111 protein-coding genes and 1 pseudogene (2 of these 112 running past the window's edge) are annotated in these 111,689 nt (G+C 68.1%); 60 read left to right on the top strand and 52 right to left on the bottom strand.

Annotation, left to right across the window (positions count from 1 at the left end):
* A protein-coding gene (locus OG474_RS16030) for a M81 family metallopeptidase (protein WP_405063091.1) crosses the window boundary here: on the top strand, window positions 1-461 show its final stretch. The gene continues 985 nt to the left of window position 1, outside the view; the window shows 461 of its 1,446 coding nt (coding positions 986-1,446); its start codon lies beyond the left edge, outside the window; the stop codon is at window positions 459-461.
* Here OG474_RS16030 and OG474_RS16025 read toward each other — a convergent pair.
* Window positions 458-1,045: a TetR/AcrR family transcriptional regulator gene (locus OG474_RS16025; RefSeq protein ID WP_405063090.1), complete on the bottom strand. Its 588-nt coding sequence runs from the start codon at window positions 1,043-1,045 to the stop codon at window positions 458-460. The two genes, OG474_RS16030 and OG474_RS16025, sit on opposite strands and share 4 nt — an antisense overlap.
* An 81-nt stretch (window positions 1,046-1,126) precedes the next feature.
* Between OG474_RS16025 and OG474_RS16020 the strand changes: the two genes are divergently transcribed.
* From OG474_RS16020 to OG474_RS15995, 6 genes are read left to right on the top strand one after another with little or no spacing between them, the layout of a single operon-like run.
* The gene (locus tag OG474_RS16020) at window positions 1,127-2,392 is read left to right on the top strand and encodes an acyl-CoA dehydrogenase family protein (RefSeq protein WP_405063089.1); all 1,266 of its coding nucleotides are present in this window, start codon (window positions 1,127-1,129) and stop codon (window positions 2,390-2,392) included.
* Window positions 2,389-3,183, top strand: a complete 795-nt coding sequence (locus OG474_RS16015) for an SDR family NAD(P)-dependent oxidoreductase (RefSeq protein WP_405063088.1) — start codon at window positions 2,389-2,391, stop codon at window positions 3,181-3,183. The genes OG474_RS16020 and OG474_RS16015 overlap by 4 nt, the downstream gene beginning before the upstream one ends.
* Window positions 3,176-4,225 carry a phosphotransferase family protein gene (locus tag OG474_RS16010; protein WP_405063087.1) on the top strand — a complete coding sequence of 350 codons (1,050 nt, stop codon included), beginning with the start codon at window positions 3,176-3,178 and terminating at the stop codon, window positions 4,223-4,225. Before OG474_RS16015 ends, OG474_RS16010 begins: the two co-directional genes overlap by 8 nt.
* Window position 4,226: 1 nt before the next feature.
* Window positions 4,227-4,886 carry a histidine phosphatase family protein gene (locus OG474_RS16005; protein WP_405063086.1) on the top strand — a complete coding sequence of 220 codons (660 nt, stop codon included), beginning with the start codon at window positions 4,227-4,229 and terminating at the stop codon, window positions 4,884-4,886.
* Window positions 4,883-5,629 (top strand): SDR family oxidoreductase, encoded by a 747-nt coding sequence (locus OG474_RS16000; RefSeq protein ID WP_405063085.1) that lies wholly within the window; start codon window positions 4,883-4,885, stop codon window positions 5,627-5,629. Before OG474_RS16005 ends, OG474_RS16000 begins: the two co-directional genes overlap by 4 nt.
* A complete protein-coding gene (locus OG474_RS15995; protein WP_405063084.1) occupies window positions 5,629-6,573 on the top strand; it encodes an LLM class F420-dependent oxidoreductase in 945 nt (314 codons plus the stop codon). The genes OG474_RS16000 and OG474_RS15995 overlap by 1 nt, the downstream gene beginning before the upstream one ends.
* On the opposite strand, the gene OG474_RS15990 is transcribed toward OG474_RS15995, so the two are convergent.
* Together OG474_RS15990 and OG474_RS15985 are read right to left on the bottom strand one after the other, a co-directional pair.
* Window positions 6,570-7,163: a hypothetical protein gene (locus OG474_RS15990; protein WP_405063083.1), complete on the bottom strand. Its 594-nt coding sequence runs from the start codon at window positions 7,161-7,163 to the stop codon at window positions 6,570-6,572. The two genes, OG474_RS15995 and OG474_RS15990, sit on opposite strands and share 4 nt — an antisense overlap.
* On the bottom strand, window positions 7,160-7,417 hold the full coding sequence (locus OG474_RS15985; protein WP_405063082.1) for a hypothetical protein: 258 nt from the start codon (window positions 7,415-7,417) through the stop codon (window positions 7,160-7,162). Before OG474_RS15985 ends, OG474_RS15990 begins: the two co-directional genes overlap by 4 nt.
* Window positions 7,418-7,558: 141 nt before the next feature.
* On the opposite strand from OG474_RS15985, the gene OG474_RS15980 reads away from it, so the two are divergent.
* Window positions 7,559-8,551: a hypothetical protein gene (locus tag OG474_RS15980; RefSeq protein ID WP_405063081.1), complete on the top strand. Its 993-nt coding sequence runs from the start codon at window positions 7,559-7,561 to the stop codon at window positions 8,549-8,551.
* On the opposite strand, the gene OG474_RS15975 is transcribed toward OG474_RS15980, so the two are convergent.
* Both OG474_RS15975 and OG474_RS15970 read right to left on the bottom strand, forming a co-directional pair.
* Window positions 8,520-10,400 (bottom strand): sensor histidine kinase, encoded by a 1,881-nt coding sequence (locus tag OG474_RS15975; RefSeq protein ID WP_405063080.1) that lies wholly within the window; start codon window positions 10,398-10,400, stop codon window positions 8,520-8,522. The two genes, OG474_RS15980 and OG474_RS15975, sit on opposite strands and share 32 nt — an antisense overlap.
* Window positions 10,390-11,088 (bottom strand): response regulator transcription factor, encoded by a 699-nt coding sequence (locus OG474_RS15970; protein ID WP_405063079.1) that lies wholly within the window; start codon window positions 11,086-11,088, stop codon window positions 10,390-10,392. The genes OG474_RS15975 and OG474_RS15970 overlap by 11 nt, the downstream gene beginning before the upstream one ends.
* Window positions 11,089-11,201: 113 nt before the next feature.
* On the opposite strand from OG474_RS15970, the gene OG474_RS15965 reads away from it, so the two are divergent.
* From OG474_RS15965 to OG474_RS15950, 4 genes are read left to right on the top strand one after another with little or no spacing between them, the layout of a single operon-like run.
* A complete protein-coding gene (locus OG474_RS15965) occupies window positions 11,202-12,269 on the top strand; it encodes a hypothetical protein (RefSeq protein WP_405063078.1) in 1,068 nt (355 codons plus the stop codon).
* Window positions 12,266-13,561 (top strand): peptidoglycan-binding protein, encoded by a 1,296-nt coding sequence (locus tag OG474_RS15960; protein ID WP_405063077.1) that lies wholly within the window; start codon window positions 12,266-12,268, stop codon window positions 13,559-13,561. The genes OG474_RS15965 and OG474_RS15960 overlap by 4 nt, the downstream gene beginning before the upstream one ends.
* A 14-nt stretch (window positions 13,562-13,575) precedes the next feature.
* A complete protein-coding gene (locus OG474_RS15955) occupies window positions 13,576-14,268 on the top strand; it encodes an ABC transporter ATP-binding protein (RefSeq protein ID WP_405064581.1) in 693 nt (230 codons plus the stop codon).
* On the top strand, window positions 14,262-15,488 hold the full coding sequence (locus OG474_RS15950; RefSeq protein ID WP_405063076.1) for an ABC transporter permease: 1,227 nt from the start codon (window positions 14,262-14,264) through the stop codon (window positions 15,486-15,488). The genes OG474_RS15955 and OG474_RS15950 overlap by 7 nt, the downstream gene beginning before the upstream one ends.
* Here the strand turns inward: OG474_RS15950 and OG474_RS15945 are convergent.
* Genes OG474_RS15945 through OG474_RS15935 form a run of 3 tightly spaced genes read right to left on the bottom strand, consistent with a single transcriptional unit; the run spans window position 15,390 to window position 17,744 of the window.
* Window positions 15,390-16,727: an MFS transporter gene (locus tag OG474_RS15945; RefSeq protein WP_405063075.1), complete on the bottom strand. Its 1,338-nt coding sequence runs from the start codon at window positions 16,725-16,727 to the stop codon at window positions 15,390-15,392. The two genes, OG474_RS15950 and OG474_RS15945, sit on opposite strands and share 99 nt — an antisense overlap.
* A 9-nt stretch (window positions 16,728-16,736) precedes the next feature.
* Window positions 16,737-17,354 carry an alpha/beta fold hydrolase gene (locus tag OG474_RS15940; RefSeq protein WP_405063074.1) on the bottom strand — a complete coding sequence of 206 codons (618 nt, stop codon included), beginning with the start codon at window positions 17,352-17,354 and terminating at the stop codon, window positions 16,737-16,739.
* A 21-nt stretch (window positions 17,355-17,375) separates the two neighbouring features.
* Window positions 17,376-17,744, bottom strand: coding sequence for a dihydrofolate reductase family protein (locus OG474_RS15935; protein ID WP_405063073.1), 369 nt, complete (start codon window positions 17,742-17,744; stop codon window positions 17,376-17,378).
* A gap of 95 nt (window positions 17,745-17,839) precedes the next feature.
* Between OG474_RS15935 and OG474_RS15930 the strand changes: the two genes are divergently transcribed.
* Both OG474_RS15930 and OG474_RS15925 read left to right on the top strand, forming a co-directional pair.
* Window positions 17,840-18,256: an acyl-CoA thioesterase gene (locus OG474_RS15930; RefSeq protein WP_405063072.1), complete on the top strand. Its 417-nt coding sequence runs from the start codon at window positions 17,840-17,842 to the stop codon at window positions 18,254-18,256.
* A complete protein-coding gene (locus OG474_RS15925; RefSeq protein ID WP_405063071.1) occupies window positions 18,253-19,356 on the top strand; it encodes a zinc-dependent alcohol dehydrogenase family protein in 1,104 nt (367 codons plus the stop codon). Before OG474_RS15930 ends, OG474_RS15925 begins: the two co-directional genes overlap by 4 nt.
* On the opposite strand, the gene OG474_RS15920 is transcribed toward OG474_RS15925, so the two are convergent.
* Window positions 19,345-19,782 (bottom strand): YciI family protein, encoded by a 438-nt coding sequence (locus OG474_RS15920; protein WP_405063070.1) that lies wholly within the window; start codon window positions 19,780-19,782, stop codon window positions 19,345-19,347. The genes OG474_RS15925 and OG474_RS15920 overlap by 12 nt on opposite strands.
* A gap of 165 nt (window positions 19,783-19,947) precedes the next feature.
* On the opposite strand from OG474_RS15920, the gene OG474_RS15915 reads away from it, so the two are divergent.
* Together OG474_RS15915 and OG474_RS15910 are read left to right on the top strand one after the other, a co-directional pair.
* A complete protein-coding gene (locus OG474_RS15915; RefSeq protein WP_405063069.1) occupies window positions 19,948-21,375 on the top strand; it encodes a PPC domain-containing protein in 1,428 nt (475 codons plus the stop codon).
* Between the two features lie 100 nt (window positions 21,376-21,475).
* A complete protein-coding gene (locus OG474_RS15910) occupies window positions 21,476-22,903 on the top strand; it encodes a pre-peptidase C-terminal domain-containing protein (protein WP_405063068.1) in 1,428 nt (475 codons plus the stop codon).
* A gap of 71 nt (window positions 22,904-22,974) precedes the next feature.
* Here the strand turns inward: OG474_RS15910 and OG474_RS15905 are convergent, their stop codons facing one another.
* From OG474_RS15905 to OG474_RS15890, 4 genes are all read right to left on the bottom strand, one after another.
* Window positions 22,975-23,913 carry a M20 family metallopeptidase gene (locus OG474_RS15905; protein WP_405063067.1) on the bottom strand — a complete coding sequence of 313 codons (939 nt, stop codon included), beginning with the start codon at window positions 23,911-23,913 and terminating at the stop codon, window positions 22,975-22,977.
* A gap of 1,437 nt (window positions 23,914-25,350) precedes the next feature.
* Complete coding sequence (locus tag OG474_RS15900) at window positions 25,351-27,891, bottom strand: DUF222 domain-containing protein (RefSeq protein WP_405063066.1); 2,541 nt, start codon at window positions 27,889-27,891, stop codon at window positions 25,351-25,353.
* A gap of 539 nt (window positions 27,892-28,430) precedes the next feature.
* Complete coding sequence (locus OG474_RS15895) at window positions 28,431-28,754, bottom strand: YciI family protein (RefSeq protein ID WP_405063065.1); 324 nt, start codon at window positions 28,752-28,754, stop codon at window positions 28,431-28,433.
* A gap of 502 nt (window positions 28,755-29,256) precedes the next feature.
* The gene (locus OG474_RS15890) at window positions 29,257-29,841 is read right to left on the bottom strand and encodes a TetR family transcriptional regulator (RefSeq protein WP_405063064.1); all 585 of its coding nucleotides are present in this window, start codon (window positions 29,839-29,841) and stop codon (window positions 29,257-29,259) included.
* Window positions 29,842-29,894: 53 nt separating this feature from the next.
* Between OG474_RS15890 and OG474_RS15885 the strand changes: the two genes are divergently transcribed.
* Both OG474_RS15885 and OG474_RS15880 read left to right on the top strand, forming a co-directional pair.
* Window positions 29,895-31,337: an MFS transporter gene (locus OG474_RS15885; protein ID WP_405063063.1), complete on the top strand. Its 1,443-nt coding sequence runs from the start codon at window positions 29,895-29,897 to the stop codon at window positions 31,335-31,337.
* A gap of 1 nt (window position 31,338) precedes the next feature.
* Window positions 31,339-32,532, top strand: a complete 1,194-nt coding sequence (locus tag OG474_RS15880; RefSeq protein WP_405063062.1) for an MFS transporter — start codon at window positions 31,339-31,341, stop codon at window positions 32,530-32,532.
* 2 nt (window positions 32,533-32,534) lie between these two features.
* Here OG474_RS15880 and OG474_RS15875 read toward each other — a convergent pair whose 3' ends face one another.
* From OG474_RS15875 to OG474_RS15855, 5 genes are all read right to left on the bottom strand, one after another.
* Window positions 32,535-33,521: a hypothetical protein gene (locus OG474_RS15875; RefSeq protein ID WP_405063061.1), complete on the bottom strand. Its 987-nt coding sequence runs from the start codon at window positions 33,519-33,521 to the stop codon at window positions 32,535-32,537.
* A complete protein-coding gene (locus OG474_RS15870; RefSeq protein ID WP_405063060.1) occupies window positions 33,518-33,742 on the bottom strand; it encodes a hypothetical protein in 225 nt (74 codons plus the stop codon). The genes OG474_RS15875 and OG474_RS15870 overlap by 4 nt, the downstream gene beginning before the upstream one ends.
* Window positions 33,743-33,853: 111 nt before the next feature.
* Window positions 33,854-34,684, bottom strand: coding sequence for a DUF72 domain-containing protein (locus OG474_RS15865; protein WP_405063059.1), 831 nt, complete (start codon window positions 34,682-34,684; stop codon window positions 33,854-33,856).
* A 9-nt stretch (window positions 34,685-34,693) separates the two neighbouring features.
* A complete protein-coding gene (locus OG474_RS15860) occupies window positions 34,694-35,773 on the bottom strand; it encodes an inositol-3-phosphate synthase (RefSeq protein ID WP_132415544.1) in 1,080 nt (359 codons plus the stop codon).
* A complete protein-coding gene (locus tag OG474_RS15855; protein WP_405063058.1) occupies window positions 35,770-36,351 on the bottom strand; it encodes a helix-turn-helix transcriptional regulator in 582 nt (193 codons plus the stop codon). Before OG474_RS15855 ends, OG474_RS15860 begins: the two co-directional genes overlap by 4 nt.
* 190 nt (window positions 36,352-36,541) lie before the next feature.
* Here OG474_RS15855 and OG474_RS15850 point away from each other — a divergent pair, with 190 nt between their 5' ends.
* The gene (locus OG474_RS15850; protein WP_405063057.1) at window positions 36,542-38,062 is read left to right on the top strand and encodes a short-chain fatty acid transporter; all 1,521 of its coding nucleotides are present in this window, start codon (window positions 36,542-36,544) and stop codon (window positions 38,060-38,062) included.
* Here OG474_RS15850 and OG474_RS15845 read toward each other — a convergent pair.
* Window positions 38,052-40,157 (bottom strand): family 43 glycosylhydrolase, encoded by a 2,106-nt coding sequence (locus OG474_RS15845; RefSeq protein ID WP_405063056.1) that lies wholly within the window; start codon window positions 40,155-40,157, stop codon window positions 38,052-38,054. The genes OG474_RS15850 and OG474_RS15845 overlap by 11 nt on opposite strands.
* A gap of 173 nt (window positions 40,158-40,330) precedes the next feature.
* Here OG474_RS15845 and OG474_RS15840 point away from each other — a divergent pair, with 173 nt between their 5' ends.
* The 3 genes from OG474_RS15840 to OG474_RS15830 all read left to right on the top strand — a co-directional run bounded on the left by OG474_RS15840 (window position 40,331) and on the right by OG474_RS15830 (window position 44,009).
* Window positions 40,331-42,556: a transglycosylase domain-containing protein gene (locus OG474_RS15840; RefSeq protein ID WP_405063055.1), complete on the top strand. Its 2,226-nt coding sequence runs from the start codon at window positions 40,331-40,333 to the stop codon at window positions 42,554-42,556.
* An 85-nt stretch (window positions 42,557-42,641) separates the two neighbouring features.
* Window positions 42,642-43,739, top strand: coding sequence for a hypothetical protein (locus OG474_RS15835; protein WP_405063054.1), 1,098 nt, complete (start codon window positions 42,642-42,644; stop codon window positions 43,737-43,739).
* 48 nt (window positions 43,740-43,787) lie between these two features.
* A complete protein-coding gene (locus OG474_RS15830) occupies window positions 43,788-44,009 on the top strand; it encodes a hypothetical protein (protein WP_405063053.1) in 222 nt (73 codons plus the stop codon).
* A 155-nt stretch (window positions 44,010-44,164) separates the two neighbouring features.
* Here OG474_RS15830 and OG474_RS15825 read toward each other — a convergent pair whose 3' ends face one another.
* Window positions 44,165-48,118, bottom strand: a complete 3,954-nt coding sequence (locus OG474_RS15825) for a GH92 family glycosyl hydrolase (RefSeq protein ID WP_405063052.1) — start codon at window positions 48,116-48,118, stop codon at window positions 44,165-44,167.
* A gap of 220 nt (window positions 48,119-48,338) precedes the next feature.
* Between OG474_RS15825 and OG474_RS15820 the strand changes: the two genes are divergently transcribed.
* Entirely contained in the window at window positions 48,339-49,178 is an 840-nt protein-coding gene (locus OG474_RS15820; protein ID WP_405063051.1) for an NAD-dependent epimerase/dehydratase family protein, read from the top strand.
* Here the strand turns inward: OG474_RS15820 and OG474_RS15815 are convergent.
* Both OG474_RS15815 and OG474_RS15810 read right to left on the bottom strand, forming a co-directional pair.
* Window positions 49,115-49,615, bottom strand: coding sequence for a GtrA family protein (locus tag OG474_RS15815; protein ID WP_405063050.1), 501 nt, complete (start codon window positions 49,613-49,615; stop codon window positions 49,115-49,117). The genes OG474_RS15820 and OG474_RS15815 overlap by 64 nt on opposite strands.
* A gap of 21 nt (window positions 49,616-49,636) precedes the next feature.
* Window positions 49,637-50,539: a LysR family transcriptional regulator gene (locus tag OG474_RS15810; RefSeq protein WP_405063049.1), complete on the bottom strand. Its 903-nt coding sequence runs from the start codon at window positions 50,537-50,539 to the stop codon at window positions 49,637-49,639.
* A gap of 80 nt (window positions 50,540-50,619) precedes the next feature.
* On the opposite strand from OG474_RS15810, the gene OG474_RS15805 reads away from it, so the two are divergent.
* Window positions 50,620-51,855, top strand: coding sequence for an MFS transporter (locus tag OG474_RS15805; RefSeq protein ID WP_405063048.1), 1,236 nt, complete (start codon window positions 50,620-50,622; stop codon window positions 51,853-51,855).
* On the opposite strand, the gene OG474_RS15800 is transcribed toward OG474_RS15805, so the two are convergent.
* A complete protein-coding gene (locus tag OG474_RS15800; RefSeq protein WP_405063047.1) occupies window positions 51,852-52,574 on the bottom strand; it encodes a methyltransferase domain-containing protein in 723 nt (240 codons plus the stop codon). The two genes, OG474_RS15805 and OG474_RS15800, sit on opposite strands and share 4 nt — an antisense overlap.
* Window positions 52,575-52,723: 149 nt before the next feature.
* On the opposite strand from OG474_RS15800, the gene OG474_RS15795 reads away from it, so the two are divergent.
* Window positions 52,724-54,142 (top strand): amidohydrolase family protein, encoded by a 1,419-nt coding sequence (locus OG474_RS15795; RefSeq protein ID WP_405063046.1) that lies wholly within the window; start codon window positions 52,724-52,726, stop codon window positions 54,140-54,142.
* Here OG474_RS15795 and OG474_RS15790 read toward each other — a convergent pair whose 3' ends face one another.
* From OG474_RS15790 to OG474_RS15780, 3 genes are all read right to left on the bottom strand, one after another.
* Window positions 54,143-55,144 carry an alanine racemase gene (locus OG474_RS15790; protein WP_405063045.1) on the bottom strand — a complete coding sequence of 334 codons (1,002 nt, stop codon included), beginning with the start codon at window positions 55,142-55,144 and terminating at the stop codon, window positions 54,143-54,145.
* A gap of 4 nt (window positions 55,145-55,148) precedes the next feature.
* Window positions 55,149-56,279: a lipid II:glycine glycyltransferase FemX gene (locus OG474_RS15785; protein ID WP_405063044.1), complete on the bottom strand. Its 1,131-nt coding sequence runs from the start codon at window positions 56,277-56,279 to the stop codon at window positions 55,149-55,151.
* 962 nt (window positions 56,280-57,241) lie between these two features.
* Entirely contained in the window at window positions 57,242-58,159 is a 918-nt protein-coding gene (locus tag OG474_RS15780; protein ID WP_405063042.1) for an SDR family NAD(P)-dependent oxidoreductase, read from the bottom strand.
* Between the two features lie 167 nt (window positions 58,160-58,326).
* On the opposite strand from OG474_RS15780, the gene OG474_RS15775 reads away from it, so the two are divergent.
* From OG474_RS15775 to OG474_RS15765, 3 genes are all read left to right on the top strand, one after another.
* Entirely contained in the window at window positions 58,327-58,893 is a 567-nt protein-coding gene (locus tag OG474_RS15775) for a TetR/AcrR family transcriptional regulator (RefSeq protein WP_405063041.1), read from the top strand.
* A gap of 69 nt (window positions 58,894-58,962) precedes the next feature.
* Window positions 58,963-59,679: an SDR family NAD(P)-dependent oxidoreductase gene (locus OG474_RS15770; RefSeq protein ID WP_405063040.1), complete on the top strand. Its 717-nt coding sequence runs from the start codon at window positions 58,963-58,965 to the stop codon at window positions 59,677-59,679.
* Between the two features lie 42 nt (window positions 59,680-59,721).
* A complete protein-coding gene (locus tag OG474_RS15765; RefSeq protein ID WP_405063039.1) occupies window positions 59,722-60,930 on the top strand; it encodes an MFS transporter in 1,209 nt (402 codons plus the stop codon).
* Here the strand turns inward: OG474_RS15765 and OG474_RS15760 are convergent.
* Window positions 60,899-61,441, bottom strand: a complete 543-nt coding sequence (locus OG474_RS15760; protein ID WP_405063038.1) for an NUDIX domain-containing protein — start codon at window positions 61,439-61,441, stop codon at window positions 60,899-60,901. The two genes, OG474_RS15765 and OG474_RS15760, sit on opposite strands and share 32 nt — an antisense overlap.
* Window positions 61,442-61,477: 36 nt before the next feature.
* Here OG474_RS15760 and OG474_RS15755 point away from each other — a divergent pair, with 36 nt between their 5' ends.
* The gene (locus OG474_RS15755) at window positions 61,478-61,921 is read left to right on the top strand and encodes a hypothetical protein (RefSeq protein WP_405063037.1); all 444 of its coding nucleotides are present in this window, start codon (window positions 61,478-61,480) and stop codon (window positions 61,919-61,921) included.
* Here OG474_RS15755 and OG474_RS15750 read toward each other — a convergent pair whose 3' ends face one another.
* Window positions 61,922-62,728 carry a deoxyribonuclease IV gene (locus tag OG474_RS15750; protein WP_405063036.1) on the bottom strand — a complete coding sequence of 269 codons (807 nt, stop codon included), beginning with the start codon at window positions 62,726-62,728 and terminating at the stop codon, window positions 61,922-61,924. It lies immediately after the preceding gene.
* Between the two features lie 9 nt (window positions 62,729-62,737).
* Entirely contained in the window at window positions 62,738-63,259 is a 522-nt protein-coding gene (locus OG474_RS15745; protein WP_405063035.1) for an Lrp/AsnC family transcriptional regulator, read from the bottom strand.
* 94 nt (window positions 63,260-63,353) lie between these two features.
* On the opposite strand from OG474_RS15745, the gene OG474_RS15740 reads away from it, so the two are divergent.
* From OG474_RS15740 to rplI, 6 genes are all read left to right on the top strand, one after another.
* Window positions 63,354-64,499 (top strand): MFS transporter, encoded by a 1,146-nt coding sequence (locus OG474_RS15740; RefSeq protein WP_405063034.1) that lies wholly within the window; start codon window positions 63,354-63,356, stop codon window positions 64,497-64,499.
* A gap of 9 nt (window positions 64,500-64,508) precedes the next feature.
* Window positions 64,509-65,168 (top strand): DUF4241 domain-containing protein, encoded by a 660-nt coding sequence (locus tag OG474_RS15735; protein WP_405063033.1) that lies wholly within the window; start codon window positions 64,509-64,511, stop codon window positions 65,166-65,168.
* A gap of 211 nt (window positions 65,169-65,379) precedes the next feature.
* A complete protein-coding gene (gene rpsF, locus OG474_RS15730; protein WP_405063032.1) occupies window positions 65,380-65,670 on the top strand; it encodes a 30S ribosomal protein S6 in 291 nt (96 codons plus the stop codon).
* Window positions 65,671-65,762: 92 nt separating this feature from the next.
* On the top strand, window positions 65,763-66,356 hold the full coding sequence (locus OG474_RS15725) for a single-stranded DNA-binding protein (protein ID WP_405063031.1): 594 nt from the start codon (window positions 65,763-65,765) through the stop codon (window positions 66,354-66,356).
* Window positions 66,357-66,435: 79 nt separating this feature from the next.
* Window positions 66,436-66,669 carry a 30S ribosomal protein S18 gene (rpsR, locus tag OG474_RS15720; RefSeq protein WP_012924539.1) on the top strand — a complete coding sequence of 78 codons (234 nt, stop codon included), beginning with the start codon at window positions 66,436-66,438 and terminating at the stop codon, window positions 66,667-66,669.
* 14 nt (window positions 66,670-66,683) lie between these two features.
* Window positions 66,684-67,130, top strand: a complete 447-nt coding sequence (gene rplI / locus OG474_RS15715) for a 50S ribosomal protein L9 (protein ID WP_405063030.1) — start codon at window positions 66,684-66,686, stop codon at window positions 67,128-67,130.
* A gap of 106 nt (window positions 67,131-67,236) precedes the next feature.
* On the opposite strand, the gene OG474_RS15710 is transcribed toward rplI, so the two are convergent.
* Both OG474_RS15710 and OG474_RS15705 read right to left on the bottom strand, forming a co-directional pair.
* Window positions 67,237-67,419, bottom strand: a complete 183-nt coding sequence (locus OG474_RS15710) for a hypothetical protein (protein ID WP_405063029.1) — start codon at window positions 67,417-67,419, stop codon at window positions 67,237-67,239.
* Window positions 67,416-68,840: a hypothetical protein gene (locus OG474_RS15705; protein ID WP_405063028.1), complete on the bottom strand. Its 1,425-nt coding sequence runs from the start codon at window positions 68,838-68,840 to the stop codon at window positions 67,416-67,418. Before OG474_RS15705 ends, OG474_RS15710 begins: the two co-directional genes overlap by 4 nt.
* A gap of 205 nt (window positions 68,841-69,045) precedes the next feature.
* On the opposite strand from OG474_RS15705, the gene OG474_RS15700 reads away from it, so the two are divergent.
* From OG474_RS15700 to OG474_RS15685, 4 genes are read left to right on the top strand one after another with little or no spacing between them, the layout of a single operon-like run.
* Entirely contained in the window at window positions 69,046-69,663 is a 618-nt protein-coding gene (locus OG474_RS15700; RefSeq protein WP_405063027.1) for a DUF6668 family protein, read from the top strand.
* A gap of 14 nt (window positions 69,664-69,677) precedes the next feature.
* Entirely contained in the window at window positions 69,678-69,959 is a 282-nt protein-coding gene (locus OG474_RS15695) for a conjugal transfer protein TrbC (RefSeq protein ID WP_405063026.1), read from the top strand.
* Window positions 69,960-69,990: 31 nt separating this feature from the next.
* Window positions 69,991-71,499 (top strand): SCO6880 family protein, encoded by a 1,509-nt coding sequence (locus tag OG474_RS15690; RefSeq protein WP_405063025.1) that lies wholly within the window; start codon window positions 69,991-69,993, stop codon window positions 71,497-71,499.
* Entirely contained in the window at window positions 71,496-72,983 is a 1,488-nt protein-coding gene (locus OG474_RS15685; RefSeq protein WP_405063024.1) for an ATP/GTP-binding protein, read from the top strand. The genes OG474_RS15690 and OG474_RS15685 overlap by 4 nt, the downstream gene beginning before the upstream one ends.
* Before the next feature lie 334 nt (window positions 72,984-73,317).
* On the opposite strand, the gene OG474_RS15680 is transcribed toward OG474_RS15685, so the two are convergent.
* Window positions 73,318-73,458, bottom strand: a complete 141-nt coding sequence (locus OG474_RS15680) for a hypothetical protein (RefSeq protein WP_405063023.1) — start codon at window positions 73,456-73,458, stop codon at window positions 73,318-73,320.
* Window positions 73,459-73,503: 45 nt separating this feature from the next.
* Here OG474_RS15680 and OG474_RS15675 point away from each other — a divergent pair.
* From OG474_RS15675 to OG474_RS15665, 3 genes and pseudogenes are all read left to right on the top strand, one after another.
* A pseudogene (locus OG474_RS15675) lies at window positions 73,504-73,758 on the top strand (conjugal transfer protein); the annotation flags it as partial.
* A 202-nt stretch (window positions 73,759-73,960) separates the two neighbouring features.
* Window positions 73,961-74,722, top strand: a complete 762-nt coding sequence (locus OG474_RS15670; RefSeq protein ID WP_405063022.1) for a type IV secretory system conjugative DNA transfer family protein — start codon at window positions 73,961-73,963, stop codon at window positions 74,720-74,722.
* Window positions 74,715-75,074, top strand: a complete 360-nt coding sequence (locus OG474_RS15665; protein WP_405063021.1) for a DUF4913 domain-containing protein — start codon at window positions 74,715-74,717, stop codon at window positions 75,072-75,074. The genes OG474_RS15670 and OG474_RS15665 overlap by 8 nt, the downstream gene beginning before the upstream one ends.
* Here OG474_RS15665 and OG474_RS15660 read toward each other — a convergent pair.
* Window positions 75,071-76,402 (bottom strand): MATE family efflux transporter, encoded by a 1,332-nt coding sequence (locus OG474_RS15660; protein WP_405064580.1) that lies wholly within the window; start codon window positions 76,400-76,402, stop codon window positions 75,071-75,073. The two genes, OG474_RS15665 and OG474_RS15660, sit on opposite strands and share 4 nt — an antisense overlap.
* A 426-nt stretch (window positions 76,403-76,828) precedes the next feature.
* Between OG474_RS15660 and OG474_RS15655 the strand changes: the two genes are divergently transcribed.
* The 4 genes from OG474_RS15655 to OG474_RS15640 all read left to right on the top strand — a co-directional run bounded on the left by OG474_RS15655 (window position 76,829) and on the right by OG474_RS15640 (window position 82,394).
* Window positions 76,829-79,903, top strand: coding sequence for a replicative DNA helicase (locus OG474_RS15655; RefSeq protein WP_405064579.1), 3,075 nt, complete (start codon window positions 76,829-76,831; stop codon window positions 79,901-79,903).
* A gap of 135 nt (window positions 79,904-80,038) precedes the next feature.
* A complete protein-coding gene (locus tag OG474_RS15650; protein WP_405063020.1) occupies window positions 80,039-80,539 on the top strand; it encodes a hypothetical protein in 501 nt (166 codons plus the stop codon).
* A 3-nt stretch (window positions 80,540-80,542) separates the two neighbouring features.
* Complete coding sequence (locus tag OG474_RS15645) at window positions 80,543-81,640, top strand: protein kinase domain-containing protein (protein ID WP_405063018.1); 1,098 nt, start codon at window positions 80,543-80,545, stop codon at window positions 81,638-81,640.
* Between the two features lie 436 nt (window positions 81,641-82,076).
* A complete protein-coding gene (locus OG474_RS15640) occupies window positions 82,077-82,394 on the top strand; it encodes a hypothetical protein (RefSeq protein ID WP_405063017.1) in 318 nt (105 codons plus the stop codon).
* Between the two features lie 121 nt (window positions 82,395-82,515).
* On the opposite strand, the gene OG474_RS15635 is transcribed toward OG474_RS15640, so the two are convergent.
* Window positions 82,516-82,854: an ArsR/SmtB family transcription factor gene (locus OG474_RS15635; RefSeq protein WP_405063016.1), complete on the bottom strand. Its 339-nt coding sequence runs from the start codon at window positions 82,852-82,854 to the stop codon at window positions 82,516-82,518.
* Window positions 82,855-82,864: 10 nt separating this feature from the next.
* Complete coding sequence (locus tag OG474_RS15630) at window positions 82,865-83,620, bottom strand: SDR family NAD(P)-dependent oxidoreductase (RefSeq protein ID WP_405063015.1); 756 nt, start codon at window positions 83,618-83,620, stop codon at window positions 82,865-82,867.
* 99 nt (window positions 83,621-83,719) lie between these two features.
* Here OG474_RS15630 and OG474_RS15625 point away from each other — a divergent pair, with 99 nt between their 5' ends.
* Both OG474_RS15625 and OG474_RS15620 read left to right on the top strand, forming a co-directional pair.
* On the top strand, window positions 83,720-85,105 hold the full coding sequence (locus OG474_RS15625) for a hypothetical protein (RefSeq protein WP_405063014.1): 1,386 nt from the start codon (window positions 83,720-83,722) through the stop codon (window positions 85,103-85,105).
* Window positions 85,102-85,593 (top strand): hypothetical protein, encoded by a 492-nt coding sequence (locus OG474_RS15620; protein ID WP_405063013.1) that lies wholly within the window; start codon window positions 85,102-85,104, stop codon window positions 85,591-85,593. Before OG474_RS15625 ends, OG474_RS15620 begins: the two co-directional genes overlap by 4 nt.
* Here OG474_RS15620 and OG474_RS15615 read toward each other — a convergent pair.
* On the bottom strand, window positions 85,590-86,213 hold the full coding sequence (locus OG474_RS15615; RefSeq protein WP_405063012.1) for a MerR family transcriptional regulator: 624 nt from the start codon (window positions 86,211-86,213) through the stop codon (window positions 85,590-85,592). The genes OG474_RS15620 and OG474_RS15615 overlap by 4 nt on opposite strands.
* An 84-nt stretch (window positions 86,214-86,297) precedes the next feature.
* On the opposite strand from OG474_RS15615, the gene OG474_RS15610 reads away from it, so the two are divergent.
* Window positions 86,298-86,699 (top strand): hypothetical protein, encoded by a 402-nt coding sequence (locus OG474_RS15610; protein WP_405063011.1) that lies wholly within the window; start codon window positions 86,298-86,300, stop codon window positions 86,697-86,699.
* On the opposite strand, the gene OG474_RS15605 is transcribed toward OG474_RS15610, so the two are convergent.
* On the bottom strand, window positions 86,689-87,669 hold the full coding sequence (locus OG474_RS15605) for a helix-turn-helix transcriptional regulator (protein ID WP_405063010.1): 981 nt from the start codon (window positions 87,667-87,669) through the stop codon (window positions 86,689-86,691). The genes OG474_RS15610 and OG474_RS15605 overlap by 11 nt on opposite strands.
* Before the next feature lie 42 nt (window positions 87,670-87,711).
* Between OG474_RS15605 and OG474_RS15600 the strand changes: the two genes are divergently transcribed.
* A complete protein-coding gene (locus OG474_RS15600; RefSeq protein ID WP_405063009.1) occupies window positions 87,712-88,998 on the top strand; it encodes an FAD-binding oxidoreductase in 1,287 nt (428 codons plus the stop codon).
* Here OG474_RS15600 and OG474_RS15595 read toward each other — a convergent pair.
* The 4 genes from OG474_RS15595 to OG474_RS15580 all read right to left on the bottom strand — a co-directional run bounded on the left by OG474_RS15595 (window position 88,982) and on the right by OG474_RS15580 (window position 91,956).
* Window positions 88,982-89,377: a RidA family protein gene (locus OG474_RS15595; protein ID WP_405063008.1), complete on the bottom strand. Its 396-nt coding sequence runs from the start codon at window positions 89,375-89,377 to the stop codon at window positions 88,982-88,984. The genes OG474_RS15600 and OG474_RS15595 overlap by 17 nt on opposite strands.
* 43 nt (window positions 89,378-89,420) lie before the next feature.
* A complete protein-coding gene (locus tag OG474_RS15590) occupies window positions 89,421-89,816 on the bottom strand; it encodes a protein phosphatase (protein WP_405063007.1) in 396 nt (131 codons plus the stop codon).
* A gap of 52 nt (window positions 89,817-89,868) precedes the next feature.
* On the bottom strand, window positions 89,869-90,939 hold the full coding sequence (locus tag OG474_RS15585) for an ABC transporter ATP-binding protein (RefSeq protein ID WP_405063006.1): 1,071 nt from the start codon (window positions 90,937-90,939) through the stop codon (window positions 89,869-89,871).
* Between the two features lie 123 nt (window positions 90,940-91,062).
* On the bottom strand, window positions 91,063-91,956 hold the full coding sequence (locus tag OG474_RS15580; RefSeq protein ID WP_405063005.1) for a LysR family transcriptional regulator: 894 nt from the start codon (window positions 91,954-91,956) through the stop codon (window positions 91,063-91,065).
* Between the two features lie 82 nt (window positions 91,957-92,038).
* On the opposite strand from OG474_RS15580, the gene OG474_RS15575 reads away from it, so the two are divergent.
* Window positions 92,039-93,274 (top strand): MFS transporter, encoded by a 1,236-nt coding sequence (locus tag OG474_RS15575; protein WP_405063004.1) that lies wholly within the window; start codon window positions 92,039-92,041, stop codon window positions 93,272-93,274.
* Between the two features lie 10 nt (window positions 93,275-93,284).
* On the top strand, window positions 93,285-93,974 hold the full coding sequence (locus OG474_RS15570; RefSeq protein ID WP_405063003.1) for a dienelactone hydrolase family protein: 690 nt from the start codon (window positions 93,285-93,287) through the stop codon (window positions 93,972-93,974).
* Here OG474_RS15570 and OG474_RS15565 read toward each other — a convergent pair.
* Entirely contained in the window at window positions 93,971-94,261 is a 291-nt protein-coding gene (locus OG474_RS15565) for a hypothetical protein (RefSeq protein ID WP_405063002.1), read from the bottom strand. The two genes, OG474_RS15570 and OG474_RS15565, sit on opposite strands and share 4 nt — an antisense overlap.
* 48 nt (window positions 94,262-94,309) lie before the next feature.
* Window positions 94,310-95,245 (bottom strand): AraC family transcriptional regulator, encoded by a 936-nt coding sequence (locus OG474_RS15560; protein ID WP_405063001.1) that lies wholly within the window; start codon window positions 95,243-95,245, stop codon window positions 94,310-94,312.
* A 75-nt stretch (window positions 95,246-95,320) separates the two neighbouring features.
* Between OG474_RS15560 and OG474_RS15555 the strand changes: the two genes are divergently transcribed.
* Entirely contained in the window at window positions 95,321-96,184 is an 864-nt protein-coding gene (locus tag OG474_RS15555) for an NAD(P)H-binding protein (RefSeq protein ID WP_405063000.1), read from the top strand.
* Here the strand turns inward: OG474_RS15555 and OG474_RS15550 are convergent.
* Complete coding sequence (locus tag OG474_RS15550; RefSeq protein WP_405062999.1) at window positions 96,176-96,634, bottom strand: MerR family transcriptional regulator; 459 nt, start codon at window positions 96,632-96,634, stop codon at window positions 96,176-96,178. The two genes, OG474_RS15555 and OG474_RS15550, sit on opposite strands and share 9 nt — an antisense overlap.
* A gap of 48 nt (window positions 96,635-96,682) precedes the next feature.
* Between OG474_RS15550 and OG474_RS15545 the strand changes: the two genes are divergently transcribed.
* A complete protein-coding gene (locus OG474_RS15545) occupies window positions 96,683-98,044 on the top strand; it encodes an MFS transporter (protein WP_405062998.1) in 1,362 nt (453 codons plus the stop codon).
* Between the two features lie 26 nt (window positions 98,045-98,070).
* Here the strand turns inward: OG474_RS15545 and OG474_RS15540 are convergent, their stop codons facing one another.
* Window positions 98,071-99,267: a zinc-dependent metalloprotease family protein gene (locus tag OG474_RS15540; protein WP_405062997.1), complete on the bottom strand. Its 1,197-nt coding sequence runs from the start codon at window positions 99,265-99,267 to the stop codon at window positions 98,071-98,073.
* Window positions 99,268-99,415: 148 nt separating this feature from the next.
* Between OG474_RS15540 and OG474_RS15535 the strand changes: the two genes are divergently transcribed.
* The 3 genes from OG474_RS15535 (at window position 99,416) to OG474_RS15525 (ending at window position 101,886) form a co-directional block, all read left to right on the top strand.
* Window positions 99,416-100,381 carry a helix-turn-helix transcriptional regulator gene (locus OG474_RS15535; protein WP_405062996.1) on the top strand — a complete coding sequence of 322 codons (966 nt, stop codon included), beginning with the start codon at window positions 99,416-99,418 and terminating at the stop codon, window positions 100,379-100,381.
* Window positions 100,378-100,962 carry a YdeI family protein gene (locus OG474_RS15530; protein ID WP_405062995.1) on the top strand — a complete coding sequence of 195 codons (585 nt, stop codon included), beginning with the start codon at window positions 100,378-100,380 and terminating at the stop codon, window positions 100,960-100,962. Before OG474_RS15535 ends, OG474_RS15530 begins: the two co-directional genes overlap by 4 nt.
* A gap of 150 nt (window positions 100,963-101,112) precedes the next feature.
* Complete coding sequence (locus OG474_RS15525) at window positions 101,113-101,886, top strand: hypothetical protein (RefSeq protein ID WP_405062994.1); 774 nt, start codon at window positions 101,113-101,115, stop codon at window positions 101,884-101,886.
* Between the two features lie 212 nt (window positions 101,887-102,098).
* On the opposite strand, the gene OG474_RS15520 is transcribed toward OG474_RS15525, so the two are convergent.
* Together OG474_RS15520 and OG474_RS15515 are read right to left on the bottom strand one after the other, a co-directional pair.
* Window positions 102,099-102,431, bottom strand: coding sequence for a cupin domain-containing protein (locus OG474_RS15520; protein WP_405062993.1), 333 nt, complete (start codon window positions 102,429-102,431; stop codon window positions 102,099-102,101).
* Between the two features lie 39 nt (window positions 102,432-102,470).
* A complete protein-coding gene (locus tag OG474_RS15515; RefSeq protein WP_405062992.1) occupies window positions 102,471-103,271 on the bottom strand; it encodes a phytanoyl-CoA dioxygenase family protein in 801 nt (266 codons plus the stop codon).
* Between the two features lie 80 nt (window positions 103,272-103,351).
* Here OG474_RS15515 and OG474_RS15510 point away from each other — a divergent pair, with 80 nt between their 5' ends.
* Complete coding sequence (locus OG474_RS15510; protein WP_405062991.1) at window positions 103,352-104,416, top strand: hypothetical protein; 1,065 nt, start codon at window positions 103,352-103,354, stop codon at window positions 104,414-104,416.
* Here OG474_RS15510 and OG474_RS15505 read toward each other — a convergent pair.
* On the bottom strand, window positions 104,372-105,283 hold the full coding sequence (locus tag OG474_RS15505; protein ID WP_405062990.1) for a UbiA prenyltransferase family protein: 912 nt from the start codon (window positions 105,281-105,283) through the stop codon (window positions 104,372-104,374). The genes OG474_RS15510 and OG474_RS15505 overlap by 45 nt on opposite strands.
* A gap of 57 nt (window positions 105,284-105,340) precedes the next feature.
* Window positions 105,341-106,192, bottom strand: a complete 852-nt coding sequence (locus tag OG474_RS15500) for a virginiamycin B lyase (protein WP_405062989.1) — start codon at window positions 106,190-106,192, stop codon at window positions 105,341-105,343.
* A 91-nt stretch (window positions 106,193-106,283) separates the two neighbouring features.
* Here OG474_RS15500 and OG474_RS15495 point away from each other — a divergent pair, with 91 nt between their 5' ends.
* On the top strand, window positions 106,284-107,048 hold the full coding sequence (locus tag OG474_RS15495) for an SDR family NAD(P)-dependent oxidoreductase (protein WP_405062988.1): 765 nt from the start codon (window positions 106,284-106,286) through the stop codon (window positions 107,046-107,048).
* 1 nt (window position 107,049) lies between these two features.
* Here the strand turns inward: OG474_RS15495 and OG474_RS15490 are convergent, their stop codons facing one another.
* The 3 genes from OG474_RS15490 to OG474_RS15480 all read right to left on the bottom strand — a co-directional run bounded on the left by OG474_RS15490 (window position 107,050) and on the right by OG474_RS15480 (window position 110,863).
* Window positions 107,050-107,262, bottom strand: a complete 213-nt coding sequence (locus OG474_RS15490; RefSeq protein WP_405062987.1) for a hypothetical protein — start codon at window positions 107,260-107,262, stop codon at window positions 107,050-107,052.
* 84 nt (window positions 107,263-107,346) lie between these two features.
* Window positions 107,347-108,759, bottom strand: a complete 1,413-nt coding sequence (locus OG474_RS15485) for an LCP family protein (RefSeq protein WP_405062986.1) — start codon at window positions 108,757-108,759, stop codon at window positions 107,347-107,349.
* 289 nt (window positions 108,760-109,048) lie between these two features.
* Window positions 109,049-110,863, bottom strand: coding sequence for a protein-arginine deiminase family protein (locus tag OG474_RS15480; RefSeq protein WP_405062985.1), 1,815 nt, complete (start codon window positions 110,861-110,863; stop codon window positions 109,049-109,051).
* A gap of 201 nt (window positions 110,864-111,064) precedes the next feature.
* Here OG474_RS15480 and OG474_RS15475 point away from each other — a divergent pair, with 201 nt between their 5' ends.
* On the top strand, window positions 111,065-111,689 hold the 5' portion of the coding sequence (locus OG474_RS15475; RefSeq protein ID WP_405062984.1) for a DUF3152 domain-containing protein. It continues 215 nt past the right edge of the window; the window shows 625 of its 840 coding nt (coding positions 1-625); it begins with the start codon at window positions 111,065-111,067; its stop codon lies off the right edge, out of view.

Here is a 111,689-nt window from a genome sequence, read left to right as displayed (position 1 = left end):
CCAGCATCGCCGACCCCGACGCGGTCGCAGCGGCAGTCGCCGCAGGTGTCGGCAACCCGATCAGCGTCGCCGTCGGCGGCAAGGTCGATTCCGGCCCCGCCGGTCCGGTCGAGGTGACCGGCACTGTCTTCTCACTGTCCGAAGACCCGGTCGGCGGGACGGTCGCGGTGATCCGGGTCGGCGGTCTGCACTCGATCCTGACCTCACGCCGTAAGCCGTACCACCACCTCGCGGACTTCACCCTGCTCGGCCTCGACCCGGCCGGGACCGATCTGGTGATCGTGAAGATCGGCTACCTCGAGCCGGAGCTCTACAACCTCGCCGCCGACTGGCTGCTCGCCCTCACTCCGGGCGGCGTCGACCAGGACCTGCTGCGACTCGGGCACCACGGCGTCGTCCGCCCGCTGTTCCCGTTCGACCCCGAGATGGCCGACCCGGAGCTGAAGCCCGAACTGATCTAGAGCTTGCGGAGGGTGTGCAGGGCCTCGATCGAGTGGTCGATGAGATCGTCGGACGTCATCGGACGGGCGTCCTCGGGGAAGCCGGACCACTCGATCGCCAGGTCCTCGGTGTAGCTGAGCCAGGCGTGGACCTGCAGATACTCCAACGAGGACCGGTTGTCGGCCACCTCGGGCGTCCCGAGGAAGGTCAGGACCCGGCGGCAGAGGCCGATCCGGGTGTCGTCGTACACCTCGACGGCGTAGTCGTCACCGCCGGCGGCACCACGGACGAACGAGATGTACGCCGTCCGGCGCCGGCTGATGAACGCGAACAGCTGCACGAGCATCTCGCGGAGCGCCTCGTCCGGCGGTAGATCCTCGTCCGGCTTGGTCACCCGGAGCAGCCGCCGACCGGCCGCGGAGATGACCGCGACGTAGTAGTCGCGCTTGCTCGGGAAGTAGTGGAAGAGGAGACTGCGAGAGATCCCGGCCTGGCCGGCGATCGCGTCGATGGAGAGCTCGTGGATCGGTTGATCGCGCAACATCATCAAGCCGATCTTGACGAGCTGCTTCTTCCGATCCTCCGCGGTCAACCTGTTGTCCACGCTGTTGAGCATTGCTCAAAAGGGCGCTACGGTCAAGATTACCTGGCGGTACCCCGCCGGTTTCGGAAGGAGTGCTGTCACATGGGGTTCGAACCGTCCGCCCGTGCGCAGGACCTGATCGGGCGGGTCGAGGAGTTCATCCGGACCGAGATCGACCCGGTCGAGGCGGAGATCCACGCCGCGACCCGGGCCGCCGCCGATCCGTGGCAGCCGCAGCCGGTCTTCAAACAGCTGCAGGCCAAGGCCCGTGCCCAGGGTCTGTGGAATCTGTTCCTGCCCCCGGCCGAGCCGGGCAACGAGCAGTACGGCGAAGGTCTGCCGAACCTGGACTACGCCCCGATCGCCGAGCTCACCGGCCGGTCGTTCATCGCGCCGTACATCTTCAACTGCAACGCGCCCGACACCGGCAACATGGAAGTGCTGCTGCGCTACGGCAACGACGAGCAGAAGAAGCAGTGGCTGCAGCCCTTGCTGGACGGCACGATCCGCTCCGCGTTCTGTATGACGGAGCCGGGTGTCGCGTCGTCGGACGCGACCAACATGGCCGCGACCGCGATCGTCGAGGGTGACGAGGTCGTCCTCAACGGACGCAAGTGGTGGAGCACCGGTGTCGGCAACCCCGAGTGCGAGCTGCTGATCTTCATGGGTCTCACCGACCCGGACGCGCATCGCTACAGCCGGCACACGATGGTGCTGGTGCCGCGGAACCACCCCGGCGTGAAGGTCGAGCGGTTGCTGCCGGCAATGGGTCGGTACGACGAACCTTTCGGCCACGGCGAGGTGTCGTTCACCGACGTCCGGTTGCCGGCCAGCAACATCCTGGTCGGACCGGGTCGTGCGGTCGAGATCGCGCAGGGCCGCTTGGGCCCGGGCCGGGTCCACCACTGCATGCGGCTGATCGGCCTGGCGGAGAAGGCGCTCGAGCTCGCGCTGCACCGCGGGACCGGCCGGCACGCGTTCGGGAAGCCGCTGGTCAACCTCGGCGGTAACCGGGAGCGGATCGCCGATGCCCGGATCGCGATCAACCAAAGCCGGTTGCTGGTCCTGCAGACGGCGTACCTGCTCGACACGGTCGGGCTCGCGGGTGCGCTGAGCGAGGTCAGTCAGATCAAGGTCGCCGTACCGCGGATGGCGCAGGACGTCATCGACATGGCGATGCAGCTGCACGGTGGTGGCGGTCTCTCCGACGACACCCCGCTCGCGGCCATGTGGACGAGTGCCCGCGCGCTGCGACTGGCTGACGGTCCGGATGAGGTGCACCGCGGTGTGGTCGCTCGCATCGAGTTGGCCGGCTACCTGGCCGCCCGCAAGGAAGAAGAGGTCAAGGAAGAAGAGGTCCGCGCATGAGTCGTGTTCTCGTCACCGGTGGAGCCAGCGGCCTCGGCGCCGCCCTGGTCGCCCAGTTCGTTGCCAAGGGCCACCAAGTGCTCCGCACCGACATCGGTACGACGTATGCCGGCGACGACGGTCCCTACCTGCGACTCGACGTACGGAACCCGGCCGACTGGGATGCCGCGGTCGCCTGGTGCGAGGAGCACTGGGGCGGACTCGACATCCTCGTCAATAACGCGGGCATCGCGACCGGCGGCCGGATCGATGTCGAGACGCTGGAGGAGTGGGACCGCGTCATCGACATCAACCTGATGGGTGTGGTCCGCGGTTGCCGTGCGTTCACGCCGGTCTTCAAGCGCCAGCACGCCGGCTACATCGTCAACACGGCCTCGGCGGCCGGGCTCATGCACCCGCCGATGATGAGCTCGTACAACACGGTCAAGGCCGGGGTCGTCGCGCTCTCCGAGACGCTCTCGCACGAGCTGCAGCCGTTCGGCATCACCACGTCGGTCATCTGCCCGTCGTTCTTCCAGACCAACCTGGCCGAGTCGTTCCAGGGTGCGGACAGCACGATGAGCACGGCCGGCCGGCGGCTGATCGAGAACTCGCCCCGGACGGCCGACGACATCGCGACGGTCGTGCTGGCCGGGATCGCGAAGCGGCGCTTCCTGATCATCCCGGACCGCCCCGCGCGGCTCGGCTACCTGGTCAAGCGATGGGCCCGCCCGCTCTACAACCGCCAGATGCAGAAGGTCGCCGCCAAGGCACACCAGCGTGCCGAGAAGGCCCAGCAGGCGCATGGGTGACGGTGCTCGCGCCGTTCGCGACGAAGACGCGTTCGACGTCGCGGCGGTGGACACCTGGTTGCGGCAGCACACCGAGCTGCCGGCCGGCGAGCCGACGGTCAAGCAGTTCTCCGGCGGTGCCTCCAACCTGACCTACCTGTTGAGCTACCCCGGGCACGACCTGATCCTGCGCCGCCCACCGGCCGGGACGAAGGCGAAGAGCGCGCACGACATGGGCCGCGAGTACCGGATCCAGGCAGCGCTCAAACCGGTCTTCCCGTATGTCCCGACAATGGTTGCCCACTGCACCGACGACGCGGTGATCGGCTCGGAGTTCTACGTGATGGAGCGGGTCGCGGGCACCATCCCGCGCCGCTCCGCGCTCGGCGTCGACCTCACCCCCGAGCAGACCGGCCAACTCTGCCGCACGCTGATCGACCGGCTGGTGGACCTGCACGAGGTCGAGCCGGCAGCCGCCGGTCTCGCCGACCTTGGACGTGGTGAGGGGTATGTCGGTCGCCAGGTCAGCGGCTGGTCGGACCGGTACCGCAAGGCGAAGACGTGGAACGTGCCGAGCTACGAGAAGGTGATGGCCTGGCTCGCGGCCAACCAGCCGGCCGACGTCCGCATCTGCGTGATCCACAACGACTTCCGGCTGGACAACGTCGTACTGGCTCCGGACGATCCGCAGCGGGTGGCCGGGATCCTGGACTGGGAGCTGGCCACGCTCGGTGATCCGTTGATGGATCTCGGCGGCGCGCTCGCGTACTGGGTGCAGGCCGACGACGACTGGGCGTTCCGCCGGTTCCGGCTGCAACCCTCGGACGCGCCGGGGATGCTGTCCCGCGACGAGGTCGTTGCCTACTACACCGAGCGCTCCGGGCTGAAGCCGGAGAACTGGGCGTTCTACGAGGTGTTCGGGCTGTTCCGGCTGGCGGTGATCGCGCAGCAGATCTACTACCGCTACCACCACAAGCAGACCCGGAACCCGCGCTTCAAGAACTTCTGGCTCCCGGTGAACCTGCTCGAGCGTCGCTGCCGACGGATCATCCGGCAGGCCTGACGTGGGCGTCATCTACCTGGTCCGGCACGCGCAGGCGTCGTTCGGGTCGCGCGACTACGACAAGCTGTCGAATCTCGGCGAGAAGCAGGCGCTTGCCCTCGGCAACACCCTGAAGGTCCGCGGGATCCAGCCGGACCTGGTGATGTCCGGTTCGATGCACCGGCACGCGAAGACCGCGACTTTGGCCGGGTTCGCGCCCGAGGCCGATCACGGGTACGACGAGTTCGATCACGACCAGGTGATCGTCGCGCACAAACCGGCGTACAAGGTCCGGGCCTTTCTGATGGCTGACCTGGCACGGACCGGGAACCCGAAGCGCGCGTTCCAGGACATGTTCACCGCCGCGACCGACCGCTGGATCAGCGGTGCCGACGGCTACACCGAGACCTTCCAGGCGTTCTGCGACCGCTCGGAGGACGCAGTACGGCGTACTGCCGCGCGACTGGGCAAGGGCGAGACCGCGCTGGTGTTCACCTCGGGCGGTCCGATCGCGGCCGTGGTCAGCCGGCTGCTGTCCGGCGGCGACGGGCTGTGGGCCAAGCTGAACCCGGTCACGATCAACACCGCGATCACGAAGGTCGTGTCGGGTCGCAGCGGACTGACTGTGGTGAGCTACAACGAGCACGGCCACCTCGACCAGCAGGAGCTCACGTACCGATGAGACGGAACATCTTGATCACCGGCGCGAGCGCCGGTCTCGGCGAGGAGATGGCGCGCCAGTTCGCCGCCAAGGGGTACAACCTCGCGCTCACCGCCCGCCGCGAGGACCGGCTCGCCGCGCTCCGCGAGGAGTTCCTCGGCCGGTCGCCGGGGATCACGGTCACGATCCACAAGCTTGACGTCACCGTCGACGAGCAGGTGTTCAGCGTCTTCCGCGAGGCCGACCAGGCGCACGGGCAGCTCGACCGGATCATCGTGAACGCCGGGATCGGCAAGGGCGCGCCCGTCGGCACCGGCCGCCCCGACGCGAACCGCGAGACCCTGATGACGAACTTCATCGCAGCGTTCACGCAGGCCGAGGCCGCGATGGAGCTGTTCCGGGCGCGGAACGCCGGTCACCTCGTCTTCATCGCCTCCGCCGCCGCGCTCCGCGGTCTGCCCAAGACCATCACCGCGTACGCCGCCGCGAAGGCCGGTGTCTCCTCGCTGGCCGAGGGGCTGCGGATGGAGATGCTGAACAAGCCGATCACGATCAGCACGATCTACCCCGGCTACATCCGGACCGCGATGAACGAGCACGTGAAGAACACGCCGATGATCGTCGACACCGTTCCCGGGGTTCAGTCGATGGTGGCGGCGATCGAGGCGGAGAAGGCGAAGGCCTACGTCCCGAGCTGGCCGTGGGGACCGGCCGCCCGCTTCATGAAGGTCGTGCCGTTGCCCATCTTGAAGAGGATGATCTGATGCGCTGGGGCCTGACTGTTCCGCTGACCGGGGTGCCGCTGCGGGACCACAAGCCGTTGATCACCGAGCTCGCGGCGCTTGGGTACACGGATCTGTGGTCGGCCGAGGTGGCCGGTGCGGATGCGTTCACGCCGCTGGTGCTGGCGTCCGAGTGGGATGACCAGCTGCGGCTGGGGACGGCCGTCGTACCGGTGCACACGCGCGGGCCGGCTGCGCTCGCGATGAGCGCGGCGGCGTTGGCCGATCTCGCGCCGGGGCGGTTTGTGCTCGGGATCGGGGCCTCATCGGAGACCATCGTGACCGGGTGGAACGGCATCGCCTACGACCCGCCGTACGCGCGGACCCGCGACGTACTGCGGTTCCTGCGGCAGGCGTTCGCGGGGGAGAAGGTCGACGGGACGTTCGACAGCTTCACGATCAGCCGGTTCCGCCTGGAGAAGGCGCCCGACGTGGCGCCGTCGCTGATGCTTGCCGCGCTGCGGCCGCAGATGCTGAAGCTGGCCGCCCGTGAGGCCGACGGCGCGATCACCAACTGGCTGTCGGCGGAGGACGTGAAGCAGGTGCGGGCCGAGCTCGGTCCGGAGAAGGAGCTGGCCGCGCGGATCTTCGTCTGCGTCACCGAGGACGCCGAGATGGCGCGCAACATGGGCCGCTTCCTGATCGCCACCTACCTGACGGTCCCCGGGTACGCCGCCTTCCATGACTGGCTCGGTCGCGGGCCTGCGATGAACCCGATGCGCGAGGCGTGGGCCGCGGGTGACCGCAACGCCGCGATGGCCGCCGTACCGGTCGAGGTGCTCGACTCGCTGATCGTCCACGGCACGGCCGAGCAGTGCCGGGACCACATCAACCGCTACGTGGCGAACGGCCTCGACACCCCGATCATCGCCACGCTCCCCACCGGCACCAGCCTGATCGAAACAGCCCGCGCCCTGGCTCCTTAGTGCACCACGAACGACTTCACACACGGCCGAGTAGCAACCTCGATCACCATGATCCCGCTGGCAGCGGACCCCTTCATCGTGCCGCTCAGTGAAAACACCTCGATCGGTCCTGCGCTACTGACCGGCGTCTTACTCACGGTCAGTGCGGCCGGTCGCCGAACGAAGGTCTTGAGCTGCGACGGGATTGCTTGCTTGACGTCCGCGCAGCCGAGCGCCGTAGCACCGGCGGCATCGTTGGCGTTCAACCGCGAGACGAACTGCGCGGCGACCTGACCCGAGCCGGTCGGGGCCGGAGGCAACGGAGTGACCGGGACCGGCTTCACGGGGACGGTCTTGATCGTGATGCTCGGCTTGGGTTTCACCGAGGCGGTGAGCTTCGGCGGCGGAGCGACCGAGGTGATCGGGGCCGGCGGATGATCGTCGGCCGTCGGCTTGAGGTCCGAGACCACCTTCGTGGCGATCCACACGCCCGTCCCGAGGACGGCGACCAGGAGGATCACCATCAGGGCGATGAACAACCCGGCCCGGCTCTTGCGGGGCGGGCGGCCGTAGTCGGGCGCGGCGATCCCGCCCGGCGGTTGGTAGCTCACAGGCGGTGCTCCTTGAGCCACGTGGTGGCCCGCCGATTGAAGGTCCAGATCATGATCACGTCGTCGTACTTCTCCCCGGTCTCCGGATCGACGGCGTCGGGCCGCGCCGTCCGGAAGAATACGAACGACTTCCCGCCGATTTGATACACCGGCCGGTCGGTCCCGTCGTCCCGCTCCCAAACCGTCACAAACGGCATCCCCCGCGCCACCTCATGCACATCCCCCACCCGCGCCCGCCGGTCCCGTCCACCCATACGCCGATCGTAAGACGCTCCAACGACAGGACGTATACGTCTACGCAGACCCGTCCGCACGCCTGAGCCCGCCCGCTCACCACCCCGATCCGACGGACACCTCCTGTCGTTAGGACGCTCACTGCCTATAGCGTCCGCCGCATGCTGCCTGCCGCGCGACCATTGGGCCCGGACGCCGAGGGACAGTGGGTACGGCGGTGGCTGTCGCCGGAGTGGGACCGCGTGGTCGACGACTGGGTCGGGGAGCAGCTCGCTGCGCGGATCGTCGGGGAACCGGTCACCTACCGAGCGCGCCTGTGGTCCGTGACCCGCTGCTATCCGACCACCGACGGGCTCGTGTGGTTCAAGGAGAACAATCCCGGGCATCGGTTCGAGGCCGGTCTGGTCGCCGAGCTGGCGCGGCTCGCGCCGGATGACGTGATCGTGCCGCTCGCGGTGGACCGGGAGCGCGGCTGGCTGTTGGCCGCCGACCACGGTCCAACGCTCACCCACGCCGACGTGGCCGACCAAGCAACGCGGTGCAAGGTGGTCCGCGCGTTGGCCCGCCTGCAGACCGCCGTACTCGGCCAACTAGAGCCGCACCCCGGCATGGTCACCCTCGCACCCACCGCGGCAGGCGACCGAGTGCGTGCGATCGCCCGCGAATGGGCCGCGCTGCCACCAAATCATCCGCTCCGACTCGACCCCGGCGAACTACACCAGGCCGAGGCGGCAGCCGACGTACTGGATCAGGACCTGGCCCAGCTCAGCACCAGCGTTCCGCTCGACCTCGAGCTCAACGACGTCTACGCCGCGAACATCTTTGCCACTGGCCCACGCTTCTTCGACTTCGGCAACGCGATCTGGGGACACCCGTTCGTGTCCCTGCACAGCTTCCTCACCTCGGTCGTCGAATGGACGCGCTGGCCGCTACCCCGCAAAGACCGCGAGGAGCTGTACGACGTCTACCTCGCCGAATGGGGTGATCTGTACGCCGACCTCGTGGCGACCGAGGCCCTCGAACGCGTGCATCGACTCGTCTCCTGGGTGCGACTGATCCCGTACGCCGATTCGATCGAGCTCCGGACTCGGGCCGAGATCCCGCTGAAGTACCTGCGCGAGTTCAGCGCTGGCTCACCGGCAGCCAGAGTGTGAAGACCGAGCCCTCACCGAGCTTGCTGGTCACAGTGATCCGCCCGTTGTGGGCCTCGGCCAAGTGCTTGGTGATCGCCAGCCCCAAACCGCTACCACCGGTCGACCGACTACGGGACTGCTCAGCGCGATAGAAGCGATCGAACAGATGCGGCAGGTGCTGTTCAGCGATGCCAGCGCCGTTGTCAGTGACGGTCAAGGTGTAGCCGTCGTCGACCCGGCGCACGCCGACCACGACCGTGCCGCCGGTCGGCGTGAAGCGGATCGCGTTCGAGACCAGGTTGCCGAGCGCCTGCCGCATCCGCGCGCTGTCGACCGAGGCGACCGCCTCCGGCGGAACGTTTGCCGTCAGCGCCACCCCAGCGGTCTCGGCGGCCGGCCGATGCGCGAGCACGACCTGCTGCGCGAGCTCACTCAGGTCTCTCGGCGCCGGGTGCAGTCTGAGCATGCCGGCGTCAGCCAGGGCGAGGTCCTGCAGGTCGGCGACCAGGTGTTCGAGCAGGCTGGTCTCCTCCAGCAGCGACGTGACCAGCTCACCGTCGAGCGGTACGACGCCGTCCTCCGACGCGACCAGGTAGCCCTTGATGTTGGCCAAGGGGGTTCGGAGTTCATGGGCGACATCACTCACCATCGCCTTCCGCTGGAAATCGGCCCGCTGGATCGACTCGGCCATCGCGTTGAAGGCGTGCCCGAGCCGCGAAACCTCGTCCTTACCGGTCACCGGAACCCGGGCCGCATGGTCCCCGTTCCGCATCCGCTGCGCCGCCCCGGTCAGCGCCACGATCGGCCGGACCAGTCGCCGCCCGGTCAGCAGCATCACCAGCGCCGCGATCAGCATCACGCCGAGCGCGGTCGCCGCCGTACGGAGCATGCCCTCGCCCGAGAACACGTTGAACGCGCCCTTCGACCCCAGGTAGAGCTTCGCCGTCGGCGCCACGTACGGCGCGATCGCCTGCGACTGCGCATCCGCCACGCAGCGGTAGAACTTGCCGTCCGCGTCCTCGTAGCCGTCCAGGGAAGTCACCGCGCGCAGACCGTCCTGGGTCACGACGCGAGACGGGATCCCGGCGGTGGCCAGGCATTCGCGCGCCCGCCGTACCTGGTCGTCGTTGACCAGCTTCGCCTTGGCACTCGGCGCGTTCAGCTCGGGCGGGAGGCACTCGCTCAAGGCCATGTCGTAGTCCGAGGCGACCGGCCCGGTCGCCTGCACGCTCACGCCGTCCGTCGCCGAACCGGACTCGAAGGCGATCAGCGACCGGCCCTCGGTGACCGAGATCGAGGCCGACTGCCCCTTCGCCTGGAGGCAGCTGTTCGCGGCCGCGGCGAGCGCCTTGCGCTCCTCCTTCTCGGCCGCGGTGAGCCCCCACTGGGCGTCGAAGTACGGGAACGACATCGCTCGGGTGACCGTTGCCATCGGCGCCGGAGTGGCGACCGCCCGGGCCGCTGCGAACGTCCCGGACACGCCGGAGAAGAGCAGCCCGCCGCTGCCCTGCTGCCGGGCGTCGATGGTTGCCGCCGGCACCGAAGGGAGCTCGGGCGCGGCTCCGAGCATCCGGGCCGAGTCCGCGATCACCGTCCCGTCGGGCTCGGTCAGCGCGATCCGGCGCCCGAGCTCGTCGGCGAGTCGACGGACCTCTTTGTCGACACCGGACCAGCCGGAGTGGTTGAGCGCATAGGTGCTGAGCTCGGCGTACACCTGACCGTCGCTCTGCAACTGGCCGATGTTGGCGTCGATCTCGCCCTGGAGCTTCTCCTTGGTGCTGTACGTCGCGATCACGGCGGTCGCGACGACCGCCCCGAGAGCGACCGCGAGGGACAGACCCAGGAACCGGATCAGCAGGCTACGACGCATCGGAAACCACCTTGTCAGCCAGTTTGTACCCGACGCCGTACACGGTCTTCAGGTACGCCGGACCACCGCCAGGCGGCTCGATCTTCTTCCGCAGGTTCATCACGTGGACGTCGATCGTCCGGTCGAACACGTAGTGGTCGAAGCCGAACGCGTGCTCCAGCAACTGCTGCCGGGAGAACGCCCGCCCGGGCGACGCCGCCAGACAGGCCAGGATCTTGAACTCGGCCGGTGTCACCTCCACCAGCTCACCGGTCAGCCGCACCTCGTGCCGGCTCGGGTCGATCTCCAGCGCGCCCACCCGGTACACCTCGCCCTCACCGCGGCTCCGCGTCCGGCGCAGTACCGTCCGGACCCGGGCCACCAGCTCACGCGGGTTGTACGGCTTGGTCAGATAGTCGTCGGCCCCGAGATCCAGCCCGAGCAGCAGATCGTCCTCGGTGGACCGCGCGGTCAGCATGATGATCGGTACGTCGCCATCGGCCCGGAGCACGCGGCAAACGTCGAGACCGTCGACCTTCGGCATCATCACGTCGAGCACGAGCAGGTCGGGGCTGCGGCGGCGGGCCTCGTCGATCGCGGCCCGGCCGTCGTGCACGACGACGGTCAGATGCCCCTCCCGCTCGAGGTAGCGCCGGATCAGCTCCGCCTGCTTGACATCGTCTTCGGCGATCAGAATCCGGGCAGGCATGTCCCCTAATGTCCGGCAACATCATGAGAATCCGATGAAGAACGACTGAGAGCATCGGGTGCATATCGGTCCTTCACAGGTTCTTCACAGCCCGGACGGCACGCTCCACTGCCATGAGAACCTCACGGACCGCACTTGCCGCCCTGGCCGTTCTGGCGCTGGCAGCCTGCGGGAACAACCAGGACAAGACGCCGGTCGCCGGCGACAGCAAGAGCGACAAGAGCCCGCTGGCCGAGTACATGGGCGACGGGTTCATCAGCTCCGGCAACGGTGGCATGGTGTCCACCCGGGCGGTCGGCGCGAACCAGAAGCCGACCGAGGAGGACCTGGCCAAGCAGCGCAAGGTCGAGGACTCGACCGTCAACTGCATGAAGACCGCCGGCTTCGAGTACGTCGCCGTACCGCCGGAGCAGAAGACCAAGAGCAAGTTCGCCGAGGCGTTCAACCTGCCGCCGGACAAGTTCGCCGAGCAGTACGGCTACGGGATCAGCACGATCGACTGGTCGAAGGCCGGTGCCGAGGACGACGCGAACGACCCGAACAAGAAGATCCGCAACGCGCTGTCCAAGTCCGCGCAGAAGTCGTACGACGAGGCCCTGAACGGCAAGGGCGCCGGCAACGGGATGGCGGTCGCGATCCCGCTGGACGGAACCGGCAAGCCGGAGGACGTCGGCTGCCGCGGCAAGGCCTTCAGCGAGGTGTACGGCGACCCGTCCAAGCATCAGGACGACTTCAAGAAGTACGACGCGCTGTTCAAGGACCTGGAGGCCCTGAACAAGCGGGTCAACAACGACCAGCGGGTCGTCGACGCGACCAAGGGCTGGTCCGACTGCCTGGCCGACGCCGGCCACTCCGGCTTCAAGAAGATCGAGGACGCCCGCGGGTCGATCCAGAAGAAGCTGGACACGCTGACCGGAAACAAGGGCGCCGACGCGGGTGCGCCGGCCGGCGGCGGCGCGAACGTCACGATCGGCGGACCGCCGTCGTTCGACAAGGTCGACGCGGCCAAGCTGGGTGAGCTGCGCAAGTCCGAGACCGAGCTCGCGGTGGCCGACCAGAAGTGCAAGGCCAAGGCCTTCGACAGCCAGTTCAAGACGGTGCAGTACGAGCTGGAGAAGGAGTTCGTGACCCAGCACAAGGCCGAGCTCGAGGCGTACCGCGACGGAATGGCGAACCGGTGACCGCAGGGCCCAAGTCGCGGCGGCAGATCCTGGTCGGGGTGGCCGCCCTCGCGGCGACCTCGCTCGGGGTCGGCGTCGTCGCCGGCGCCCGGATCACCTCGCCGGAGGACGCGGCCGCGAAGACGGCCCCGCCGAAGGCGTCCCAGATCACGGTGCCGGTGGAGAAGAAGGCGCTGGCCAGCAAGGTGGTCGGTCGTGGTGACGCGTCGTTCGACGGCGCGGTGAACGTCCGGGTCGAGACCAGCGGCCTGACCACCCCGGCGATCGTGACCGGGAAGGTCCCGGCGGTCGGTTCGACGATCGCCGAGGGCAAGGCCCTGCTGGAGATCACCGGCCGGCCCGTGATCGCGCTCGCCGGCGTCCTGCCGATGTACCGGGCGCTCTCGCCGGGCAGCAAGGGGCCCGACGTCCTGCAGCTGGAGAAGACGCTGGACCGGCTCGGCTTCGACCCCGGCAGCGTCGACGGCAAATACGACACCGGTACGGCGCGCGCCGTACGGGAACTGTACGAGAAGGCCGGGTACGACGCGCCTGAGGCGGATCAGCAGCTGAAGGACGCTGTGGATGCGGCCAAGAAGAACACGGACGCGGCGAAAAAGGCCCTCCGACAGGCTCAGTCTCAGCTCGCCCAGGCGCAGAAGGCGCACGCCCCGGATCTCACGGTCCAGAAGGGCGCGGTCACGGACGCCAAGGAGAGCCTGGCGGACGCCCGCGAGGCGCAGGCGGACGCCGAGCTGAAGGCCGCGACGCCGTTGCCGGTCTCGGAGATCGTCTACGTGAAGTCGCTGCCGCGCCGGGTCGACAAGGTCAACGTCGAGCGTGGCGGTACCGCGAGCGGCACGGTGATGTCCGCGAGTGGCGCGGCCCTGGTCGTCACGGTCAAGGTCGACGCCTCGGATGCCGAGAACCTCAAGGTCGGAATGGTGGCCGACCTGACGCTCGGCGACGGGTCGACGGTCAAGGCGAAGGTCAAGCGGCTGACCCGCAAGGGCGAGTCGTTCGACGTCGTCGTCGGACCGGACACGCTCAACGCCAAGCAGCTCGAGCAGCTCCGGGACGCGAACGTGAAGGTGACGATCCCGGTGAAGAGCACGAACGGCAAGGTGCTCACGGTCCCGGTCGCCGCGCTCTCGGCCGGATCGGACGGCGGTTCGCGGGTCGAGATCGTCCGCAACGGCAAGACCGAGCTCGTCCCAGTCAAGGTCGGGCTGACGGCCGACGGGTACGCCGCGGTCACGCCGACCGGCGACGCCAAACTCGACGAGAGCGACCAAGTGGTGGTCGGAACATGAGCACCGCGCTCGAGATGTCGCCGGTCGCGGTCGCCCTGCCGGCACCGGTCGTGGAGATGATCGGTGTCCGGCGGGTGTTCCCCGGGCCGCCCGAGGTGGAGGCGATCCGCGAGGTCGACCTGACGATCCGGCAGGGCGAGTACCTGTCGATCGTCGGGCCGTCCGGCTCCGGCAAGTCCACGCTGTTGCACCTGCTCGGGCTGCTGGACAACCCGAGCAGCGGTGTCTACCGCCTCGACGGGGTGGACACGATGAGCCTGAAGGAACGGCGTCGCGCCGTACTGCGGGGTGAGCGGATCGGGTTCGTCTTCCAGTCGTTCCACCTGCTCGCCCATCGCACCGTGCTCGAGAACGTGGCGCTCTCGATGGTGTACGTCGGTGTGCCGCGACGCGAGCGGATGGCGCGGGCGCGGGTCGCGCTGGAACGCGTCGGCCTCTCGCACCGGATGGACTTCGGCCCGACCACGCTGTCCGGTGGTGAACGCCAGCGCGTGGCGATCGCCCGCGCCCTGGTCGCCGAACCGAGCCTCCTGCTCGCCGACGAACCCACCGGCAACCTGGACAGCGCGAACGCCGAGGCCATCCTCGAGCTCTTCGACGAACTCCACGCCGGCGGGATGACGCTCGCCGTCATCACCCACGACGACCACGTCAGCGAACGAGCCCAACGCCGAGTCCGCATCGTCGACGGGACCCTCCAATGGTGAACCCGCACAAGGCTCGGCGGTCCCGGCCGGCGGTGCGCGACGTCCTGGACGAGGCATTGGCCGGGGTGGCTGCTCGGCCGACGCGATTGATTCTGACCACGCTCGGAACTGTCCTAGGTGTTGCGGCGCTCGTGGGCACCGTAGGGCTTGGCCAGACGGCGGCCGGGCAGATCAGTGAGAAGTTCGATCTGGCACAGGCGACCCGGGTGGTTGTTGAGCCGGAGGACAAGAACGGGCAGGAAGGCGAAGCGGCGGCCGAGCTGCCGTGGGACGCGCCGGCCCGGCTCGGCAAGCTGAATGGCGTCGACGCGGTCGGCACCGTGAGCACGCTCGACGTCGGCGACGACCTGGTCCGCAGTGTGGCCGGGCTGAACGGTGGCGAGGGCAAGGCGCTGACCGTGATGTCCGGTTCGGCGGGCCTGTTCGACGCGATCCGCGCCGTCCTGAAGACCGGCCGGTTCTTCGACGCCGGTCACGACCAGCGCGGTGACAAGGTCGTTGTCCTCGGCAAGCATGCGGCCGAGCGGCTCGGCATCAACCGGGTGGACTCGGCACCGGCCGTGTTCATCGGCGACCAGGCGTACACCGTGATCGGCATCCTCGAGTCGGTCGCCGGTCGCGCCGAGCTCAACGACGCGGTGATCATGCCGAACGGAACGGCCAAAGCGGCGTACGACCTGAAGTCGCCGGACGCCGTCGAGATCCGGACCGCGGTCGGCGCGGCGCAGCTGATCGCCGGTCAGGCGCCGAAGGCGCTCCAGCCGAACGACCCGAGCACGCTCAAGGTCGACTCGCCGCCGAAGCAGGGCGCGGTGCGCAAGGGCGTCGAGGGCGACCTGAACGCGCTGTTCCTGCTGCTCGGCGCGGTCGCGCTGCTGGTCGGCGGCCTCGGCATCGCCAACGTCACGCTGCTCTCGGTCCTCGAACGGATCGGCGAGATAGGCCTCCGCCGGGCCCTGGGCGCCGCGCGACGACACATTGCCGCGCAGTTCCTGGTCGAGAGTGTGATCGTGGGGCTGCTCGGTGGACTACTCGGTACGGCGGTCGGCGTGCTGCTCACCGTCGGGGTCTCGTTCGCGAACGACTGGACGCCGATCCTGGACAACAAGCTCGCGTTCGGGTCACCCCTGCTGGGCGCGGTCATCGGCCTGATCGCCGGGACCTACCCCGCCTGGAAGGCCTCGGCCATCCAGCCGATCACCGCGCTGCGCGGCGCGTGAGTAGAGCACCGCGGTGACCGCGAAACCGACCACGATGAAGGCCAGGACCGGATAGGACTTCCCGGTGTCGGGCAGGATCGCCGCACCGAGCGCGGCCGCGGAGACCTGCCCGACGTTGAAGATCATGTCGTAGAGCGCGAAGACCCGGCCGCGGAAGACATCGTCGACACCCGTCTGCACGAGGGTGTCGACGCTGATCTTCACGCCCTGCGCGCAGAACCCGGTCAGGAACCCGCCGACGATCAGCGCCGGCTGCGTGAAGAGCCCGAGCGGTACGGCGGTCACCACCGCCGCGGCCGCGAACAGCAGCGTGATCCACCGCCGCAGCGACATCACCCGCGTGGCCCAAGGCGTCACCAGCGCGGCCACGAAGATGCCGGCCCCGACCATCCCGGTCGCGATCGCCAGCGCACCGAAGGCCTCGTCGAGGTGATCCGGACCGTAGAAGTAGTTCCGGTAGAGCAGGATCATCGCGACCGTGATCAGCCCGAAGAAGAACCGCAGCGAGCCGATCGCCACCAGCCCGAGCGCGGCCTGCCGCCGTTCCCGCAGATGCCGGCCGCCGTCCAGCAGCCCCTTCGCGATCGTCCGGACCGCCTCTCGGACACCGGGCTCGTCACCCTGGAGATCCGGTCCGAGCTGGTCCCTTCGGAGCCTGAGGGCCAGTAGCGCGGCACCGACGTACACGAGCACTGTCAGTCCGAGTACGGCGAGATCCGAGTCGACGAGCAGTTTCACCCCGGCCCCGACTCCACCGCCGATCAGGAAGGACGCCGTACCGGAGGTGGGTGTGACCGCGTTCGCCATCACCAGCTCGTCGCGCTCGACCACGTGCGGCAGCCCGGCCGACAGCCCGGACAGCAAGAACCGGTTCACGCCGAGCGTCAGCAACACCCCGAGGTAGAACGGCACCCCCGCGTTGCCCGCCGCAACGACCGCTCCGACCACGCAGACCAGCGCGGCCCTCGTGAGGTTCGCCCCGAACAGGATCTGCCGCCGCGACCACCGATCCAGCAGCACCCCGGTGAACGGCCCCAGCACGGAGTAGGGGAGGAGAGCCACCGCGAACAGTCCCGCGATCGCTGCCGCATCCGGCGCCCGCTCCGGCGAGAACAGCACGTACGACGCCAGCGCGACCTGGAACACCCCGTCGCCGAACTGCGACGTCAGCCGCACCGCGAACAGCCGCCGGAAATCCCGCCGCCGCAACAACGTCCCGAGATCCCGGATGAACCGCACCCTGGAACTCTAGGCCCCCAGATAGTCCGCCAGAACCGCCGGATGCCCCAGCATCGGGAAATGCGCCCCCGGCATCTCGTCCGGCGCCACCCCCAGCCGCTCCAACGTCACCCTGCGTAGGAACTCCGCCGGGAACAAGCGGTCGTCCCGCGCGATCACCACGCGAGTCGGTACGTCGGGCCACCTGTCGAACGCGCACGGATCATCCATCGGGCCCTTCGACTGCTCCCGCAGGTGTGCCCGCGCATCCGCCGCCAGCTCGGCCGGCAGGTCGTGGAAGAACACATCCCCGTCCGCCGACTCCAGCCCGGTGTTTCCCCACCACTCGCTGATCCGCTCGTCTGGCTCCGGCACCATCGCCGCCACCAGCACCAACTCCCGCACGGGCAACCGCTCACACACCAGCACCCCGGTGAACCCAGCCATCGAATGCGCAACCACGGTGACCGGATCACCTGCCGGTACGGCGTTCACCACCGTGTCGACGTACTGGGCGAGCCCGGCCGTGGGGTCGTCGGACGGCAGATCCGGTGCGATCACCTCGTGACCGCGGCGGGTGAGCTCGGCTGTCAGCGGGCGCCAGTGCCAAGACGACGCAGTGGCACCGTGGATCAGAACGAAACGCATGTCACCCAGCCTATTTGAGGATCAGCCGTGCAGGGTGGGTCGGTAGCTGAGTTCTTGGGTGTGGCCGTCGAGGGTGCGGGTCTCGATCAGGTCCAGGTCGAAGTCGCCCGCGTCCTGGAAGATCGGGCCCAACCCGCTCTGACCGGTGATCACGGGAAACAGCGTCACCTGGACGCGGTCGACCAGGCCGGCAGCCAGGAGCGCCCGGTTCAGCGTCAGGCTGCCGTGCGAGCGCAGCGGAACTTTCGACTCCTCCTTGAGCCGGGCGATGGCATCGATGGGGTCGCCGCTCAGGACATTCGCATCAGGCCAGTCGAGCGGGCTCTGCAGGGTGTTCGAGACCACCGTCGTCGGCAGGTTCCACATCCGGGTGACCCACGCGTCCCGCACCTCGGATCCCTCCGAGCTCGATGGGCGCCTTGGTCGGTGCCTCACCCCTACTACGAACACAGCGGCCCCGATCCGACACCGCCTATGGTGGCGGCATGGACCGGGAATCCTTTCCGCACTTTCTGCCGATCACACTGCGGTGGAAGGACAACGACGTCTACGGGCATGTGAACAACGTCGAGTACTACAGCTTCTTCGACACGGTGATCAACGACTTCCTGATCCGGGTCGGTGGGCTCGACATCCACGGCGGTGCGGTGATCGGGTTGTGTGTGGACTCGCAGTGCACGTTCAAGGCATCGCTGGAGTTTCCGGGTGTGGTCGACGCGGGGCTGCGGGTCAGCCAGCTGGGGAACTCGAGTGTGCGCTACGACATCGGGCTGTTCCGGCAAGACTCTGCGGAGCCCGCAGCGACCGGGCGGTTCGTGCATGTGTTCGTGGACCGGGTGGAGCGGCGGCCGGTGCCGATTCCGGACCGCATTCGTGAGGCTCTGGAGGGGATCGCCGGATGATCGTGCGTGGCGCCGTACTGCGGGAGATGGGTTTGCCCAAGCCGTACGCCGAGTCGCGGCCACTGCGGATCGAAGAGGTCGAGCTGGCCCCGCCCGGACCGGGTGAGTTGCTGGTGCGGATCCGCGCTGCCGGTCTGTGTCACTCGGACCTGTCCGTCATCGACGGCTCCCGCCCACGCGTGATGCCGATGCTGCTCGGCCACGAGGCCACCGGTGAGGTGGTCCAGTCAGAGGCACCTGGATTCGCAGCGGGGGACACCGTCGGTTTCGCGTTCGTCCCCGCCTGTGGCGCGTGCGGTCCGTGTGCGGAAGGCCGAGCGGCTCTCTGCGAACCAGGTGCTGCCTCCAACACCGCCGGCACACTGCTGTCCGGCGGACGGCGCCTCGACGGAGTGCACCACCACCTCGGAGTCTCCGGCTTCGCCGACCACGCAGTCGTCTCGGCGCGGTCCGCAGTGAAGATCGACCCGGCCCTGCCACCCGAGATCGCCGCGCTGTTCGGCTGCGCCGTCATGACCGGCGTGGGCGCGGTAGTGAACACCGCACAGGTCCGAGCCGGTCAGAGCGCAGTCGTCTTCGGACTAGGCGGGGTCGGCCTGTCCGCCCTGCTCGGTGCCGCCCTGGTCGGCGCACACCCCCTGGTGGCGGTGGACGTCGTACCGGAGAAGCTAGAGCTGGCCCGCGCTCTCGGCGCCACGCATGCCGTCGCCGCTGGCCCTGACACGGTCGAGGAGGTCCGCGCCGCCACGTCCGGTGGAGCCGACTACGCCTTCGAAACGGTCGGCAGTGGGAAGGTGCTCGAGCAGGCCTACGCCGCCACCCGCCGTGGCGGCACGACGGTCACGGTCGGCCTGCCACATCCCTCGCAGACGTTCAGCGTGCCCGCGGTCAGCCTCGTCGCCGAGGAACGCACGGTAAAGGGCTCCTACCTCGGCTCCGCCATCCCCAGCCGCGACATCCCGCGTTACATCGCTCTCTACCAGGCCGGCCGCCTCCCGGTGGACCGCTTGCTGACCGCAACGGTCGGCCTCGACAACCTCAACGAGGCCTTCGACACCCTCGCCGCCGGTACGTCGATCCGCCAGGTCCTACTCCTCTAGGGGCCGCCCCTCGATGACGGCGAACGTGTTCGCCTCGCGCGCTCGCGCCTCCGGGGTGAAGTTGTCCCCGAAGTCGTCGGCCGTCGCGACCCGCCGAAGCTCGATGCCCGCGGTGTTGCCGTGATCAGCGGCAAAGCAGCGCTCGGCCCAGGCCAGCGCCTCCTCCCGGGACTCCACCTCGATCAGGCAGAACCCGGCGATCAGCTCCTTGGTCTCGGCGAACGGCCCGTCGACCACCCGCGCCGTACCGCCGTCCGGCACCAGCCGGAAGCCCTCTGAGCTCGGCAGCAGCCCCTCACCCGCGAGCAGCACGCCCTTCTCGGCCATCTCGGACATCACCTGGGTCATCTCGTTCAGGCTCTGCTCACTCGGCTGCTCCCACGCTTCGGAACCAGCGCTCGCCCGCATCATCATCACGTATCGCATGGCCTCATCCTGCTGTCCGGAACAGGCCACATCAAACGTTAAATCCCCAGAAAAATGTATACAGCGGGGCAACCCATCGGGCAGGCTACGCACAGTGCGTTCTCGCATACCGCTCGTGAGGCTATGTCAAGTGAGACACGCGGAGTCCCTGAGGAGGACCCCTCTATGCACACCCGCCCCCGCCGCATCGGCGCCCTGGTCGGCGCCGGCGCCGTAGCGTTCGGCGCGCTCGCCGTCGTGGCCGGCAACTCGGCCGACGCCCAGCAGCCCGCCCCCACCCCGATCGACCAGCTGCTCGGCCAGGAGCTCCAGGGCACGGCCGCGCTCGGCCGGATCCAGTCCCGGCTCACGGAGCTTGCCGACCGCAACGGCCTCCCCGCCGCGAAGCTGCAGCAGATCCTGGCCACCGACAAGACCAGCTGGCTCGACCGCGACGGCAAGCTGTTCTTCCGGGAGCCCATCACCGGTGCGAAGACTGCGTCTGCGGCTTCCCCGCGCTGGGCGACCAAGGCTGTCGCCGCGGCGACCGGTCCGGCGTTCGAGCTGCACAGCAAGCCCGGTTCGAACCGCGTGATCTATCTGGACTTCGACGGCCACACCATCACCGGTACGGCGTGGAACACCGGCGGTAAGCCCGCCACCGTCAACGTCACGCCGTACGACACCGACGGCAACACCGGTAACTGGAGCACGGCCGAGCAGGACGTCGTACGCGATGTCTGGGCCCGGGTCGCCGAGGACTACGCGCCGTTCGACGTGGACGTCACCACGCAGGCGCCGGCCGAGTCCGCGATCACCCGCTCCGGATCATCCGACCAGCAGTTCGGTACGCGCGTGGTCATCGACCCGACCACTTGGTACCAGTCCGGCTGTGGTTGCGGTGGTGTCGCCTACGTCGGTGTCTACGACAACACCAGCCAGCACGCGTACTACCAGCCCGCGCTGGTCTTCACCAGGGGTGTCGGCACCGGCGCCAAGAACATCGCCGAGGCCGCGGCCCACGAGGCCGGCCACAACGTCGGCCTGAGCCACGACGGTACGGCGTCGGTCGGGTACTACTCCGGTCACGGCGCCTGGGCCCCGATCATGGGCGTCGGCTACTCCAAGGCGATCAGCCAGTGGAGCAAGGGCGAGTACACCGGCGCGAACAACAAGGAAGACGACTTCACCGTCATCGGCCAGAACGGGCTCGCCCTGCGCGCCGACGACCACGGCAACGCGACGACCAACGCCACCGCGCTCACGCTCGGTACGGCGGTCTCCGGTGTGTACGCCAGTGACTCCGACGTCGACGTGTTCAAGATCAACCTGGCCGCCGGCACCTTCAACTTCGCCGCCACGTCCGGTGGCGATGTGGACATCAAGCTCCAGCTGCTCGACTCGGCCGGCAACGTCGTTGTCACCGCCGACCCGGCCGCCGGACAGTCCAACTCGGCGACCCCGACCGGTCTGAGCGCGAGCATCAGCCGTCAGGTCGCGGCGGGCAGCTACTACCTGCGAGTCGACAACGTCGGCTACGGCAACCCGCTGAACACCGGCTACTCGACGTACGGGAGCCGTGGCGCATACACGGTACGTGTGACGGCCGGCTGACGTACTGACCACCAGAACCACCCGGGGCCGTCGTTCCCACCGAGATCGACGGCCCCGGGTTCTGTGGGGGGAACCACCGCCCAACCCCTGGAGGACCTCGATGAGGAAGCAACTCCGCCGTACCGGCGCGCTTGCGTGCACCGGAGCAGTCGTGTTCGGAGGCCTCGCCATCGGCGCCGGCGCCCGCGCCGACGCACAGCTCGTACCGATCGACCAGCTGCTCGGACAGCCCACACCGGGCGTCACAGCACTGGGTAAAGTGCAGAGCCGGCTGGCCGAAGTGGCCGCGACCAACGGACTGCCCACTGACCAGCTGCAGCGCATTCTGGCGACCGACAAGACCGCCTGGCTCGATGCCGGCAGCCGGCTGTTCTACCGCGAGCCGCAGCTGGCCTCGGCCCAGAAGTCCGAGGAGGCTTCACCGCGCTGGGCGACCGAGGCCGTCGCCGGTGCGACCGGTCCGGCGTTCGAGCTGCACAGCAAGGCCGGTTCGAACCGCGTGCTCTACCTGGACTTCGACGGCCACACCATCACCGGTACGGCGTGGAACGCGGCCAAGAGCATCGACCCCGTGAACGTCTCGGCGTACGACACCGACGGCGATCCGGCGAACTACAGCACCGCTGAGCAGGACGTCGTACGCGATGTGTGGGCGCGGGTTGCGGAGGACTACGCGACCTTCGACGTCGACGTCACCACGCAGGCACCTCCGCAGTCCGCGATCGACCGGTCCGGCGCCTCGGACCTGCAGTACGGGACGCGGGTGCTGATCGACCCGGACACCTGGTACCAGTCCGGCTGTGGTTGCGGCGGCGTCGCCTACGTCGGCGTGTACGACAACAGCAGTCAGCACGACTACTACCAGCCGGCGCTGGTCTTCACCAAGGGCGTCGGGACCGGCGCGAAGAACCTGGCCGAGGCCGCCTCCCACGAGGCCGGCCACAACGTCGGTCTCAGCCACGACGGCACCTCCTCCGTCGGCTACTACCAGGGCCACGGCGCCTGGGCGCCGATCATGGGCGTCGGGTACTACCGCGGGATCAGCCAGTGGAGCAAGGGCGAGTACGCCGACGCCAACAACAAGGAAGACGACTACGGCGTCGTCGGCACCCACGGCCTCGCACTGCGCACGGACGAGGCCGGTGACACCACTGCCGACGCGGCCGCGCTGACCCTCGGTACGACGGCCACCGGCTACATCGCCGCCGAGACCGACACCGACGTCTACAAGGTCACGGTCGGTGCCGCAGGCAACTACACGGCCACCGCGAACGCCGCGGCCTCCGGTGGGAACCTGGACATCAAGCTCGACCTGCTGAACAGCGCCGGTACCGTCGTCGCCTCGGCCGACCCCGCCTCGGGTCAGACCGACGCCGCGACCCCGACCGGCCTCGGCGCCTCGGTGACCGCCGATCTGGCGGCCGGCACCTACTACGTCCGGATCGACAACGTCGGCTACGGCGACCCGCTCAGTACGGGCTACTCGACGTACGGCAGTCGCGGTGCCTACACCGTGAAGCTCGCCTGACCCCTCGAACCCCTGCGGCTGGCCAACATCTGGCGTAGGCCAGCCGCAGGTTCAGGCGCCTTGTTAGATGCTCAGGTCAGATGTGAGACAGCCAGCTGCGCAAGTGCCGCGGCCTGCATCGGCAGTACGGCGTCGTCGAACCGGACGACGCTGGAGTGGTTGGAAGGCGCCTCGTCGGCCGGTACGTCGTCGGGGCGCGCACCGAGCATGATGAACGTGCCGGGCACCTCCTGCAGCACCATCGAGAAGTCCTCGGCCCCCATCTGCGAGTGGGCCGCCAACTGGACGTGCTCCGCGCCGAAGAGCTTCGTCAGCTCGCCCATCGCATGCTGCGTGCGGTCGGCGTCGTTGATCGTCACCGGGTACTGAAGATTGAGCGCGGCGTCGACCGTGCACCCGTGCGCCTTGGCGATCGACTCCGCCAGCGCGGGCAGCTCCTCGGACAGCTGCGTGAACGTCTCGTTCGAGAGCGTCCGGACTGTTGCGCCGAGCTTGGCCGAATTCGGGATGACGTTGATCGCCACCCCGGCCGACAACTGGGTGACCGTGATGACCACTGGGTCGAACACGCTGACCCGCCGAGTCACATACGTCTGCAACGCCGTCACCAACTCAGCCACCACCGGCACCGGGTCCGCCGTCGTATGCGGCGTCGACCCATGCCCGCCACGCCCGTGCACGGTGACATGCAGCTGATTGGAGCCGGCCATCATCGTCCCCGGCCGAGTCTCGAACATCCCCTTGGCCGCCAGCCCCCACACATGCACGGCGTACGCCGCGATCGGCTTCTCCCCGCTCGCCTCCAGCAACCCCTCCCGCAGCATGTACCCCGCACCACCCAGCCCTTCTTCACCCGGCTGGAACATGAACACGACGTTCCCCTGCAACTCCTCACGATGCGCACTCAGCAACTGCGCAGCGCCCACCAGCCCAGCCGTGTGCAGATCATGACCGCAGGCATGCATGTTCCCGTTCTCCGACGCGAACTCCAGCCCGGTCTCCTCGACCACCGAACTCCAGCCCGGTCTCCTCGACCACCGGCAACGCATCCATGTCCCCGCGCAACAAGACAGTCGGCCCCGGCCGCCCACCCCGCAGCACCCCGACCACCGAAGTCACCTCACGCCCCGTCGAAACCTCCAACGGCAACCCGGCCAAAGCATCAAGCACCCGACCCTGAGTTCGCGGCAACACCAGCCCCACCTCAGGATCCCGATGCAACTCCCGCCGCAACCCGACCAACCCCGCCGTGAGCCCGCCACTCTCCCGAACCAGATCCATCGCGCCACCGTACCCGCCCACCAGCTCCACCCGCGCCGTCACCCAAAGCCCCGCCGTCGACACCCCAACGCGCCAAGATCGAGCACCCACCATCGACAGCCCCAGCCGCGCAAACATCGCAGGCACCACCACCCACACGCGCCCTCCCGGCCCCAGCCCGAACGAAACCACCGCAACCGACATCCCCACGACTGTCATCCACTTCCCCGCGCCCGCCGCCAATCCCCGCAACCGGCCCCGGCGAGCCCGGCGAGAGCCCGCGATTGCGCCGGGTCGATCGGATCATGACAGCGGCCTGAGACAAGGAGTCGTTTCGTCTCCTGTGATTCCTCCCGTGATTCCGTGCGGAGGACGGCCGTCGGAGGCTCGGCGCAGGCCACGCCCAAAGACACAAAGGTCGCCGCCGGCCCGGCCCGTCCACCCCAGCACCCGGCAAGCAATCGCGGCGCGTATGCCATGTCATGGGCCGACTGCCACCGGCTCACTGCAGCGGCTGACCGCACCCGCCCACCACACCGGCTGACCGCACCCGCCCACCACACCGGCTGACCGCACCCGCCCACCGCACCGGCTGACCGCACCCGCCCACCGCTCCCGCCCACTGCGATAGGACGGTCGAACCCGCCGCGATCGGTCCGTCGCCATCAACCGTGGACCAGCCTGCAGGGACAGCCAGCGGAGGCACGGATCGGTCCAGCCACCGTGCCTCCATGCCCTGCCACGGCCGACCGTGCTCTCCTGCCCAGCCGCGCCGTGCTGAGTCGCGCCGTGCTCAGCCACGCCGCGCGGTGCTCAGCCGGTGCCGTGCCCTCCCGTCCCCGTGCCCTCCGTGCATGGCATTCACCGTTCGATGTCCATACCGGCGTCGATCGGCACAGCCCTAGGTTGGAGACACCCAGGGCACATCGGAGTACAAACTCGACCGCTCGCGGCGGCAGGTATTCGTCGTCGGGCGACCGAGGCGACCGAGGCGACCTGCCTGACCGGGGTGGCCGGGGTGGCCGGCACTCGGCTCCGAACCCATGGTCGAGCCGATGGGTCGCTCTGAGCAGCAGGATCAGCCCGAGCGGGGTCTTCCTGCTGAGGCTGCGAACTCTCAACATGTGGATGCGGGTCCGCGGGTGGTCTCGCGCTTCGCCCCGCATGAGCCGAAGGATGCAACGAGATCAGCCGTTGGGTGGGTCTTTGGTGATTCGGTGGGTGCCGGTGGGGTTGACGTGGAACACGAAGCCGTGGGGTGTTGTCCACTCGACCGTCTTGGCGTCGATGCGGCGGAGTTTCCAGCCGCGGCCGTGGGTTTTGACCCTGTGAGCGTGGCGGCTGAGGGGTATGAGGTTGTCGGTGTTGGTTTGGCCGGGTGGGCCGTCGGGGCGGTAGGGCTTGATGTGGTCTTGGTCGAGGGTGTTGGTGGTTTCGCGGGTGCCGTAGGGGAAGAGCTCGGTGGGGTGGGCGAGTTTGATGTGTTCGCGGATGCGGAGGGGGATTTCGTAGGCGTTGACGCTGATGGCTTGGTTGAGGTCGATGACGGGCTTGACGGTGTAGGGGGCGTATCCGATGAGTTCGGTGAGCTGGTCGTTGATGAAGGGGCCGAGTTCTTCCGCGCGGAGTACGCCGGTGCCGGTGGCGAGGGTGTAGTCGGTGAGGTGGAGGTAGATCTCGGTTTTGCCGGGGCGTGCGGATGCGGCTGCGGTGTGGGGAGTGGCGGGGTTGTTGTAGGCGTCGTGTCTGATCTGGGCGAGCTTTGCGGCGAGGGCGCGGTGGGCGGCTGCGTCCATACCGGGATCGTCGGGTGCGGGGTCGAACGGTTCCGAGCCCGAGCTCGGGCCTGGGCTCGCTGGGTTGTCGAGTGGGTCGGGTAGGTCGCTGGTGCTGGGGTGGGGTGCGTCGCGGTCGGCCTCGTCATCGAGGCCAGGCTCACACCAACTGCTCTCGTAGCCGTCGCAGTAGCCGTCGCCGTGCAGGGGTTCGTCGACAGGACGATCGGTTACGGGCGCGGAGCCCCGGATGGCGGCGGAACCGGATCCGGGTAGCGCTGAGGAACTCGTCTCACACGCGGAGCCGAACCCCGATGCAGCTTCCGACGGTGCCGCCAGCGCGGACGCCGACGCCGGAGTCAGCGCTGCGCCCGGCGCACCAGCAGATCCAGCGTTCGATGCGGGCGCCGGCTTCGAGGCGGCGGTTGGCTTCGGCTTCGGGCCGGGCGCGGGGAGCAGTGTGGGTGTTGGTGGCGAGCTGGGTGTAGGTGCCGAGATCGGCGCAGGCGCGTGGGCGGAGGCGGGCGAAGCCTGCGCTTGGACGGGCATAGGCACCAGTTCCGATGCCGATGCCGATGCCGATGCCGATTCCGGTGCGGGCGCGGGCGCTGGGTTGGGCGCGGTGCCTGACGACGGGTTCGGCGCGGGGATCAGTGCCGGTGCTGGGGCAGTGCTCGCCGCAGGTCCGTGGGCGCAGGCGGGTGGCGGGGCAGGTGTCGAGCTCGGCGCTGGTGCATGGGCACAGGCGCCTGCCGTTGCCGATGCCGGTGCGGGCGCTGAGGCCGGTGCGGGTGTGAGCGCTGTGCCGGGCCGAGGTTCCGATGCGGGGGCTGGCTTCGCCGCGGTGGTCGGTGCTGGTGTGGGCGCTGAGATGGGCGCGGTGCTTGACGACGGGTTCGGCGTGGGAAGCGGATCCGGGGGTGGGATGAAACCCGGAGTAGTTGCATGGGCGGGCTCTGGGGCTGGGGCGGAGCTTGGCGCGGGTGTAAGGGCGGGAGCAGGGGCAGAGCCTGGAGCTGTGCCGGGGGTAGAGGCGGTGCTTGGCGTGGGGGCGGAGGTGGAGGTGGAGGTGGGGCGGGCTGCGGACGTGGGTGACGGGGTGGGGTTCGGCGCGGTCGGGGGTGTCGGCCGTGCGGGGGTGGGGGCTGGAGTGTTGGTGGTGTGACGGGGGTGGGCGGCGGCTTGGGCTAGGAGTTCTTGGTGGTAGCGGGGGTCGGCGATGATGCCTACGGCGGTGGCTTGGCGGGCTTGGAGGGTGCGGGTGTCGCCGATGTCGTAGAGGGCGTTGGCGATTCCGCGGATGGCTGCCTTGTTGCGTTTGATGTCTGCTGCGGCGGCGCGGATGTACATGGTGGCGGTGCCGTGTTCGTCGGACTGGCTGGTGAAGACGCCGCGTTCGCGGGCGGTCTCGGCGGCTTTGGCGCGGGCCTGGTCGGGATCGGCGTGGTACTTGGCGGCGCGGACGATCTTGGCCAGCTGGCCGGGAGTGATGGAGTCGATCAGCGAGGCGATGCGGGCGTCGACGTAGCGGGCGGCTGCTTCGGACAGGTCGGTGCAGTCGTCGACGATGCGGGCGGCTTTCCAGGCGGTGGCCTCGCCGGCCAGGACCTGGGCCCAGGTCTGCGGGAAGCGGTGCCGTAAGCCGAGAGCGTTGCCGATGTAGCGGGAGGCGACGCGGGGTGAGACACCGAGCATCACACCGAACTCGTTGACGGCGAACTCGGCGATCGGTGGGCAGCCTTCACCGCCCAGGACGATGGCGCGTTCGCGGCCGTCGGCGGCGCGGCGGCCGGGGCGGATCGCTTCGGGGAGACGGTCGGGGTGGTAGCGGTCGGCGTAGACGAGGGCGTGTTCGAAGACGCGGGTATCGCAGCGATTGGACAGCGCTACATGGTCCGCGGCCGACTCCAGCAGGTCGCGGGTGGAGAGCTCTGTCAGATCATTCTCGAACATGTATTCGATTGTAGTCACGAAATGGTAACGATGCAAATCCCCTTCCGGACAAGGGAATTCAGGCGGGAGGTTGGTTCGAGTTGGTCAGCGAGCCGATGGTGCACAGGGTCGGCCGCGAGCTGGCGGCCTACCTTCCAAAGCGTCTCCCGCAGGCGGGGCTGCGATTTCGGCGTGGTGGGAGGAGGTGCGGACCTTGTTCACCCCGGACCCGATTGGCGCTCTCTGCCGGACACGTGGGTATCGGGAGCTCGGTCGAGGGTCGGCGGTCGGCGTTCGATCTCGCGCAGTTGGGCGTGTGGGTCCGCGCATTCGTGGACGAGGGGAGGGCCGGGCCACTTCCGAGTGCCGCGCCCACTTCGATGTCGGCCCGCGTGAAATGCAGGGGTGACAGGGCATCGAGAGACTGTGCGCGGTCAGGCGGTCAGGCGGTCAGGCGGTCAGGCGGTCAGCGGTTGGCCGTCGCTTGGCCAAGCCGTGCTCGGTGTGGGGGTGCCGGCCGGCCTATGGATGGTCGGCTGACCGCTGCGGGCGGTTGGTGCCTACTGGAACGGGCGGAGCTCGATCTTGCGGTCACAGAGCTTTGAGGCTTCGGTGGCCAGTTGGAGTGCCAGGTCTGGGTCGGGTATGTCCCAGACCCAGACGCCGGCGAGGTACTCCTTCGACTCCGCGTAGGGGCCGTCGCTGAGGACTGTCTGCTCGCCGCGGTTGTCGACGACGGTGGCCGCGGTGGTGTCGGCGAGGCCGCCGGCGAAGACCCAGTAGCCGTCGGCGATCAGGCGCTCGTTGAACTCGCTGATGACGGGCTCCCGGTCGGTGCTGCCGGGGTTTTCCTTGTCGTCGATGACGGAAACCAGATATCTCATCTGTGGATCATCTCCCGTGCTCGGGGTTAGGACTCTTGCGGTGCGCTGCGGGGAAGCAGCGCGACTGCCGGGATGCTGACGGCGGTGACGATCAGTACGACGACCAGGCTGACCTTCATGGCGTGATCCAGCCCGGAGGCCGCGCCGTGAAAGAAGATCGTGACGACCGGGGCCGAGCCGATTCCGGACGCGAGTTGCTGGATCGAGCTGAGCGAGCCGCTGGCGCTGCCGGCTTCGTCGGGGGCCGTGTCGCCGAGCGCGATGGACCCGCTCTGTGCACCGATTGCAGTTGCAGCACCGTCTACATCGAAACCACCCTGACGACCGCGAAGGAGACGACCGCGACGACCTACAGCGTCGCCGGGATGACCTGCGGCGGTTGCGCCACCACGTCGGGCGCGCGGCGTCGCGATCGCTTCCCTGTACTGCGGGGCCGCAGTCGCCGCCGGCCCGGCATCACGCAGCGCTCACTGAGTTCCGGCATCGGCGATCAGCGGCTGGCTTATGGCGAATCGCTGTCGACGATGCTGTGCAGTGCAGGCCGAAGGATCCGCTGGATGTCGGCGCGATCGGCTCCGGCCAGCACCGGGTCCTCTAAGAGGTACCGGGCGATCGTCACCCCCAGCGTGCATGCGTTCAAGACCGCGGCGCGCAACTCGCTGTCGTCCCCGCCGATGGTCGCGGCAACCGCCGCCTGCGCCGGGCTCATGACCTGATCGCGAAGCGCTGCACCGGCCGCGGGATGAGTCAGACAACTCCGCAGCAGCGCCGCTGCGCCACCGCGGCGCTCGGGATCTTCGAAGTCGGTGAACAGGTGCGCCGCCGCCGCGTCGGCCAGATCACCGGTCGTTGCACCGGTCAGCGCCTCCAAGTCGATACCGGAAGACGCTGCCGCCGAAAACAGCCGTTCCTTGTTGCCGAACAACTGCATCACCAGCGCGGGATCGATCCCTGCCTCCGAGGCGACAGCACGGATGCTTGTCCTCTCGTAGCCGAGCTCACCGAACTGGCGGCGCGCGGCCGCCAGAATCGCATCTTCGGTCCGACGGCGCCGCTCGGCGCGGGAGACCGGTTCGTCTTCCACCACACTTTCACTCTACACGCGTTGACCGAAATCTCTTCTCGCTCTACGCTCGTTGAGTGAATGAGCGAAGAGTAGAGGTGCCCGCTGGCCGGTCAACGTCGAGTCCGCTGGGTGCGCGCCCGGCGGTGGCGCTGGCGGTGCTGTCGGGTAGTCAGCTGTTGATCGTGGTCGACGCGACGATCGTGAACGTCGCGCTGGGTCCGATCCGTGCGGGGTTGGGATTCACTGATGCGCAGTTGCAGTGGGTGATCACCGCCTACACCCTCGCGTTCGGTGGACTGCTGCTGGTCGGTGGCAGGGTCGCGGACCGGTTTGGTCACCGCCGGGTGTTCATGGTGGGGGCGGCCGCCTTCGGCGTCGCGTCGCTGATCGGCGGTGCTGCGGGCGAGCAGTTCGTGCTGGTCGGCGCGCGGGCCGCTCAAGGCGCCGGTGCCGCGATGATGGCTCCGGCGGCGATGGCATTGGTGATGGACGTGTTCGCTCCTGGTCGCGGCCGGGCTCTGGCGTTCGGGATCTGGGCCGGCGTGACGGCCGGCGGCACGGCGCTCGGGTCCGTGCTCGGTGGTGTGCTGACCGAGGCGTTCTCGTGGCGCTGGGTGCTGTGGATCAACGTGCCGATCGTCGTGGTCGTGGTCGTGGTCGGCCTGTGGGTGCTGCCCCGGTCCGGCGGAGACCGCACCTCGAGAATCGACGTGGCGGGCGCGACGACCGCCACCGGCGGCCTGATCCTTTTGGTCTACGGCCTGAGCAGGGCCGCCGACCACGGGTGGACCGCTGCAACGCTTCTTGTGCTGCTCGCCGCGCTCGCCTTCTTGGTGTTCTTCGTGGTCCTGCAGGCCACCCGGCCGGCTTCGCTCGTTCCGGCCAGTGTCGTCCACAACCGGACGGTCGTGGCTGCCGATACCGTCGGGCTGATCCTGGGTGTCGCGATATACGCGCTCTTCTTCTTCGTCAGCCTGTTCCTGTCCACGATCCAGGGCAAGGACCCGGTTTACGTCGGCCTGGCCTTCGTACCGATGACCGCCGCGATCGCTGTCGCGGCACGGGTCTCCGGCGCACTGGTCGACCGGGTCAGCCCGGGACGGCTGTCGGCGACCGGCGCGGCGCTGGTGGCACTCGGACTGGTGCTGCTGGTCAGGATCGAACCGGCATCCAGCTACGCAGCGACGCTGCTGCCTGGCCTGGTCGTCGCAGGCTTCGGCCTGGGCCTGACGTTCGTCCCGCTCACGACAGCAGCGATGTCCAGCGCCGGACCCGCCGATTCCGGGATCGCATCCGCGCTGTTCAACGCTGCCCAGCAGATCGGAGGGGCACTTGGTCTCGCGGTGCTGACCACCATCAGCACCGCGGCAGCCGGCACCGCCGCCGCGGCGACCGCTGAGTCGACAACCAGCGGCTGGAGCCTGGCCCTGGTCATCGCCGCAGCGCTGACCGGCGTGGCCGCGCTCCTCGCGGCCACGCTGATCAGGCCCGGCGCGCAGCCGACTGACGGGCGATGACGTGCTCGCCAGCTACCGCAGAGCACTCACCATCCCCGGCATCGCCCGCGTCGTCGGCGCCGTCTTGGTCTGCTACCTGCTGGCCGGAATGGTCAACCTGTCCCTGCTGACCAGCGCAACTCACGCCACCGCCAGCTACACCATCGCCGGGACCGTCGTCGGCGCCTACTCCACAGCCGTCGCCGTCACCGCCCCGATCTGGGGCCGGGTCGTCGACCGCCGCGGCCCACGGTGGACGCTGGCCGTGACCAGTACCGCCCAGGTCACCGCGTTCACCGGCTACATCACCGCCCTGGTGATCAACGCTCCCGCGCTGGGCCTCGTCGCGGCGGCGGCGGCCGCTGGATGCTGCACGCCTCCGGCATCCGCGATCGCCAAGCACGTCTTCGCCACACATGACGACCCCGACAGCCGCAGAGTCCTGTTCGCGATCTCCGGGCTGTTCACCGAGATGGTCTTCGTCGTCGGCCCACTGATCGTCGGCGCCATCGTCGCCATCGCCCACCCAACGCTCACGGTGGCAGTCACCGCCGTCGTCTCGCTGGCGGGCGTCTGGTGGCTGCGCGGAGCCCCCGCCGTCCGCGCCCTCACCACTGCCCGTGACGCTCGCGGGTCAGCGGAGCCGAGACGGCGCCCCGGCCTGGGTGCCCGGCAGTTGCACGTCCTGACTGTCGTGGCCCTCGGCGCGATCGCCATCGGGGCCCTGCAGGTCAGCGTCGTCGCCCACGCCGCACACCTCACCCTCAACCCGGGCCTCTTCATCGCGGCCATGGCGTGCGGCGGTGTCGTAGCGAGTTTCGCCTACGGCGCCAGCCCGCTGCGTGGTTCGCTTCCGGCCCAGCTTGCCGTCGCACTCGGGCTGTACGGCGCCCTGATCATTGCCGTTGGCACCGGCCCTGGCGCGGTCATCTCCGTAGTTCTTCTGCTGCTCGCCGGCGTGGCCACCGGGCCGGCTGACGCCATCGAGGCGCTCCTGATCGCCAACCACACCCCCGGCCACGCACAATCCCAAGCCTTCGCCGCCCTCACGACAGCCAACTGGCTCGGATTCGCCGCCGGAAGCGCACTCGCTGGCGCAGCGATCGACCATGCTCCGCTGTGGGTCGCGACCACCATCGCAGCCGCCGCTGTGCTCGCGGCCGCACTGTCGCTGCTCGTGCCTGGCTGGCGACGGCAACTGCTCGAGGCGCCCTGAGATTACGCACGATCAGGCGCGCCGCGTGCATCAACCGCTTCGGATCGACGGCCCGGCGCAGGGAGCCTGGCGGTCTCTACCGGCGGCTGGGGAGTGAGGTCGCCGCTGGCATTGGGAGCAGGCAGCCCGGCGAAGGCCGTTCGGGTGGGGTGAGGGACCTGGCGCCGGGTGTAGAGGGATTCGGCTCGGGCGATCTCGAGGTGGAGGTGGGAGAGCAGGGACTGGGTGGTGGCTTTCGCTCGGGCGGTGGCTTGGGGATGGGGGAGCAGTTGGTGTTTGTCGAGCGCGGCGAGACCGGAGCGCAGCACCGACTCGAGGTGATCGCGGGTCCGGGGGCCGGCCGGCTCCAGCTCGGGGAGACGGGTGGAGTTGTAGTACAGGGTGGCCATCACGGGGAGTTGATGCTCGGCGGTCTGGTTGTTGAGGGCGCTGAGGATGGTGCCGGGAGCCAGACCACCACGGGACTCCAGGTCGGCGCCGAGCATGCGGACGGCGGTGACGAACGGGGCGTACTGACCGTTGGTCCGGAAGGAATCGATGCCTGGGGCAACTTTGTCGATGCCGAGTCGATGGAGGTAGTCGTTGAGGTGGACCTGAGCCCACGCTTCGGCGACGCCCTCCTCCAGTTGGCGGCTGCCGGGGCGGACGAACGCGTCCCGGGCCGCCTCCTGGGTGGCACCGGCCGGGCCGAGGAAGTGTGAGTGCTCGTGCAGGATCGTGGCCAGGGCTTCGCGGTAGCGGGCCAACTGTTGGGTCGGATGCTCCCTGCCGGCCAACGCATACATCTCTCGGAGCGGATCGAGAATGTACTCGCGGTCGAGGTGGAGCGTGCCGTCCCAGTGCGCGAGGCCGAGGATGTGGTCGCTCGATTCGACGATCCGGCCGTTCCAGGCACTGTGTTGCGCACCGGACAGGTCGAGCGCGGCGTGTCCACTGCGCAACAGCAACTCCTCGACCGAGGCCGGTGCGGCGAGGGTCCCGGCACTCATGACCGGTACGCCGTCGCCAGGCGGACGAGTGAGTCGGCCGACCGTCGCAGCTCGGCTTGGTACTGCGGATCGTCAGAGGTAGCGGCCCGACTTCTCAGCTCGCGGACCAGCCATTCGGCGCGAGCCCGATGCTCCGCCGCTGTCGAACGACTGGTGCCCGTCGGCTGTTGCCCATCCGTGGATGGGTCGAAGCTCGCGCTGGTGATGGTCGGTTGTTCCATGATGTGTCCCTCCGAGTCGGATCTCGGCAGAGAACATACGGAGATTCACCTTCTCCTCGACGATGAATCTGCGGCCTGTGGATAACCGCCCTCCAGGACTGAACAGCCGGTTCAGAACAGCGTGGGGGGTTCGAGTGAGACTGGCTCGGGGAGGGGTTCCAGCAGCGGGAGCCTGGTGCGGAGGGTGGTGTGGAAGAGGCGGGCTAGGTTGAGGGCCTCGGCGTTGTCCGGGGTGTGCAGGAAGATCGTCGGTGAGCGGCCTTCGGTGAGCCAGGTGTGGACGAGCTCGACGAGGTAGGCCCAGCCTTCGACGGTCTCGTCGACGGAGTCGCGGCCGATGTAGCGGACGATCGGGAACGCGGTGAGGGCGGTGGCTCGGCGGGCGACGCGGGGCTTCTTCATCCAGGCATCACGTTCGGCGAGGCTGCTCGCGGGACGGCCGAAGAGGGTGCCGGTGTCGAAGGGGACCCACTCGGCTCCGGCATCGGCCAGGACCTGCTCCAGTTGAGCAGTCACGCGGGGATCGTCGAAGAAGGCGCGGTGACGGACCTCGACGGCGTACCGGTGTTCGCGGGGTGCGCCGCGCAGGAAGGCGGCCAGCGTGCCCAGATCGCTGGGGGCGAACGACGCGGGGAGCTGCACCCACATCGCGTGGTTGCGCGGCCCGAGTGGCTCGACCGCGGCGGCGAACGCGAAGAACTCGGTCGCGATCGTGTTCAGGCGACGTTCGTGTGTGATGGTCTGCGGCAGCTTCATCACGAAGCGGAAGTCGGGCGGCGTCTGCGCGGCCCAGTTCTCGACCGACGAGCGGGCCGGGATCCCGTAGAACGTGGTGTTGCCCTCGACCGCGTTCACCCACGAGGCGTACGACGCGAGTTTGTCGCGGGACGGCTGCGGCCACGCGGGATGTGTCCATTGAGCACATCCCACGTGGAGCCGCATTCAGAGAATCTAGCGCTCGACCTCACCGCGGATGAACTTCTCCACCAGGTCGCGGCAGACGTCGTCGGCGTACTGCTCCGGCGGCGACTTCATGAAGTACGAGGACGCGGACAGGATCGGGCCGCCGATGCCGCGGTCCTTGGCGATCTTCACCGCGCGGATGGCGTCGATGATGATGCCGGCCGAGTTCGGCGAGTCCCAGACCTCGAGCTTGTACTCCAGCGACAGCGGGACGTCGCCGAAGTTGCGGCCCTCGAGCCGGATGAAGGCCCACTTGCGGTCGTCCAGCCAGGCCACGTAGTCCGACGGGCCGATGTGCACGTTGCGCGGGTCGATGTCGTTGACCAGCTGCGAGGTGACGGACTGGGTCTTGCTGATCTTCTTGGACTCCAGCCGGTCGCGCTCCAGCATGTTCTTGAAGTCCATGTTGCCGCCGACGTTCAGCTGGTAGGTCCGGTCGACGGTGACGCCGCGGTCCTCGAACAGCTTGGCCAGCACGCGGTGCGTGATGGTGGCGCCGATCTGCGACTTGATGTCGTCGCCGACGATCGGCACGCCGGCCGCGGTGAACTTGTCCGCCCACTCCTTGGTGCCGGCGATGAAGACGGGCAGCGCGTTGACGAAGGCGACGTTCGCGTCGATCGCGCACTGGGCGTAGAACTTCGCCGCCTGCTCCGAACCGACCGGCAGGTAGCAGACCAGTACGTCGACCTGCGCCTCACGCAGGGCGGCGACGACGTCGACCGGGGCCGCGTCGGACTCGGTGATGGTCTCGCGGTAGTACTTGCCGAGACCGTCCAGGGTGTGACCCCGCTGCACCGTGATGCCGCTCGGCGGCACGTCGCAGATCTTGATCGTGTTGTTCTCGCTGGCGCCGATCGCGTCGGCGAGGTCGAGGCCGACCTTCTTGCCGTCGACGTCGAACGCGGCGACGAACTCGACGTCGCGGACGTGGTAGTCACCGAACTGGACGTGCATCAGACCGGGGACGCGCTCCTCAGGCTTCGCGTCACGGTAGTAGTGCACGCCCTGGACGAGCGAGCTGGCGCAGTTGCCGACGCCGACGATCGCTACCCGGATCGAGGTCATCTGGAATCTCCTTGGTCAGGCGGTGGGGGATGTTGGGAGGGTTGCTGCCTGCGCTCGCCGTCGATCAGCTCGTTCAGCCAGCGGACCTCGCGCTCGGCCGACTCCAGGCCGTGCCGTTGCAGCTCGAGGGTGTAGGCGTCGACCCGTTCCGCGGTCCGGCTCATCGCGGCCCGGAAGTTCGCCAGCCGCTCCTCCATCCGGGCGCGCCGGCCCTCGAGGATGCGCAGCCGGGTGGCCGGATCGGTCCGGCCGAAGAACGAGAACCGGACGCCGAACGTGTCGTCCTCCCAGGCCGACGGACCGGCATCGTGCATCGCGTGCGCGAAGTGGTCCTTGCCGTCGGCCGTGATCGTGTAGACGATCTTCGGCCTGCGCCCCGACTCCGGCGTACCGGGGTCGGCGGTGATCAGGCCGTTGCGGAGCATCGCCTTCAGACACGGGTAGAGCGACCCGAACGACAGCACGCGGCCCCACCCGAACTGGGCGTTGACACGCTTGCGGAGCTCGTAACCGTGCATCGGCGCTTCGTGCAGCAGACCGAGTACGGCGAGTTCCAGGACTCCACTGCGGTTTCCCATGACCCCACCTCCTCGATCCAGTTTGTCAGAACCTGATGTATCGGTTCGATACATCGCGCCGCCACTGTAAGCAGAGCTCCGGCCTGTGGACAACTCATGACAAAGGTCGGCTTTGTCAGCTCGCACCAAGTCATCACCGGGGCGCGCGCCGGGGAAGCTGTTACGTCAGGCGCCGATCTGCGTTAATCGGATGACACCCAGCGTCGCGATCCAGGAGCACAGCGTCATGACCGACCATGGAAAGCACGCCAAGCACGAGCTCGAGAGCGAGGGGCCGCTGGCGCGGGTGGCGCTGCGGTTCACCGCCTTCACCGAGAAGTGGCTGCCGGACGCGTTCGGCTTCGTGCTGGTCGGCACCTTCGTGGTGCTGCTGTTCGGGCTCGTCACCGGCGAACCGTTGCTGAAGCGCCCGGACGATCCGGCCGCGACCAAGGGATTCGGTCTGGTCGATGCCTGGGGCATCGGGTTCTGGAGCCTGATCACGTTCACGCTGCAGATGGCGATGATCATCATCGGCGGGTACGCCGTCGCGACCAGCGGACCGGTCGCCCGGCTGATCGCGCGGCTGGCGCGGATCCCGAAGAGCCCGCGGTCGGCGGTCGCGTTCGTGGCCGCGGTCGCGATGCTCGCGTCGTACCTGAACTGGGCGTTCAGCCTGATCTTCGCCGCGATCCTGGCGCGGGAAGTGGCGCGGAACGTGCCCAAGGCCGACTACCGGGCGCTCGGAGCGATGGCGTTCCTCGGCCTGGGGACGGTCTGGGCGCAAGGCCTGTCGGGGTCAGCCGCACTGCAGGTCGCGAGTGCGAGCAGCAGTCCGGCGCCGGTGCAGGAGGTCATCAAGGCAGGCGGCCGGGCCACTGGACTGATCCCGCTCAGCGACACGATCTTCACCTGGCAGGCGCTGGCCGCAACGCTCTTCGTGTACGTCGTCGGTGTGGCGATGGCGTGGTTCATCGCACCGGGTGAGGGTAGCTCCAAGACCGCGGAGCACCTGGGGATCGAGCTCAAACCGCTGATCGGGCGTGGTTCCGCCTACAACGGCCAGCGGGAGGAGAGCGGGAAGCGCCGGCCGGGGGACTGGCTCGAGCACTCGCCACTGTTCAGTCTGTTCATCGTGGCGCTCGGTGTGACGTATCTGGTCCGCTACTTCGACGGCAAGAGCTTCTTCAGCGCACTGGACCTCAACACCGTCAACCTGATCCTCTTCCTGCTAGCGATGTTGCTGCACTGGCGCCCGTGGCGGATGGCGCGCGCCGTGCGCGACGGTGCTCCCGCGGCGGCCGGCGTGCTGCTCCAGTTCCCCTTGTACGGCGGCATCTTCGGCATGATCGCGTATACCGGGATCTCGGCCCGGCTCGCGGGGTGGTTGGTGGAGGCGAGCAACCAGTTCCTGTTCCCGCCGCTGGTGGCGGTCTACTCGTGCATCCTCGGGATCTTCGTACCGAGTGGCGGCAGCAAGTGGGTGATCGAGGCGCCGTACGTGCTGCAGGCGGCCAACGACCTCAACGTGGACGCGGGCTGGATGGTCATCGTGTACGACCTCGGTGAAGCGAGCGCCAACTTGCTGCAGCCGTTCTGGATGCTGCCGACACTCGCGATCCTGGGACTCAAGGCGCGCGACATCATGGGCTACACGTTCACGATGTTCCTGGCGTGCTTCCCGGCTGCGCTGATCGCTGTGACGTTCCTGGCACCACACGTCACCGGGTGACATGGAAGTAGTCGAACTGCGCGATCGCCTTGCCGTACTGGGCTTCTGTCGGTGCGGATGAGCCTTGGGAGACCAGTCCGATGCGCGGGGTGGTGTCAGCGGGCAGAGTCCATGCTGCACCCCAGACCCAGTGCTTGCCGTCCGTGCTGGAGGCTGCGCGATAGCGGTGCTCACCAGTCGCCGGTACGACGTCATGCGCGAGGCGGAGCCAAGTCGTGGCGGCCGGGGCGCCGATCATCGCGCCGCCGAACGTGACGTTGGACGGTGCTCCGACAGGTTGGAAGCGCATCCGCTTGCCGAACTCGACAAAGCGTCCGGTGCCACCGGCGACGTGGTCGAGCCGCATCCAGTTCTCGTCGTCGACGTACACGAGGAGCCCGGCCTGCTGGTAGTTGCGGACGGTGTCGGTGCCGACGTCCAGGTGGAGCTTGGTCTCCACGACGAAGTTGCCCTTCGGCTGGTCGCGGAGAAGCAGCGCGGCCTTGGCAGCAGTCGCGTTGTCAGTAAGGTCATTCGTCTCGGTCGGCCAACGCAGTGCGCCGCTGGAGACGATTGCGTCCGGACTGGTGTTGCGCCAGGTCCATCCGGAGCCGAGTCCGTGGGTGAAGTCGTCGGAGTACGCCGGGTCCACCCGTCCGATCCGTGGTGTCGGGGCTAGGCGGGTGGCCGGCGTATAGAGAGGTGCGACCGAGAAGTTGGTCGCAGCGCCCACCGGTGCGGCTCGGTGTCCGCGAGCGTGCACGGGAAGAGTCAGTGTGGCGAGCGGATCGCCCAGCCTGTCCTCACTGAACTCAGCAGTGGCACGATCACCACGCAGTTCCAGGGACACGGTGCCCGCAACGTCCAGCGGAAGGCGCACGCTGCGCGTGCCTCGGTCAGTAGACAGGCGGAGGTAGCCGTGGTCGACAACCGCCCGGACCCGCCCGTCCCGCGCCGACACGCCCTGAGCGGACGAGCGGGCCGACTGCACATCCGCCTCCAAGCGGGTATCGGAGACGGTGGCTGGTGACGAGGTGGTGACTGGAGCTGACCGGCTGGACTCGGTGGGACCCGCGCCTGCGTTGACGGTTGGCCAGCCGTCGATCCAGTCGAGGCGGTCGAGGAGCATCGGGCGGAGGAGCCAGCCGTTGGAGTTGGTGACGTAGGGATCAGTGCGATCGACAGCGTGATAGGCGAACCAGTCCTGGCCGCTGAGGTCGGTGACGATCGACGAGTGGCCGGTGCCGACCCAGCGGTTGCCGTTGGACGCGACCACCGGCGTACCGCCAGTGCGTGAGGCGGTGAGACTGTTGCCCAGCTTGTCGACGAACGGGCCCAGCGGGCTACGGGAGCGGCCGGCGAAGACCGCATAGCCAGTAGTCGGCCCGGCGCAGCAGTTCGATGACGAGCCGAACAAGTAGTAATAGCCATCGTGCTTGACCACGTACGGGCCTTCGAAGCGGTCGCGCGCCACGTTGGTGACCGCGCCCACAGTCCGCAGACCGTCCGCAGTGAGCCGCACAACGTGAATCCCGCCGTTGTAGCTGCCCCAGTACAGGTACCGCGTCCCGTCGGTGTCGGTGAACTCAGCCGGATCGATGGTCCACTCGAATCCACCACTGGCCGCCGGGCGGGGAGCGACCACAGGTGCTCCGGAGTCGGTCCAGGGTCCGCTCGGCGTCGGTGCGGTCGCAGCGCCGATCGCGTAGTCCCAGTTGTCCGGCGTGGTGGTCGTGTTGTGCACAGTGAAGTAGAGGACATACCGACCGTCGACGTACCGGATGTCCGGCGCCCAGAACCCGCTGGCCGGATCCGCCCAGGTCGGGCGGTTCCCGGCGTCGAAGACCGAACCGACCTTCTCCCAGTGCGTCAGATCGCGGGAGCGGGCGATCTTGTAGGCGTCCCCGTCGTGCCCGTCCTTCGCGTACGGCCCGCCGGTCGAGTACGCGTACCACCAGCCGTCGCGCCCCTTGATCACCGCCGGATCGGGGAAGTCGGCCGAGTACCCGGCCGTCACGGGGTTCGAGTACCCTCCGCCGGCGTACGCCGAAGCCGTCAGCAGTACCGAAATGGACACGATCGCGGCGATCAGCCGCCGTACCGGACGCGCTCCCATCCAGCCACGGAAACCGATTCCCCTCCCCGTGTAAAGATCCGGTCCAGACAGCTGTGGACCAGTTCGACCCCGAACCCGGGAGTTGGTACCCTCCGGAGCGGATTCGGGCCCGTTACCACACCCGCCGTAGTCTGTGGGGCAATGACTTCCGCGAGATCGTCGAGGATTGCACAGTGAGTGAAGCTCGTAGAAAGGCCGCACCGGCGCGCAAGGCGTCCCGGTCCGGCCGGCGCAAGAAGCACTGGGCGCTCCGAGTGCTCGGCTGGTTCCTCGCCCTGGGGTTCCTCGGCATCATCGCCGGGACGGCCGCGTTCTTCGTGATCTACCAGAAGACCGAGATCCCGGACGTCAACAAGGAGTTCCAGGCCAACACCACCACGGTGACGTGGGGTGACGGCAAGGTGATGGGCAAGTTCTACGAGCAGAACCGGAACTCCGTCCCGCTGAAGCAGATCCCGAAGCGCGTCCAGGACGCGGTGCTGGCCGCCGAGGACCGGACCTTCTGGACCAACCCCGGTATCTCGCCGCAGGGGATGGCTCGCGCGGCGTACAACATCGCCAAGGGTGAGCAGTTGCAGGGTGGATCGACGATCACCCAGCAGTACGTGAAGATCATGTACCTGAACCAGAACCGCACCGCCTCGCGGAAGTTCAAGGAACTCTTCATCGCCACGAAGCTGAGCCGCCAGCAGGACAAGAGCAAGACCCTCGAGGGCTACCTCAACACGATCTACTTCGGCGAGGGCGCCTACGGCATCTCGGCCGCGGGCAATGCCTACTTCAAGGTGCCGGACCCGAACAAGCTGACCGTTCCGCAGGCCGCCTTCCTGGCCACGGTGATCAACAACCCGACGCTGTTCGACGTCGACAAGAAGGCGAACCACCAGCGGATCCTCGAGCGCTACCGCTACGTCCTGGACGGGATGAAGCTGAGCGGGACGATCACCGACGCGCAGCAGGAGGAGTACGCCAAGGCGCTGCCGAAGATCGACAAGCCGAAGAAGAGCAACAAGTTCGCCGGCCCGAACGGCTTCCTGATCGACATGGCGAAGAAGGAGATGCTCCGCCGCGGCTACACCGAGAGCCAGATCACCAGCGGCGGCTACCAGATCGTCACCACCTTCGACCCCAAGGCCCAGGCGGACATCGTGAAGGCCGCGCAGACGCGGGTGCCGCCGAAGGCGACGGCGAATCTGCACATCGGGATGGCGGCGGTCAAGCCGGGCACCGGGCAACTGGTCGCGATGTACGGGGGCCCGGACTACCTGAAGAGCCAGCTCAACTGGGCGACCCTGAAGGCCCGGCCCGGTTCGTCGTTCAAACCGTTCGCCGTGGCCGCGGCGCTCAAGGACGGCCGCGAGGTCGACGAGCCGTTGCAGGGCAACAGCCCGATCGTGATCCAGGGCCAGGAGCTCAACAACGAGTTCAACCACGACTACGGCCAGGTCGGCCTCAAGGAGGCGACCGAGCAGTCCATCAACACCGCCTTCTACGACCTGGTCGACAACCAGATGGACGACGGGCCGGACAAGCTGGTGGACGCCGCGGAGGCGGCCGGCATCCCGAAGTCCCCGGCGCTCGAGGCCGGCCGGAACAACCCGTCCACGGTGCTCGGCCCGGATCCGTACGCGTCACCGGTCGACATGGCCAACGCCTACGCGACCTTCGCCGCCAACGGCAAGGCGGTCGAGCTGCACACGATCAAGAAGATCACCGACCGCAGCGGCAAGGTGGTCTTCGACGACACCAAGCTGAAGAAGACCCAGGCCTTCGACGAGAACATCGCCAAGACGGTCAACAAGATCCTCGAGAACGTCGTCGAGAACGGCACCGGTGAGGACGCGAAGGCGCTCAAGCGTCCGGTCGCCGGCAAGACCGGTACGGCCGGTGGCGTCTCCCTCGAGCACCGGGCCAAGGACAAGGCCTGCGACGGCTGCATGCAAGGCTCCGACACGCTCACCTCCTGGTGGACGGGGTACACGCCCGAGCTGTCGACCTCGGTGCTCTACCGGGCCGGCAAGACCGGCGAGTCCGACCTCGACCCGTACTCGAAGGACCCGGCGTTCTTCGGTGGCAACTGGCCGCTGAAGACCTGGCTGGAGTTCATGGAGCCGGCGGTCAAGGGCACGGCCGAGGGCACATTCGAGGATCCGGAAGGCGTCGACCTCTCCGACCCGAAGCCGACGCCCACGCCGACCCCCACTCCGACGCCCACGCCGACTCCGACCCCCACACCGACCCCGAACCCGACGAACACCCCCAGCGGGCCGACGACGAAGCCCACCAAGCCGACGCCCACGCCGAGCGGGCCGACCACGAAGCCGACCAAGACCCCGGGCTGGCCGCCCATCACACCTGATGATCCGGATCCGGAGAATCCCGGCAGCGGTGGTCAGTAGTCCGACCACCCCGCCGCCGCAGCCCGGACGGGCCCGGCGTGCGCGGGTGGAGGGGGTTGGGCTCCGGCGATGGATGCCGGCCGCGATGACTCGGGAGGTGCTCGGGTGGTGGCTGGCCACCCGGGTCGGGTTGTTCGTCCTGTCGGTGTCGGCGCCGTTGCTGTTCAACCGCGGCACCGACTACCCGGACGTCTGGCACGCCTGGGTGCAGTGGGACGTCTGGCACCTGAAGGCGCTCGCGCAGTTCGGCTACAACAACGGTGAGCCGTCCCAGGCGCCGCTGGCCGCGTTCTTCCCCGGCTTCCCGGTACTCGTCCACATCGTCCAGTGGACCGGCGTCGGGTACTTCGGCGCCGGCATCGTGGTCTCCGCCGTGGCCAGCGCGGTCGCCGGTGTCTACCTCGCCCGGCTCGCGCAGTACGAGTTCCCGGAGCTCAAGGGCCTCGGCCCGAACGCGGCCGTCATCTGGTACGGCGCTCCGGTCGGAGTCTTCCTGGCCGCCGGGTACACCGAAGCGCTGTTCTGTGCCTTCGCCTTCCCGGCCTGGCTGGCCGCACGGCAGGGCCGCTGGGCCCGGGCCGCGATGTTCGTCGCGCTCGCCGCGACCGTCCGGGTCTCCGGCATCTTCCTGGCCTTCGCGCTCGTGGTCGAGTTCGTCACGTCGAAGAAGCGGGACTGGCCGTCCGCCCCCTGGCTGCTGCTGCCGGCCATCCCGGTGCTCGGCTTCATGGCGTACCTGAAGAAGATCCACGGGTCCTGGTTCGCCTGGCAGCAGGCGCAGGAGAAGGGCTGGGCGCGCGAGTTCACCTGGCCGTGGGACTCGCTCGTGCACACCTGGGACGCCGCCTCGCGCGGCCACTTCGCCGGCGAACGCAGCGACTGGACGTGGATGTTCCGGGCCGAGCTCGTCGCGCTCGTGATCGGTCTGCTGGTGCTCGCCTGGCTGGTCCGGCGCCGTTCCTGGGGTGAGGCCGCCTGGGTCGCCGCCACCGTCGGCGCCTTCTGCACGTCGTTCTGGGTCTACTCACTGACCCGGGCCACGCTGCTGTGGTGGCCGCTGTGGATCGGCCTGGCCGTCCTCGCGCACCGACATCGCTGGATCGGACGGTTCTATCTCTGCGTGGCGATCCCGCTGGCCGCGATCTGGGCCGCGGGCTTCTTCACCGGCCGCTGGACCGGCTGAGTAGTTCTCCTCAAGACCACCCCCGCCAGGCGCGCCTAGCGTGATCGCATGGACAAGCGGACGCATTCGAGCGGCAAGGTGGTCCTCCAGGCGGCGACCGTCGGTCTGGCCGTCGGCCTCCTGTACGACGCTCTGTTCCAGCTCCGCGTGCCGTTATGCGCACCGAGTGCCGCGGACTGCGCGATCGACAGTCTGGGCCTGCTCTTCGCCGCCCCGCTCGGGGCGCTCGCGATGGCGCTGACACTGCTCGCCCGACGCCCGCCGAGGTGACTTTGTCCGGCATGTGGACTTTTTGGATCGAAAGGCAACCCCCCGGCGATTCCGGCCGTCGATAGGGGTGAAGGGGTGGCAGTCCGGGCGGGGACCGCCACCCCTCCTCAATTTCCGGCGGAACCTCTCAGGGGCAGGCTCCGCCGGGTTTTCTTTTACCCGTAGTTGCGGTCGATCGACTGCGAAGGCGTCGGGCTCGGCCGGCTCTCCGCGACCCGCTTGTCACTCGGGTGCGTGCCGGTCTCGATGCCCTTCAGGGTGCCGAGCAGCTCGAATTCGGCCAGCGTCACCCCGTCGGTCCCCGCCGGGGTCAGCACCAGGCGGTACTGCGTGTACGCCTTCGGTGACGCGATGCTGAACGACCGGGTGTAGGAAGTCCACGGCCAGGTCACCCCGGTCCGCTTGTCGACCTGCTTCCAGGTCGTCCCGTCGTTCGACCCCTCGAGCACCCAGCCGGCCGGCGCCGTACCGGTCGCGCCGTTGGTCAGCGTGTACATACCGACGGGCCGGCCCTGCTGGAGGGCGACCGTGACGGTGGGCTTGTCACCGGTGAGGGTGACCTGGGTCTTCGCGTTGTTGTCGGTCAGTGCGGCCACGTCGGCCGAGCCGGTGACGACCGCGCCCTCGTCCGAGGTGGAGTCCCGCCAGGTGCTCGGGTCCTCGCCGGGGGTCGTGATCGACGGCGGGGCGTCGTTGCGTCCGGTGCCCCACTTCGACGGCTTGTCCGTCATCTCGAACTCGATCTTGCCGCCGTTCGCGATCAGGTCGTGCGGCAGGTTCGTGGAGGCCCACTTCTTGCCGTTGATCCGGACGCCCTTCACATAGACGTTCTTCGCGCTGTTGTCCGGTGCGCTGACGACCAGCTTCTTACCGCCCGGCAGCCGGACGGTCGCCTTCTTGAACAGCGGCGAACCGATCGCGTACGTCGGCGAACCCACCTGCAGCGGGTAGAAGCCGAGTGCGCTGAACAGGTACCAGGCGGACATCTCACCGTTGTCCTCGTCACCCGGGTAGCCCTGGCCGATCTCCGAGCCCAGGTAGAGCCGCGACACGGCCTCGCGGACGAGGGCCTGCGTCTTCCACGGCTGGCCCGCGAAGTCGTACATGTAGGTGATGTGGTGCGACGGCTGGTTGCTGTGCCCGTACTGACCCATCCGTACGTCGCGCGCCTCGAGCATCTCGTGGATCGTGCCGCCGTACCCGCCGGTGTGCAGCGCGTCCTCCGGCGTCGCGAAGAACTCGTCGAGCTTCTTGGCGAGCCCGTCCCGGCCGCCGTACAGCGCCGCGATGCCGGCACCGTCCTGCGGAGCGGAGAAGGCCATGTTCCACGCGTTGGTCTCGGTGTAGTCGTGACCCCAGTCCTGCGGGTCGAACTGCGCCGGCGACGTGCCCCAGACCCCGTCCGGTCCCTTGCCCTGGAAGAAGCCCAGCGTCGGGTCGAACAGCGTCACGTAGTTGCGGGCCCGGTTCACGAAGTACTTGTAGTTGTCCAGGTACTCCTGCCTGCGCGGGTCACCCTTCTTCGCCTTCGCGTACAACGCCTTCGACATGTTCGCGATGCCGTAGTCGTTGATGTAGCCGTCCATCGACCAGCTGTAGCCCTCGCCGGTGCTGTTGGCCGTGTAGCCGTTGAACGTGGACAGGTCCATGCCCTTGCGGCCGACGTTCTCCGACGGCGGTACGACGGACGCGTTCTTCACCGCGGCGTCGTACATGGCCTGGACGTCGATGCCCTTGATCCCCTTCAGGTAGGCATCGGCGAAGGCCACGTCGGACGACGTACCGACCATCAGGTTGGCGTAGCCCGGCGACGACCAGCGGGAGATCCAGCCGCCGTCCTTGTACTGCTGGACGAAGCCGTTGACCAGGTCCGCCGCCTCGTCCTGGGCGAACAGTGAGTACGCCGGCCACACCGTCCGGTAGGTGTCCCAGAAGCCGTTGTTCACGTAGGTCTGACCGGCGACGATCTTCGAGCCGGTCGTGGTCGGGGTGTCCGGGCCGACCTTCGGCGAGGTGGGCGAGGCGTAGGTGATGACCGGCTTGGACTTGGTGCCGGTGTTCTCCGAGCCGCTGTTCGGGTAGAGGAACAGGCGGTACAGGTTCGAGTAGAGCGTGGTCAGCTGGTCCGCGGTGGCGCCCTCGACCTCGATCGTGCGCAGCTTGGTGTCCCACTGGGCCTGCGCAGCGTCCTTCACCCGCGCGAACTTCGACCCGGCCGGCAGCTCCAGCTCAAGGTTCTTCTTCGCCTGCTCGGTGCCGATCAGCGAGGTCGCGAGCCGCAGCTGGACCTGGGTGACCTTCGGGTCGAAACCGAAGTAGCCACCGACGTTGGCGCCGCCACCGTTCGACAGCTTGCCGGAGGCAACGACCTTCTGGTCGACGACGCCGTACACGAACAGCCGGCCGGCGCCGGTCGACAGTCCGCTTTTCACGTCGCTGAAGCCAGTTACGACACCGGTCTCTGGGTCCAGCGTCAGGCCGCCCTCGTTGGTCGCGTTGTCGAAGACCAGGGACGCGCCACCCTTGGGGAAGCTGAACCGCAGCAGCGCGGCGTGGTCGGTCGGCGCGATCTCCGCGGCGTTCCCGTTGTCGAACTCGACACCGTAGTAGTACGGCCGGGCGATCTCGTTGTCATGGCTGAACGTCCACGCCCGGTCGGCCCGGTTCGCGGTCGGGGTGGTCGCCGTCGACGGCATCACCTGGAAGGTCTGCCGGTCACCCATCCACGGGCTGGGCTCGTGGCTGATCGACAGCGCCTGCAGCGACGGACGGTTCTCGGCGTCGTTCGCCTTGGCGTAGTCGTACAGCCAGGAGCGCGAGCCGGCGTTCGTCACCGGGGTCCAGAAGTTGAAGCCGTGCGGTACGGCGGTCGCCGGGAAGTTGTTGCCCCGGGAGAAGCCGCCGGTCGCGTTGGTGCCACGCGTGGTCAGCGCCAGGTCGGACGGGTGCTTGGCCGCGGTCTTCTGCGCCGCGGAGTCCGGATTGATCGCGGCGGCGATCCGGATGTCGTCGACCCAGCCGCGGAAGTCGGCCGGCCCGGTCGGCTTGTCGTAGCCGACGAGGATCCGCTTGATCGTCTTGCCGGCCGCGATCTTGCCGAGGTCGGCCTCGATGTTGTTCCACTGGTTCGTGGACAGGCCCTTGCCGTCACCCTGGCCGCGCGGGCTGAGCCCGAAGCCGCGGTGGTCCTTGGCGCGCAGATCGCTCAGGTACGTCCCGTCGGAGAACGCCAGGTCGATCGCGGCGTAGGTGCTCGGGTAGCTGAGGTCACCCTCGATGTGCTCGGGGAAGATCTTGTACGACAGCCGGGTGTCCCGGCCGACCTTCAGATCGACGTCCGAGATCTTGTTCCAGGTGTAGCCGCGGCCCTCGGTGGTCTGGTGCCCGGCGTACCGGAACGACTTGACGCCGGTGAAGCCGACCCGGGCGCGGGCGTTGTAGGCGCTGGTCGGGCCGGAGTCCAGCCGCGACTCGGCGGCCTCACCAGGAGGCGGCAGCGGAGCGCCGTTCGACAGGTACCAGTCGGCGAGCTGGACGATGTCCTCGCCGTGGTTGAGCGTGACGTCGAACTTGAAGAACTTGTACGCCGTCTCGTTCGTGAAGCTGTATTCCTTGGTCTGGAACCGGTTCTCGAAGCTCTGACCGGTCTGCGTGTCGAGCACGGTCCAGTCGGTGCCGTTGTTCGAGCCCTGGACGGTCCAGTTCTGCGGGTCGCGGCCGTCGGCGTCGTTGGCCGAAGTGAGCGCGTACTTGCGGATCACGACCGGCGCCGAGGTCTCGTAGTTCAGCCAGCCGGTCTTGGCGAAGACCAGCCACTTGGTGAACTTGTCCCCGTCGGCGGCGTTGGAGGCGATCTCACCGCCACCGGTGTTCTCGCCGCTCGCGGTGATCTTGGTGACCTTGTCCATCTCGCTGCCGCCGACCCCGGTCGGCGTCGGCCCCTGGACGCCGCCGGCACGGGGCTTGCCGTCCCGGCCGGTCTCGACAGTATCGGTGTAGCCGGGCTGCGGCTGCCCGGACTCGAACGAGGTGAAGAACGACGCTCCGGTGACCACCGGCTCGTTGTGGGCGACCGAGGTGTTCGATGGGACAGCATGCGCTGACGTCATAGCTGGTGACATTGTCACAACCAGCCCGAGCGACGCGACGACCCCTAGCGGGCGGCGGAGTCTCATCCACGCTCCTTAGATATATCCGCGGCCCCGATGACAAGGTTGTCAGCCCGCGTCCGGGGTGATCTTCCCTATCTTCATGACGCTTGGTCAAGGCCCTGTCGCAGGCCGCTTCCGGCTGTCTTGCGATTGCCCGGCCGACGGTAGGTTGCTCCCTATGGCGGAACGGGTGCTGGTGACGGGTGCGGCAGGCTTCATCGGGCGTGCTGTGGTGGAGGCGCTCCGGGAGCAGGACGTGCTGGTCACGGCCGTCGACCGGGAGCCGCCGGTTCGCACCTGGGACGACGGGGTGACCGTGGTGACCGGCGATCTGGCCTCCCAGGAGGTCTGTGTCGGAGCCTTCGAGACGCGGCCGACCGCCGTCGTGCATCTGGCCGCGCTGACCTCGGTGCAGCGCTCGGTCGAGGCGCCGATGGCGACCTTCGCGCAGAACGTCACGATCACCCAGGTGCTGCTCGAGCTGTCCCGTGGCAGTGGCGTCGACCAGTTCGTGCTCGCGTCGACCGTGCTGCCGCCGCTGACGCCGTACGGCGCGACGAAGGCAGCGGGCGAGCTGCTGCTCGCGGCGTACTCGGGCAGTTACGGCCTGGCCGGCGCAGTACTCCAACTGACCGAGGTGTACGGACCGGGGATGCCGGACCAGGACGGCTTCGTGTCGCGGTTGATGCGGGCTGCTGTGGCCGGGACCGGCGTCGAGTTGCCTGGCGACGGGCAGCAGCGCCGCGATCTCGTCTACATCGACGACGTGGTGAACGGCGTGCTGATCGCGCTCGACAACCAGTACGACGGACGCGCGATCATCGGGTCCGGCCGGTCCGTGTCAGCGTCGGAGCTGGTCGAGGCGGTGCGCGTGGCTACCGGCAAACCGCTACCGGTGGAGTACGTCGAGGCTCCGGCCGACGAGGTGGTCGTGGATATCGCCAACGACCTCGGCTACGCGCCGACGGTGTCGTTGGAGGACGGGCTCGCGCGGACCTGGGAGTACTGCAAAGGCTGAGCGGGTGCAGCGAAAACCCAGTGGTCGAAGAGCCAGAACTTGACCACGAACAGCGCCGCGAACGTAGCGAAGTACGAGCTGCTGACCAGCATGGTCTGCCAGAACCGGGTATCGATCCAGGCCTGGGCCGCACGGTCGGCGAGCGTGGTCGTCAGGGCTGCCGCGGCAGCGCTCCCGATCACGATGATTGCGTAGGGCAACATTTGGCCGCGGCGGCCCCAGGCCCAGCGCCTACTGAGCGCGTAGTTCGGGATACCGCCGGCGATCCAGGCGATCACCGTGGCCCACAAGGCCGCGGCGCCGAACCAGTAACACAAGGCGAAGGCGATCTGACTGACCGCGGTGGAGATCACCTGCGACGCCGAATACTTCGCCCACAGCACCATCCGGCTGCGGCGCAGGCCGAAGCGTGCCGCGAGTCGGTAGTGGATGCGCACGGCATCCATTGTGCACGTCGGTCATGCAGGGTTGATCTTTGACCGGACAAGCTCCGCGAACCGGCGCGCCGCGGGCGTCGCGGCGTGGCCGGCCGGTAGCACTAGGTCAACACGCCGGTCCAGCTGGACGCCCGCCAGCGGCACCAGCCGAACAGCCCCGGCTGACCGCGCGTGCAGCGCGAAGTCGAGGCCTTCCGGAACCAGTGCCACGCCCGCGCCCGCCGCGATCAGGTCGAGTGCCAGGCTCCACTCGTTGACCTCGACGGCGACCTGCCGCCGCAGGCCGGCCGCCGTGAAGGCCTGGTCGATGACCGCCCGGATCGCCCATTCCGGCGGTGCCTCGATGAACCGCTCCTCGAGTAGTTCCTGAAGGCCGACCGCCTTGCGGCGAGCCAACGGGTGATCAGCCGGGCAGGCGAGCATCAGCGGCTCGGCCAGCAGCGGTATGACATCCAGTCCGGGGGGACCGTCGTCGAGCAGGGCGGCCAGCGCGATGTCGAGGCCGCCGTCGACGACTCGACCGATCATCTCCGAGGCGGCCTCGAAGCGGACGATGATCTCCACCCGCGGATGTGCCAGCGAGAACTCGGCGAGCCAGCTCGCGAACGGCAGCGTGTGACCGGTGCTCTGCAGCGCACCGATCCGCAGCCGGCCGGCCAGGACGCCGTGCACCTCCTGCACGGTCTGCCGGGCCGCGGCCGCCGCTTCCAGGGTCCGGCGGGCTGACGGGACGAGTGCCTGACCTTCGGCGGTCAGCCGGATCGGCCGGGTGCCGCGGACGAACAGCAGTGCGCCGACGTCCTTCTCCAGGGCCCGGATCGAGGTCGACAGCCCGGACTGGACGATGTGCTCGCGCTGGGCGGCCGTCGTGAAGCTGCGCTCCTCGGCGAGCGCGACGAAGTGGCGCAGATGCCGCAACTCCATGAATATCTCCCATGCAGATGGAAAGTATCTGATCCAGTCCCAGCAAAGATGCTATCGCTGACCAAGGTGCCCGGGTTCAGATGGAGGGAGACATCGACGAGAGGTATCTGATGAGCATCGCAACACCGCTGCGTACGAGCAGCCGGCACCTGACCGGGTTCTGGTTCGTCGCCGCGGCCTTCGTGACCCTGATGGCGTTCGGCACGGTGCCGACGCCGCTGTGGCCGATCTACCAGTCCCGCGACCACTTCGGCCCGACGACGGTGACCGTCGCCTTCGCCGCGATGGTGATCGGAGCGGCCGGCGCCCTGCGCGTCCTCGGGCACCTGTCCGACCGCCTCGGTCGCCGCCGCATCATCGTGCCCGCGCTGCTGACAGCGATCCTGTCCGCCGCGATCCTCGCGATCTGGCCCCAACTGCCGGCGCTGCTGATCGGCCGCCTGCTCACCGGTGTCGCGATCGGCCTGATGGCGTCGACCGCGACGACGTACCTGACCGACCTGTACCGCGAGGCCCGGCCGGCTGCCAGTCCGGCCTTCCCGGCGCTCGTTGCCACCGCTTCGAACCTCGGCGGCCTGGCGCTCGGCCCAGTCGTCGCGGGTGCGCTCGCCCAATGGGTTCCGCTTCCCCTGCGTACGTCGTACCTGCTGTTCGGCGGGTTGCTCGTCGTACTGCTCCTGCTCGTCCTGTCGAGTCCGGAGACGGTCGACACCGAACTGGCAGCCCAGGATCGGCCGGTGCGGTTCGCCCTGCGGACCGGGCACGGCGGAGCGTTCGTCGCAGCGGCTGCACTCGCGGCGCTGGCGTTCGCAGTGATGGGGCTGTTCTCGTCGTTCGGCGCGATCATCGTGCGCGGTCAGCTCGGCATCACGTCGTACCTGGTGGGTGGGCTGGTCCCGTTCATCACCTTCGCCGCCTCGGCGATCGCACAGCTGGCGTTGGGTCGGCTGGAGTACTCGAAGCTCCTGCGGACCGGTGCCTTCGTCTTCCCGGTCGGGTTGGCGGTCACCGCTGTCGCGCTCTATCACCCGTCGTTGTGGCTGCTGATGGTCGGCGCGCTGCTCGCAGGTGCCGGGGCCGGGCTGCTCTTCAAGGGCGCGGTGACCGAGACCATCCGCACCGCCGTACCGGCCTCGCGCGCCGGGGTGCTGTCGACGTTCTTCGTGATCGCGTACTTCGGCATGGGGCTGCCGTCGATCGCGTTCAGCCTGGTCATCCGGCACGTGGCACTGCAACCCGCGATGATCGGGCTCGCCGTTCTGCTGTCGGCCGGCTCTGTGGCCGCTGTCGCCGCATCTCTGCGGAACCAGGACTAGCGGCCGGCGCTCACCAGCAGGGTCGGAAGAACAGTCAGGAAGCGGTTGGAACGGCCTCTGGCTTTCTGCTCGGCCAGCCAGCCGTCGGCATCGTCCCGAGTGATCAGGGCCTTGTCGACGGCTGCGGTCGCGGCCGCCGTGAGCTGCGGAGCCATCGCCGCATGGTCGGTGACGACGTCGTTGTGGACGACGACCTCGGGATCGCGGAAGCCGGCGTCGAGCAGGAGATCGCGCAGATTCCGTACGGCGCGCGGCGCCACCGAGCGGGACTCCAGACCGAGCAGGATGACATCGGTGAGGTCCTGATCGGAGCTGTCGATCAGCAGGAAGCCGTAGTCCTGACCGCCGACCACGATCCGCCCGCCGGGACGCAGCACCCGATAGGCCTCCGCGATCGTCGGGACCGGGTCCTCGAGCAGGTGGAAGAGCCGCAGCGCGCGATACCCGTCCATCGACTCGTTGGCCAGCGGCAGGTCGTCGGAATGTGCCACGTGAAACATTGCGCCCGGGACCCGGGTCCGGGCCGCCTCGATCGCGTCCGGGTCGCCGTCCAGCCCGGTGACCTTCAGCCGCAGCGCGGCGAGCTCCTCGGCGGCATGCCCGGCACCACAGCCCACGTCGACCACGCTCGCGCCGCGCTTCAGCCCGAGCAGCCGGTACGACTCGGCCGGTAACTCAGCAGCTCCGGGCCGCTCCTCGATCCGTTCCAGAAACCCCATGAAGTTACCGTGCAACTTCAGGTGCACCTGAAGTCAAGCGCTGCTCGATCAGGCAGCAAGATTCGACCGAGCTGGAAATCGGTGGGGCGCAGAACCCGGCCCGAGTTAGCTTCAGGTCTCCTTCCCCCTCTCTGATCGAGGTTCTCGCCATGATCACCAGGCGCCGCGCTCTCGCTCTTGGCTTCACGATGCTGGTCGGCCTCGCCGTCCCCATCGGTGCCAACCAGCTGCACGGGACCGACCAGCTCGATGCCACCGGCTACGACGGCAGCGCGAAGGTGCTGATCCGCGACGCGTCGATGGTCCTCACGATGGACCCGGCCGTCGGCCAGGGCACGCTCGGCATGCTGAAGGATGCCGACGTACTGATGACCAAGAACACCATCACCGCCGTCGGCAAGGATCTCCCGGCCACTGCCGGTGCGAGGGTGATCGACGGCCGCGGCAAGATCGTGATGCCCGGCTTCGTCGACCTGCACACGCACACCTGGCAGTCGCTGATCCGCGGTTGTGCCACCGACAAGGAGCTCAACGGCTGGCTCGCCGAGTGCGTGCTCCCGCTGTACGGCAACCAGCCGGCGTACGCCGAGGGGTACGCCGGGACCAGGCTCTCCACGCTGGACGCGATCGGTACGGGCATCACCACCACGACCGACTGGTCGCACAGCTTCTCCGCCGACTTCGCGAACGGCAGCCTGAAGGCTCTCGCGGACTCGAAGATGCGTTTCTTCTTCTCGTACACAGCCAACACCAACCCGGCCACGCTCGACGAGATCCGCCGGGTGAAGAAGCAGGTCATCGACCCGAACCCGCTGGCGCACCTGCAGGTCGGCCAGCACCCCACGCTGCAGAACCTGCCCAGCACCGCCGCCGCGGAGAACCTGGCCAAGGAGCTCGGCGTCGCCCTGAACGTGCACGTGAACGAGTCGAAGACCGACCCGGCCACCGGCCAGATGGAGGCCTTGCGCAAGGTCGGCGCCATGCGGCCCGGTCTGCTGATGAACCACGCCGTCCAGATGACCGACGCGGAGCTCGACGAGTTGGCCGCCAACGACATTCGGGTCGCGCACAACCCGCTCTCCAACATGCGCCTCGCGTCCGGCGTCATCCGCCTGCCGGAGATGGCGTCGCGCGGCATCAAGGTCGGCCTCGGCATCGACGGCGGGACCAACGACACCACCGACATGTTCAACGACATGCGCGCAGCGGTAGGCCTCCAGCGCGCCACCGCGATGGACCCGACCCGCTATCCGCAGCCCGCCGACGTACTGCGGATGGCCACCCTGGGCGGCGCCGAGGCGCTCGGGATCGAGAAGGAGATCGGCTCGCTGACGCCGGGTAAGAAGGCGGACCTGCAGATCATCGACCCGCAGGCCCTCAACTTCGCTCCCAACGGCAACTGGGTCAGCCAGCTCGTCTTCAACGCCCAGCCCGTCAACGTCCAGTGGGTCTTCGTCAACGGTGTCGCCGTGAAGCGCGAAGGCCGGCTGATCGGCGTCGACACCGCCAAGGTGATCCGCGATGCCGACAAGGCGAGCGACCGCATCGACGTACTCCTGGGTCGCTGACTAGTCCATCGACACCCGGTCGAACGAGGTGGTGGTGAAGCGGACGTCGACTCCTATCGTGTCGCCGACCGCGGGGGGCGCCACCGACGACGGCAGGAAGAGCATGCTCGCCTGCATGTGCGGCGGCTCGGCGAACCAGCGCTGCTTGCCCTCGATGGTGAACGGCGACAGCGCCATTCCGGCGGCATCCAGGCTGCCCTTGGCCATCGCGATCGCGCGCTGCCGCACGGTGGCAGCCGCGGTCGGGGCCTCGAGGCCGACACCGTGCGCGGTGCCGCCGGACACGACCAGGATGTGGCCGTCCCCGCTGACCCGGCGCTGGCGGTAGCCGACCCGCTCACCACGGCGGACCGAGTGCACGTCCAGCACGGTCGCGCGCACGGTCAGCGCACCACGGTCGCCGAGCCAGAGCGCCGTACCCATCCGGAGCTTCACGTCCTCGCCGATGTCACCGAGCTTCTGCGCCGGAACATGCGACACCCACAACGGACCCCGCCGTACGTCGGTCGCCGCCTTGGCCAGGTTCGCCGCCTCGCGGACGTTGGCCGACGTACCGCCGGCGCCCATCGGGAAGTGCAGCGACCAGCCCTCGAAGCGGATCCGGTCCAGCGCGTTCAGGAGCATCGTGTGCCGCAGCTCGCGGGCGCCGATCCCGTGCCGGCGCATCGACGTCTGGACCTCGATCAGCACCCGGCTACCGGCCGGGATCGAGACCAGGTCGGCCAGCCGGCTGACCGTGTGGATCACGTTCTTGCTCTGCGCCATGTCCAGGAACGGCCGCCACGGCGTCAGTACGACGACGTCCTCGCGCGGGTCCGGCGGCACCTCGAAGTAGGTGCCGACAGCTACCGTCCGGGCTCCGAGGGCCCGCGACTCGGCGATCAGCCGGTGGTTGCCGAACCCATAGCCGTTGCCCTTGGCCACCGGGACGATATCGGGGTTCCACGTGGAACGAAGGTGATCGCGCCATCGATCGGAATCGACGTGGAGGGTCAGGGGCATGGTGTCAACGCCGTCTCATGTAGAGGTCGAATGCGGTGTAGAGCGCCTTGTTCAACGGCAGATCCCACTCACCGACGTACTCGACGGCCTCGCCGCCGGTGCCGACCTTGAACTGGAGCAGCCCGACGTGCGGGTCGTTCGGGTCCAAGGTGTCGGTGATGCCCCGTAGGTCGTACACGGTCGCACCCTCGGCGAGTGCGTCCGACATCATGCGCCACTGGATCGCGTTCGATCCACGCACGTCCCGCTTGGCGGTCGAGCTGGCTCCGTAGACATACCACGAATGGCCGCCAACCCGGATCCAGATCGTCGATGCGACCAGATCGCCCTCGTGATGAGCGTTGTAGACCCGGAAGTCGCAGCAGCCGGCCGGCTGGTTCGCCATCGCGGCGTACATCTTCTCGAAGTACGCCAGCGGTCGCGGGGTGAAGTTGTCCCGCACGGCCGTCTCGAGGAACACCTGGTGGAACGCCTTCAGGTCCTCGGGTCCGCCCCGGGAGACCTCGACACCCAGCTTGTCCGACTTCTTGATGTTGCGGCGCCAGAGCTGGTTCATGTTCTTCAGCAGGTCGTCCGGGCCGCAGTTGGCCAGCGGGACCTGGAACACGTAGCGCGGCTGGCCGGCGGCGAATCCCTCGGCGAAGCGCGGGGCCTTCCATCCCAGCGCGGTCAGCTGGTTCGCGACGGTCGCGCCCGACGGCTCGATCACGTCCGGGCGGACGTCGCGGAGCCGTGGCTGCTGGCCGGCGGCGAGCGCCTCCTTGATGGTCTTCGCGCCCCAGCGCCGGGCCGGCACCGGCGGGCCCATCCGGAGGCCGAACGCACCCTGGGCCGCCGCGTGCTCGGCCAGTGGCCGCAGGTAGCGGCCGAGGTCGATCGCGTCCCAGTCGATGACCGGGCCCTCGGGCAGATAGGCCAGGTAGCGCTTCACCTTCGGCATCTGCCGGTAGAGCACCAGACCGACACCGACCAGCTCGGCCGGATTGCCCGGCTCGTACCAGCCGAGTGACTCAGCCCTCCACTCGCTCTTCACCGCCGCCCAGCCCGGCGTCTGCAGGAAGCTGGCCGACGGACGTGCCGCGATATAGGCGGCGTGTTCGTCGGCCGAGATGATCCGGATGCTCAAGTCACTCACGGTCGGTCAGGTTACCGGCCCAACCTGAGGAACCCCAGCTGAGCCTGCAACCTAACCGAACGCTGGGCAGGAACCCCGCCGTCCCGAAGGTGCTCATCCCGTCCGGCCGCTCGGATTCGGCCGGTTTGACTGAGACGGGTGGCTGGGGTGGTCTTCGGCTGAGGGTGATGGTGCGGTCGGTGACCACGGTTGCGGTTGCTTGAGCTTCCGGGCTGTGGTTGCTCCCGACGATGAGGAGGCCTGTCAGCTGACTCGCCGCCGTGGTTGGCCACGGCGGTTCGGGTTGCCTGCCTCGCCTGCCCTGGCCTGCGGAAATTTGGCTGGATATCCGTTCAAGTTGACCCTTCTCTGCTCAAATATTGAGGGGAGAACCAGCAACTTGCGGGGAGATCCACTCGTTTTCCGGGACCGCAACCGAAGCCCGGAAGCTCAAACGACGGGCACGCGGTCACCGGCCTGGCCGTCCCCCTCAACCAGAGGCCACGTCCACCTAGCGCTTCAGTAAATCGGCCGCCGCGACGGCCAGCCACCGGGTACGTGTCCGGCCTGTCCGGTGCGGCGCGAATCGGGGGCACACCGACCACCTTTGCGGGGGTCTGCTGCCTCTCACCGGCAGTAGATCCCCGCAAACACCCACAAACCCCGACCAGCCACAGATCCACGGAGTTCTACTGTCAAATACCGGCAGGAATCATCCGTGAACCGGCGTGGGAAGGGCCTACGCCCGATAATCGGTCAGAGCGGTGCCGGGTGACGATTTCTTTCCACTCAGCGGCGGCGATCGGGCGGTACACCCCTGGCTAGGGCTTGGATTTGTGCCAGGCGAGGGCTCGGAGGAGGTCGTCGCGGAGACGGTGGATGGTGGCGGCGACGGTGGGTGGGAGGGGCGGGAGGGTTTCGCTTGCGGCGGTGACGGCGGCACCTAGGTCGTCCCAGGTGAGGTGGGCGACAGTGTCGGGGGCTTACTTACGCAAAAGTTCGAGTGAGGTCTCCCACAGCCGCGTGGCAGCCTCGGGGTCCAGCGCGTACGGCGCTACTCCGCTGTTCTCACCGGGGACATTGGGTAGCGCTTCGTTGTTGTCCTCGAAGTAGCGGCCGGTCACACCCTGGACCAGGGGAGAGGCAGCCAGCAGGACCGAGGTGGACGCGCCCTGCTCGGTGGTCTTCCACGGGAAATCGTCCCACTGCTGCAGAGTTTCGGCCGAGACGTGCCGCTGCAGTGCGGTCCGGATCCCACCGGGCATCAGGGCGTTCGCGACGATCCCGTCACTCGCCCAGCGTTTCGAGGCCTCGACCGCGAACAGGATGTTCGCCGTCTTCGACTGCCCGTACGACGACCAGGCGTCGTACGGCCGGTTCTCGAAGTGGATGTCGTCGAGGTGGACGTCTGAGCTCAGGTGCGCGCTTGAGCTGACGACGACCAGGCGGGCGTCGTCGGCCGCGGCCAACGCGTCGTGCAGGGCGATCGCGAGCCCGAAGTGACCGAGGTGGTTGGTGGCGAACTGGTGCTCCCAGCCCTCGGGAGTGCGGTTCAGCGGCTCGGCCATCACGCCGGCGTTGTTGATCAGGATGTGCAGCGGGCCGTCCCAGTTCGCCGCGAACGCCCGGACGGACGCGCGATCGGCCAGCTCGAGCGGAGCGACGTACACGTGGCTGTTGCCGGTGGAGTCGATGATGCCGGCGGCCACTCTCTCGCCGACGACCTTGTCGCGGGCGGCCAGCGTGACCTCGGCGCCGGCTCCGGCGAGTGCGCGGACCGTCTCGACGCCGATCCCGGAGGCGCCACCGGTGACGATCGCGCGCCGGCCGGTCAGGTCGACGCCCGCGATCACCTCGGCGGCGGTGTTGTCGTGACCGAAGGGGGTGGTGAATCTGCTCATCAGGGTTCGTCCCGTTCTGCGAGCTACTGTTGATCCGGAGGACCCTCCGGATAAGTCCAGTTAAGCGGAGGGGCCTCCGGATATCAAGTCCGCTAGGTTGCGGAGTGAACCCCGGGGCGGGATTCCCCGTGTGTTTCACGATGAGCATCGTGGTGAGGAGGGGGAAGATGACGGAGCCCAAGGCGCGTCCGCTGCGCGCGGATGCCCAGCGCAACCGTGACCAGGTGCTGGCCGCGGCCGCTCGCGCGTTCACGAAGTGCGGTCTGGAGGCGACGCTCGAGGGGATCGCGAAGGACGCCGGCGTCGGCATCGGCACGTTGTACCGGCACTTCCCGACCCGCGAGGCGCTGATCGAGGCGGCGTACCGCAAGGAGCTCGCGATCGTCTGCGAAGCCGCCCCCGAACTGCTCGAGAAGCTCCCACCGGCCGAAGCGCTGCGCGCCTGGATGGACCGCTTCGCCGACTACATGCACCGCAAGATGGGCATGGCCGACGCCCTCCGCGCGATCATCGCCGCCGGCGCCAACCCGTACGACCACAGCCTCGAGCTCCTGGTCGGCGCGATCGAGCCTCTCCTCGCCGCCGGCGTGGCCTCCGGTGACCTGCGCTCCGACATCTCCGCGGACGACGTGCTCAAGGGCATCAGCGGTGTCGCCCTCGCGGCCGGCGACAACCGCGAAACGGCCGGCCGCCTCCTCGACCTCCTCCTCGACGGCCTCCGCTACCGCGCCTGACCCAACGTCCGAAGAAGCGCAGTGCGTGGTCGGCGTGTTTTCGGACGTTGTGGGTTTCTAAGGTGCGGTATGGCGAAGGTGGCGTTGGTGACGGGGGCGGTTTCGGGGATCGGGGCCGGGGTGGCTCGGCGGTTGGCGGCGGATGGGTTTGTGGTGGCGGTGCATTCGCGGGTCAGCCGGGATGCGGGGCTGGCGATGGTGGCTGAGTTGGGTGGGTCGTATCACCAAGCCGATCTGGCGGATGACGATGCGGCGCGTGCACTCGTGCCGAGTGTCTTGGCCGAGCACGGGCGGCTCGACGTACTGGTGAACAACGCGGGGGTCAGTTGGCCGGTGCCGCATGCCGAGCTGGACCAACTGACTGCTGAGGACTGGCGGCGGGTGCTTGACGTCAACCTGATCGCGCCGTGGTTGTTGTGTACGGCGGCCCTGCCCGCACTGCGCTCATCGAACGGGTGCGTGGTCAACGTGACCAGCCACGCGGGTGTGCGGCCGAAGGGCAGTTCGATCGCGTATGCCGCGAGCAAGGCCGCGCTGAACCATGTCACCAAGCTGTTGGCGGCCGCGCTGGGACCGGAGGTTCGAGTCAACGCAGTGGCACCCGGGCTTGTGGATACGCCGATGACTGCCGACTGGACCGACGCTCAGGACCTGTGGAAAACCTCGAGCCCGATGCGTCGCAGTGCGCAGCCGGCGGATGTCGCCGACCTGATCTCGGCACTTGTCCACAACAGCTACGTGACCGGTGAGGTCGTTCTCCTGGACGGCGGACTGAACCTGCGCTGACGGTCACCGGTTTCTGTCGGTGGGTCCTCCTACGATCGCGGGATGTCTTTGGGCCCGGACTTTCGGCGGTTGTGGTTCGCGAATGCGATCAGTGCGATGGGGTCGGGAGTCGGGTACGGCGCGCTGCCGCTGATCGCGGTCCTCGTCCTCGACGTCAGCACCTTCCAGGTGTCGATGCTGGCTGCCGTCTCGGCTCTGGCAGCCGCGGTGCTCGCGCTGCCGATGGGCGACTTCATCGAACGGCGACGCAAGCGGCCGGTGATGATCGCGATGGACCTCGTCCGTTTCGGTGCGCTGGTGAGTGTGCCGATCGCGGCGGCGTTCGGCGTCCTGAGTTATCCACAGCTGTGTGTGGTCGGCGTCCTGCAGTCGTCGGCGCAGATCGCGTTCACCAGTGCCAGCGGCGCGCATCTGAAGGCACTCGTCGGGCCCGAAGGCCGAGCCGAGGCGAACGGCAAGTTCGAGCAGGTCTTCTGGCTGACCATGAGCGTCGGCCCGGCGATCGGCGGCGCGCTGGTCACTTTGGTCGGCGCGACGCTGACCCTGGCGGTGGACGCGGTGTCGTTCCTGCTGTCGGCGCTCGGCGTCCGACGGATCCAGCAGCCGGAAGCCACTCCGATCGAGCACACCGGCAAACGTGACGTCGCCGCCGGCTGGAAGTACATCTTCCGGAACCGTGGACTGGCCGTGCTGTTCGTGAACTCACAGCTCTTCGGCGGCCCGTTGATGATGATCTCGCCGCTGCTGACCGTGTTCATGCTGCGCGATCTCCACCTGGCACCGTGGAGCTACGGCGTCTTCCTGGGCGTCTCCTGCCTCGGCGGAGTGCTCGGTGCCTGGATGGCCCCAGCACTCACCCGGCGGCTGGGGCTGCATCGGATGCTGCTGTTGTTCGGCGTACTGCGAGCGCCGTGGACCCTACTGCTGCCGCTGGCCCCATCCGGGATGGCCGGATTCGTCTGGCTGCTGGTCGCCGAGACCGCGCTGCTCGTGGCGGCCGGCGCATTCAATCCCTCGTTCGCGACGTACCGGATGGAGGTGACGGAGGACAGTCACATGGCTCGCGTGCTGACGTCCTGGTCGATCACCTCGCGCAGCGTCTGGCCCGCGTTCATGGCCCTCGGCGGTCTGCTGACCGCCGTACTGGGACTGCGTGGTGCGATGTACGTCGGCGGCGCGTGCGCACTGCTCAGTGCGTTCGTCCTGCCGTGGCGGTCGGCTAAACCAGCCCCATTGCCTGAGCCAGTCTGACGACTGGACCCTTCACGCCATCCGGACTGTCCTCAAGCCACGCGGCGGCCTCACCCGGCGGCAGGACCAGCACCTCGGTGACCTGCTCGCCGTCCGCGGGGTTCGTCGGTGCTTGATCGACCACCACGTCCGCGACAAAGACGGCCCAGTACGACAGCGGGTGCGGAAGATGCGGCCGGTACGGCGAGGGCCGCCGATGGTCCGCGCGATGGCCGCCGAGCCACGTCAGCGGACCGGTCAGTCGGGCGCCGGCCTCCTCGACGAGTTCACGCCGGACGAGTTGCTCGATCGTCTCGCCTGGTTCCCGGGTCCCGCCGGGCAGGAAGCGCCAGCCGAGATCGTTGCCGCAGACAACGATTCCGCCCGCGGCCCGGCAGATCACGTGCACGTTGCTGATCAGCTCGTCCGGCGGCTGCTCGACGGTGAACTGGACGTCCAGCTCTCCCCAGGCCCAGTGCCCTGGTGCGTACAGGTCGGGGAACTGCGCGGCCCAGGAAGCGTCGGTCTGCATCTGCCCATTGTCCGTGGGTGCGCTACCGTCGCGGCCATGGCCCCCGCAGACCCTGAGCCCGACGTCGAGCCGCAGCCGGACCCGGTGCGGGCCAAGCAGACCAAGAACGGCCTCTACTGGGTCTGTGCCGGTGTCAGCCTCGTGGTCGGCGCCTTCCAGTACTCACACACGCTGGGCAGCGTGGACGGGTTCGACGTACGCGCGGTCGTCGGTCTGCTCGTCATGACGCTGTGCCTGCTCGGCCTGGCAGTCGTCTACGCGCTGTGCGCTCTGGGCCGAACTGAGCTGCGACGTCGCGTGTTCGACCGGTTCGACCTGTTCCAGGTGTCGACGGTCCTGCTCGTGGCCGCGGTCCTGGTCGGCGTACTGATTCCGCCGCGCACCACCACCGCGCTGGGACTGCTGCTGCCGTGGGGTATCGGCTACTGGCTCTACCACCTCGCCGCTCAGCAGGCCGCTGAGCGCAGCGAGGAGGAGTAACTACTGCTTGACGTGGGCGCGTAGGTAGTCGATGTCGGTCTTCTGACCGTGGTCGGCATTCGGCGTCTCGACCACGACCGGCGCACCGGCGGCCTCGACGACCGCGACGATGTGGGCCGGGTCGATGTGCCCGTCCTCGAAGTTTGCGTGCCGGTCGGCGCCGGAGCCGAACTCGTCGCGGGAACCGTTCGCGTGCACCAGGTCGATCCGGCCGGTGATCGCCAGCACCTTCGCCACGATCGACGGCAGCTCTTCACCGGCCGCGTGGAAGTGACAGGTGTCCAGGCAGAAGCCGACGTTCTCCAGGCGGTCGTTGCCGGACGCCTGCACCGCCTCCCACAGCCGCTCGATCCGCTCCAGCTGCCGGGCCATCGCGTTCTCGCCGCCGGCCGTGTTCTCGATCAGCAGCGGGACGGGGAGCTCGGCGCGCTCGATGCACTTGCGCCAGTTGTCGAAACCGGCCTCGGGATCGTCCTCGTCGCCGACGTGCCCGCCGTGCACGATGACGCCCTTGACGTCGATCTCGGCCGCCTTGTCCAGCGTCTGCTGCAGCAGTTTGCGGCTGGGGATCCGGATCCGGTTGTTCGTGTTCGCCACGTTCAACCGGTACGGCGCGTGCACGTACAGATCCACGCCGGCTGCGGCGGCCCGCTCCCGCAGCGCCTCCTCGCCGTCGGCATACGCGACCTTCGGCGCCTTGTAGTCCTGCGGATTGCCCAGGAAGAACTGCACCAGGTCGGCACCCCGATCGGCCGCCTCGGCCAGCGGGTCCTCCTGGTCCACGTGTGCACCCAGCTTCAAGCTCATGCCCACACCCTAGAGCGACCTGCCGACACTGTCGGAGCCCCATCCCGGCGAGCGCGTGACCGGCCGCTCCTGCGGCACCGGTGGCTGCACCGGTCGGCCCTCGAACTCGGTCGACAGCACGATGTGGGTGTTCATCTCACCGTGCTCGCCCAGACGCTCGAACAGCCCCTCGAGATGGCTCATCGACGTGACCCGGACCCGCAGCATCGAGCAGGCGCTGCCACTCAGCTTGTGGATCTCCAGCACTTCGGGGAAGTCCTCGGCGCGCGTCGTCTTCAGCAGGCAGCGCCCGGTCGTACAGCGCATCTGGACGAACGCGGACAGCGGCTGACCGGCCCTGGCCGGGTCCACCGCGGCCCGGTAGCCGGTGATCACGCCCGCCTCCTCCAGCCGCCGGACCCGGTCCGCGACCGCCGGTGGCGACAAGTTCACCCGCTTGCCCAGCTGGTTGAAGGACAAGCGTCCGTCGGACTGTAATGCGGACAGGATCTGCCAGTCGGTCGAGTCCAGTTGCCGCTCCTGCAAGGTCATCCCTCCAGAACACCTTCGTTATCGCCGCTTGCCAAGCCGCAACGCCTTACATTTCCCCTTCATCGGTGATGCCGGACTTTCTACCGTGATAGGCATGCTGACCCCGATCGTCCTCGCCGCCGCCTTGATGAATGCCGCGATGGTGACCGCCTCCGCGGTGAGCACCATCCTGATCGTCGACGCGATGAGTCCGAGCCTCTCCGGCCTGCCGAACGCCGCCGCCGTTCTCGGTACCGCGGCCGGTGCGGTGGCCGTCGGGCGCTGGACGGTGCGCCTCGGCCGGAGCCGCGCACTCCAGATCGGGTACGCCGGTGGCGTTGCCGGTGCGGCCTTGACCGTCCTGGCCGCAGTCGCCACGCAGCCGGGCCTGCTCATCATCGGCATGTTCGTGCTCGGCCTCGGCAACGCGGCAAGTCTTCTGTCCCGGTACGCCGCGGCTGACGCCGTCCCGGCCGCGCAACGGGCCCGAGCCATGAGCATGGTCGTCTGGGGGAGCACGATCGGCGCGAGCGGCAGTCCGTTCCTGATGGCGCCTTCACAATCGGTAGCGAGGGCGCTGCGGCTGCCCGCGCTGGCCGGGCCGTTCCTGATCACGCTCGCGGCGGTGTTCATCGCACTGGTGGTGGCGACCTACATCCCGACGATCCAGGGCCGGTCGGAAATCGCCGTGCCGGACAACCCGGACAGTCCCGACAACCTGGTCCCCCGACGTGCGCGGGTGACGCCGGCGGTGGGCGTGATGGTGGTCGGACATGTGCTGATGGTGCTGGTGATGACGGCTGTACCGGTGCATGCCCATCACCACGGGACGGGCCTAGGTCTGCTCGGGGTGATGTTGTCCGCGCACACGCTCGGCATGTTCGCTTTGTCGCCACTGACCGGCTGGTGGCTGGATCGAACGGGTCCTCGCCCGGTCATGCTGACCGGACTGGCGTTGCTGGTGGCGTCCGCCGTACTGGTGGTGCTGAGTGGCGCGGCCTTCGCACCAGCGCTGTTCCTGCTCGGTTATGCCTGGAACCTCTGCTACCTCGGTGGCAGCGCCCAGCTACCCGCAGCACTTGAGAGCAGAGTCGACTCGTCGATCTGGACGGTGGCGGCTGTCGCGACCGGACTCTCCCCCTGGCTGTTCACCGTCGGCGGATTCCTCCTGTTGTCGGCCATCACGGTCGCGATGGCTGTGCCGCTCCTGGCTCTCGTCCTACGGCAGACCGGCGCACGCAGAGTTCCGGTCCGCCTCTAACCTGGGCTGGTGATCACCCCGAGCCTGTTCCGTGCCCTGCGCCCCGGTCCCGTCGAGGTCGACCGCCGGATCTGGACGCTGACCGTTCACGAACTCGGCGTACTGCGGGTTCCGAGCGGGCGGCTCGAGGCGTCCGACCCGTTCGTGACGCTCGGGGAGGGCCCGGTGGTCGACGTACCGCCGGGGGACTATCCGGCGTTCGTGACCGTGGCGGACGTGTCCGACGCGCAGGACGGCAGTCATCTGCGCGAGGCCTACCTGTCGCTGCGGCTGGCCGAGGGTGAGGTCGCTGCGGTCGAGGCGGCGACCAGTGGGGACGAGGAGCTCGACGAGGACGAGTTCTGGCTGGTCGCGGTCGACGCGGGCACGGTTGCCTTCGCGGATGCCGAGGCGATCCGGTCCAAGATGCCGGAGGGGGACTGGTACGAGGACCTCTTCGAGAACGACCGCGACGACAGCTGGTTCGCGTTGATGGACTCGCCCGAGCACCTGCGGGAGGGCTGCGCCAACATCGTGTTCCCGCTGGCCACGGAGGGTGAGAACCTCGTCCTCGCGCACTCCGGCTGGGGTGACGGTGCGTATCCGGTGCTGCGTACGGTGGACGCGGCCGGGCGCACGCTGGGGATCCATATCGACCTGCTGGTCGTGGGTCCGGAGAGTGACGACTGATCGACCGGCAGTGAGTGCGGCGGCGCAGGTTGCCCTGTGGATATGGTCAATCCGCGCTTCGAACGCTGGTATTCTTTGGATGTGGCCCGGTCCATCGACCGGGCTCGTTGCTTGATTCCGGCGGCAAGTGCCGGGATGAAGTGCAATCGCATCGCCCTCCTGCCACGGAAAGACCGTGGCCGCCAAAGTCCGAAGGAGGTGGAGTTCGCGCATGCGTCGTTATGAAGTCATGGTGATTCTCGACCCGGAGCTCGATGAGCGCACGGTCGAGCCGTCCATCGACCAGTACCTGAACATCGTCCGCAAGGAAGGTGGCACCGTCGAGAAGCTCGACATCTGGGGCCGCCGCAAGCTTGCGTATGACATCAAGAAGAAGGCCGAAGGCATCTACGCCGTCGTCGACCTGACCGCGGAGCCCGCGGTGGTGAAGGAGCTCGACCGTCAGCTCACGCTGAACGAGTCGATCCTCCGCACCAAGGTCATCCGGCCGGACCAGCACTGAGCCTGGGGTCGTCAGCAGCCATCGGTACTGTCGGCACCAGCCGGTACCAATAGCTGTAGACACAGTCACACCCGAAAGCAGGAGGAACGGCAATGGCAGGCGAAACCGTCGTCACAATGGTCGGCAATCTTGTCGACGATCCGGAGCTCCGGTTCACCCCGTCCGGTGCGGCCGTCGCGAACTTCAGGATCGCGTCGACCCCACGGACGTACGACCGGCAGTCCGGTGAATGGAAGGACGGCGAATCGCTGTTCCTGAGCTGTTCCGTCTGGCGCCAGGCCGCGGAGAACGTGGCCGAGTCGCTGCAGCGCGGAATGCGCGTGATCGTGCAGGGCCGGCTGAAGTCGCGTTCGTACGACGACCGTGACGGCACGAAGCGCACGGTCTTCGAGATCGACGTCGACGAGGTCGGTCCGAGCCTGCGCAGTGCCACCGCCAAGGTCACCAAGGCCATGCGGTCCGGTGGCGGCGAAGGCGGCGGCGGCAACTTCGGCGGTGGCGGTGGCGGTGGCGGCAACCAGGGTGGCGGCAACTTCGGTGGTGGCGGCCAGGGTGGCGCTGCTCCGCAGAACGACCCCTGGGCGACCCCGCAAGGCGGAGGCGGTGGCGGCCAGGCCGCTGCGGCCCCGCCGAACGACCCCTGGGCCAGCCAGGGCGGCGGCTCGATGGAGGAGCCCCCGTTCTGATCCGGCCCTGAGGTCGAGAACAGTCAACACAGACCATTCCGGCATTCGTGCCGGGCTCTAGTAGGAAGAGAGCACCACAATGGCCAAGATCATTCGGAAGCCGAAGAAGAAGGTCTGCGGCTTCTGCAAGGACAAGGCGACGTACGTCGACTACAAGGACACCGCGCTGCTGCGCAAGTTCATCTCGGACCGCGGCAAGATCCGCGCCCGCCGGGTGACCGGGAACTGCGTGCAGCACCAGCGCGACGTGGCCACCGCTATCAAGAACGCTCGTGAGGTGGCTCTGCTGCCCTACACGAGCACCGCTCGCTGAGGGAGGTCCGACACATGAAGCTCATTCTGCAGCAGGAGGTCGAGGGCCTCGGAGCCCCCGGCGACATCGTCGAGGTCAAGGACGGCTACGGCCGTAACTACCTCGTTCCGCGTGGTCTGGCCCTCGGCTGGACGCGTGGCGCCGAGAAGCAGATCCAGTCGATCAAGCGGGCGCGCGACGCCCGGGCGATCTCGGGCAAGGAGCACGCGAGCGAGGTCAAGAACCAGCTCGAGCAGCTCACTGTCACGCTGGGCGTCAAGGCCGGCGACACCGGCCGTCTGTTCGGTTCGGTGACCCCGGCCGACGTCGCCGGTGCCATCAAGACCGCCGGCGGCCCGCTGGTCGAGAAGCGCGCGATTTCGATCGCGTCGCCGATCAAGACCACCGGCAAGCACCAGGTCTCGGTGCAGCTGCACCCGGAGGTGGCCGCTACGGTCCGCCTCGAGGTCGCGGCCGGCTGATACCAGCCACAGCAGCACGCTGTTTAGTCACAGCAGCACGCTGTTTAGTCACAGCAGCACGAAGGCCCGCGTTTCCCTTTGGGGGACGCGGGCCTTCTGCGTTGTTTCAGCCTTTGCTCGGACCAGGCCAGCGCGGCGGCATCGGATCCTGATCGCCGCCGATGGCGCCCGGCTTCTCGAGTGTCGGGTACGTCGACGGCATCGGGTCGTCCTCGGTGGCCACCGCCGGAGTCAGGCTCGCCGCGGCAACCACCGCACTGGCGACGAGAACAGCGAGCAGGCGCTTCACTTCTTGGCCAATGCGTAGACGACCGAGTCGTGCAGGACGATCGCGTGGCTCCCGGCGATCCCCCACGGCCGGGCGGTGTCGACCGGCAGTGTGGTCGGCTTCCCGCCCGGAGTGATCGCGATCAGATCGCTGCCGGTGCTGCCGAAGATCGTCGTACCGGCGATCGAGTACGGGCGGAACTGCGGGGTGTCGAACGTGCGGCCGGTCTTGAAGTTGATCAGGCACGGACCCCAGGCAGCGATCTTGCGGCCCGCGTCGGGCAGCCACTGCCGGCCTTCCGTCTCGTCCAGCTTCGCGACGCTGCAGGTGGCGACGACCGCACCCGTCGCCGTCGAGTGCACGGTCGGGATCACCTCGTTCTTCTTCCCGTTCCGCCAGAACACCAGGGCGAGCTCCGGGCTCGCCGCAACCACATGGTCGACCTGCTTGCCGCCGGCCGGGGCCTTGAGCTCGATCCGTTGCAGCTCCTTGCCCGGCTCGCTCCAGTACAACGGTCCGGCGTACCGCGCGATCAGCGCTTTGGTGCCCTGGGCAAGCAGCACGGTGGACAGGCGGGGCTGGTTCGGAACGGTCTTCACCTCGCTGCCGGTGACGACACTCGCGCCCGCATCACCGGTCAGGGTGACAAGTGGCGACGTACCGAAGAACTGGACGGCTGACGAGTTCGGCAGCGCGACCTCGGTCGCCTTGGCGGCCTTGCCGGGCCAGTAGGACAAGGTCTCCCCGGCCGCCACGGCCAGCACGGGCTTGCCGTCGATCGTTGTGTAGACCGGGCTTTGGGCACTGTCCGGAACCTTGTCCTGCCACTGCACCTTGCCGGCACCGTCGAACACGACAAGCTTGTGATCAGGAGTCAGTACGGCGACCTCGCGGCCGTCCGGCGACACCGCGGGCGTGGTCTTCGGGGCGATGTCGACGGTCCAGTCGGCCTTGGTCGACCAGCCCGGCGGCACCGGCCGCGCGGAGAACTGGTCCGGCACGACCTTGGGTGGCGGCAGCGATGGAAGCTTGCTGGGATCGGTCTGCACGGTGGGCTTGTCGGACCGGCCCCGCCAGACGGTCAGGTAGAGCGCCGTACCGAGGATGAGCACGCCGGCCAGGGCGATCGCGACGATGATCGGCCAGGTCCGCTTCGGCGCGCTGTCCTTGCTACCGCGGGGTTTGCGGGTCTCGATCTCGACGGCCTCGACATCGCCGTCGGGGTGGATCACCAGCGGCCACGACGTCCCGTCGGCATCCACCGCGGTTGCTTTCATCGGCCGGCCGAGCTGCGCCGCACGCTCGGCCACCAAGGCGATCGCGGCCTGCCGGGGGTCGTGGTGGTTGACCGGGTGAGCGCGGCCCGCGATCTTGACCTCGGCGGTCCGGCTGTCGTGCAGCCGGATCGTGACCTTGGGCCAGGACGGGATCTTCTCAGCCACGACGACCTCTCATTCCCGCCACAGATCTTCCTCGTTCCTCCGGAGCCGACGCAGTCGTTCTAGCATGTCCACCGCACCAGAAGGCATCCCAGTCCGACAAAGGGGGTAGCAACATCCTCGCCTGTGGATATCTCAAACCCGTCTACCCGAAAAGAGAGACAATACTCTGGGCGACTGTTAGTGACGCAGTGCGAGAGGAGGTCTCATGACACAGAATCCGTGGACCCGGCAACCAGAGCCGGAGCCAGGTCCGGCATCGGGACCTGCCCAGGCCGTGGACCTGCCGCGGCGGGGGGCGTCCGCGCCCCAGCACGGTGTCCCGGCGCCCGCTGAGGACCAGCGGCTACCGAAGTTCGCGATCCCGACCGCCGACACCTTGTGGTGGGTCGGCGTGCACGGTGGTGCCGGCGAATCGACCATGGCGCAGTTGCTCCAGGGGACCCGGGCGGCGAACCATCGCTGGCCGATTCCGCCACCGCCGGTGCCGACGCCGGTGATCCTGGTCGCGCGGACGAATGGTTCCGGTCTGCGCGCGGCCCAGCGGGCTGCGACCGAGTGGGCCTCTGGGGTTGTCCAAGGAGTCGCGGTGCTCGGACTGGTGCTGATCGCTGACGCGCCGGGCCGGTTGCCGCGAGTGCTCGACGACTTCGCCGACATCGTCGGTGGCGGCGTCCCCAGGGTCTGGGACATCCCGTGGATCGAGGAGTGGCGCCGAGGGGAAGCTCCGTCGCCGGACAACACCCCTGACGAGGTCTTCGAGGTTCTCGACTCCATCTACGCGTTACGCGCATCCAACCCAGGGGACTATCCCGCCCCATACTGAAAGGCTGTCCGTCGATGATGCTGGCACACCTGATCTCGGAGGTTCCCTCCTTGCTCCCGACCGGTGGCACCCGGCCGCCGGGCGCGGAGAAGCTCGATCTCGTCATCGACTGGGTGCGCTGGATCGCGTTCTCCATCTGTGTGCTGGGCATCCTGATCGCGGGCGCGATGATGGCGGTCGGCCAGCGCCGCGGCGAGGGTGGCGAGCACGCCGCCCGGCTCGGCTGGGTGCTGTCGGCCTGCGTCGTGATCGGTTCCGCGTCGATGCTTGTCGGCCAACTCAAGGGCGCCAGCTGACGGCCGTCCCGGACGAGAGTCGGGCGACGACGTGACTGCGGCCGACAAGGTACGAAGCGCTCCGCGCACGTACGGCAACTGGCGGCAGCCCGCCTCGGCGGGTATCGCCGGCCTGGGGACACTCGGCACCGCCCTCATGATGGGCGGTCTGCTGGCGACGATCTTCTCGATGATGGCCGGCGGCTTTCTCGGTGCCCTCGTCTGTCTGCTGGTCGTCGGCGTCATCCTGCTGTTGCTGATGACCAAGGACAAACACAACCTGTCCACCCTGCAGCGGCTCTCGACTCGCATTGGATGGCATCGAGCAAAGATGGCGAAGCACAACATCTATCGCTCCGGTCCGCTCGGCCGCACCGCCTGGGGCAAGTTCCAGCTCCCGGGGCTCGCCGCCGCGTCGCAGTTGAGCGAGTACACGGATTCGTACGGTCGGCCTTTCGCGCTGCTGTTCTATCCGAGCACGCGGCACTTCAGCGTGGTGATCAACGCCGAGCCTGACGGTGCGTCGCTGGTCGACGAGGAGCAGATCGACATCTGGGTCGCGCACTGGGGCCAGTGGCTCGCCTCGCTCGGCCACGAGCCGGGCATCGTCGCCGCGGCGGTGACTGTGGAAAGCGCACCCGACACGGGCATTCGGCTGCGCCGCGAGGTCAACCACAACATCCAGCCGGGCTCGCCGGCGATCGCGCAGGCGATGCTCGCCGAGGTCGTGCAGAGCTACCCGGAGGGTTCGGCGCTCGTGTCGGCTCGAGTCGCGCTGACCTTCAAGGGCACCGATCGCAACGGCAAGCGGCGAAAGGAAGAAGACATGGGCCGCGAGCTGGCCTCCCGATTGCCCGCGCTCACTCAGAGCCTGAACGCGACAGGCGCCGGTGCGGCTCGTCCGGTCACCGCGCAGGAGTTGTGCGAGACGATCCGGATCGCCTATGACCCAGCGTCCGCCGTACTGATCGATGAAGCGCACGGCCACGGGATCGATCCGGAGCTGGAGTGGACCGATGTCGGTCCGGCCGGTGCGCAGGCGTTCTGGGACAAGTATCGGCACGACTCCGCGTGGTCGGTGACCTGGCAGATGTCGCAGGCGCCGCGCGGCGAGGTCTACTCGTCGGTGCTGTCGCAGCTGGTCGGTCCGCACAACGACATCGACCGCAAGCGCGTCACCCTGCTCTACCGGCCACTCGATGCGGCCACCGCCGCGCGCATGGTCGAGGCCGACAAGCGCAACGCGTCCTTCCGCGCCACCACCACCAACCGGCCCTCGGCCCGCGCCATGGCCGAGGCACGCGCCGCCGACCGCACCGCGCAGGAAGAAGCGCGCGGCGCCGGCCTGGTCAACTTCGGCATGGTCGTCACCGGGACCGTGCTGACCGCCGAGCAGATCCCGGACCTGATCGCCGCCGTCGACAATCTCGGCGCGACGGCCCGGGTCCTGCTCCGACCGGCGTACGGATCACAGGACTCCGCATTTGTGGCCGGCCTACCGCTCGGCGTCGTACTGCAGAGCCATCTGTCCGTCCCCGCCGGCCTGCGGGAGTCGTTGTGAGCAACAAGAATCCGACGCCCCGCGGCTGGCCAGGCCCGGCCGCCGGCTACTCCACCTACCTCCAGGCCCCCCAGGAATGGCGCGGTACGACGGTCCAGGTGTGTGGTATGTGGCCCTTCGCGGCCGGCACCGGCAGTCCCATGGTCGGCGTCCCGATCGGCCGCAACATCCTCTCCGGCGCCACCCTGTGCTGCGACCCCATCAGCTGGTTCATGCGCGCCAAGCTCATCTCCAACCCGTCGATGTTCGTGCTTGGCAGGCCTGGCTTGGGCAAGTCGACGGTGGTCCGAAGAATGGCCTTGGGGCTGGCTGGATATGGGGTTCAGCCGTTGGTGCTGGGGGATTTGAAGCCCGACTACAAGGACCTGATCGAGGCGCTGGGTGGGCAGGTCATTCAGCTGGGGCGGGGTCGGGGGCATCTGAACGTTCTTGATCCGGGGGAGTCTCGGAAGGCCGCGTTGCGGCTGACCGGGAAGGCTCGGGAGGCGATCCGGGCGGATGCGCACGGGCGGCGGCTGACGATGGTGTCGGCGCTGATCTCGATCATGCGGTCGGCGCCGCCGACGGATCGCGAGGAGACGATCATCGACGAGGCCCTCAAGGTCCTCGACGAACGTCATCCGGGTACGCCGGTGCTGCGCGATCTGCTCAAGGTCGTGCAGGACGCACCGGACCGGGTGCGGAACGTGGCGCTGGACCGCGGCAGCCTGGATCGCTACCGGCAGCTCACCGAAGGTCTGGAGGCCTCGCTGATCGGTCTGGTCGGCGGTGGCCGGCTCGGCGAGATCTTCTCCGAGCAGACCGACAACCCGATGAAGATGGATCGTCCGGTCGTCTTCGACGTGTCCAGCATCGACGACTCCGAGACGAATCTGCAGGCGGCCGTACTGCTGGCCTGCTGGTCGTACGGGTTCGGAGCGGTCGCGGTCTCGCAGGCACTCGCGGACGCGGGGCTCGAGCCGCGCCGGCATTACTTCGTCATCCTCGACGAGCTGTGGCGGGTGCTCCGCGCCGGCCGCGGTCTGGTCGACCGCGTCGACGCGCTGACCCGGCTGAACCGGCAGCGTGGTGTCGGGACGGCGATGATCTCGCACACCATGTCCGACCTGCTCGCGCTCGAGCACCCCGAGGACCGGATGAAGGCCAAGGGCTTCGTCGAGCGGTCCGGCATGGTCGTCTGTGGCGGGCTGCCGCGGGCCGAGATGGCGAGCCTGACCGAGGTCGTGCCGATGTCCGAGCAGGAGCAGAACATGCTCATCGGCTGGCAGGATCCGCCCGCGTGGGACCCGGCGACCGGTGCGGAGACGGCGCCGCCCGGCCGCGGGAACTTCCTGGTCAAGGTCGGTGGCCGGCCGGGGATCCCGGTGCACGTCGACCTCACCTCGGTCGAGCGCGAGATCAACGACACGAACAAGCTCTGGAAGACGGATGCCGCCAAGCTGCCGCCTCCCGACCCAGCTACTCGGATCGTCGCGCATGGCTGACGGCAGACGCACGAGCGGACCGGGCGGCCTGTCCGTCGAGACAGTCCTGATCTTCGTCGGCTGCGGCGTCTTCGCGATCGCGCTCGGCGGGATGTGGGGCGCGCTCCAAGGTGCCGCCGCGATCGAGGGCACCCGCGCCGTACCGGGTAGTCCGTTCACCGCGCTGGCCCAGCTGATCCAGGGGCGACTGCATTGGTCCGGTACGGCGACCGGCGTACTGATCCTTGAGCTCGTGCTACTGCTTCTGATCGTCGCTGCGGTCTGGCTGCTGCTCCGACGCCGCCAGGAATCGATCGGCCGCGTGGACAAGCAGGCCTTCCTGATGTCGAAGCGGTCAGAGATCTACAAGCTCACCCGCGCCGGCGCCCAAGGCACTGCCGACCGTCTCGGCGCCGGCCACGCCGGCCCAGGCATCCTGATCGGCCGGACAGTCCGGGACAACCTGGAAGTCTTCGGCTCCTGGGAAGACCTGCACGTCGACATCTGGGGGACCCGGACCGGCAAGACCACGTCACGCGCCGTGCCGGCGATCCTGGATGCTCCGGGGGCTGTGGTGGCCACCTCGAACAAGCGGGACCTTGTGGATGCCACTCGTGGGCCGCGGCTCGACAAGGGGCCGGTCTGGGTGTTCGACCCGCAGGAGGTCTGCGAGGAGCCGCCTAGCTGGTGGTGGAACCCGCTGACCTACATCACCGACGAGACCAAGGCACGGGAGCTGGCGGAGCACTTCGTCGCCTCACAGCGTCAGATCGGTGCACAGACCGATGCGTTCTTCGACTCCGCCGGCACTGACCTGCTGGCCGGGCTGCTGCTCGCAGCGGCGGTTGCCAAGCCTCCGATCACGCAGGTGTACAGCTGGCTTGCCGACCAGCGGAACGACGAGCCAGAGCGGATCCTGCGGAACACTCCGGGTCTGCAGCTGTCGGCTGACGCGCTGGCCGGGGTGATCAACGCACCCGACAAAGTAGCGCGCCGGTGTGTACGGCACGGCGCAGCAGAGCGCGCAGTTCCTGGTGAACCGCAAGGTGACCCGCTGGGTGATCCCCCAAGGACCGGACGACCCCCGTCCGCAGTTCAACCCGCACGAGTTCGTCCGCAACGGCGGCACGCTCTACAGCCTGTCCAAGGAAGGCGCCGGTACGGCGGGGCCGCTGGTGACTGCGTTGACCGTCGCTGTCGTGGAGGCGGCCGAGGAGTTCGCCCGGGGCTGTCCGATGGGCCGGATGCCGAGCCCGCTCGTCGGCGTACTGGACGAGGCGGCGAACGTCTGCCGCTGGAAGAACCTGCCGGACCTCTACAGCCACTTCGGCTCCCGCGGCATCGTGCTGATGACGATCCTGCAGTCCTGGGCGCAGGGCCAGGAATGCTGGGGCGAGCACGGCATGGAGAAGCTGTGGTCTGCCGCGAACATCCGCGTGTACGGCGGTGGCGCGTCCGACGTGAACTTCCTCGAGCGGCTGAGCAAGCTGATCGGCGAGTACGACGTCGTTGCCCGCTCGGTCTCGTACAACAAGGGCGAGCGGAGCACGAGCCGGCAGACGCAGCGGCAGAACATCCTGGAGGTCTCCGACCTCGCGTCGATGCCGCCCGGCCGGGCCGTGGTGTTCCCGTCCGGGATCCCGCCCACCATGGTGAAGACGGTGCCTTGGTTCAACCGTCCGGACGCCGGACTGGTCCAGGCTTCGTTGGCGAAGTACGACCCTGGTTCGAAGACCCCTGAGGAGCAGCGTTGTGGATGATGAGCGGGAACTCTTCTATCCGCATGTAGCGGCGTTCGTCGAGGACCGGTTGATCTACCTGTACTCGCGCCGGATCGGCCAGCAGTACGTGTGGTGCCCGGAGTGGTTCCGGCATGCGGAGGCGCTCAGCCGGCTGGACTCGATGTGGCGTGCCTGGGAGCACCTGCGACTCGACCCGGTGACTGGGATGTCGGTCTGGTGGCGGGAGCACGCGGATCCGCACATGACGATGCTGCTCGATCCCGACGGCCCGTTCGTGGCCTGCCGGGGTTCGCACACCGACTACCCGATTCCGCCGCTGCCCATCGAGGAGCCGCCGGCCGGGCTGTTCTTCGACCAGCGCGGGACCTAGCGGGTCGCCCCTGTGACCAGCCAGGAGTCACGGCGTTCTCGGGTGACCAGAGTGAGTAGCCGGAGCAGCATGAACCCGCCGAACGCCCACCACAGCGCCACCACGCCACCGTCCAGCCACAGCACGCTCAGAGCCAGCGGTACATAGAGAACGAAGGCTATGACGCCGGCAATCGCCAGATAGCGGCCGTCACCGGCGCCGATCAGGACGCCGTCCAGTACGAAGACCACGCCGTTCAGGGGCTGCCAGATGGCGGCGACGAGGAGTACTGCGGCGAGTGTGTGGCGCACCTCTGGATCTGTGGTGAACCAGGGCACGTAGATCGAGCGCAGACCCCAGAGCGCGAGTCCACACACCACTCCGGACCACAGGCCCCACCACATCATCCGCCGCGTGATGGAGCGGGTGCCTGCGACGTCACCGGCGCCCAGTGCTCGTCCGGTGAGGGCTTGGGCAGCGATGGCGATCGCGTCGAGGGCCAGGGCCAGGAAGTTCCACAGGGTGAAGGCGACCTGGTGCGCGGCGACCGACGTCGTACCGAGTGCGGTGGCGACGAAGGTCAGCAAGATGATTGCCGCACGCAACGTTATGGTCCGGACGATCAGCGGCACGCCCATCTGCGCGGACGCGAGGATGCCGGGCAGATCGGGTTTGAGCTTCGCGCCGTCCCGGCGGGCGCCGCGGACCACCACCACGACCAGCGCGACCCCGGCAGCGGTCTGGGCGATCGCCGTACCGAGTGCGGAGCCTGCGATGTCCAGGTGCAGACCGTAGACGAGCAGCAGGTTCAGAACGATGTTGGCCAGGTTGGCGGAGATGGCGACGACCATCGGGGTCTTGGTGTCCTGGAGCCCGCGCAGTACGCCGATGGCGGCGAGCAGGATCAGCATCGACGGGATGCCGAAGCAGGAGATGCGCAGGTAGGTCACTGCGTGGTCGGCGACGTCGGGGGACGGGTTGAACGCGTTGATGGCTTGCGGGGCGAAGACGATGCCGGCCAGGGCGAGTACGACGCCCAGCAGGAGCGCGAGCCAGAGTCCGTCGATGCCCTGTGCCAGTGCGCCGCGGTGGTCGCCTGCACCGATGCGGCGGGCGACGGCAGAGGTCGTTCCGTAGGCCAGGAAGACGCAGATGCCGACGAGGGTCTGGAGGACGGTGCCTGCGATGCCCAGTGCGGCCAGCTGTGGCGTTCCGAGGTGGCCGACGATGGCGGAGTCCGCGAGCAGCATCAGCGGCTCGGAGACCAGCGCCACGAAGGCGGGAACGGCGAGCCGCAGGATCTCCTGATCCTGGTCCCCGAACCAGCGGTTGCGCCTCACTGAAGGCAGGTTACCCACGGCCTGTGGGGTTCCCTGTACTGGACACAATATGAGCGGGGGTGGCCGACTTTTTCTTCTCCACAGTTGTGCACGGATGAAACCGCAGGTCAGAGCGTTGCCGGGGATTGTGGTCCACAGATATCCACAGGGTTGTTCCCAACCTGTGCACAGGGGTTCGCGGGGTTTCCCACAGTTCGTCCACATCCCCTGTGGACGGCTGGCTACCACCTGGGGACGAGAGCGGCGTACGGTCGCGTGCCTGGGTACACACCCGGGCGGCAAATTTTGTCGGTCGGTGCGGCTACGGTTCGATCAGGTGTTCGAACCTCGGGTCGTCGGTGGTTCGGGGCAGCGGCGAACGAGGAGGTCGGACGAGTGAGCGTGGCGGAGTTCCGCGGTGGCCAGGACGGCGGTCGCGAGGAGCGCAACCCCGAGATGGGGTTCGATCGCACGCCGCCGCAGGATCTGGCCGCGGAGCAGTGTGTGCTCGGCGCGATGATGCTGTCGAAGGACGCGATCGCGGACGTGATCGAGACCCTGCGCGGGACGGACTTCTACCGCCCGGCGCACGAGTCCGTCTTCGACGCGATCACCGACCTGTATGCCCGCGGTGAGCCGGCCGACGCGATCACCGTCGCCGCCGAGCTGAGCAAGCGCGGCGACATGGCCCGGATCGGCGGCGCGCCGTACGTGCACACCCTGGTCGCCTCGGTGCCGCTCGCGGCGAACGCGGGCTACTACGCGCACATCGTCCGCGAGAAGGCGATCCTGCGCCGGCTGGTCGAGGCCGGCACCAAGATCGTCCAGCTCGCGTATGCGGGTGAGGGCGAGGTCGACGACGTCGTCGACGAGGCGCAGGCCGAGATCTACCAGGTCACCGAGAAGCGCACCACCGAGGACTACGCGCCGCTGAAGGACATCATGGAGGGCGCCCTCGACGAGATCGAGGCGATCGACTCCCGTGGTGACTCGATGGTCGGCGTCCCGACCGGCTTCACCGACCTCGACGAGCTGACCAACGGCCTGCACCCCGGCCAGATGATCATCGTCGCCGCCCGTCCCGCCATGGGCAAGGCGCTCGCGCTCGACACCCCGCTGCCGACGCCGACCGGCTGGACCACGATGGCCGAGGTCGCCGTCGGCGACCAGTTGCTCGACGCCGAGGGCCTGCCGACGACGGTCGTCGCGGCGACCGAGGTGATGATCGACCGCCCGTGCTTCCGGCTGTCCTTCTCCGACGGCAGCGCCATCGTCGCCGACGCCGAGCACCAGTGGCTCGTCGAGGACGGCCGCTACCCGATCATCTGCACGACCGCCGACCTGTTCACGGCGATGAAGGCAAGCCCCGGCCTCACCCCGCCGATCCCCGGCTCGGCCCCCCGCCAGGTCACCGGTCACGGCTTCCCGGCAGCGCTCTCCGACGAGAGCGACCGCCGCATCGAGTGGATCGACGAGGTCACCAGCGTCCCCGTCCGCTGCGTCGAGGTCGACAACGCCGCCCACCTCTACCTGGCCGGCAAGACCATGATCCCGACCCACAACTCCACCCTCGGCCTCGACTTCGCCCGGTCCGCCTCGATCAAGCACGGCCTCGCCTCCTGCGTCTTCTCCCTGGAGATGAGCCGCAACGAGATCACCATGCGTCTGCTCTCGGCCGAGGCCAAGGTCCCCCTGCACCACATGCGCAACGGCAAGATGACCGACGAGGACTGGGCCCGCCTCGCCCGCAAGATGGGCGAAGTCTCCGAAGCCCCCCTCTTCATCGACGACTCCCCGAACCTCACCATGATGGAGATCCGCGCCAAGGCCCGCCGCCTCAAACAGCGCCACGACCTCCGCCTCATCATCATCGACTACCTCCAGCTGATGACGTCCGGCAAGAAGGTCGAGTCCCGCCAACTCGAAGTCTCCGAGTTCTCCCGCTCCATCAAGCTCCTCGCCAAAGAGCTAGAGCTCCCCGTAGTAGCCATCTGCCAGCTGAACCGAGGCTCCGAACAACGCTCCGACAAACGCCCCATGGCCTCCGACCTCCGCGAATCGGGCTGCCTGACCGCGGACACCCGGCTGATGCGGGCCGACACCGGTGCGGAGATCTCACTAGGTGAGTTGCTGGCGACGGAGGCACGTGACATCCCGGTCTGGTCGCTGGACGACCGGCTGAAGCTGGTGCCGCGCACGCTGACCCATGCCTTTCCCAGTGGGGTGAAGGAAGTGTTCCGGGTGAAGCTCGCCTCCGGCCGTGAGATCAAGGCGACGGCGAATCACCCGTTCCTCACGTACGACGGCTGGAAGCCGCTCGGCGAGTTGGCACCGGGTGCCCGGCTGGGCTCGCTGCGCCACGTCCCGCCGCCGCTCGACGTCACCCCGTGGGACGAGGACGAGATCACGCTGCTCGCTCACCTGCTCGGCGACGGCTCGTTCGTGAAGCGTCAGCCGATCCGCTACGCGAGCATCGACGAGGCGAATCTGACCGCGGTGGGCGAGGCAGCCAACCGCCGCTTCGGCATCACACCGATCCGCGACGAGTACGCCGCCGCCCGGGTCACCACATTGCGCCTCCCCGCGCCGTACCGGCTGGCCCGCGGCAGGCGCAACCCGATCGCCGCTTGGCTCGACGGTCTCGGACTGTTCGGCCTGCGCAGCCACGAGAAGTTCGTACCCGACGGCGTCTTCGGCCTCCCCAAGGAGCAGATCGCCCACTTCATCCGCCACCTCTGGGCGACCGACGGCTCGGTCCGCTGGGATGAGAAGGTCGGCCAGGGTCGCATCTACTACGCGAGCACGAGCCGCCGCCTGGTCGACGACGTCGCCCGCCTCCTCCTCCGCCACAACATCTTCACGCGGATCAAGGTCGCCAAGAAGCCGGGCTACCGCGACGGGTACCACCTGCACATCTATGGCGCGGCGAACCAGCTCCGCTTCTGCGACGAGATCGGTGTCCACGGCCTGCGCGGCCTGAAGGTGCTGGAAGTCGCTGCCGCGCTGCGTCACGTGAAGGGCAACACCAACCTCGACACGGTGCCGAAGGAAGTCTGGTCCCAGGTCCGCCAGGTCCTCGCCGACCGCAAGGTCACCCACCGCGAGTTCGCCGCAGCCATAGGCACCCAGTTCTCCGGTTCCGCGCTCTGGAAGCACGCCCCTAGCCGCCAGCGCCTCGCCAAGGTCGCCGATGTCTTGGACTCGGCTGACCTGGAGGTCCTCGCCACCAACGACATCTTCTGGGACACCATCACCTCGGTCGAGAGCCTCGGCGAGCAAGAGGTCTACGACGCCACCGTCCTAGGAACCCACAACTTCGTGGCGGAGGGGATCGCCACCCATAACAGCCTCGAGCAGGATGCCGACATGGTGATTCTGTTGCACCGTGAGGATGCGTATGAGCGGGAGTCGACCCGGCCGGGTGAGGCGGACTTCATCGTGGCCAAGCACCGTAACGGCCCGACGGCCGACATTACGGTGGCGTTCCAGGGCCACTATTCACGCTTCGTGGACATGGCTCACGACAGTTGATTTCCTGAGCCTGCAGGCGGCGTATTCGCGGACCGCACCTGGGCCCCGTGTCTAGCGGGATTAAATATGAGGGTCTCTGTTGACTGGCCGTAGTGCCCTCCTGCGTCCACAATTAAGACCAGGTGACGCGCAGATGTGTACCTCAAGGAGTCGAAGGTGAGCGCAGATAGGTCTGCAGGAGTCCACATCAAGGCCGGAGTACTGTACGTCGCAGTCGTAACCAGGGTGCGTGGAGAGCTGGAGTTGCTCGCCACGAAGCGAATCCATCCCAATAGCGGGCTACCGGATTCAATCCGACTGGATGACCTCGCCGCGAGAGTCAGGCAACACCTCTCGCCACTGCACGTTTCGGAAATCGGGATTCTGGAGACCAGATCGTTCGCCAATTGGAAGTACGCGGACGCGTTTTCCCGAGTCTTCGCCGTTTGTGCTGTTCTGGCCGCGTCAACAGAGCTGGGTGTGCCGGCCGTGACCCATAAGACCGGCGAGGTCGGGCGTGCGATGTCGTTGAAAGCGAACGAACTCAAGACTTTAGAGTCTTCGGCAGTCAATGAGTCGACGAATCCGACATACTGGACGACTGGCATGGCAGAGGCGGCAGCGGTGGCAATCTATATCGCGAAGATGCGCGGTTAGAGCATGTCTGCATCGGAGTATTTGGCGGCAAATAGCGAGCGACAAGGGGAGCGCAGACTGCGGCTTCCCTATGAGTGCCTTCGTAGCATCCCTGAGGGTATTAATGAAGTTCGAGTCTGGCATGATCAAATTCTCGAGTGTGACCGAGTCGGAAAGCGAATTGATATCTCGTCTCTTGAGGGCGACGATGCGCTTCCTGAGCCTGCGACGCTTCAGTCCATCAAGCATAAGAATGTCGTGCCGATCATTGCCGCAGCCGAGGTTGAGGGATTCCCTCCGCCGATGCGTGTCGTAGAAATCATTACGCCGTACTTCGAGCGCGGGTCCATTACGGACGCTCTGCTGAGGGGTGAAAGTTTCGCGGCGTCGGAAGCGGTTGCGATCACTCAAGCTATACTTAGAGGTCTTGCGCAGATCCATGAGGTACATAAGATCTGCCATCGCGACATGAAGAGCGGGAACGTCCTGCTTTGCCCCGATTACCGGGCCAGAGTGGCTGACCTTGGTCTGGCTGGTCGCTTTGACGATCAAGGTGAGGTGGCGGCACTGAACAATCCAACCTTGTATAGCCCGTTCGAGTTCGCGAGGACGAAGCGCTTGAGTCGTGCAAGCGACCTCTATGCGGTTGGCCTCGTCTTTCGGGAGCTCATTGGTGGAGCGTTCCCTTATGCCAAGTACCCGATGTCGCTTGTGGTTGAGCGATTAGCTGCAGGTAAGTCTCCGCTATACGCGGCCGACTTGCAGTTGCCGATTTGGGCGACTCGGTCGATGCGTCGAGTCTATTCAAAGGCGACACACCGCGATGCAGGCCAGAGATTCCAAACGGCACAAGAGATGGATGAGGCGCTGGCGAGCGTGATCGCGGTCGACTGGGTCGAGGTGGAGCCCAATAGGTGGGAGGCACCCTTTGTGCATGGCGGTCGGAGGATCGCTGTCGAGGCCAGGCCGGCGACACGCCTCGGAGGGTTCCGGCTGAGGATCCAGACTTACGCGGGCCGTGGATGGCGGAGAACTGGCCAGGTCGTTGATGTGTCGGACCTGACTGGTTCTGCTGCCCGGAAGGTCTTTGACCAAGCGTCGACAATGGCCAGAGTTCGCTGAGCGACGCGTCGCAGGGTAGCTCCGTGAGTAGGCGAGCAGTGGGCGGGTGCCCGAAGCCTTGTGGTGGGACGCAACTCAGCCTTGTCTGCGACGCCTATCGGTATGAGGCAGCCGTAAAGCACTAGGCGGTCGATGGTGGATGCCACCCGGCTCGGTACTACCCCACGTGCGTCGTCCCAGAATCCGGCCAGCGACCGTCCGCTGGGCGATGAAGCCGCAAAGGCCAGGATTAGCTGCTCCACAAGCACAGCCGAGGCCCATGTTTGCCGGGGGAGCGAGCCACCTTCGTCTACAAGTGCGTCAAAGGCGGCCAGCAGAATCAGGTCGGCGTCATCGAGACGCCACCGTACCTCCGGCGCCGCTCTGAGGTTCGCCGACTCGGCCATATCCTTTAGGTTACACGTTTCGCGTAAATTGTTACAGGTAACATGGCAACGTGGTCCTGCCAGCCTCGCCAGTAGAGCGACTGTCCAAGGTTGTCTTCGGTCAGATTCACAGGCTGTCTGTGATGGTCTGGATCGCGGACTCAGATGGTGTTGTCAATCCAGGCGAGATGGCATCTGATCTCGGGTTTGTGGCGCAGAGTGCAATCCAGAACCCTTTGCGTGATTTGGTGGAGGCTGGGCTCCTGCTGCGGCTTCCAACTGCCAGCGGGAAGACGTACTACCAGCGGGTTGACAGCGTTGCGTGGGAGTTCGCCAAGGAGCTCAAGTCTCGAGTCGAGGAAGCGCCCGAGAGGCGGGCATCTGTCTGAGGGGGTCCCGGCCTTGGTTCGGCTTGCTGTGTGACGGCTAACTGAAGCGGATGGCTTCGCTGGCGCTATTAGCGTCTGGGTGCAAGTAGTGGGGTCGTCGTCGGCACTGGCGTGGAGGCGTCTAATCGAGGGTTACTTGGGCGCCTACGTCTTCTTGGTGGGCGGCTTGGAGGACTGAGGGTAGGAGGCCGGGGAAGCGGGGTTCGAAGTCTTCGGTGCGGAGGCGGACATAGCAGCGGGTGCCTTCTTCGCGGGTGCGGGTGAGGCCGGCGGCGCGGAGGACCTTGAGGTGGTGGCTGAGGGTCGACTTGCCGACCGGGACGCGGAGGTCGCCCCAGGCGCGTTCGTTGCCGTCGGCAAGGACGCGCAGGATGCCGACCCGGAGGGGATCGCTCAGCGCCGACATGACGTCGGTCAGGTGCAGCTGGTCGACGTCCGGGTGGGGGTTCGCGGGCTTCACGGAATGCAGACTAGGTGAGGGCGAGTCCGCCGTCGACGGCGAGCACCTGGCCGGTGACCCAGGTGGTGGCCGGGTCGGCGAGCTGCACGATCCAGTGGGCGACCTCGTCGGGTTCGCCGCGGCGGCCGAGAGGGATGCGGTTCGCTTCGGCGGCCTTGACCTGGTCGACCTGGTCCTGGTTGAGACCGGCGGCGAGCAGGGCTTCGGACTCGGTGGGGCCGGGCGCGACGGCGTTGACCCGGACACCCTGCGGGGCGAGCTCGAGAGCCCAGCTGCGGGTGAGTGACTCCAGGGCCGCCTTCGATGCACCGTAGTGCGAACCACCCGGAATCGGTCGGTGACCGAAGGTGCTGGAGACGTTGACGATCGCGCCTTGGTGCTTGACGAGCTGAGGCAGTACGGCGTTTGCCAGCAGGCTGGGTGCGGTCACGTTGACGGCCATCAACTCCTCGATGCCGGCCACGTTCACGTCCTCCAGCGGCATCCCGACGAACACCCCGGCATTGTTGACCAAGGCATCTACCCGGCCCCAGTGCTCGACCGCGGCGTCAACGATCGCTGCCGGCGCGCCCACCTCACGAACGTCGGCCACCAGGGTCTCGATCCCCGAATGCAACGCGCCGATCTCCGCCAGCCGGTCTGCCCGCCGGCCGACACCCAGGACGTGAGCTCCGGCCTCGGCAAGCTGGACCGCCACCGCCCGTCCGATCCCGGAGCTGGCCCCGGTGACCACCACAACCCGCCCGTCGAACCGCCGTACCGTCACACGGACTCCATTGTTCGATGTTCGTCGATCATCAAACAATAGCAGCCCCGTGTCGAAATCCGGTCGCCGGGAGCGTGTGCGGTCCGCGATCATCGGCAGGTGATTACGCCGTACGAAGCCGACGACGCCCTGCGGGGGATCCGGCACGCCTGCGTCGAGGGCGACCCGGCGGCGCGAGGTGAGTTGCTGGCCTGGCTGGAGCAGTTGCCAGCGGGAGAGTTGATGCGTCTCGAGGAGCGAGGCCGCAATGGACCTCGTTGGGTCGCAGGTCCGCTGGGTGTCAGCTCTGCCTGGGATGACGTGGTCGGCCGGGGCGATCTGCTGACGATCTGCGCGGCCTCGATGCACCCGGACGGCTACCTTCGGGAGCGTGCGTCGCGGTTGCTCGCGGACCGTGAAGAGAGCCTGGTCGCGCGGTGTTTGGCGTTGCGGGCGGTCGATCACGTGCCTCAGGTACGGCGGGTGGCTCTGCCGGCCTTGGTGCAGCGACCGGATCCGGCGGCGCTGGCCCTGCTGCTGCGGATGCGGAAGCGCGTACACGGTCCGGCCGCGCTGGCGGCGTACGGCGAACTGTTCGATACGCGTGAGCTGTTGGGTGCGTCCGATCCGCTGGTACGGCGATTCGCGTATGAGCAGGAGCTGGCGGGCATGGACTCCAGTGAGGTCGAAATGCGGCTGGGGACCGAGACTGATCAGTGGCTGCGACGGCGGTTGGCTGAGCGGTGGATGGCTGTCGATCCCGCGCTGGCGAAGGGACAGCTGGTCGGATCCCGGTACGTCGAGGGCCGGTTGATGGTGTTGCTCGACGGCACGGACGACCTGTTCGAGCGTGGTGAGCTCGAGGAGCGGATGCTCGATCGGTCCCGCCGAGTTCGGGCGGCCGCGTGCTGGCGGTATCGGCGTGCTGGATACGACCCCGCGTCGTACTATCGCGCCCGCTGGGAGGCCGACGGTGTCGACGCGGCTCTCGACGGGCTGCGTGAGACCGGCCAGCGTTTCGATGCGGTCGAGGCGCAGCGTGCCCTAGCCAGCGACGATCAGCGACTGCGGGTGGCGGCGCTGCGCCTTTGGCCGGAAGGCGGGCCGCCGAAGGAACTGCTACTCACCCTCCTCGCCGACCCGAGCAGTGCGGTCGTCAAGCACGCCGCTCGTCTGCTGGCCGCCACTCCCGGCATCCGGTACGACGACGTACTGGCAGCTGCCGTGTCCGAGGAGCCCAACCAGCGTCGAGCCGCCTGGCGACTACGGCGTGAGCTTGGCGGCTGGAACCGACTGCGAGCCGATCTCGAAGCGCTGCAGGATCCCGACGAGAAGCTTCTCCTGGCGGCCAAACAGGACTTGGCCATCTGGCTCGAGTTCCGCGCAGCCAACACGTATCAGCCCCTCCTCCCCTCCGAACGAGAAGCCATCCGCGCCCACCTCGACCGAGTCGACCTCCCCCGAGGCGTCGTAGACCTCCTCAAATTCCACACCGGCCTCCGATGACGGCGACAGTGCAGTGGGTTCGTACGACGTGGACCAAGCAGTCACGGGGTGAGCCGGGGGCGACGCGACGCAACGCCGTACCGCTGGGGGTCACGTTGCCGGACGGCGAATTCGTGCATGAGGTGGTCGCGCGCGAGCAGGAGGAGTTCCGGGTCCGCGATGCGGTGCCGGGTGATCGCAGGCTCGCCTATGACGGGCAGCGGATGGAGAGCGGGGTCGAGGTGACGCCTGCTGATGGCGGGCTGATTCGGGTGGAGCTGACCCTGCCACCGGCAGCGTTGCCGCCGCGGCCAAACCGGGCCCGGGCGGTGCGGCTGGCGCCTGGTGAGTGGGTTCGGTGGCGGCTCAACTACCGGTTCCACAGTCATTGGGGCGCCTTGTGGAGCTATCAGCTCGACACCTTGAATCTGTTCCACGGAACGCCACCGGCCAACGTGTTTCTGGGCGAACCGACGTACGAGGTGAAGGAGCTGGCGTCGTTGTTCTAGCGCCAGAGCTTGGCCGAGGTGGATTCGTGGGCGAGGAGGCGGAGCGAGGAGATGAGGGTCTCGCCGAGGATGGTGCCGATGACGACGGATTCGGCCAGTTGGTCTCGGGTGGGGGCGGCGACTGCTTCTACTTCTAGTTGGGTGAAGCGTTCGACGGCTTCGGCGTAGGCGTCGAGGAAGGCGACGAGGTTGTCCTGCCCGAGGGTGCGGAGCGCGGCGACTGTGTCGATCAGGGTGGCGAGCGCGGGGGCTTCGGCCGCTACGGTCCAGCCGCGGCGGGTGATGAGGGCGTCGACCTCGAGTGCGGCGGCTGTGCGGGCTTCGGGGGAGGCGGTGGGTTTGCGGGCGGGGGTGAGTGCCCGGTGGGCGCGGCCGATCTGGTCGTGGAGGGGGATGTCGTCGGCGTCCAGCGACTCGACGATCTCCTTGACCTGGGCAACCGGGACCTGGGCGAGGTCGACGAGGGCGCGGATCAGGCGGAGCCGGCGGATATGGACGTCGCCGTACGACGCCTGGTTCGGGCTGGTGAGTTCGCCGGGGGCGAGCAGGCCTTCGCGCAGGTAGTACTTGATCGTCGGGACCGGGATCCCGGTCGCCTTGCTGAGTTCCCCGATCCGCATCGCTTGCCTTTCGTCGTCGTACGACGGATAGTATCAGTATCCATTAACGGATACTCGAACTATCCATTGAAAGGGACGACCTGTATGACCGACGCATCGCGGATCCTGGCCGGCGTCATCCTGCTCACGATCGTGACGATCCAGTTCGGCGGCTACTTCATGACCAAGATCGTGCGTGGTCAGGTGCCGATGACGGACTTCCAGAAGTCGTTCGCCCGGGCCGGCCACGCGCACGCCGGCGTGCTGGTCATCCTCAGCCTGGTCGGACTCCTGTACGTCGACCAGACCGGCCTGACCGGCCTACCGCTCTGGATCGCTCGCGTGGCGATCCCGCTCGCCGCCGTCCTGATGTCCGGCGGCTTCTTCGCCTCGTCCGCGGGGAAGGGGCGCACGCAGCCCAATCAGTTCCTGTGGGTGCTGTGGCTCGGCGCCGCAGCGCTCGCGGTGGGCGTGCTGACGTTGGGGATCGGGCTCATCACGGCCTGAACGACTGCAGGCGAACGCCCACGTCGGCGATCAGCGCAGCGGTCTCCGGCGACGTCTCGTCGACGGTGAAATAGGCGCCTAAGGCAACAATCCCGGCCACCAGCTGCAGCAGCAGCGACGGTGTCTCGGCCGAGAACTCGACAACACACGCGGACGGCCCGGCCGGCGTGATCCGGCCCGGGACGAACCCGTAGAAGTTCGCCGCGACCTCGTCGGCCGGCAGCTGCACGGTCAGCCGGACACTGTGCTGGTACGACGCCTGGGCGAACGACTCGACCAGGTACGACGCGGCGTCATCCGCCGGCAGTGGACGCGGGACGAACCGATGCAACGCCGGCCCGACCTCGGAGATCCGGTCCACCCGGAAGAACCGCCAGTCGTCCCGCGACGGGTCGAAGGCCAACAGGTACCAGTGCCACGACACCGTCACCAGCTGATGCGGTTCGACCCGTCGCCGGGACGGCGCCTCCTGTCGGCTCAGGTAGTCGAAGGCGACCACCTCGTGGTTCCGGCAGCAGCGGGCCAGTGTCGCGAGGGTGTACGGATCGACCTGCGGCACGCCTTGGCGCGGGATCGACGAGGCCGCGGATCCCATCGCCGCGAGTTGCGGCCGCAAGCGCGCGGGCAGCACCTGCGTGAGCTTGGCCAAGGCACTCATCGCGCTCGCCGCGATCCCGGTCACGCCACCGTTCCCCGCGCTCACCAGGCCGACCGCGACCGCGATCGCCTCGTCGTCGTCCAGCAGTAGCGGTGGCAACGTCTTACCCGGTCCGAGCCGGTAGCCGCCCGCCGTACCCGTGGTTCCGGTCACCGGGTAGTCCAGTGCGCGCAGCCGGTCGACATCCCGGCGTACCGTCCGCTCGGTCACGGCGAGGCGCTCGGCCAGCTCACGGCCGGACCACTCCCGCCGGCTCTGCAGCAGCGACAGCAACCGGAGCAATCGGCCGGGCATCTCTTTGCGCGCGCTCATTGCGGACAGGATAAGTCCGGAAGGGCTTCTAGCGTGAGAGTCATGATGTTGACGAGACAAGCCCAGCAGTACGACGACGCCCGGCTCGGCTACCAGCGGCTGGATCCGCATCGTCCCGAGGTGATCTTCGAGGTGACGAGTGCGACCGAGATCGAGGAGGCCGTCCGGTACGCCGTCGACCACGACCACCGCATCGCCGTGCAGGGGAGTGGTCATGGCCTGACCCGAGGGATCGATGGCGGCGTGCTGATCGCGACCCGCCGCTTCAACGGCGTCCGCGTCGACCCGGCCGCGCAGACCGCGTGGGTCGACGCCGGCGCGACCTGGCAAGACGTGCTGACCGCAACCGCGCCGTACGGGCTGGCTCCGCTCTCCGGCAGCCTCCCCGGCGTCGGCGCGGTCGCCTACACGCTCGGCGGCGGGCTCGGGCTGATGGCCCGCAAGTACGGGTACGCCGCCGATCACGTCAACCGGATCGAGCTTGTCACCGCGGACGGCACTCGCCGGAACGCGGACGTCGACCTGTTCTGGGCGCTCCGCGGTGGCGGCGGCAACTTCGGCGTCGTGACCGGGATGGAGATCGCCCTCTTCGAAGTCCCGATCCTGTACGGCGGCAGCCTGTACTTCGACCTCGCCGACTACCCGGACGCGGTGGTGGCCTGGCGCGAGTGGACTCAAGACCTCCCCGAGGAGGTGACCTCCGCGGTCGCGATGATCCCGTTCCCGGACATCCCACCGATCCCCGCACCGCTACGCGGCAAGTACATCGCCCAACTCCAGGTCGCCAGCCTGCAAGGCGCGGACGTCATCGAGCCGCTCAGAGCCATCGGTACGCCGGTTCTCGACACGCTCGGTGAGCTCCCTTACGCGGAGTCGGCCAAGGTCTTCGCCGAGCCCGACCGCCCCGACAGCTACCGGTCCCAGAACGTCCTGCTCCGCGACCTCGACCCCGATACTCTCGCGACCCTGCCGAAGCTGGCTGGTCCTGGTGCTTCCGCGATGGCCATCATCGGGATCCGCCACCTCGGCGGCGCGCTGCATCGTGAACCCACGATTCCGAACGCGGTCGGCCACCGCGACGCGGCGTACTCGCTCACTGTCCTGATCCCCGGCGAGCGTGACGCGACGGAGCTCCAGAACACGATCCTCGATCCCTGGCGTGCGCAGTCCATCGGCCGGCTCCTCAACTTCACCTTCGCCGACCTCACCCCGACCGAGATCGCCGAAGCCTTCAACCCCGGCGATCACCAGCGCCTCACCGACCTACGCAAGCACTACGACCCCGCCGGCCGATTGGCCGCCAACCACGAACTCACAGAGCTGCGGTGACGTCGATCTCGACGAGTTGGCCGACGAAGCCGAGCTGGGCTACGCCGAGGAGGGTGCTGGCCGACGTGAAGGCCGGGGCGAGGGGGGAGTCGTTCAGCTGGGTCCAGACGGCGGCCAGGTCGTCGCGGTCGGTGCTGTTCACGTAGATGACAGTCCGTACGACGTCGTCCGGGCCGGCGCCGGCTGCGGCGAGTGCGACCAGGATGTTGTCGATCACCTGCGCGGTCTGGCCGGCCAAGGTCTCGGTGGCCAGCTCGCCGGCGGGGGTAAGGGGGCATTGGCCCGCGAGGTAGATCAGGGTGTCGGCCCGGACCTTGGTCACGTGGTGGTAGCCGGGCGTCGGGTGCAGGCCATCCGGATTGCTGCGTGCGATCGTCACGTCGCCGAGCCAACGCGATGACGGTTGCCGCAGTCAACCGGTTTTACTGGAACCGTGTTACGTAACGCTTCTGCCAGAACGTCTCGACCGCGTGCGGGCTGTAGTTGCGGCGCACGTAAGCCACGGCCTCGGCCGCCGGCGCACCATCCAGTACGGCGAGGCAGGCGAGCGCCGTACCGGTTCGGCCACGCCCACCCGCGCAGGCGAACTCGACCCGCTCCGATCCCGAACGCTCCAACGCGTCCAGGAATACCTCGCGGGCCTCAGCACGATCCCGAGGCAACCGGAAGTCCGGCCACCGCAACCACCGCGACTCCCACTCGACCGCAGGTGGCGCGGACCCGAGCAGATACACGCCGTACGTCGGAAATGGCGCTTCCGCCGGGCCGTTGCGCAGACCGCGTCCGCGCACCAACCGACCCGACGGCAGCTCAAGCACTCCAGGTGCTCCCTTGGACCACATCCAGCAAACCCTAGTGCGACGCGGGGCACTAGACGAGCCGCTCCTCGGTCGAGGTGGAGAACAGATGTAGCTTCTCGGGATCCGCGGCCAGGTGGACCACGGCGCCCTTGTCGTTGTGCATCCGAGTCCCGATCCGGGCGATGATCTGCTCGTTCGTGTGGGCGGCCGTCCCGTACAGGAACGCGTCCGAGCCGAGCTCCTCGATCACCGCGACGTTCACCGGCATCCCGACCTCAGCGAGGTGGAAGGCCTCCGGTCGAATGCCCAGCGTCACGGTCTTGTCGGACCCAGCTTTGGCAAGCACCTCACGAGCGATCGGCACCACGTAGTCGCCGACCTGAGCACCGCCGTCGACGATCGACGCGTCGAGCAGGTTCATCGCCGGCGAACCGATGAAGCCGGCCACGAACTTGTTCACCGGCCGGTCGTAAAGGTTCAGCGGAGTGTCGACCTGCTGCAGCACGCCGTCCTTCAGTACGGCGACGCGGTCGCCCATCGTCATCGCCTCGACCTGGTCGTGCGTGACGTACACCGTGGTGACGCCCAGCCGGTGCTGCAGTTCGGCGATCTGGGTCCGCGTCTGCACGCGCAGCTTCGCATCCAGGTTCGACAGCGGTTCGTCCATCAGGAAGACCTGTGGACTGCGGACGATCGCGCGCCCCATCGCGACGCGCTGGCGCTGACCACCGGACAACGCCTTCGGCTTGCGGTCGAGGTACTCCTCCAGACCGAGCAGCTTCGCGGCTTCGAGCACGCGCCGTGCGCGTTCGTCCTTGTGGATGCCCTGCATCTTCAGCGCGAAGGCCATGTTCTCGCCGACCGACATGTGCGGGTAGAGGGCGTAGTTCTGGAACACCATCGCGATGTCCCGCTCCTTCGGCGGCGCGTTCGTGACGTCGCGGTCGCCGATGTAGATCGAGCCGTCGTTCACTTCTTCGAGTCCGGCCAGCATCCGCAGCGCGGTGGACTTACCGGATCCGGACGGTCCGACCAGGACCATGAATTCGCCGTCCTGGATGTCGAGATCCAGTTGGTCGACGGCGGGGGCGTCGGTGCCCGGGTAGACCCGGGAAGCTCCCTTGAACGAGACAGTTGCCATCTCGCGCTTCCTTCCTTGGCCTGACAGGTTCGTGCCGGACGGTCCGTAGCAAAGGCCGCCAGGGATGTGGTGCCTATTCGCCACAACCGCCGTACCGGGAGATCAATTCCCGGGTGAAGTAAGTCAGAAGTGCCCCGGCCGGATGGCGTCGGTGAGCAGCTCCTGCAGCGCGAGGACGGCACGGCTCGGGGTCCGCCCGGCGATGGTTGCCACCGACAAGGTCCAGGTCATCCCCGGTCCGGTCAGCGGCAGATGCACTACTCCGGCCACCGACCGGGCGAGATCCGGCACGATGGCGATCCCGAGCCCGGCGCGGACGTACTCCGGCACCTCGCTCAGGTCCGGTACCTCGACCTGCACCTGCCGCGGGGTCCCGGCCCGCTCGAAGGCCTGATCCACCATCCGCCGGTTGCCGAATCCGCGCAGCATGTCGACGAACCGCTCCCCGGCCAGCTCCGCGAGCGTGACCGAAGCCGCGCCGACGAGCCGATGCGAAGGCGGCACCAGGACGCTGAACGGCACCGAGGCCAGATCGCGGACGTCCATCCCGCCCAGTTCCGACGGCGGCAACCCGATCAGGGCGACGTCGAGCCGCCCACTCCGGACGTCGTCGGCCAGCCCGCTCGACCCGGTCGGCGACGTCCGCACCTGTACGTCGACCAACGGATACTTGCGGTGGAATGCTCCGAGCAGTGACGCGAGGTCGACCAATCCCAGCCGGGCGAGCGTGCCGATCCGCAGGTTTCCACGGAGCCCGGTCGACGCTTCCTCGACCACCGCGCGCGCCCGATCCAGCGCCTCCAGCGCGGCCTTCGCCTCGGGCAGCAGTGCCGCGCCCGCCGTGGACAGCGTCACTCGCCGGGTCGACCGGTCGAAGAGTGTGGTCCGCAGATCCGTCTCCAGCGCGCGGATCGCGGCCGACACCGTGGACTGCACGGTGAACAGCCGCTGCGCGGCCCGGGTGAAGCTCAATTCCTCCGCGACCGCGACGAAGTACTCGAGCTGGCGACTGTCCACAGCCTCAATTATCGTCGATCTCGATAAGACAGTGCAAGAACTTTCGTTGGACTCGATAGATCATCGGAGGGAGTCTGTTGGTATGTCCACAACACTGACCTCGTCCCGTCCGGTCGAGTCGCGGGTGCGGTTCGCCCACCAACCGGGCTTCTGGGTGATCGCCGCGGCCTTCCTGACCACGATGGCGTTCTCCACCGTTCCGACCCCGCTCTACGCGATCTACCAGCGGCGGGACGGATTCCCGACGTACCTGATCACGATCATCTTCGCGGCGTACGCGGTCGGCGTGATGGTCAGCCTCTACCTCGCCGGCCACGTCAGCGACTGGCTCGGCCGCCGCCGGGTCGCGTTGCTCGCCGTCCTCGCCGAGGCGGTCGCGGCCGTGATCTTCCTGCTCTGGCCGGACGTCCCCGGACTGTTGCTCGCCCGCTTCATCTCCGGCGTCGGCGTCGGTGTGCTGACCGCGACCGCCACCGCGCACCTGTCCGAACTGCGCAAGATCGCGCGTCCTACCGAGGACCCGAGCCGGTCGGCGCTGATCTCCAGCATGGTGAACCTCGGCGGTCTCGCCTTCGGCCCGCTGGTCGGCGGCCTTCTCGCCCAGTACGTCGCCTCTCCGCTCGAGCGCCCGTACGAGATCTTCCTGGTGCTGTTGCTGCTCAGCGCGGTCGGGATCGCCCTGGTCCCCGAGACTGTCGAGCGGCTCGAGGAGCGTCCGGCGTACCGGCCGCAGCGGGTCGCACTCCCGGCGGCCGCACAGTCGTCGGCTGGGTCGGCACTGTTCTTCGCGAGCGCGACCGGTGCCTTTGCGGCCTTCTCGATCTTCGGCCTGTTCACCTCGCTCGCGCCGACCTTCCTGGCCGGCGTCCTGCACCAGCCGTCCCGGATCCTGGCCGGCGTGGTCACCTTCGCGGTCTTCATCGCCGGCGCGGCCAGCCAGGTCGTCTTCGTCCGGATGGAACGCCGCAACCAGCTACGCCTCGGCCTCGCCTTCATGTCGGTCGGTCTGGTGGGCATCGCGATCGGCGGCCTGATCCCGAGCCTCGCGCTCTTCGTCATCGGCGGCGTGATCGCCGGAGCCGGCGTCGGCCTGGTCTTCCGCGGCGCGGTCGCCACGGCCGCATCGCTCGCCGACGCCGGCTCGCGCGGTGAGGTGCTGGCCGCACTCTTCCTGATCGCGTACGCCGGCCTCGCGCTGCCCGTCCTCGCCATCGGACTCGGCATCGCGCTACTCCCGGCGGCAACCGCGCTGCTCATCTTCTCGGTCCTGATCTTCATCCTGGTGAACGCCGCCGTCCCCCGGATGCTCAAACACTAAGATCCACGGCATGGGTGAGACTGTGAGTGTTGGGGACCAGAACGCATATCTGGCGCGAGCCGGCGCGGCCGGGATGTTGCTGCTGCCGATGATCACCGGGATCGGTGAGCAGATCCGCGCGTGGGCGGACGAGCTCGCGGCTGCTGGGATCACCGCGCTGGTCTGGGATCCGTTCGAGGGGAAGAACACCGACAACACGCCGCGCGCGGAGATGTTCCCGCTCGGCGGCCAGCTCGATGACGACCGGGCGCTTGCCCAGCAGCAGGCCTTGCTGGACTACCTTCTCGGCGACCTGGGCTGCGACCAGGCCGGTGTGATCGGCTGGTGCCTGGGTGGTCGCTTCGCGCTGTTGCTCGGTGCCCGCGAGCACCGCCTGGCCAACGTCGTCGCCTTCCACCCGACCATCCCGTCCGACCTCCCGCCGAACCACACGTACGACGCCATCGCCGACGCGGCCGCGATCACCGCGCCGGTGCTCGTGAGCTACCCCAGCGCCGACACCCTCGTGACGAACGCCGACTTCGAGGCCCTGCAGACCTCCCTGCAGTCGCGTCCCACCGGAGCCACCTTCACCCACTACTTCCCGGGCGCCGAACACGGCTACACGGACAAGATGCGGCACGCCAACGAGGTCAACGCCGCAGCCTTCAAACTCGCCTGGCCGCAGGCACTCAGTCTGCTGAAGGCGACCACGAGCTAGCTCCGCCAGTCGCCGATGCCGTTCCAGGCCTGTTCGACCACACGCTCCAGGTCCGGACGTCCGCCGATGGCGACCTCGTTGAGCAGGTCCCGCATCCTGTCCGGCCCGCCGCGCTCATGGAGTCGCTCACCAATGGTGCGGATCTCGGGCAGGTTGCCGGCAACTCCCGCGCTCGAGGTGACGAGCTTGATCATCCGGCGAGCCATCGCGACGACGTATCTCGTGGTTCCGTTGTCCGGTGGCACCTCGCTCGGCGTACCACCGAACCAGCTACGCAATTTCCCCATGGCACCCGCTCCCGGTCGGTTTGTCGTGCGCCGAGCGTAGGGCGCGCATCAGGCGGCTTGGCGGCGGTGGCCGGTTGGTGTCGTGCCGCGCACTCGTTTGAAGGCGACGCTGAGGGCGAAGGCGTTGGCGTAGCCGACTCGGCGGGCGATGGTCTCGACGGTGTCCTGGGTGCTGCGCAGCAGGTCGGCGGCCAGGGTGATGCGCCAGTTGGTGAGGTAGCTCATCGGGGCCTCGCCGACGACGGCGGTGAAGCGGCGGGCGAGGCTGGCGCGGGAGACGCCGACGCGATCGGCGAGCTCCGGAACACTCCACGGGTACGCCGGATCTTCGTGCAGCAACCGCAAAGCGCCCCCGGCGACCGGGTCGGTCTGCGCCTGGTACCAACCGGGCGCCTGGGACTCCGGCCGATCGAACCAGGCCCGCAGGGTGACGATCAGCGCGAGGTCGAGCCAGCGATCCAGCACGCTCTGCTGACCGGGTGACTCGCGCCGGATCTCACTCGCGATCATGTCCATCACCGGCCCGGCGATGTCGGCCGCCGGAACGACCAGAACAGACGGCAGCGCGTTGACGAGCCGCTGGCTGACGTCACCGGCCACCTGATAGGTGCCGCTGGCAACCATCGCCGAACCTTCCGCGCGGCCGCCGTACGTGCGCAGGCCTAGTCGTTCGCTGTAATCGGTAGGGGCCCCAGGCAACGGTTGGCAGATGTTGCCGGGCAGGATCCGCAGTTGCGGGGCGGTGCTGGTGCTGTCGCCGACCACGTACGGCGTCGGGCCGGTGAAGATCGCGACATCGCCCGGCGCCATCCGCAGCGGCTCGATCCCGTCGCGGGTGATCCACGCGTCACCACGCACCATGGTCGCCAGCGCGAGCGGTGCCTCCTCGCGGATCTCCAGCGCCCACGGCGGCTCCAGGATGCCGAGGTTGAACACCCCGTCCACCGCGCGGGTCCCGGTCAGCAGATCATCGAGCACGTCCATGGCCTGAGCGTATCGGACATCAGATTGCGCTGAACAGCCATGGTTAAGCTCAATCTGCCGCGATGAACTAGTGCCATGACAGTGACAAGAAAAGCAACGGGAACACCGATCCTCATCCTCGGCGGCAAGGGCAAGACCGGCCGCCGCGTCGCCGCTCAACTCGACAACCGCCAGATCCCCTACCGACTCGCCTCCCGATCGAGCGCGCTGCGCTTCGACTGGTACGACGAGAGCACGTGGTCCCCGACCATCGCCGGCGCCGAAACGGCGTACCTGGCACCGCCGGTCGGGCCGACCGGTCTCGCCCAGGCGGGCCGCTTCGTCCAGCAGGCCGCCGACGAAGGACTCCGCCGGATCGTCCTGCTGTCCGGCCGCGGCGTCGGCAGCTCCGATCGTGAGTTCGCCGTCTACGAAGGCCAGCTCGCACTCGAGCACGCCGTCCAGGCGAGTGGCGCGGACTGGACGATCATCCAGCCGGCCTGGTTCGCGCAGGGATTCAGTGAAGACGTCTTCCGGTACGACGTCCTGGCCGGCGAACTGCGCCTGTCGGCCGGTGACGGTGGCGAGGCCTGGATCGACACCAACGACGTCGGCGATGTGATGACCGCCGCCCTGCTCAGCGAGGCCTACACCGGCGCGACCTACGCGCTGTCCGGCCCGCGCACTCTCACCCTGGCCGAGGTAGCGGCCGAGCTCACCGTTGCGACCGGCCGTCCGATCGGGTACGTCGACCTCGACCCCGAGCAGCACGTCGCCGAACTGATCGAGCAGGGGCAGACCCGTGAGGACGCCGAGGCGGTCCGCGACCTGTTCGCGGTCATCCGCAACCACCGCTCGGAGTACGTCTCGGACGGCGTACAGCAGCTCCTCGGTCGTCCGCCCCGCGACTTCGCCGACTGGGCACGCGAGACCGCGGCTACCGGGATCTGGTCAGCCTGAGCGGTAGGCCTGCCGGGCGGCGGACAGCAGGTCGGGGGTGTCGAAGAGCCGCCAGTCGGTGTTGACGCGCAGGTCATCGGTCAGGTACGGGCACTCGGTCGCGCAGCCGTGGCGACAGACGGCGATGTGCTGGAGATAGGCACGGGCCGCGGTGAGCTCGGCGATCTGCTGTTCCAAGACCTCGAGCCGGCCGTCGATCACGTGCCGTCGGTCGATCGCGGTGGTGCCGGCAGCGGTGATGACGGCGATCTCGTCCAGTGACATCATCCCGCTGGCCCGGCAGAGCTGCGCAAGTCCCAGTTGCCGCAGCTCGTGTTCGCCGTACCGGCGTTTGCCGTCGGGACCGACCGGTGGCGTGACCACACCCTGTTTCTCCCACCAGCGCACGGTCGAGACCGGCAGTCCGTAGAGCGCCGCGGCCGCGCCGATCCCGACGAATTCGTTGCCCATAACGCCAGTATTGACATGAAGGTGGCTTCACCTCAAAGGCTCTTGGGTATGACCGTGACCGAGAGCCCGCCCGTCCTGTCCCGAGCCGCCCTGACCGCCGCGTTCCTCGGGACGTTCCTGGCGGTGCTGGATGTCGCGATCGTCAACGTCGCGCTACCGGCCATCCAGGGTTCGTTGAGTGCGACCTTCGCTCAGCTGCAGTGGATCGCCGACGGGTTCGCACTCAGCCTGGCTGCGCTCCTGCTGACCGGCGGCCTTCTGGGCGACCGCTTCGGCCGCAAGCGGGTCTACCTCGGTGGCGTCGGCCTGTTCCTGCTGGGATCCCTGGTCTGTGCCGTCGCCCCGGTGATCGGCGTCCTGATCGCCGGGCGGGTCGTCCAGGGCGTCGCGGCCGCGATCGTGATGCCGGGCGCGATGTCGATCGTCGGCCGGTCGACGACCGACCGCGCCGTGCGGGCCCGCCTCCTCGGCCTGTACGGCGTCGTGGTCAGCTTCGGTTTTGTCGCCGGCCCGTTGCTCGGTGGCGTGCTGGTCGACACGCTCGGCTGGCGCAGCATCTTCCTGGTGAACCTGCCGGTCGGAGCGATCATCCTGCTGCTCGGCTGGCGTGGACTGACCGAGAGCGCGGATCCCGAGCACGCCCATCCCGACGTACCGGGTCAGATCCTCGCCGTGCTGTTTCTTGGTGCGCTGGTGTTCGCGACGATCGAGTACCGCGAGTACGGCTGGCATTCGGTCCCGACCTGGACGGCCGTGGTGATCAGCGTGCTGTCGCTGGTGGGACTCATCGTGGTCGAGCAGCGCAGCCGGCAACCGATGCTGCCGGTCACGTTGTTCCGCGATCCACGCTTCACCGTGACGAACTTCGGTGCCGCAGCTCTTGGGTTCGCGGCGGGTGGTTCGCTGTATCTGGTCTCGCTCTACCTGCAGGACGAGCGCGGCAACACCGCGATGATGACCGGGATCCTGCTGCTCCCGTTGACGATCGCGACCATCCCCGGTTCGTACCTGGCCGGCCGGTTGACCGCCCGGTACGCCGCCTGGGTGCCGATGTCGATCGGCTTCACCTGTGTCGGCGTGGCGATGATCGCGATGGTGAGCTTCGACGCGACGACGCCGTACCTGCCGATCGCGGTGGCCTTCGCGGCCCACGGGCTCGGTCAGGGGCTGAGCATCACGCCCGCCAGCGCCGCCGTACTGGAGATCGTGCCGCGGGAACGGGCGGGAATGGCCTCGGCCACGGTGAGTGCGGCTCGCCAGGGCGGTACGGCGCTCGGGATCGCAGTGCTCGGCGCGATCAGTGCACACGGAGCTTTGCTGTCGGGCCTGACCGTCGCCGGGGTCGTCATCCTGGTGGCGGCGGTTCTGATGCTCTTGCTGCGAAAGAAGAAGGCCTTCACACCCACCTGACCGAGTGTGAAGGCCTTCCGCCGGGATCAGTGCTGCTGGAGGTGTGTCCACTCCTCGTGGGTCATCTCCTGCAGGTCCGCCGGTGTGATCTTGCTCTGGGCGGTCTTGGACTGGATGTTCGCGCCCTGGCCGACGGCGCCGCCGCCGAAGGTGATGTTGGCCCAGTTGTTCTGGGTGGTCAGGGTGTTGTTGACGTTGTCGTCGTTGATGTCGGCCGCGGTGGTGTCGGTGGCGTCACCGTCGCAGTTCCAGTCGATCGGGCCGCTGGCGGCGCCGCTCGTGGTCCGGCTGGTGCCGTTCGGGCACTTCCAGCTGGTCTTGTACGCCGAGGCGACCGCGCCGAGGCCGGCCGACTCCTTCAGGCTGGTCTCGTTCAGCGCCGGCGGGGCGACGTTCGAGTAGCTCCAGTAGAGCGTGCCGTCGGCCTTCGGGACACCGCCGAGCTGGAAGAAGTAGTTCATCACGCTCAGGTAGTTCGGCTTGTAGTTGCCGTGGTCCGAACCGCCGTGCTTGAGGCCGAGGTTGTGGCCGAGCTCGTGGATGAACGTGCCGACGTTGGTGTTGTCGGTCGCGTTCCAGTTGCACTTCGGGCCGACCGTGACGATGAACGTGTCGTTCGGGATGTTGAAGGCCTGGCCGCTGCTGCAGCCGCCGTCGTAGCTGTCGGCCCAGAGCATGTAGTGGAAGATCGCCTTCCGGACCGCCTTGAAGTTGGCGTTCTTGATCGCGGTGGTCTGCGACCCGGACGGGTTCAGGTCATTGTCGTAGGCAACCATATTGCCACCGCCGAGGTTGTACGTCGCACCGCGGGCCGTACCGGCGTCAAGGTGGATGTTGATCCCGGTGGTGCCGTTCGGGTTGCTGACCGGGGCCTGGGCGAAGGCCTGGACGATCCGGTTCAGCGCGGCGACGCTGCCGAGCCGGCCGTCCATGTAGTCCATCTCGACGAACAGGTCCTTCTTCTTCGGGTCCGCGCCCATCGCCTTCAGGTTGACGTCGATGACCCCGTCACCGTTCGCGTCGTACCCGTTGGTCTCCCAGGTGTCGGGCAGCGAGTCGCCGTCGGTGTCGGTGGCGAGGACCGCCTGCGACACGGCCGGGGAGCCTGATAGTCCAACGTTTGCCGGACCGTCGGACGGGACGGCTGCCATCGCGCTGGTCGCGGCGAGCGCGGCAGCGGCAAGTGTTCCGAACACGGTCAGGAAGGCAGGGCGGGGCCTCATCTAGATCTCCTTGGGGGCGGTAAGTGATCTGCCCGATACCGTAGGTGATCCCGGTCACTTTCGGACAGGCCGATCCGGTGCCATGGCCCAACTGCGCCAGTTCAGGTAGCGGACAGAACCTGACCGCTATCGGTGGCAAGCTAAGGCCATGTCCGAAACCTCAGCCCGACTGCTGTCGCTGCTGTCATTGCTCCAGGCGCGCCGTGACTGGCCGGGTGCGCTGCTTGCCGAGCGCTTGGAGGTCAGTGCGCGGACGGTACGACGGGATGTCGACCGGCTGCGCGATCTCGGCTATCCGGTACGAGCGATCAAGGGGCCGGATGGCGGCTACCGGCTCGATGCCGGGGCGGAGTTGCCGCCGTTGCTGTTCGACGACGACCAGGCGATCGCGGTCGCGGTCGCACTGCAGACAGCGACCACCACGGTGGCCGGGATCGAGGAAGGCGCGTTGCGGGCGCTGGCAACGGTTCGCCAGGTGATGCCGGCGCGACTGCGGCAACGGGTCGACGCGCTGCAGGTGATCACGATCGACCGGTACCCGAACCGCCGTACGACGGTGGACTCGAACCAGCTGATCGCGATCGGGATGGCGGTCCGCGCCCAGGAGGTACTGCGGTTCGACTACCAGTCACCGGGTGCGCCGGAAGGGGAGTGGCTGCCGCCGCGCAAGGCCGAGCCGCATCACCTGGTCACCTGGGGCGGGCGCTGGTACCTGATCGCGTGGGACCTGGATCGCCAGGACTGGCGGACGTTCCGGGTCGATCGGATCACGCCGAAGACCCCGACCGGACCGCGGTTCACCCCGCGCGAACTGCCGGCGGCGGATGTCGCGGAGTACATCTCGCGTCAGTTCAAGACCAAGGATCAGTTCCCGTGCCGCGGTGAAGCGGTGCTGCAGGTCTCCGCGGACGAAGTCGCGCCCTGGTCCGGTCAGGACACGATGGTCGAGGCGGTGACCGCGACCAGTTGCCGGGTGACCATGACCGCCTGGTCGTGGGTCGGCCTCGCCGCCCGCTTCGCCATGTTCGAGTGCGACCTGGAGCTCGTCGGACCACCCGAGCTCATCGACGCCGCCCACCACATCGCCACCCGTTTCCAGGAGACCCCACGATGACCGAAGAGCTGATCCTCGCCGACACGGCCGCGTGGCACGAGTGGCTCGGTGAGAACCACCAGACCAGCGACGGCGTCTGGCTCGTGCTGGCGAAGAAGGATGTCACCACGCCCACCAGCCTCGTCGTTTCCGACGCACTCGACGAAGCCTTGTGTCATGGCTGGATCGACGGCCAGCGCAAGACTCGCGACGACACCACCTATCTGCAGCGGTACACCCCGCGCCGCTCCCGCAGCACCTGGTCGCAGCGCAACGTCGAGTACGTCGACCGCCTGGACAAGGCCGGCCGCATGCAGCCCGCCGGCTGGGCCGAGGTCGACCGGGCCAAGGCCGACGGTCGCTGGGACAACGCCTACAGCGGCTCCGCGAACCTCGAGATCCCGGCCGACCTCGCCGCCGCGATCGCCGCCGTACCGAGTGCACAGGCCATGTTCGAGATCCTCACCAGCGCCAACCGCTTCGCCGTCGTCCACCGCGTCAACGGCGCCAAGCGCGCAGACACCCGCACCCGCCGGATCGCCCAGTTCGTCGACCAACTCTCCCGCGGCGAAACCATCTATCCCCAAAAGCGGACCCTCTGACGACCGGGTTCACGATGTGACTGTGCGTGATGAAGAACTATAGAGTTTCTTCCTCGAAGGTTTGTTGGGGGAGAAATGGGAACTGCTGTCGTCCGGTTCGCGGACTATCGGCTCTACGAGCAGAAGCGGGTAGAGGCCAGCAACGCGATGATGGGCCTGCTGGCGGGCGCCCAGTTGGCGTCGCATCTGCTGCAGTTGACGGAGGGCTCAGAGCGACTCCTGCCTGAAGTGTTCCCTCGGGTGGCGCATATCGGGCGCTTCAATCTGACGACCGAAGAAGCACGATCGATCCTGAACGCGGCGGACACGCACCTGGGCGCAATGAGTGTGCCGTACTCATTGGCGCTGCACGAGGACTATCTGAAGACCTGCCTTGACCTCCTCGCGAGAGGCGGCTGTTGTACGAGTGCTCAGGCCGAGCGGGCCAAGGGTAGATTGGCACTGCAGCACCGAGGGATCGAGGCAGCGACCGGCGGCGCGTTCCAGCTCGACGGGTTGGCCCAGATCGACACGCTGCGGCTGATGCGGAACTGCATGATCCATGACGGCGGACGGGCAAGTTCCGCCTTGGTTTCAACAGTTCAGTCGTGGACATCAACCACAGAGAGTGCCTGGGTCAAGCTCGCCCGCCGCACGTTGCGGAACCTGCGGGTTGGCGATTCGGTGCGGTTCGGGCACGCCGAACTCATCCTCAGTCTGGCGGTGACGAAAGCGCTCGCCCGTCAAGCGAACGTTCTGCTGCAGGGTGCGCTGCCGCGCCCGTTGTGGGCCGACCTGGTGCTGGAAGACCTCCGCCAAACCGATCCCGGCTTCGCAGGTGACGGCATTCAGTTGCTCAGGAAGCTGCGCGGGATGGCGCGGTTCAACTACGGGCCGATCAAACTCGCGGAGACAGATCTGACTGCCGCGATTGCGCGCGAGTGAAAAAGACGCTGGTAAAAGACTCAGGGCCTGCCGTCGGCAGGCCCTGAGTGAGGTAAAAAAGCGGGGCTCTACTTGTTGAGCTACAACCCCCCGAGGGGAGGCCAGGACTTGCACCTGAATCGCCGCGCTTCTGTGGAGTGCCTGGCTGCGAACCAGTAGGACAACATCCCACTCCTGTTACACACCAAAGGTAGCACGGGACCAGTGTCTGGTCAGAGGAGATCGAGGGTGGCTGCTTGGCCTTGGCGGAGGGGAAAGAAGGCCAGGAAGGTGACGCCGTCGGGGCCTGCGTCGAAGCGGATGGGTTCGTCGGCCGGCTCGTAGAACGGGTCGCCCGGTTGGAGGATGACCTCGGGCTCGTCACGCAGCTGGTAGATCGCGGATCCGGATTCGATACTGCCGAAGACGGGACCGTTGTGCGTGTGGGTGCCGACGGCAGCCTCCGGCGCGATGGTGATCCGGCGGGCCTCGACCCGGCGCACGGGCAGATCCTCGGGGAGGACCTCATCGAGGACGACCTGGCGGGTGATCGGCTCAGCTGTCATAGCCGTACTGTACATACTAATTGGTACAGAGTGGATTTCTCAGTACAAGATCGGGTTCAGCGGGGATGAGATCAGGTCGCCCGGTTGGGTGCCGGGCAGCCAGGAGAGGTCGTTGCGCTGGGCGTCGTTGACGGGTTCGGCGATCTCCATCGAGGTGTCGACGTAGATGATCGTCATGACCCGACGCGGTACGGCGGTGGTGTTGGCCGGGGCGTGGTGGAACGTCCAGCCGAGGTGGTAGCTGACCTCGCCGAGCTCGTACGGCTCCGAGACCTCGGGAAACTCCTGCTCCGTCAACGCCTGCTGGAGTACCCGCTCCGACTCGTCGCTGATCGGTAGGTCCCGGCCGTGCTCGAAACCGTGACTACCGGCGGCGAACGACAGCGGTCCCATCTCCATCGGTGTCTCCTGCAACGGCACCCACACCGTCACGCACCGGTCGGTCGCGAACGGCCAGTAGTACTGATCCGCGTGCCACGGCGTCACGCCGCCGCCGGACTCCTTGTAGAGCGCCTGATCGTGGTACAGCCGGACCGACTCCACCCCCAGCAACTGCGCCGCGATCCGCGCCAGCCGCGGCGAGGACACGAACTCCAGCACCCGCTCACTGTGCTCCCACAGATTCGTCACCTGCAGGAACGCCTTGCCGTACGTGTCCCGCTCCTCCAATGGCACGTGCTGAGTGTTCAGCTCGATGACCTTCCCGGTGATCTCCGGCTCGTACGCCGCGATCGTCTCGGGGGTCAGCACGTTCTTCAGCTTCACGAAGCCGTGCTGTTCGAAGTGTGCGAGGTCGGACCGGCTCAGGGCGTAGCCGGCTTCCAGGTCTGTGCCACTCATAGGACACGAGGGTTCACCGAGGATCTATCGTTGTAAAGATTCAGTGATCAAAAATCCTGTCCTGGGGTAAGGCTGAAGTCATGAGCAATCTCCAACCCGGTACGCCGGTCCCGCAGACCGGCACGTATGTGTGTTGCTGGTGCGGTCCGGGCGGGCTCGCGCAGGCGATCGTCGGTCCGACGCTCGTGCTCGAGCCCTCGGTCACGCGGGTGCTGAACGCGCATCTCCGGCTGCCCGGCTCGGATCGGCTGACGGTCTTCGAGCTCACGGAGGGTCAGACCCTGCCGCAGTGCCCGAGCTGTGCCGACGCGACCGGCTGGGATCTCCTCGTCGGCAGCCTCGAGGACCTGCTCCGGAGCCGCGTGCAGGGGCGCGAGCGGATGTTCGCGCGGTTCGACATCCCACGCGAGCCACTCGATCCGCGGGAGACCGAGCTGCGCCGCCTCACCATCACGACGGATCCGGCGACGCCGCCGAACCCAGCACCGGCGACCCAACAGGCCGTTGCCCCCTGTGACGTCTGCGGCGGTGGAGTTGCTTCCTCCGAGGGCTACCTGCTGACGACACCCCAGGTGCTCACCTCCGAGGCGTACTGGCACCACGCCTTCCGCGTCGCGGGGCCGCAGCTCGAACTGCTCCCCGACCGCGCCGATCAGGACCGGTGGTTCGTCGAGCGGCTGCGGACGCGCGAGCACGACCGGACGCCGTGGCTGGTCTGCGACAACTGCACCGAGTACTTCCTGGCCGATTGGCAGGAGGCGCACGAGTACGTCGTCCGCGGGAAGAAGCCGCGGGGGCCGGGCCGGTTCCGGAATCGGTTCGGTATCGGCGACTTCGCGCAGCCGGCCGCGCGGGCGTGGGCGCGCGTCCGCGGCTGGTGGCCGGCGGCGGTGCAGGAGCCGAAGCGCGGTAGCCAGTGCGATCTGTGTGCCAAGCCGGTCTGGGGGAACGAGACCGTCAGCTTCATCCAGGCTGACGTGATCGCCGACTGGAATGCGATCGGCGCGGTGGAGGCCGACCCGGCGAATCCACCGCGCGCGAGCCACGACGTACCGGGGTGGATGGCGTGTCAGCCATGCCTGTTCCAGGCGATGGCCCGGCTACATCACGCCGGTGTAGGTCAGGGCGAAGGTGGCGCACGGTAGGAGGAAGAGCGACGACAGCACGATGATGCCCTTGAAGGACTGTCGCGGGCCGATCAGCTTGCGGTAGGCGACGACCAGGACCGGCACCATCACCACCTCGAGGGCGAGCATGCTGCGCGGGATGATCGTGTCCGTCGCGGCCAGGATCACGGACAACGCCGCGGCCGCGATCCAGGCGCCGTACCCGAGCCTGTACGTCGTTCGCGCGCCGTAGCGGACCGCGATCGTGTGGTACCCGGCGGCGCGGTCGGCCTCCAGATCGGCCAGCGTGGTCGGCAGGTAGAGACCGACGGCGGCGAGTGTCCCCTGCAAGCCCATCAACCACGGAAAGTCGGAGAGATCCGGGTTGATCGCGGCCCAACCGGCCAGCGGGCCGAAGGCACCCAGGGCCAACGCGTTGACCGCGACGTCGAAGCCGGCGCGGGTCTTCAGTCGCACCGGCGGCACGCTGTACGCGTAGCCGAGCAGGACTGCGAGCAGGACGCCGAGTGCGAACACGACGCCGACATGCAGGCTGATGCCGACCGCCGCGACCGCGGCCGCGAAGGCGAGCCGCTTCGCCGCGCGGAGCGTGATCCGCCCGTCCAGCAAGGGTGACTTCGCCTTGCGCGGGTTGAGCCGGTCGCTCGGCAGGTCGTAGGCGTCGTTCACCGCGAGCACCGCCAGCCAGACCAGCGGACCCATCACGACCGCGCCGACGATCAGCCGCGGCCACTCCTCCAACGGAGGGATCAGCTGCCGGGTCGCGAGCAGGATCCCGACGTAGTACGGCACGATCGAGACGACCCAGAACGCCGGCCGCCCGACCGCCAGCACATCACGAACCCGATGCTGCCTCGTCCGGGTTGTTGCCGTAGTGGTGGCCACGAGACCACTCTCCTCCGGCAACCCGGCACCGCACCTCCCCTGGAGGCGTGAGTCCCCTCACTCCTCAGCGTGAATGTGAGCAAGGGAACCGTTCTCGAGCGCGACCCAGACCGATCCGTCCGCGTCGACGGCCAGTCCGTGCGGCTCGGATCCTTCGCCCAGCTCGGTCTGCTGGACGACCGCGCCGGAGGCGTCGAGGCGAGCGAGCGAACCCGAGCCCCACAACGTGATCCAGCACCCACCGTCGGCGGTCGCCACGACGGCATGCGGCTTGGACCCAGCCGGCAGCGGAAACTCCTCGATCTTCCCGTCCGCACCGATCCGGCCCGCCTGATCGGCCTGCAGCTCGACGAACCAGACCGCCTCGGGTCCCGCGCTGATCCCGACCGGGCCGGCGGCCTCGGTGGGCAGCGGGTACGTCGTGACCGCGCCGGCCGTGGTGATCCGGCCGATCGCGTTGCCCTGGTTCAGCGTGAACCACAGCTCGTCGGTCGCAGTGATCATCGCCGGGAACGCACCGGCGATCCCGATCGGGTACGTCGTCACGTCACCATCCGGCGTGATTCGCGCGACCTGGTCGGTGCTCATCAGCGTGCACCACACCGCGCCGTCCGGTCCGACGCAGACGCCGTACGGCGAGCCTGCGATTCCGATCCGCGAAATGTTGCCGGCGGCATCGATCCGGCCGAGGTGGTCGTCGCCGTTCCGGGTGAACCAGACACCGCCGTCGGCCGCGGCCGCGATCACCGTCGGCCGCGATTCCGGCGCATCCAGCTCATACCGCTGGGTGGCATCGCCGTTCAGCCGAAGGACAGCGCCGGCGTGCACGAGCGTCACCCAGACCTCACCCCCGGCAGCAGCAACCCCATAAGGCCCCTCGCCCGAACCCGAGATCTCCACGACCGACACCCGCAACTCCTCACCTCGACAGATCCGAGTACCCATCATCGCCCACGAGGCGGCCAAACTAGGGTGGAACCGAGGCGGAGGAGGACTGGTTGTGACTGGGCGTTTGATGGACGAGGTGGTGTTGGTGACCGGTGCCGCGCGCGGGATCGGGCGGGCGGTGGCGGAGAAGGCAGCCGCTGAAGGTGCGGCGGTCGGGTTGATCGACGTACTGGCTGATCAACTCGCCGCCACGACATCGGCGCTGGCGGAAACCGGTGCGCGCGTAGCGGCCGCGGTCGGCGACATTACCGACGAGGCATCAGTCGCCGCCGCAGTCAGCCAACTGGCGTCCGAACTCGGACCGGCGACGGTCCTGGTCAACAACGCGGGCAAGAACGCGTACGCCGACGCGACCCGGATGACCGTCGCGGAATGGGACGCGGTCTTCGACGTCGACCTGAAAGGCGCCTGGCTGATGGCCCGCCAGGTCCTCCCGGCGATGATCGAGCGCAAGCACGGCGCGATCGTCAACATCGCCTCGATCCACGCCTCCCTCACGACCGCCGGCATGTTCCCCTACGCCGCGGCCAAGTCCGGACTGGTCGGCATGACCCGCTCGCTCGCCCTCGACGTCGGCCCGCACAACATCCGCGTCAACGCCGTCAGCCCCGGCTACATCGCCACCGACCTCCTCGAGGAGTTCTTCACCACCTTCCCCCACGAACGCGACCACGCCCACACAGTCCACCCCCTGGGCCGCATCGGCACCCCCGAAAACGTCGCCGAAGTCGTCTGCTTCCTAGCCTCCCCCGCCGCCGCCTTCGTCACCGGCGCCAACTGGTCCGTAGACGGCGGCCTCGGCATCCGCTACGCGTGACCTACCGGTCTCCACGGGCTGCGCCGAGGAGCTCGACTACTTCGTCCATCCCGTACCGCTCCTGGAGTACCAGGAGGAGGTCGTCGACCAACTCAGGTGGAAACCGGCGTCGAGAAGACATCGTCACCACCGCACGCAGAGCTCGTCGTGGATTGATGGCGACCGTGTCGGCGGCGAAATCGCGGGCGGGGAGGACCTGGATACCCCGGGGCATCTGTTCCGCCGGGAAGTCCTTGAGGTTCTCGGTGATGATCGCTCCCGCCCCACTGGCGTCCCTCGATGCTCCCCGACAAGCCGGTCAGCTTTCGGGTTGGTAGGCGCAGGCTGCGGCTAGGTCGGGGGCTGGGGGTTTGGTGGTGGTGCTGGGCTTGCGGGTCGGCTTGGTGGTGGGTTTGGGGGCGGGGGCAGCGGGTTTGGGGGTGGCGTTGAGGTGTTGCTGGATGAGTTTGCGCATGGCGGCGTAGTTGGGGTTGCGGCCGTTGGGGTAGTTCTTCTGCTTGTCCAGGTCGATGTTGGTGATGGGGGCGTTCTTGATGCGTTGGCCGAGGGTGACGAAGGCGGGGAGGATGGTCTGCGGGATGTCGGTGCGGATCAGGTTCTCGCCGGCCTTGGCCAGGTCCATGTAGTTGGCCAGGACGTTCTGCGGGGTGGCGCGTTCGACGATGGCCTTGACCGTGCAGCGCTGGCGGGCCTGGCGGGCGATGTCGGCGCCCTTGACCTTGTAGCGGCCGCGGGCGAACCAGAGCGCGTCGGTGCCGTTCAGGTGCCGGTCGGGGCCGGGGTCGAGGTAGCGGCTCGCCGGGATCTTCTTGTCGTCGTTGCCGCCGACGGGGACCGGGTAGTTGATGTTCACGGTGATGCCGCCGAGCGCTTCGACGAGTTGGGCGAAGCCGGCCAGGTTCACCTGGACGTAGTAGTGCAGCTTCAGGCCGAGGGCCTCACCGACCGACATCTTCAGTACGTCGGCGCCCGGATTGTCGGACGGGCCGATCAGGTCACGGTGCTCGGCGGGGATGATCCGGTACATCGCGTCGAGGTAGTAGCTGTCCTGCTCCTTCGGCCCGTTGGGATCCCAGTAGCCGGTCGGGAACCGGTCGTGCAGCTTGGTCCCCTCCGGGAACGGCATCCGCATCCAGTTCCGGGTCAGCGAGATCAGCGAGGTCTTGCCGGTCCGGGTGTCGATGGTCGCGACCATCACCGAGTCGGTCCGGGTGCCGTCGCGGCCCTCGCCGTCGTCGGCGCCGAGCAGCAGGATGTTCAGCCGCGGGATCTGGGCCCACGGGTCCTTGGCGTTGGCGATCTTCGGCCGGGTCTGGCTCTTGGACGAGCCGCTGGGGAACACCTTCTGCACGAGGTCCCGCTGCGCCATCAGCGTCTGCGCGCCGAGCGCCGTACTCGAGGCCATCCCGAAGCAGACCAGGCCGATCACCGCGGAGCCGGCCAGCCGCGCGCCCGGCCGGACGGTCAGCGGCCGGAGCATCTTGTACGACGTGACCAGGACCGCGACCCAATAGAGCGCGATGACGCCCAGCCCGACCACCATCCAGAGCAGAATGTCCGGGTTCAGCGCCCAGGTGAGCACGTCGTCCCGACGAGCGAGCGCCAGGTACGCCGCCCCGCCGTACAGGCTGAGGCTGAGCAGGGTGACGGCGGTCCCCAACCGCCGCCGCCCTGCCGCCAGGTAGCTGACGCCCGGCAGGAGTACCCCCACGATCGCCAGCGCCAGCGCCCCGCCCCCGGAGTGCTCCCGCTGCTTCGCTCGCCGCGCACGGCGTGCCCCGGACCCAGATCTACTGCTCGAGGACATGAGCTCCACTCATCAACCCGGCGACATGGCAGGTGGGCGCGGCCCCGATCCGCGTCCAGCCCCTTTGAATCCCTGACCCCGCAAAAAGTTCGGGCGGGTGCCCAAACCCAACCTGTTCCGGTGCGAGGGCCAGTCGTCGTGGCCGGTTCCTGCCGTTCACGGGGGAGGGCTCACCAGGTGGCTGCGGGCATGCCTACGCCTTCCCGTTGGTAGACAGCCACCACGGAGTTCCGGGTGCGGCTCGGAGCGCATTGGTCGCGCAGTGGACCTCGCCGCCGGCCAGATGGGACCAGAAGAAGTTCTGGACCCAGTGCACGCGGACTCCGTTGCGGGCAAGAGCACGCTCGGTTGCCTGCCGGAAGACGTCCCGGCCGTTCACCTTCGGACCGTGCGGATCCGGCGCGGCGAACTCGCGATCGGTGAGCGACAGGCCGTTGGTGAGGCCCGGCGTCTGGAACTTCAGCAGGCCGTAGCCGGGGACGCGGTTGAAGAAGACCGGCAGCCGGACGAGTTCGTCGGCGCGGAGACCGGTGGCCTTGAGCAGGATCGCCAGCTGGTCGTCGATGTGCTGTGCGGCCGCTTCGTTGTCGGCCAGCGCGGCGTCGGCGAGCAGCGAGTCGACGGTGGGTTTCGTCTTGGCGTTGGTGTCGGCGAAGAGCCGCTGGCTGCCACCGCCGCTTCGCTGGACGTCGCGCAGCAGCTTCGCCGCGAGCCGCGGATCGGCGACCGCCAGCGTCCAGCCGCGGGCGTTGTCCGCCCGGACGACGTGCGTCGTCTCGTCGGCGTGCCCGACCATCAGCCACGAGGTGTCGATGACAACCGGCGGTTGATAGCCCTGGCCGGTGACCATCTTCAGGTACGCCGAATCGGGCTTCCGCGCGCCCGCGCCGTACAGGACGCGGCCCTGTGGATAACCGGGGTACGGCGGGAGGGCCTCGAGGTTGCCGCCCATGTTCAGCAGGTCGTCGAGGCTCGGGGACGCCTTGGCGGCGAGCTCCTGGACGACGCCGACATCAGGGCCGCGCAGGTCGCGGAAGATCAGTCGCCCGGCGGGACGTGGGGTCGAGACACCATTGATGTCCCAGACATTGCCGGACCGCATCAGAATCCGCATCGTGTGTGGGCCGCCGACGGCCGGCATGCTCGCGGTGGCCGGTTCGAACGTGTCCTGCAACCACATGTCCTTCCAGCCGTTCGGCGTACCGGTGACGAACTTCAGCCGCGCACCGGTCGAGCTGGTCGCCGCGCGCAGCGTCCGGGCGAACGGCTGCCACTCACCCGGCACACCATCCGGGTACGGCGCCTCGCCGCCCGGCCAGCCTGGTCCGTCGTTCGGGCGGCCGGCGAGGACGGTCTGAGCCGGCTGCAGGTCGTTCTGCAGCATCAACGGCGCAACACGCAGCTGTACGACGTCGCTGCTGGTGCGACCGTGGTCACTGACGCTCACAGTGACCGTGATCCGGCCGTCCCAGCGAGCCGGGTCGCGGACGATGTCGCGTCCTTCCAGACCGAGCCGTACGCCGCGACGCAGTTGAGCCGCGGTCAGCGTGCCGACCGGAGCACCGTCCGCGAAGACGCGCGCCTTGTCGGCCGGGCTGACGGTCACGGTGCCGGTCGCCGTACCGGAAAGGTTGCGCAGGGCATCGATCTTGAGCGGTGCCAGGTCGGCGGCGTCCCGTGGTCCGTTGATCCGGTCGTCGGCCGCGTCGTTGCAGGCGGCGAGCTTGTCGTCGACCGTGCGGCCGACGGCCTCCAGGTCGTCCGGAGTGACGTGGCAGCGGCGTTCGTCGTCGTCGAGATTCGGCAGGAAGATCGCGCCGCGGGCGTCGGTCCAGGTGTCCCGGCCGGCGTCGTCGGCGGTCGTGAGCAGGCCGTCGCGGTTGACGTCGGCGGTCAGGTGGGCAGTTGGTGGTGCGGCCCCCCTGGTCCCGAATGCGCTGTCAGTAAGCATTGGGGTTCCGGCGGTGAGCAGGGTCGCGACGGCGAGGCCGGCGGTCCAGCGTCTCATCGGAGCTTCTCCTTTGTGATACGGGCGTACTTTTTCCAAGCCGAAACTAGCACGGTCGTATCAGAAAAAGGGAGATGGAGAAACGATCTCCACCCACAGGGGGAGAAGGGCCTCCGCGAAGCGGCCGAGAAGGGATTGTGCCCTTGGAGGCAAGAGGAGGTGAGTGGACGCCCGCCAGGGTGTCGTGAGGAGAGGGACTCGATGCGCCGCTGGACCGCTGTCAGGATCGTCGGACTCGCCGCCGTGGCGGTGGTCGGCGCCGGAGTGCTCTACCAGCTGCCGGCCAGCCCGTTCGACCGCGGCGGCAAGCCCGAGCAGCCGGTGGTCGCGGCCGAGACGCCCGCCGCGCCGACGCCGAAGGGCGACCCCGGTGACCAGCCGGCCGACCCGCCGGCCGAGAACGATCAGTCGTCGAAGACCCCGGATCGCCCGGCCGCGGCGATCACCTATCCCCAACGCGGCACGGTCAACTTCACCGTGCTCCCCGCTGACCCGGAGCACCGCGTGATCGGTCGCGCCGGCCGCCTGCTCACCTTCCAGATCGCGATCGAGGGTGGCATCAAGGGCATCGACCAGACCGAGCTGGCCGAGTTCGTGCGAACGACGTACGGGGCTCCGCAGGGCTGGACCGCGGGCGGCAAGTGGCGGTTCAAGCAGGTCGGTCCGGGGGAGCAGGCCGACTTCCGGCTGATGTTCGTCACGCCCGAGACCCGCGACACGTACTGCGGCTTCGCACCGGACCGCTACACGAGCTGCCGGATCGGCGACCGGGTCGTGCTCAACATCGCGCGCTGGGTGCACGGCGTCCCGAACTACGGCGCCTCAC

Origin of the sequence: Kribbella sp. NBC_01505 (assembly GCF_045040285.1) — a bacterium.
Lineage (GTDB): Bacteria > Actinomycetota > Actinomycetes > Propionibacteriales > Kribbellaceae > Kribbella.
Note: the sequence above shows the minus strand (reverse complement) of the source record. Positions and strands in the feature narration are given on the sequence as shown.

Excerpts from the sequence above, each read along its gene's own strand:
- OG474_RS15740 (WP_405063034.1), top strand. The coding sequence starts at position 63,354 with ATGCTGACCCCGATCGTCCTCGCCGCCGCCTTGATGAATGCCGCGATG.
- OG474_RS15520 (WP_405062993.1), bottom strand. The coding sequence starts at position 102,431 with ATGACAGCTGAGCCGATCACCCGCCAGGTCGTCCTCGATGAGGTCCTC.
- OG474_RS15835 (WP_405063054.1), top strand. The coding sequence starts at position 42,642 with ATGACTCGGGAGGTGCTCGGGTGGTGGCTGGCCACCCGGGTCGGGTTG.
- OG474_RS15530 (WP_405062995.1), top strand. The coding sequence starts at position 100,378 with ATGACCGAAGAGCTGATCCTCGCCGACACGGCCGCGTGGCACGAGTGG.
- OG474_RS15940 (WP_405063074.1), bottom strand. The coding sequence starts at position 17,354 with ATGCGTTTCGTTCTGATCCACGGTGCCACTGCGTCGTCTTGGCACTGG.
- OG474_RS15755 (WP_405063037.1), top strand. The coding sequence starts at position 61,478 with ATGGCCCCCGCAGACCCTGAGCCCGACGTCGAGCCGCAGCCGGACCCG.
- OG474_RS15645 (WP_405063018.1), top strand. The coding sequence starts at position 80,543 with ATGTCTGCATCGGAGTATTTGGCGGCAAATAGCGAGCGACAAGGGGAG.
- OG474_RS15550 (WP_405062999.1), bottom strand. The coding sequence starts at position 96,634 with ATGGGCAACGAATTCGTCGGGATCGGCGCGGCCGCGGCGCTCTACGGA.
- OG474_RS15655 (WP_405064579.1), top strand. The coding sequence starts at position 76,829 with ATGGGGTTCGATCGCACGCCGCCGCAGGATCTGGCCGCGGAGCAGTGT.
- rpsR (WP_012924539.1), top strand. The coding sequence starts at position 66,436 with ATGGCCAAGATCATTCGGAAGCCGAAGAAGAAGGTCTGCGGCTTCTGC.
- rpsF (WP_405063032.1), top strand. The coding sequence starts at position 65,380 with ATGCGTCGTTATGAAGTCATGGTGATTCTCGACCCGGAGCTCGATGAG.
- OG474_RS15970 (WP_405063079.1), bottom strand. The coding sequence starts at position 11,088 with ATGCCTGCCCGGATTCTGATCGCCGAAGACGATGTCAAGCAGGCGGAG.
- OG474_RS15585 (WP_405063006.1), bottom strand. The coding sequence starts at position 90,939 with ATGGCAACTGTCTCGTTCAAGGGAGCTTCCCGGGTCTACCCGGGCACC.
- OG474_RS15725 (WP_405063031.1), top strand. The coding sequence starts at position 65,763 with ATGGCAGGCGAAACCGTCGTCACAATGGTCGGCAATCTTGTCGACGAT.
- OG474_RS15860 (WP_132415544.1), bottom strand. The coding sequence starts at position 35,773 with ATGACCTCGATCCGGGTAGCGATCGTCGGCGTCGGCAACTGCGCCAGC.
- OG474_RS15510 (WP_405062991.1), top strand. The coding sequence starts at position 103,352 with ATGAGCAATCTCCAACCCGGTACGCCGGTCCCGCAGACCGGCACGTAT.
- OG474_RS15985 (WP_405063082.1), bottom strand. The coding sequence starts at position 7,417 with ATGGGTGGACGGGACCGGCGGGCGCGGGTGGGGGATGTGCATGAGGTG.
- OG474_RS16000 (WP_405063085.1), top strand. The coding sequence starts at position 4,883 with ATGAGACGGAACATCTTGATCACCGGCGCGAGCGCCGGTCTCGGCGAG.
- OG474_RS15760 (WP_405063038.1), bottom strand. The coding sequence starts at position 61,441 with ATGCAGACCGACGCTTCCTGGGCCGCGCAGTTCCCCGACCTGTACGCA.
- OG474_RS15830 (WP_405063053.1), top strand. The coding sequence starts at position 43,788 with ATGGACAAGCGGACGCATTCGAGCGGCAAGGTGGTCCTCCAGGCGGCG.
- OG474_RS15995 (WP_405063084.1), top strand. The coding sequence starts at position 5,629 with ATGCGCTGGGGCCTGACTGTTCCGCTGACCGGGGTGCCGCTGCGGGAC.
- OG474_RS15545 (WP_405062998.1), top strand. The coding sequence starts at position 96,683 with ATGACCGTGACCGAGAGCCCGCCCGTCCTGTCCCGAGCCGCCCTGACC.
- OG474_RS15820 (WP_405063051.1), top strand. The coding sequence starts at position 48,339 with ATGGCGGAACGGGTGCTGGTGACGGGTGCGGCAGGCTTCATCGGGCGT.
- OG474_RS15805 (WP_405063048.1), top strand. The coding sequence starts at position 50,620 with ATGGAGGGAGACATCGACGAGAGGTATCTGATGAGCATCGCAACACCG.
- OG474_RS15850 (WP_405063057.1), top strand. The coding sequence starts at position 36,542 with ATGACACCCAGCGTCGCGATCCAGGAGCACAGCGTCATGACCGACCAT.
- OG474_RS15765 (WP_405063039.1), top strand. The coding sequence starts at position 59,722 with ATGTCTTTGGGCCCGGACTTTCGGCGGTTGTGGTTCGCGAATGCGATC.
- OG474_RS15910 (WP_405063068.1), top strand. The coding sequence starts at position 21,476 with ATGAGGAAGCAACTCCGCCGTACCGGCGCGCTTGCGTGCACCGGAGCA.
- OG474_RS15570 (WP_405063003.1), top strand. The coding sequence starts at position 93,285 with ATGGGTGAGACTGTGAGTGTTGGGGACCAGAACGCATATCTGGCGCGA.
- OG474_RS15620 (WP_405063013.1), top strand. The coding sequence starts at position 85,102 with ATGACGGCGACAGTGCAGTGGGTTCGTACGACGTGGACCAAGCAGTCA.
- OG474_RS15975 (WP_405063080.1), bottom strand. The coding sequence starts at position 10,400 with ATGCGTCGTAGCCTGCTGATCCGGTTCCTGGGTCTGTCCCTCGCGGTC.
- OG474_RS15600 (WP_405063009.1), top strand. The coding sequence starts at position 87,712 with ATGATGTTGACGAGACAAGCCCAGCAGTACGACGACGCCCGGCTCGGC.
- OG474_RS15745 (WP_405063035.1), bottom strand. The coding sequence starts at position 63,259 with ATGACCTTGCAGGAGCGGCAACTGGACTCGACCGACTGGCAGATCCTG.
- OG474_RS15565 (WP_405063002.1), bottom strand. The coding sequence starts at position 94,261 with ATGGGGAAATTGCGTAGCTGGTTCGGTGGTACGCCGAGCGAGGTGCCA.
- OG474_RS15605 (WP_405063010.1), bottom strand. The coding sequence starts at position 87,669 with ATGAGCGCGCGCAAAGAGATGCCCGGCCGATTGCTCCGGTTGCTGTCG.
- OG474_RS15525 (WP_405062994.1), top strand. The coding sequence starts at position 101,113 with ATGGGCCTGCTGGCGGGCGCCCAGTTGGCGTCGCATCTGCTGCAGTTG.
- OG474_RS15900 (WP_405063066.1), bottom strand. The coding sequence starts at position 27,891 with ATGTTCGAGAATGATCTGACAGAGCTCTCCACCCGCGACCTGCTGGAG.
- OG474_RS15855 (WP_405063058.1), bottom strand. The coding sequence starts at position 36,351 with ATGGGAAACCGCAGTGGAGTCCTGGAACTCGCCGTACTCGGTCTGCTG.
- OG474_RS15920 (WP_405063070.1), bottom strand. The coding sequence starts at position 19,782 with ATGCGATACGTGATGATGATGCGGGCGAGCGCTGGTTCCGAAGCGTGG.
- OG474_RS15925 (WP_405063071.1), top strand. The coding sequence starts at position 18,253 with ATGATCGTGCGTGGCGCCGTACTGCGGGAGATGGGTTTGCCCAAGCCG.
- OG474_RS15615 (WP_405063012.1), bottom strand. The coding sequence starts at position 86,213 with ATGCGGATCGGGGAACTCAGCAAGGCGACCGGGATCCCGGTCCCGACG.
- OG474_RS15560 (WP_405063001.1), bottom strand. The coding sequence starts at position 95,245 with ATGGACGTGCTCGATGATCTGCTGACCGGGACCCGCGCGGTGGACGGG.
- OG474_RS15610 (WP_405063011.1), top strand. The coding sequence starts at position 86,298 with ATGACCGACGCATCGCGGATCCTGGCCGGCGTCATCCTGCTCACGATC.
- OG474_RS15540 (WP_405062997.1), bottom strand. The coding sequence starts at position 99,267 with ATGAGGCCCCGCCCTGCCTTCCTGACCGTGTTCGGAACACTTGCCGCT.
- OG474_RS15955 (WP_405064581.1), top strand. The coding sequence starts at position 13,576 with ATGTCGCCGGTCGCGGTCGCCCTGCCGGCACCGGTCGTGGAGATGATC.
- OG474_RS15750 (WP_405063036.1), bottom strand. The coding sequence starts at position 62,728 with ATGAGCTTGAAGCTGGGTGCACACGTGGACCAGGAGGACCCGCTGGCC.
- OG474_RS15965 (WP_405063078.1), top strand. The coding sequence starts at position 11,202 with ATGAGAACCTCACGGACCGCACTTGCCGCCCTGGCCGTTCTGGCGCTG.
- OG474_RS15775 (WP_405063041.1), top strand. The coding sequence starts at position 58,327 with ATGACGGAGCCCAAGGCGCGTCCGCTGCGCGCGGATGCCCAGCGCAAC.
- OG474_RS15790 (WP_405063045.1), bottom strand. The coding sequence starts at position 55,144 with ATGCCCCTGACCCTCCACGTCGATTCCGATCGATGGCGCGATCACCTT.
- OG474_RS15515 (WP_405062992.1), bottom strand. The coding sequence starts at position 103,271 with ATGAGTGGCACAGACCTGGAAGCCGGCTACGCCCTGAGCCGGTCCGAC.
- OG474_RS15555 (WP_405063000.1), top strand. The coding sequence starts at position 95,321 with ATGACAGTGACAAGAAAAGCAACGGGAACACCGATCCTCATCCTCGGC.
- OG474_RS15770 (WP_405063040.1), top strand. The coding sequence starts at position 58,963 with ATGGCGAAGGTGGCGTTGGTGACGGGGGCGGTTTCGGGGATCGGGGCC.
- OG474_RS15825 (WP_405063052.1), bottom strand. The coding sequence starts at position 48,118 with ATGACGTCAGCGCATGCTGTCCCATCGAACACCTCGGTCGCCCACAAC.
- OG474_RS15895 (WP_405063065.1), bottom strand. The coding sequence starts at position 28,754 with ATGAGATATCTGGTTTCCGTCATCGACGACAAGGAAAACCCCGGCAGC.
- OG474_RS15480 (WP_405062985.1), bottom strand. The coding sequence starts at position 110,863 with ATGAGACGCTGGACCGCCGGCCTCGCCGTCGCGACCCTGCTCACCGCC.
- OG474_RS15870 (WP_405063060.1), bottom strand. The coding sequence starts at position 33,742 with ATGGAACAACCGACCATCACCAGCGCGAGCTTCGACCCATCCACGGAT.
- OG474_RS15930 (WP_405063072.1), top strand. The coding sequence starts at position 17,840 with ATGGACCGGGAATCCTTTCCGCACTTTCTGCCGATCACACTGCGGTGG.
- OG474_RS15575 (WP_405063004.1), top strand. The coding sequence starts at position 92,039 with ATGTCCACAACACTGACCTCGTCCCGTCCGGTCGAGTCGCGGGTGCGG.
- OG474_RS15865 (WP_405063059.1), bottom strand. The coding sequence starts at position 34,684 with ATGCGGCTCCACGTGGGATGTGCTCAATGGACACATCCCGCGTGGCCG.
- OG474_RS15800 (WP_405063047.1), bottom strand. The coding sequence starts at position 52,574 with ATGGGGTTTCTGGAACGGATCGAGGAGCGGCCCGGAGCTGCTGAGTTA.
- OG474_RS15845 (WP_405063056.1), bottom strand. The coding sequence starts at position 40,157 with ATGGGAGCGCGTCCGGTACGGCGGCTGATCGCCGCGATCGTGTCCATT.
- OG474_RS15795 (WP_405063046.1), top strand. The coding sequence starts at position 52,724 with ATGATCACCAGGCGCCGCGCTCTCGCTCTTGGCTTCACGATGCTGGTC.
- OG474_RS15950 (WP_405063076.1), top strand. The coding sequence starts at position 14,262 with ATGGTGAACCCGCACAAGGCTCGGCGGTCCCGGCCGGCGGTGCGCGAC.
- rplI (WP_405063030.1), top strand. The coding sequence starts at position 66,684 with ATGAAGCTCATTCTGCAGCAGGAGGTCGAGGGCCTCGGAGCCCCCGGC.
- OG474_RS15875 (WP_405063061.1), bottom strand. The coding sequence starts at position 33,521 with ATGAGTGCCGGGACCCTCGCCGCACCGGCCTCGGTCGAGGAGTTGCTG.
- OG474_RS16015 (WP_405063088.1), top strand. The coding sequence starts at position 2,389 with ATGAGTCGTGTTCTCGTCACCGGTGGAGCCAGCGGCCTCGGCGCCGCC.
- OG474_RS15535 (WP_405062996.1), top strand. The coding sequence starts at position 99,416 with ATGTCCGAAACCTCAGCCCGACTGCTGTCGCTGCTGTCATTGCTCCAG.
- OG474_RS15915 (WP_405063069.1), top strand. The coding sequence starts at position 19,948 with ATGCACACCCGCCCCCGCCGCATCGGCGCCCTGGTCGGCGCCGGCGCC.
- OG474_RS16020 (WP_405063089.1), top strand. The coding sequence starts at position 1,127 with ATGGGGTTCGAACCGTCCGCCCGTGCGCAGGACCTGATCGGGCGGGTC.
- OG474_RS15810 (WP_405063049.1), bottom strand. The coding sequence starts at position 50,539 with ATGGAGTTGCGGCATCTGCGCCACTTCGTCGCGCTCGCCGAGGAGCGC.
- OG474_RS15980 (WP_405063081.1), top strand. The coding sequence starts at position 7,559 with ATGCTGCCTGCCGCGCGACCATTGGGCCCGGACGCCGAGGGACAGTGG.
- OG474_RS15780 (WP_405063042.1), bottom strand. The coding sequence starts at position 58,159 with ATGAGCAGATTCACCACCCCCTTCGGTCACGACAACACCGCCGCCGAG.
- OG474_RS15695 (WP_405063026.1), top strand. The coding sequence starts at position 69,678 with ATGATGCTGGCACACCTGATCTCGGAGGTTCCCTCCTTGCTCCCGACC.
- OG474_RS16010 (WP_405063087.1), top strand. The coding sequence starts at position 3,176 with ATGGGTGACGGTGCTCGCGCCGTTCGCGACGAAGACGCGTTCGACGTC.
- OG474_RS15700 (WP_405063027.1), top strand. The coding sequence starts at position 69,046 with ATGACACAGAATCCGTGGACCCGGCAACCAGAGCCGGAGCCAGGTCCG.
- OG474_RS15490 (WP_405062987.1), bottom strand. The coding sequence starts at position 107,262 with ATGCCCCGGGGTATCCAGGTCCTCCCCGCCCGCGATTTCGCCGCCGAC.